The following is an 84,368-nucleotide window of genomic DNA, read 5'->3' as shown; positions in this document are numbered from 1 at the left end:
CTCTTAATATTTCTTCCTTCAATTCTTTTGTATAAGTTCTTCCTCTCATGGCTTACCTCCAATCACTTTCTACATTATAATAAATGTATAGGCAATTGTCCAAATCAATTTAGGGGCTTATGAGAATCCACCCGAACAGTTTAGAATTATATCATCAATATCTGATGCTCCAATTCCTAAAAGTCCTTGAATGATTTCAACAAACAAACTTACTATAAATATAACTAGCCAATTGGCTATTAACCTTTTATCGTTTTTGAATAATGGCAAATATGTACCAAGTGGAATAAAAATAACGATATTGCCAACCACATTACCAAAAGCAAATGCTTTAATATTCGGAGAGCTGCCATGTATATATTCTATTATACTATAGAAAGGAATAATATTAATTGACCTATGCTCCAAATGCGAAACTCTTGATAAGAACAATATTTTAATTAGCAAAAGTATATAGCAAATAAAAACACCATACAAAAAAATTGTTTTAATTCTATCTCGTTTATTCATAATACCTCCATTTTTTATTTCATACCTGCTTATTCCACTTACATCCTAACTTCAAAGTCTATTCATAATATAGCTTGACCATATTGAATCTATTTTTTATGATCTCTACTTCATTTATAGTATCATACTTCTATTTTATAATGTATATCTTACAAAACTTATAAAAATTTCTTAAATAAATCTTAAATTTTAAGATTTTTAAATCTTCCAATGAAAGTGAAAATTTCCTCAAACCAACCTGAGGGAATATAAAACACGCTTTAATTTTTTTATTTCTTCTTAACAGGAATCCAGACTTCACTATAAGCGTAATCTTTTTTATCCTTATCCATTTTAGTAAAAGAAAAAGAAGGAACATTGATCACCTCATAATCCGAAGAAGGAAGCCATTCCGAATAGATTTTCGCCATTGTTTCTTGCAGTGTAGAAGGAAATGGTCCTTCATTTGGGAATATGGCCCAAGTACAAGCTTCAACTGGCACCTTTTCTAATATATCACTTACTTGATTTTCAGTAGTTAAAACTCCTATCATATGAGTTAAATATCCTTCTTCTTTTAAAAAATTAGTGTCAGACTCATAAGAAGCATTAACAACTTCATAAGGTTCTATATTTTGAAGAGCATGCATTTCTTTTCTTTGCTCCTCCGTTATACTTAGTGCAAGCTTCACAATCTCCTTATTAACGCCTTCAAATTGCATAGGTACACGTTTACTTACACCCACTAAATTAAACGCTGGTTTGTCTTCAATTCTAAATTCCATAGAAACTCCTCCCTTTATGGTTATTATGAATGAAAGTTTGGGAAATGATTTACTTATGCCTTTTTTTATTACATCTGAGGGTAAAAATCCACTCCATTTTTTAAATGCTCGAGTAAATCCGTCCATTGACTGATAACCATATTTAAAAGCAACATCTGTTACTTTTTCTCCATGTAATAAATCCTTACATGCTTCCGACAATCTTCTGTTTTTTATATATTCACTAAGAGTCAATCCTGAAAGATAAAAAAATATCTTTCTAAAATGATAATCAGAAACACCAGCATATTCAGAAATTAATTCAAGAGATAAATCATCAGTTAAATGTTTTTCAATGTAATCAATCACCTGGTTTAATTCCTTTAACATTGTCTCCCTCCTTTCATATCTACATAATACCAAAGCTGCTTTAAGCATGCTCGACTTTTTTGACATAAAAAATATCGAACCTTTACTTGAATATTGATTAAAATTCAAGCGTTACCATTCCGCCTCCTGTAACAGGTGAATTTGCTACTGTAAGCCTCCCACCATGCTGCTTTACAATAGAATCTGCAATATATAGTCCCATACCATAATGTAATTTTGAACTACGACTAAAATCTTCTTGATAGAATTGTTTTGTTGCATTTTTCAATGCTTCCATAGAGAATCCTTTTCCATTATCATAAACTATAAATCTCACTTTCCTATTTTCCACGGAAATTGAAACTAAGATTGACCCGCCCTCTTTAGAATAGTCCACAGCATTAGAAACTACATTCATAATGGCTCTTTGCATCAATGAGGTGTCCAAGTTAATAACATCTGGCAAATTCTTTTCTTCAAACTCCACTTTTAATTGCTTTAGTGAAGCAATAGCATTTATTTGGCTATACAATTCATCTAGGAATGTTCTCATATCAACATCTTGCCGCTGAAGCGAATAACCTATCTCCGCTTTAGACAGGTCAATCAGTATTTGAACATATTCTTCGATTTGATGTGCATTTTTTAAAATATAATTAGTAAATTCTTTTTGTTCTTCCGTTTGCTCTGTATCATTCAACATTTCCCCGTTCCCAAAAATAACGGTAAGGGGTGTTTTAATATCATGCGCCAACGCAGAAATCTGCATTTTTCTTGCCTGCTCAATCTTCCACTGTGTTTCCAGTGACTTTTTCAGCTCATCTTTCATTCTATCTATAGAACTTAGTGTCTCATCAATTTCTAGTATGCCGCTATACTGAACTTCAAATTCAAGATCTTTATTCTGAATTTTCTTCGTTGCATCTTGCAGTGGAATTAATTTTCGGCTGATTTTCCTACCATAAAAACGAGAAAGAAAAATAATCTCTATAAATACTGAAGCCAAAATGCCATAGAAAAAAACAATTCCCGGCGCAAGAAAATGATTGCGAAAAAAGTCAGAAGAGAATTGGGACATGGCTGAATATTTCAAAATACATATCTCCTTTTGCCGTTTAATAGGAAAATAACATTCTGCACTCAAACCTATTCCTGACGTTCTTCTTCCATCTTCAATGATATTACGTGCTTCAGCAGCTTCAAATTTAGTAAGATTTCCTGATAAAAAATCTCCACTTGTGCTTATAACAGCATATTTACAAGTTTTAGGAATCAGTTCCTCAGTAACAGTTTTTGCAGTCATAATCGCTGATTTTTGCCTTTCAATTGATTCCTCCACATCTCCTACAGAAATAATAAATCCTGTTTTCAATAAAATAAAAGATAGTCCTATTCCAATTAATATAATCAATAAGAAACCTGCAAAAATAGACAATAGATATTGAATAAAAAATACTCTTAATTTAGTGTTTTTATTTTTTACTCCCATTTATAACCGATCCCCCATACTGTTGAAATCGGCGCCACATGATATGCATCCAGCTTTGCTCTAATATTTTTAATATGCACTGCGATTGTAAAGCTGTCACCTTCTGCATCGTATCCGCAAACAGCATCGTAAATCTGTTCTTTAGAAAATACTTGTCCTCGATTTTTTGCCAAAAACTCACAGATACCATACTCTATTTTTGTAAGAGATACCTTTTGTTCATCTACTAACACTTCTTTTGCCCCGAGATTAAATGCTAAACCAGATACAAGCATTATATTCCTTTTTTCACGAGTTTCTCTGCGCAGATGGGCATTTATTCTTGCTCGCAGTTCTCCTGTGCTGAATGGCTTTTTTATATAATCATCAGCCCCAACTCCAAAACCATACATCACATCATCTTCCATGGTCTTAGCAGTAAGAAATAATATAGGACAATCAACAATATTTCGTATTTTTTGGCAGTAGGTAAATCCATCAACCTTTGGAATCATAACATCCAACAATATTAAGTCAAATTGATTAAGGCTACTTGTGTCTATCTTTTCAGAAGATTCCTCAGTAGTTACTAGATGGTTATCTTTTTGTAGTGCATTTTTTACGAGAGCCAGAATATCTGGCTCATCATCAATTACAAGAATTCTTGCCAAGAAAAATCACTTCCTTTCTAACTCATATACAGTATAACTACTCAGATACCATAAAGCAACTTTTCCCATACTATACACTCATTTCAAGTTATTCGTAAAATTTTTTTCCCTCCCAGTTTGTAAACCACAAAAGGCTTATTACAAAAACTATAATATTTGCAGGAACTGCTATGATTAAACACTTTTGTATTTCTTGGTAACCTACGACCATTGTAGGATTAAGCCAAGTGTATACAAGGTTATCGCAGAGACGTGCGCACCATGTACAAGGAATGTAATACCACTTTCCATCTCCAAGCCCCGTCAAAGCTAAAGCAGAAATCAAACTTTCAGCAATTCCAAGACCTATGGAGGCTCCCATGCCGTACTGGAGACTGACAAAAAGATGCAAAATATATAAGAAAACACTACCAGCTATTAACAAGACTGCAGCTTTGAAATACATCATACCTGGAGCGGACTTAAATCCCAATGCAAAAATTCCTATAACAATAGCCACTGATAAAATGTTCAGCATAAGCATAACGGCTAATTTGCTTATATATACTGCTATACGCGATTTTGCACCGCAGAGCATGGCCTGAAAATTACCGGCCTGAGATTCCTGCTCTGCTGTCTTTCCACTGATAAACCCAATCATTAATGGAAATGTGATGCCAATTACCTCAAGATATCCGCTGATTTTCGCATCTATTTTCCATGGAGAAATAGAATAATAGGCAATAAACAGCACAGCTGTAAACAGTGGAATCATAATGTGTATCCACAGCATAGAGGTATGCTTAAGCTTTTGAAAATCAGCCCGAATACAACATATTAAAGTTAACATCTTACATTACCTCCTGCTTTTGAAACCATCTTGCAGTCATAACAAGCAGTAGAAGAAACATAACAATAGCTAAAATAATACCTACAGGAACCACGTTCCAATTTAGTAGTGCGTCCCCTTTTAATGCCAAAGTACCATTTGGTAGAACCCCCAGCACCGGACACATTAACCGTGTCCCCCAGCTATAAGGACACGCCCACCAAAAGGATTCTGTTGCAGCAAAAATGTCCAGCGCAATTCCTATTGCAGCATTGACTAATACCGCTACCATAAGACCGAATTTTTTTGATAAAAACAAGCAAAAGGGAATCTGCCAGAGCGAAACAATAATCAGAATTATGGTTGCAACCACCATCTGACTTACTGCTATCGAAGATGTAGGATTAATTAAAAACTTTCCTAAAATTATTCCTAAAAGATGAATTAAAGAAGCTGCTAAAACATAAAAAGAAATCAACAATACTTTGGAAATCCATATTTTTTGCAAGGAAACTGGAAGTACAAATACTGTTCGGTAATGCAACTTTTTTTCTTCTATCTGATTAACTAGTGCTGTCATAAGCGTAATAAAACCAGGTAATATTGTAGTGTACCACCAGTTGTATCCATCTTGTACAAAATATATGCCGGAAATTCCAGCAAGCAGTACCATAAACATAGGTGCAATAAAAACCAGCTTTTTTGCAAAGGTTCTTTTATATTTAATATTTTCTGCTTTTAAATAATTTATCATATTAAGCACCTTCCTTTTTATCCTTAGCCACAACCTGCATAAACAGTGATTCTAAATCTTCATTAGGAGTTATTTTAGCTTGGTAACCTAACATTCCATTATTAATGATGCCAATATAATCAGCAATTAGTTCCACTTCAGAAAGGATATGGCTTGATAAAATTACAGTTATGCCTTGTTCAGGAAAAGACCTTATAAGCTTTCTTAAATCCTGAATACCAATTGGATCAAGTCCATTTGTTGGCTCGTCTAAAATTAAAAGCTTCGGATGATTTAACAAAGCTATTGCTATGCCAAGGCGCTGCTTCATGCCCATAGAAAATTGGCCGGCACGCTTTCTACCAGTATGTGACAAATCTACAATCTGCAATACCTCATCAATTCGTTTCTCTGGAAGACCTAGAAGAAGCGTGCGTACTTTAAGATTTTCCCTTGCAGTCAAGTTTTCATAAAGCGGAGGTGATTCAATCAGGGCCCCAATATCTGCTAAATCCTTTCTACTCCATGGATGACCTTTAAATATGATTTCTCCAGATGTAGGATGTAACATTCCAGTAATCATTTTTAAAGTAGTGGATTTGCCTGCTCCATTTGGTCCTAGCAGCCCATAAACGGAGTTTTCAATTACTGATAATGAAATATTACTAACCGCACGTTGTTTTTTAAAATCTTTGCATAAATTTCTTGTTTGCAAAATTATACTCATAAACATATTCCCTCCTTCTTTCTATAATTAACTATAAAAAAGAAGTTTAAAGATTTTATAAAGAAATTCTAAATATGCAAACAAATTGCTAAATATCTAATATTGAATATTTGTTATATCAATTTAAACTGATATAATTATAGTTGAAATATGGTTAATAAGTAAAATTTATCCTAAACCTATTTATGAAAGGAAGATTAACTTGAGTATCCATTATGAAGTTGTTTCTGAAGATAATATTATTTGTATTAAAGACTTATGCAACGATTTAATGGCTTATCAAAAATCCAAAGCACATATCCACCCTGAGTTCTTTGATAATATGTGTTTTGAAACAAGAATGCTCCCTTCTGTTAAGAGTGCTAAAGCAAACTACATAGTGACAGCTAAAGAAGATAATGAAATTGTCGGGTATGCCTACAGTACCATTGCATCAAAGAAGATATACTCTGGCGGATTTGCCACTTTACAATGTGATGCCTTCTTTGACTTCGATTCTGTAAAAACTGATGATGTAGGCAGTCTCTCCCAGTTTTTTATAAAAGATGGCTACCGTAATACTGGTATTGGTACAACAATGTTCAATATGTCTATGAATTGGTTAAATTCATTTGAAAGGATAAATGACCTGTTTATCTTTGTATCAAATGGAAATGATAATGCATTAAAATTTTACAAAAATAGAGGTTTTAGAGTAAGTCACCAAATACTCGATGGCTTTATTATAGTGCTTAGGAACGCTTAATCCTTGTATATTTATTATAGGAAAGTTGTGGAAGATAATTCGTAAGTTTAAATACAAAAGCACCTATTATCAATAGATGCTTTTTTCTATAACAAAGACTATTTTTACTTTAATTAATTTTAATCCCGTGATAGCTGTAATACTACCTTCTCAATAAATTCTTCTGCATTCCTAATGTCTTTATAATTTGGATGCCCTTTTGATAATCTGCCCATAATATCAAAAATCTTATTCTTGCTGAACTCATGAGCCACAAAGCTTCCTTTACATGCAAAACTGCCCTTATTTATTGCTCCTTTTGAGACTAAAAGTTTAACTGCTTTATTGTTATAAAACTTCATCCCAATTCCACTTGTTGAAAATACAAAAACATTTTTATCCTTTAAATTTAATTCTTCAATGCACTTAAATAATTGTGGAGATAAGCTTTCTTTATAAACTCCAGATCCAAATCCAATTAAATCATAATTATCAGTTTCAATTTCTTCAATGTTCTCCAAGTTCTTTAAGCTTATTAAATCAGCATTAATTTTATTAGCAAACACCTTAGCTATTTTTTCAGTGTTATTCTTATAAGTAGAAAAATATATAATTAGAGATTTCATAAATTACATTTCTCCTATTCATTTTATTTTCTATATTATTTTTAAAACATATCCACACTAAGTAAAGTCCCCCAAACAATCAGTCTGAGGGAATACAAGCCATGTTTCAATTTTTATTAAAAAACTCCAAGGCCATATTTTAGCCTGCTTAAAGTATTACATAATGTCTTAACCTTATCTATAATATTATACACTGAATCTCTCTACCATATTACTTAATTTCTCGCTGTTTAACAATGTAGCTATCATTAGTGTTTGCTTAGATAGGCGTGCTGACTCTTTCATTTCTTCCACCCTTTTTTGATTCCATCTACTTTCGCCTAACTTATTCAAATCCTCCACTGATGTCTTAATAACACCTTTATTATGAATAGCTTCTGTTTTATATATAATCCTTTGCATTTCTGTAGTTACTTTTTCTTAATTCACCTGAATCTTACCTATAATGTCATATTGGAAAAATTACTTATACTTATTACCATATATCATTTTTGCTTGCTTAGTATAAAACTCCACAAATTTTGTTTTTGCATTAGTATAAGCATCTCTATTATGTTCATATTGTTTCCATAATGATAATTTCAGTTTTTCATACTCTTTTGCCAGCTGATAATTGTCATTCATAAAATCTCTAAAATAAAGCTCATCATTATCGCCCGAAAGTCTAATGTGTATGTGAAATACTCTCTCAGCAAATCCATACTTTGTATATCCCTTATTAAACACCATTCTTGTATTGCTTTTGGACATACATAGATATCCACTCTCTAATAATAATGACTTTACAGAATCAAAATCACTTTTATTTTTAATTTCAATAAGAATATCAACCGTTGGTTTTGCCCAAATTTCATTAATTGCTGTACTCCCAATATGACTAATTCTTGTTATTTTTATATCATCAAGTATTTTTCTTAGATTTTTATATTCGTCATCATACCATTCTTTCCATTCATTGTTATGTTCTGTTAATTCAATCGGGAACAATTGCCATAGTTCTTCTAAGCTCATTTTTGATAGCTCTTTTTGCATTAATTAACATCTCCAATCCATCTTACAAATATTGATGATAGTATACATCCTTATTAATAACAGCAATTAATAGTGAAAATCAAGCAATCTATTTTAATATTTTTACTGCCAATGATAATCGCCTTATTTGCCCTTATCAGATATCAGTCTTCCATAAGGTGTTTTGCAATATAAAGGATTTCTTCTTGTCTATCAGCGGAAAGTTGCTTAATATAATTTTTTAGGTATAATTGTATCACCTCTTCCTCTTCTGATAAATCTACAGCTTGAATATCTGAATTAAACGGGTGTCTTTTAATCATTGCTGCAATCTCAACATCTCCAAGAATATTAAACAGCGAAATAAATTCATCTTCTTCTAATTGTGCATCAAGTAATATATCATCAAGATCATCCAATGATTTTACTTTTTCCTTTATAAGCTCTAACTTGTCAGATGAAAATCTACACCTAAGCAGTTCTTCTATTAGCCTTCTATATTCTTCATCATCCATTTTAGCACTAGATTGAAAGTGGATTTTAGGTTCTAAATCTGGATTAATCGGGATTGTGAATACTTTACTGATGGTATTTAATTTTATTGCATTTTCTATATTAGCTGCAATCTTTGGTAAACTTTCTTCAATATATTTTTGGAGAGAAAGATTTGTAATGCTTAACTCTTCAAATATATTATTAATCGCCTTATGAATATTTGACATAAGCGTATCATTATCATATTTTAGTAATTTTTCATATAGACCTTGAATATCTTCTTCAGTAATATTAAGTTCCTTAACGTTACGATTAGCAAGAGAACAAGCTAAAGCTGCTTTTAATACTTGCTCAAAAATATTTATCAATAAATCTGCATACCTTCTATCATATCCATAAAGCAAATGATGAATTTTATCTGCTGCAAAATTTAAGCAAAATTCATTCTCAAGGTATAAATTTTTAAGATATTTTTCAATAAATTCTATTCCAACCAAATCATTAATAGGATTGCAAAGCTGATAATCAATGGAAGCAGGAATATCATGAGCCTCATACTCTAAGTTGTATGACTTAAAGAAAATCCCGATTCCACTTTTACTAAGTGTAGAATTATAAGAATGATTTAGTGTATTTATTCTATTTTTCCGAACAATATTATAGACATTCTTTGCCATTTGAAATCTAGTATTAATTAACTTTCTACCTCTCTCATATAGCTCAGAGATCTTTACTGTTTTTAGCTTCACTGCAGCTTGATCTGGATCCGATAAAGATTTTAAGTACAATCCTATTGAATAAAGATTAGATTTCATAATACTTTCAGCAGTTTCAACTCTTATAGAACTGCTTTCCCCCATATTATATCTATCGCTTTTATATGCTAAGAGATTAATACACTGCAGCTGAATATTCTCTAAATCAGAATCATTCAAAAGTCCACAAATATATGCCTCCTGTAAAATAGAATTAAAATAGAATTCACTGCTTAATTTATTACTATTAATGATACACTGCTTTTCAATATTCCCCATCTTCATCCTCCTCTTCATCTTCATTATTCTCTGAATAATCAAGATCATATCCATATCGTAAATTACGAGCCATTTTATCAAGTTCTCGCCCTGATAGCAGTTCCAAAGATCCTTGACATTTTCCATCAAAGGAATTTTTCATAAACTTTATGAGTTCATCATCGCTTATTAAATCCAAGGTTTCATTTTTATAAAAATAAAAAATTTCAATCAACTCATGAAGTGTTTCCACATAGTTATGCTTAGAAATATAAGGAGAGTCGCAAAATTCTTTGATTATTTTACTAACTACGCCGCCCCCAAATTCAATACGTCCATAACGTTTTAGTGAAAAAGTTCTCGTTTCAACCAGTTCAATAGCATCTTGGGTAGATAAAGTCAATCCAAATCTAAAAGTAAAATCATTGCATTTTTCAATTTCAGCAACAGCTTGTTTTTGCATCAAGGATGAAAATGCATTCATAATCTCAAATGGCATATATCCACCTCCAAAGAAAAGATAAATATAAGTATTTTTCAAAATACCTATTGACACTTTATTAAAAATATGTTATCGTTAAATTAGATAATTATATTTGCGCATTAATGTAAATTTGATTATATCACCTAATTATGATAAAAACAATGCTATAAATAAAAGCAATAAGATAATTAAACCTTATTGCTTTTATTTTTTACTATTTATTTTAAAATTTAAATCTGCTAGTTGCATTTAACAGTTTTAATGCAATTGCTGTTAAACTTTGAGATACTGAAGCAACTTCTTCTGAAGATGCTGAAAGTTCCTGTGATGATGCTGCAGTTTCTTCTGTAGCTGCAGTGTTTTCTTCAACTACTGAGCTTATTGTTTCTACTCTTTGTAAAACTATGTCTTTTGATTTTACTATTTCATCCATACCTTTGTAACTTCTTTCCATAAGTGGCGCTATATTTTCTATGGATTCTAATATATCACCAAAAGAAGCTACAGTATTTTCTACAGCACTTGTCTGTGCTTCAATAAATCCTCCTACATCATTTGATGTTTTTATTACATCTTCTGTGTCATCTTTAATGGATGTTACCAATTGAATAATTTCTGAAGTTGATTTTTTAGATTCTTCTGCAAGTTTTCTAACTTCTTCTGCAACCACAGCAAAACCCTTTCCTGCTTCACCGGCTCTAGCAGCTTCTATGGCCGCGTTAAGTGCAAGCAAATTAGTCTGCTCTGAAATTGACGTTATTACATTATTTACATTACCTATTTGTTTAACTGATTCTGTAAGATTTTTCACCTTAGAAATTACTACTTCAAAGGCATTTTTAATTTCACTAACCGACTTAATCAGCTTGTTCATTTCTTGTTTTCCAACATTAGATTTATTTGTAGTGTTATCGGTTTCAGTTTTTACATTTTCTAATTCTTTATATACATTTTCAATACTAGCTGTTAAGTTAGCCACTAAATTAACTATATCTTGTAAATCATTAGCTTGGGAAGTTGCCCCTTGTACAACCTGTTCCATAGTTTTTGAAAGTTCCTGAGAAGAAGAGGCTATTTCCTCTGAAACAGATGATAAGTTTTCTGAGCTTGAAGTTACAGTTTCTGCATTTTCTTTTATATCTTTTAATGCTTCCTTTAAATTTGCAATTGCAGTTTTTAAAGATCTATTCATTTGAGCAAACTCATTTTTGCCTTCTGTTTCTAATTCCACTGAAAAATCATAATTAGATAGTTTTTCAGTAACATCATTAATTTGCTTCATTGAATTTCTTAATATTCTTGTTAAAACTAAACAGAATACTATTGCTATCACTGATACAAGGCCAAAAATACCAATAAATATTTTCTGTGAAGTTGAATAAACAGAATTTGCTTTATTTGTCGCTTCCTCTGATATTTGTGCATTTAAATTTACTAAAGTATCTATATCTTTTTGAATATTAGTTCCTAATTCGCCTAGCTTCTCTGTTTCTTGTAAATTAATTGCTGTCTTCGCTTTAAGTTTTGTTATCAACTGTTGGCTATTTTGCATATATATATCATAACTTTGTTCTATACTTTCAAATAACTGCTTTTGTTCATCGTTCATACTTGAATTTTTATATTTCTCAAAAACTTGTACTAAATCTTCTTTTTTACTAAGTATATTTTGTTCAATAGTTGAATCGTATTTTTGGGAATAAACCATTTGATCCATTGAAAGTCTTATACTGTAAATTTCTGTCTCTACTTTTTTAAGTTCAAGAGAAGGAAGCATTCTATCATTATAAAGATCATTCATGTCATCACTTAAAGTTTTCATATTGCTTAAAGATAAAAATAAAATAATAATTAGTGAACCAATTAAAAAAGTATTCAAAGCAATAAACATAGAAATTACTTTTATATTTTTAAAAAAATTGGGGCTGCTTTTTTTAGAATTTTCTTTTTCTATTTTTAAATCTTCCCTTCATCATCATATTTTAATTTAAATCTTCTCATGAAAAATTAATATTAATAATACAACAATAAATTCAACTCCTCTTAATCTAAAAACCTTCCTATTTTTACTTAATTATTCTTTAATTTCACCACTAACTATATACTACCTCCCTATAATATTGAATTATTTAATTTTAATCATTTATATTCAAAGAATAATAAATTGATTGAAATTATTTATTTGAATTATTATAATTGAATCTTCCCTATAATATATATCATACAAATATGACATATATCAACATTATATTTATAGAATTTTTCTCTTTATATACTATTTTACCTATATAAATATATTTTGATAATATTTTTATTTTGAATTATATTATAATTTTTAAAAAAACACATATTTTTATAATTGTATTATTTATACTTATACAAATTAAAATTTCCTACATTTAAGACGAATGTAATCAAATGAACAATTTTGTATTTACTTATTAAAAATACCTTGCATTTCAGCAAGGTATTAGATAAAAACAAGATTTTCTTTTCAATTTTTAATATTTATACTAAATCCTGATTTAAATTTTCCATCAAACCTATCATGGTAAATCGCAACTTTTTCAATAAGCCATATTACTATTAATTTTTATAATTCCACATTCTTTGTCAGCTAATAATTTTAATACATCATTTAAATATTTCATCTGTTCATTATTATGTATCCAATTAAATAAAAGAGGTCCTAGGCGAAACGCAAAAATACTTTTATAACTTTTATCAGCTATCTTCTTACAAATAATATTAGTAGAGTAACCAGCATCACCAACAATATATTTATGTATTAAATATAAAAAATCCTTTTTATAATAAATGTAAAAAGGCTGTTGACAAAATATGTTTATCAACAGCCTGAGAGAGAGGACTAAGCCTCTCTCTGCACATAAACATTCCTTTCTTCTCCTAATGTATGTCTCACAAAACCATAATCAAAGTACCTGCTGTTATTAAAATGGAACCAATTAAGGACTTTAATGTAAATTCCTCATGTAAGAAAATAAAAGCCAGAATAAGTGTTATTACAACACTCATCTTATCAATTGGCACAACCTTTGATGCTTCGCCTGTCTGCAAAGCTCTGTAATAACACAGCCATGATGCACCTGTGGCAAGTCCAGATAGAATCAAAAATATCCAGCTTTTCTTACTAATTTCAGACAAACCACTCTGTGCATGAGTAAGGAAAACCATCACCCACGCCATAACAACTACTACAACTGTTCTTATTGCTGTTGCAAGATTTGAGTTTACACCATCTATGCCGACTTTCGCCAGTATAGAGGTAAGTGCTGCAAAAACTGCAGACAGTACTGCGAATAGCATCCACATACAATATTACCTCCATTTTAAAGTATTTAATCGCTCTAACTATCAGCCAGTGAAAGATTTCTGTCCTACACTTCTGACGGTATAAGTTTAATGGCTAACGTTATCAATGTCGGCAATTGAATCATACCCATTAATACACCTAAAACTCAAGTAATTCTGTATGAAAATCTTTCTTATCAACAGAAAAATTGTTAATTTCAAGATAGTCATATCTTTGATTTATTTCCCTTCTTCATCTCTTTGCAAGAAATATAGAAGCACCTCTGTACGCTCTCTCTGCTTCTTTTCTAGAACATCTGGCGCCCAATTATAGAAACCCTCTCCGCTCTTGCTTCCTAGTTTTCCTTCTTCCACTTTATATTGCATTAATTTTGATGGTTTTGTATAATTACATAAATCTTCAAATAGGTAAGTTGATATATTATGGAATATATCTAAGCCACCTAAATCTGCACTACATAACGGGCCTGTAACCGCCAATCTTCTTCCATGTCCGTATTCAATAGCTTTGTCAACTTCTTCAGGTTTTGCCCATCCTTGTTCAACTATATATAAAGCTTCTCTGAGAAGAGCTAATTGAAGACGGTTTCCTATAAAGCCCAAACATTCCTTTTCCATACGAACAGCTTTTTTACCTATAAACTCAACCCACTCTATAGTCTTAGTCATTGTCTCTTCTGATGTATTTTCTCCTGGAACCACTTCAACTAAAGGAATTAATTGAGGTGGATTCCAAAAATGAGCTACTACTATTCTTTCAGGGTTTTTTAATTTATTTTCCTCGTAAATTTCCCATGAGGTGAATGGGTTACGTTCATTATATTTTTTAATTATTATTCATTTTCTGATTCAATAGTACCTGTTGTTTGAGTAATATCCTCCAAATTATATTGTCGTCTTCCCCAAACTCCCCAATAAATTGGGAAAGCAATTAGTGAAATAAGCGCCGCTACGTAATATAAAACATGATAGTTTGATGCTGTAGCTATGGCTCCAAGTATGGCAGGGGCGATCCCAACACCAAGATCCGAAAATGCCCAATAAGTTGACACTGCAAAAGGACGTCTTTCATCAGATACTTGTCTATTTACTATTACATTCAATGTGGAATTAAGTGTACCATACCCTAGTGCGCCGCATAATGCACATATAATAATTGTAATCATACAAGGTTTCCACGCAATTAGTAAGATTCCTACTGTCTGTGCTATAATGCAAGGATAGCAAATCGCATTATCCCCAACCTTATCCTGTATCTTTCCAGCTGCTGGTCTTGATACAATAAGCATAGCCGCATAAATCAAAAAGAAATACTTGAACTCATTTATGTTACCTACTCTATCCAAACAAATCATCTAGGTCTTTTCGACTTTTTACTATTCTGCTTTCATCAACTCCTGACACCTGCGCCAACTTAACAGAATGTTCCGCTCTATCACTACTATTTCTTGTATCATCAAAAGTTGCTTCTATTTCAATATAAAGTTCTTGATACTCCTTCTCAACTGCTGCAACAAATTCAGCCAAAAGTTCTGTTAAATACTTATCATATACTTCTAGTCTACCATAGAACGCACAAATACGTTCCTTTTCCGCTGGTGTTCTTAGATCTGATAAAATCTTATCAACAAATTGATTCAAAGCCTGGTCAATAATAGGACCAAATCTTATACGTAACTCTTTTAATACGAGCATAACAAGTCTTACCCAGCCTACCAAATTCAGATGGCAAATAAAACTTACAATATTACCTTCAGTAATTCCATGAACTGCTGCATCAGCGCCATCCACCAAGCACAGAGTTCCATTTCCAACAATTAACATTATTCTTAAATCCGCATGCTTACTTGTTGGTATGCTCTCTTTCCAGGTCTTCTTTCTAATAAATTTCTGACGTACTGTCCAGAGCACTTTAATCATCAGCTCATTTATAACTACAGGAATAGCCATTGTTACACCAAAACGTGCATCATAGCCTTCTTCAAAAACTGATATCATTGTCTCTGCAAATGTCTTTCCATCAAAATTACCAAAATCACAAAGCAAAAATAATTCATAAAAAGGCATAGGAATACCTGCCCCTCTACCAATCTTTCCTGGTTTTCTCGTGGAAGATGATCCCACTAAATCTGAAATTATATGCCCTATCCAGTTGACAAAACCACAAAAGACCATTGATGGTAAATTTGTACCCTGCAAATATGGAATTGCACCTGATGTCTTTTGAGGAATTGCGTGAATTATTTTACCTTTATCTATAAACGTAGCATACCCCATAAACTGATCAATAATTGAAAAAATTAATCCTATAGGATCTGGACTATGAGCAAGTGCCAGCAAATGATGATTTATAGGACGCATTCCATCAAGAACACCTTTCTCAACAGCTAAGTCCTTTGCATATCTTGCATCATAATTAACTGGAAATGCCTGCTCTAAATATGAAATGCACTGTTCTAGTGTCTTGGGCATATCTTTACTTTTTCCTTTAGTTCGCTTATCATTTTTCCAAAAAAAGTGAGCAGCCTTTTTTACAAATCCATCAGCAACATTATCTACTTTTTTACCTAATACACTAGTTAATGGGTCTCCAACGAAAAACACGTCAATAAGGCCAGCAGCACCTCCACAAAATACAGCCATCATATAATCATATTTATCGCATTTTGCTTTAGACCAATCATCTGAAAGGACATTCACTGGTTCACATTGTTTCTCATCTATCATGCAATTTTCACTCCAATTCTCTTAGACAACGCTTCTGCAGAATTCATAAGTTCCATTAACATATATTTTTCCGTATCAGTAAATTTCCTGTAATCAGTTTTTCCAGTATCTTTCAAAGATTTCACTGTTTTATTAACTCCTGTATTTAAAGGTACAATTGCCTTTATCTCTACAAGAATCTTAGTCTTTATTTTCTGAATTTTATTAGTCTCATCCTTTATTTCCTTAGTATATCTTTCTGCCTTTTCAGCAATCTTCTTATTTTTACTATTAGCCAGAAGTCCTCCGCCGACTAATGCAGCACCACCTATAGCCCAACCTACAGGACCAGCCATAGCAAGAAAGGCTTCTCCAGCACCAATTCCACCGCCACCAGCAACTAAAGCTCCTCCACCTAGCCATGCTAAAGCAGCATTCGTTTGTGCTGCCCCTGCAAGTGTAGCTATCGCCGTACCTGTTGACGCGGTACCAAATGTTGTAGCTATACCCATAGCCACTGTCGGCCCAAATGCAGCAACACCTGCTCCAGTAAGTACTCCTGCTCCTGCAACATTTTTCCCAACTTTATCTGCTTTTTTAGCTTCAATCTTAAGTTTTTCTACCTCCTTCTCAAATGCCTGTCTTCTAATGGATACCTCAGATGCCATTTTTTCTATTTCATGTGGCTTATTTGAAAGAGAATGAATGTAATCATCTACATCTTTTAATATTTTAACTGCTGTTTCTTTATTTTCATGAAGCTCTGTACTCTTCTTAATTGTAGCCTCATATTCTTTCTTATATATATTGCTTGCCTCTTCACACTTTTTTAAGGCTTCTTTTTTATATCCGGCATTTAACATATAAGTTCTCCTTTCAAAATCACTCTGTACTCTCTGCTAAAAATCATATAACATTAGCTGTACAGAAAGACTATATATATATTCCATTTTTCTTCTGCTTTTTTAATAATAATGTATTCCATGTAATAAATACACCAAAAAATAAAAAAGCACTATAGTATAAATACGGTAGTTTCCTAAACATATAAATAGCTACCCTTTTACAGGTTCTATAGCTTTGCACCGCAGTTTTTCACCTATTTTACGATTTATTAAGTTGATTATATTTTAGTATCTTAGACAAACAATGTCAATGTATACATATAAATCAAAAAAGCTGGTAAGTAAATCAGCAGTCAGATTTCATATTATTTGATGGCGTAATCGTTGCATTACATATGATGATTTACACGTCCTTGACATCCATGTAACGCTCTCAACGTGGAATAAGTTGATGAAATTAATGTCTGTAGGCCATTTTAGAAACTATCTGTTCGTAGAAACATGTCAATAAGCAAAGCACTCTACGAATTATTACGCAAAGTGCCCAAAATTACTCTAATAAATATAAGGGTTATTATCTGTGACACGTTTTACTCCCGGCACTTCATATGTGCCGTTTAATATTTTATCAGAGGGTTGATAAAGTCTTAATAATAAATTGAAATCATCTTTCGGCGCAGGCAGCCAATTAGATTTATGGTTTGTCGGTTGACTATTTTGAATATAAATATCCAATGAGCCATCATCATTATACTCAATCCCTGGGGTGTAATCCGCAATGGCATATCGTTTAATATCATTTTCAACTAAATGAAAATCCTTGTCATACATTGTTACCGACCAAAAAGCTTCTACTGGTGGCAGCTGGTCTTTATCGAAATGCAAAACGTAGTTATACTTTCCATTTAACTGATTTCCCTGGTCATCGGTAAAAGTTCTTGGACAAATGGCTTCTTCATCCACATTTGCCCCAAGCCCCATATAAGCGACAAAAGCTCTTTTTAGAAATTGGTCTCCATATGCGCCAATACCTGTATATATCATCCATCCATTATTAAATCGTGGGTTTACTTCTTCCTGACTATTTGAAATTATAACAAATGCATCTTTTGCTGCTCGAATTAGACCCGCAATAGTATCAGGATGAAGTTTGCTGGCATCAAAGCCATAGACCCGATTGATACCGATATGCTCGAATTCTTTTTCAAAGGATTCATTATCAGTAGTAGGATTTAAAACCATTAAGTCTGTCATAGTTTTGAAGAAATCTATAGCGCTTAGGTCTTCTACCTTGTTTTTTAAAAGTAATTCATTTGCAGTTTTTATTACATGTGGGCTACTATTTTCATCCAGCGAAGTCAGTGCGAATTGCTTTAATATTTTAATAGCTTCCTCTTCATCATCCTTGCCTTTTGAAAGAACGCGGACTATAACCCATGCAGTGTTTGTAGGGGATTTAACTGCTTTTAACCCTGATAGCAAAACACCTTTCCAATCCGGCCCCAGGATGGCAAACTTTCCGGCTTTCGTTCCTGTAGTACGGCGCCCTATACTAGAAAAAGTATTTGAATATGCATCCATAATTTGAACTACATAGTACCTGTCATTGGTATCAGGAACAATAAGAACTACAGGATTTTGAGAAAGATCTAGCCAAGCAGTGCAATAAACAGTATCAACATTTGGTGATACTACATCCTTGTACTCCGATGTAATTGGTTCATGAAACAACACATTGGAAGCAGTAAGAGCTGGTTGCTGGATTGACGTAATGAATCCTATCTTTTTCTATCCCATACTTATATGACATTTTTCCTTCTATAAAAATAACACTGATATCATTTTTATTTTATGATATCAGTGTTATTTTTTGTAAATAATTTTTTATTCCTTAAAAATAGTCTTTTATATCTCTCACAGATGAAGCCTTATCATTATTAAAATTTAATTACTTTTGGCTCTTCTGCAAATGAATAAAAGATAGCTGTTGCATCCTCAAAGTAAAGAACCTCTGTATTGTCATCCTCCGCTGAATACATAGATTGAAGCTCTGGATAATTATCAAGCATATGCTTTTTTGCCTCTACCCTGTCATCTCTGATGAGCTTACCTGATACTCTAAGCCACTTTCCATCTGCAAAAGCGCAAATCTCTGCTTTAGGATTTGCTTGAAGCTGCTTAGATACTTCTTTTTTCTTTCCTGTTTGGATATAGAGCTTTCCTTCAAAAATATCTACTGTACCAAACGGTCTAACTCTTGGCTGATCTCCTTCTACTGTAGCCAAATAATATGTTCCACAATTCTTTAAAAACTTATAAACTTCCTGCATTTAATGTTACCTCCTATTATATTGTCTTATAAAATATATTACAATCTTCAAGAAGTAATATTTATTTCATCCTCTATTTCACCGGCCTAAATATGCTTACAATATATTCTAATTAACCTTTAATAATCTTCACATAGAATTCTCTATTTCTAGGTCCATCAAATTCGCAAAAGTAAATTCCCTGCCAGGTTCCAAGCATGAGTTTTCCATCCATGATTATCACGGTACATGAGGAGCCCATGAGAGAAGCCTTTATATGAGCATGAGAATTCCCTTCAAAGTGTAGGTATTCTCCATATACAGGATAGGTTTTATCCAATGTAGAAATCATGTCTCGTACAACATCTGGATCAGCATTTTCGTTTATTGTGACTCCGGCTGTTGTATGGGGTACATAGATAACTGCAATACCATCCCTAACATTGCTGTTTTTTACTGCTTCAGCAACCATATTTGTTATATTGATGAACTGCTCTGGTTTTGTGGTTTGAATTTTATACTTCATAATACAATCCTCCTTTTGCATGAAATTAGCAAATAATCTGATTATGGATAGACATGTCTGATAGCCGCACTAACAAACTCAGCCAGTCCCGGTATCTTTTTATCTAACTCACTTTTATGTTCTAAATATTTCTTTCCAATACTGCGAAATGTTTCATCATCACATGGGAAAATTAATTGTATAAATTCTCTATAAGCTGTAACCGCCTCTTTTGCCTCTAAACTGTCAGGACCATTTTCCATGGCTTTGCAGAACTTTTGTATAATATCCTCAGCAAAGGCAATAAGTTTATCGAAATCCATATGTGCCATTTTATAAGCGTTTTCTAAAACAGATTTGTTGTTCACTTTGCTCAACATTATATTGCTTTTCGCTACCGGAAGAAAAAAACTGCTTTCCTTTAACAGTCGTATTTCATTTGCATACGTTCTTTTTAATGCTTCAATTCTATTTTTATCAAAATCCCTAAGCATTGAAATATCAAACTCATCATTCAAGATACGATCAACCGAATGTATCATTTTTTCTATTTGAGATTGTTTTTCTAAAAGAACCTGCTTATGCTGCCTCAATAACTCCTTTTCTATTTCCGCTGGATTATCAAGTATCAATCGAATGTCCTCAAGGGAAAGACCAAGCTCCTTATAAAACAATATGCTCCATAGGCGGCGCAAGCTGTTATCGTCATATAAACGGTAGCCAGATTCCTTCACTGCACTAGGTGGTAATAACCCAATTTCATCATAATATTGTAAGGTACGTCGGCTTACACCTGATAACTTACATACTTCATTTACACTTTTCAACTTTATCCTTCTTTCTATCTATTTAAATAGATTCTTAATCTTTTCCATCATTTTTTAAAAAAACCTTGACTCGAACGTTACGTTACAGTTTATACTATCATTGTAAACATCATGTATTGCTTTGTCAACTGAAAAATCAATGACAAAACATACTTACATTGCAAAGGAGGATTTATTTATGATAGGTACAAATAAAAAAGCCTCAGAGCTTGAGTCCATTCCAAAGAACATCATGAACATTGCTTGGATTTTAGTACTTGGGGCAATTATGCCTCTGCTTGATTCAACAATGGTAAATATCGCAATCAAGCACTTAAGCAGTGATTTCAGTACTGGACTTGATTCAATTCAATGGGTAATTACAGGTTATGTATTGGCTATGGCAATTTCAGTACCGCTTGCAGGCTGGATGGTTCAACGTTTTAATGGTAAATGGTTAATGGTTAGTGCTAATATAGTATTCTTAGCAACTTCCATTGCTTCAGGACTTAGTTCTAATATCTATTTATTGATTATTTCCCGAATTATTCAAGGTGTCAGTGCTGGTTTTATTATGACATTAGTGACTACTTTGGCTATTGAAGTTGCCGGAAGAGAACGAATGGGACGAGTGATGTCAACTGTTGGTATTCCAATGATCTTAGGTCCAATCCTTGGCCCGGTTATTGGAGCTATGATTGTCCAGTTCTTGTCATGGCGTTATATTTTCTTTGTCAACATTCCAATTGGTGTTATCGCAATCACTTTAATGATTTTGAAGCTTCCTGACTTCACACCGGCAAATATAAAAGCCAAATTCGACTTCATTGGTATCACTTTATTAGGTGCTAGTTCGGCATCTTTGATTTATGGAATTTCGAAAGCGTCAAAAAATGCTACTTTTAACAACAGCATCACTATTTCTTATGTTGTTGCTGGTATCATAATTTTAGCCATCTACATTATTTACGCTGCTATAAAAAAAGACCAAGCAATTCTACCATTACACTTGTTTAAATCAAAAAATTTCAGTGCTGTCGTAGTTGGCTTGTTCCTTGCTGGAATTGCTACCAACGGTCCAATGTTGTTATTACCATTATTTTTCCAGAATATTAAGGGCTTTTCAGTTTTAAACACTGGATTGATCTTGATTCCACAGGGTATCGGTATGTTAGTTGTTCGTCCATTGATCGGCAATATGACTGATAAATTAGGTGCACGTAATGTTGTTCTAGTAAGTTTAGCATTAGCTATAGTGGGAACCATCCCATTTGTCTTCTTCAACGAGACTTCTTCACTTATTGTTATTGCTATTGTCTTATTTATTCGCGGTATAGGTATAGGAGGTGTCACCATGCCAATGATGACTGATGCGTACACTGGCATGGTCAAACAAGAAATCGCACAAGCCAGTGTCGGAACTAGGCTGGTACAAAATATCGGTGGTGCCTTTGGTTCAGCAGTGCTTGCAACGGTTGTTAGCCTTAGGGTTCAAGATAAAACACCAACAATTCCGCTCATGACTGCCGCTTACCACGACGGTTTCATGTTGGCATTAATCCTTAGCTTGGTAATGATTATTCCATCTTTATTCTTAACCAATAAGAAATCCAAGAAATAATATTTTCTAGCAAATAGGCTAAATATCATTTTTTTCACTCAACATAAATGATATTTAGCCTGCTTTTTTGACAGCTGTTCCACCGAACGTTAATATGAAGTCGAAACATATCTAACTGAGCAAACATCAAGTTGGTTTTGTAAACATAATTAATCTTTTCTCTTAGCAGAAACATAATCTTTTAAAAGATATCTTTTTTTGCCCTGCGTTATATTACCATATTCTATTGCTTTTTTAGGGCACTTGGAGATACACGCCATACAATGGGTACAGTTTTCACCCCATTTAGGCTTTTTATCAACAACTTTAATATTATTTAAAGGACAAACCTTTTCGCATATTCGGCAACCTACACATGCATCTGTAGTATAAAAATCCTTTGCAACTAGCTTATATTTTGTCCACAACGGCGCAAAAGGAGTAATAATCAAGATTTCAAAAAGCCATACATGTCGACTTTTAACCCTTCTTCCATTCTTAATGTCTTCAACAACTTCCTTCACTTTTTTAGTAGCATTTGAAATCTTTAAACGAATTACTTCCTCATCATCCATAGAATATTTATTATTAGCAACATAGTTTCTTGGCATTACAAATTCCACACAGCCCAAACACTTTAATTTTTTTCTAATTGAAAATAGTTTTGCTTGAACTTTTGCACTGCCACAATAGCCACCACTTGTAAAAACAAAATACACCTTATTATTTCCGTTAAATGTTATTGACCTTAAGTACTTCATCAAAAACAAAGGCATTTCACAAACATATATAGGAGAACAAATTACATAAGGCTTTTCTGAATACAAAGGCGATTTGTCATTATTCCTAATTCTATCAAACAAATCTATACATTCATCACCTAATCCATCACAAATCAATTTTGCTACATATTTTGTATTTCCTGTACCTGAAAAATATAATACCATATTCTTAATTTCCAGCCCTTCACATATACTCTTTTTATTCATAGTTTTATTCAATGAAAATCATATTCATAATCGCTCTTAAATATGCTATTAAACAATTTAACAAGAACGATATTATGTATAAGAAAAATGGGCATAGCCGGTAATCTATACCAAACTATGCCGATATTTTTTCTTAAATCAATATTTAGAAGAATATATGCAAACTACGCATTCAAATGGTCTTAATTTTATTTTATTATCCTCTAGGATAATGTTATCATAATTACCTAATAGCTTTTTATATTCTGAAATATCCTTAGATAAGTTTAGAACAACTTCTTTTTCTTTTAGATTATTTATTACAAGTATTTCTTCATCTTCATCAAAGCGTCTATATACTAATACATCTTCAAAATCGTCATATAAGAATTCTATCTTTCCATCTGCAATAAGCGGTTCTTCTTTACGAAGTTTCACTAATTCCTTATAATATTGTAAAATAGAGTCCTCTTCTAATTCTTCTACTTCAACATTAATATTCTTATAGTTTTCTGGCAAGTCAATCCATGGCTTAGAACTTGAAAATCCAGCATACTTACTCTTAGACCACTGCATTGGCGTTCTTCCATTATCTCTAGAACGAGCTTGTAGAATTTTTATAGCTTCTTCATGAGTCTTTCCAGATTGTCTCATAATTTCATAATAATTTCTACTTTCAACATCTTTAAATTGATCAATATCTGTAAAATAAGAATTAGTAATACCTATCTCTTCACCTTGGAAAATATAAGGTGTTCCGCGCATGCAGTGAATACAAGTGGCCAACATCTTGGCTGATTGTTTCCAATAAGTCTTATCATTTCCGAACCTGGAAACACTCCTTGGCTGATCATGATTACACCAGAATAGTGCATTCCAACCATTGCCTTCTTGCATACCTTCTTGCCAATCTTTAAATAATTTCTTTAAAGCACGATAATCCGGTTCTTGTATTTCCCACTTGTTTCCGTCTTTGTAATCTACCTTTAAATGATGAAAGTTAAATGTCATAGATAATTCTTTTTCTAGTGGATTAGTATAACGAATACAATTGTCTAGTGAGGTAGAGGACATTTCCCCTACCGTTATCATATCTTCTATTCCTGTATCTGCCACAAGTTCTTTTAAATATTCATGAACATGAGGTCCATCTGTATAGAACTTTCTACCATCACCAGTTTCATCATTTTGGAATTGTTCTGGTTTTGAAATAAGATTTATAACATCAAATCTAAAACCTTTTACTCCTTTATTCTTCCAAAATCTAATGACTTCCTTTAGTTCATCTCTTACTTCTTTATTGTCCCAGTTTAAATCTGCTTGTGTCTTATCAAATAAATGTAAATACCATTTTTTTAAGTGTGGTACATATTCCCAAGCACTACCACCAAACTTGGATTCCCAATTGGTAGGTGGTTCATTTGGATTACCATCTTTAAAGATATAGTAATCCATATATTTTTTCTCCCCTGCTAGCGCTTTTTTAAACCACTCATGTTCTGTAGAGGTATGATTAAAAACCATGTCAAACATCAGACCTATATCTCTTTTGGCAGCTTCTGAAATTAATTCTTCCACATCTTCCATGGTTCCAAATAGAGGATCTATGGAAAGATAATCTGCCACATCATATCCATTATCATTTAAGGGGGATTTAAAGAAAGGAGTCATCCATATATAATCTACACCAAGGCTCTTAATATAATCTAACTTTTCCGTAACACCTCTAATATCACCAATACCATCACCATTTGAATCCTTAAATGATTTCGTATATATCTGATATACGACGCTGTTTTTAAAATTACCCAATCTATTTACCTCCTATTGTAGCAACAACATCTTTACCTGCACTTACTTGCTTTCCAGTAAAGAACTGTGTTGTTTTTTCTTTTGTAGTCTCTGTAATTACCAAAATTGTAGTTGCTTTATAACCAGCTTCTTTAATCTTTTTCTGACTAAAAGCAATTAATTTGTCACCTTTTCTCACTCTATCTCCTGCTTTTACGAATGGTGTAAAACCATCTCCATGCATATTTACAGTATCAAGACCGATATGCAGCAAAATTTCTGTTCCATCATTAAGTTTCATTGCGCATGCATGATTGCTACCTTCCATAACAAGAGTAACTTTACCATCAGCTGGAGCAACTAAAATTTCATCTGTAGGTTCAATGGCTATTCCATCACCTACTATCTTCTTAGAAAATACATCATCAGAAACTTCTGTAATGTCTATAGCTTCTCCTGAAAGAAATGCAGATAATTTTATATTTGAAGATACTTTTACATTATCATTTGTTGCAATTTCTTCTGCTGCATTAGTGTTTATTTTTGCATTTGAATCGTTTACGTTTAATTTCTTTTTACCAACCACAACTGTTAATACAAATGGTACTGCAATAGCAATCACCATACAAATTGCAAAGTTAATCATGTAAGCTGGTTGAATAGATAAAATTCCTGGTAGACCACCTATACCAATTGCATTGGCAGTAGTTTTAGTTACAACGCACACTATTGCTGCAAGGCAAGAACCAATCATAGCACAAATGAATGGAAAGTTATATTTTAAGTTAACACCAAACATAGCTGGTTCTGTTACACCTAAGTAACAAGAAATAAGAGAAGGTATATTTACTTCTTGTGCATCACTATCTTTTCTTTGTAAATAAGACATACCAAGTACTGCAGAACCTTGAGCAATATTGGAAAGTGCGATCATTGGCCAAAGCATTGTACCGCCAAAGTCTGCGATTAACTGCATATCAATAGCATTTGACATATGGTGAAGTCCTGTTATTACAAGTGGTGCGTATACAAATCCAAATACTGCTGCAAATAATGCTTTAAATGGACCAGTAATTCCTGCATAAACTACAGATGAGATTGCAGAACCGATTTTCCAACCAATAGGCCCTAATATAAAGTGAGCAGCGATAACTGATAATAATAAACTACAAAATGGTACAACAATCATAGAAATAACTTGTGGCGTAATTTTTCTAAAGAATTTTTCTAAATATACTAAAGTGAAAGCTGCTAAAATTGCTGGTATTACTTGTGCTTGATAACCGATCATATTAACTTTAAAGAATCCAAAGTCCCAAGCTGGTATTTCTGTAGCACCTGCAACTGCATAAGCATTTAATAATTGACCTGATACTAAAGTTAAACCTAATACAATACCAAGCATCTGTGTCGTCCCCATCTTCCTGGTAACAGACCAACAAATACCAACAGGTAACATATGAAATACCGCTTCACCAATTAACCATAAGAAACTATCAACACCGGCCCAAAATTGGCTAATTTCAACAAGTGTTTTTGTTCCATTTTCAAATAAATATAAACTATCAATACAGTTTCTAAATCCTAATATAAGACCACCAGTTATAATGGCAGGAATAAGTGGTGCAAAAATTTCCGCTAAAGCGGTCATAATACGTTGTAAAACGTTTTGATTCTTTTTTGCTGCCTTCTTAACTTGCTCTTTAGATACTCCTTCTACACCTGCCACCGCTATGAAGTCATTATAAAAATCAGCAACTGTGTTACCTATAATAACTTGAAACTGTCCTGCTTGCGTAAATGTTCCTTTTACTGATTTTAATTTTTCTATTTCTTTAATGTTTGCTTTTGAAGGATCATTAAGAACAAAACGCATTCTTGTCATGCAGTGAGTAACTGCTGCAATATTTTCTTTCCCACCAATCAGTTTAAGAAGCTGAATGGAATCGTTTTGATATGTTCCCATAATTATTCCCCCTATCATAACTTGTTTAAACAAGTATTATATATATTTTATATCACACTTGTTTAAACAAGTCAAGAAAAGTTTCTTGCAAATTCATTGCTTAATATATATAATTGTCCTATCATAAAAAAATATCCCTTTAAGGAGATGAACAACATATGCCCAAGACTAAATTCGAATACATTTATTATGATCTAAAAGAGAAAATAGAAAATCAAGAATACATTTTTCAAGAATTGCTGCCTTCAGAGAATAATCTAGCCTCAATTTATGGTTGCTCAAGAAATACCATTCGTAGAGCTATTTCTTCATTAGTAGAACAAGGGTATGTACAATCAGTACACGGAAAAGGTGTTTATGTTATATATCAGCCTGTGGATCAAACCAACTTTACCATTGGTGGGATTGAATCTTTTAAAGAATCTGCTATGAGGAATCATAAGAAATATCATACAAAAGTCATACAGTTTACAGAAATCATAGCCGACGAAACTATAGCAACAAAAACTGGATTTTCAGAAGGGACAGAGATTTACTATATTCAAAGAGTTCGTTATTTAGATAACAAGGCTCTTATCCTAGATATCAATATGTTTTTAAAAGAAGTCGTCCCTGGACTTACTAAAGAAATTGCAGAACGTTCCATATATGAATATATTGAAAATGAATTAGGTATGCCTATTATTACAAGTAAACGCCGCATGACTGTAGAACGAGTAACTGAGACTGATAAGAAATATCTAGAATTAAATGATTATAATTGTTTAGCTGTAATTAGCAGTCAGACTTATAATGATAAAGGGATTATGTTCGAATATACTCAATCCAGACATCGCCCCGATTATTTCTGTTTTCATGATACAGCCACAAGGAAACGCTAAAAAAGCTAGAGAACTTAGATATCTCTAGCTTAGATTTTTTGTATTCAGCATTTGATATAGTTTCTGATAAAGCTCAATGTACACCAACCCTGTTAAGAGTGTTTTCATATATTGTCTATCTTGCAGAAAACGCTATTAGTAGCTGTTTATGATAAGCTTTACCGTACAAACTCCACCTCCGGATAGAGTTTTGACGGTGAAAGAAGCAATGGTTGTTCAATCCCTTTCAAATGGAGATCAAAGAAAGCACTAATATAATTTCGCTGTGCATCAAGCATCTGATTAGGATCAGTTGTACCTAATAAGTTTTGTATTACCTGTGGAGGAATACTAAGCTTTTCATCAAGCATAGGAAGTAGAAACTGGTAATCTGTAAAGGTATAGTGCATTCCCTTAGGTACACTCAAATCCAATTTCCAACCATTAGAATTCTGCCAAAAGGATTTTCGGTCTGGAGCAGTTAAATGTGAATCCGGCTCATTTCCATTCTTATAGTAGCCTGAATTCATCAGCATGAAAGGACGGTCCAGACCATGATGCGCTACCGGCAGCAGATGATCAGGCACATAACCTAACGATCCATCCATATCGATTCCTGCATCAATTCTATTGTCGTCATACATTGTCTGCGCAGCAGTAGCACCACCAGCGGAGTGTCCGAATATACCAATCTTAGAAAGATTCAATGCTTTAGCAAGCCCCATAGGTAATTCTGGCTGCTCATAATCAGGATTGCTGCCTGCTTTTATTGACTCAAGCATATCTAGTATATAGCGCATATCCTTTACCCTTGTATCCAACATCTTAAGAACAACTTCCGCATTATTTTCTGGTAATTTTTCAGTTAAGACACGTCCGTCAGGAAATTCTACTGCGGATGCATCATAAGTATGATCAACTGTAACCACAACATATCCCCTGCTGGCCAGTTCTTCAACTAATACCGTACCGAAGTTTCTTGGAACCGAAGCACCTGGTGAATATAGAATTATAGGCCATCCATCCTGGCTAAAAGCCACAGGTGCATCCAACCAAGCATTTGTGCCAATAGCTACCAAGTTAATTCTTCCAGGATCTAAACCGATCTTTGAAATTGTATTTTCATCATAATGTTTAGCTGCTCCCGGTTGCATATAATGTGCTTTTTTATTGCTTTCCTGCTCAGCAGGATACCAGATACTAATCATTAGCTCTCTCTTCATATCACTTACCCATGGATCAACTCGATTTTCATCACGCAAATGTAATTCAGTTGTACCAACTAAGTATTGACCGGTTGGTTTTGGCAAATCCAAATAAATTTTCTCTCCAACATAATTTTCTTCCTTTGGAGGCAAAGATGCGAACCAAATCAGCATCCCAAACAAAACAAGTACACATACCCCGATAACAACGGTTGCAAATTTTATCATTGGAGCCGATTCTCCAATCACAGCCTTATTGATGGAGTTTACTGTAATAATATAATAAACTGCATAAATCAGTGTAAAAGCACTGACACATACAAGGATAGGCAGAGTCAAATTAACGCCGGCCATTCCACTAAACATCTTTTTTAAAAGATTTAAAATCACGATATAGTGTGCTAATCCAACCATAAATGGCAAAACAAAGATAAAGGCATTTTGCATAAGTATAGACAAATAAATCTCCTTTTTGTTAACGCCTATTTTGGCCAAAATTTTATATCGAGCTTTATCGGCATGAGCTTCGGTTAATTGTTTGAAATATAATATGCTACCAGTCGCCATCATAAAAACTATGGCAAGAAATCCTAGAATGAATACATTAAAAGACGCTTCTTCTATACCCAGTCTGTATACAGAATAGTATGTTGATACCTTGGATTGTGACGTTTTAATTGTGGCAAGTTTGTCAGCTGTCTTCTTTGTGGTTTTCTGATTTTGCACAGAATATCCAACATAGGTTATAGGAGAAACCTGTGTTTGAACTTTTTTATAATCATTGTCATTGATGACAATCATAATATCAGGAAAACTCCAATTGATAATTCTTTCTATTGTCATACCTGCAAAAGCAAATGTTATATCTTCTTTAGGCAATTTAAGTGTAATGCTCTCGCCCTCATAATCAGCAGATTTTTTGTTAGTATACATTGGACGTATAGCTATAGCTTTCCCATCATCAAGATCATCGATCATCGGAAACTTCAAAGCTTGAGCAACCAAGTTATATTGACTTATAGAAACCACTTTAATAGGGTTCTCATCTGCTTTAATATCTCTACCAGACAAAATATCTGAGCTAGAAGCCTCCCCTTTACATTTTATTACGTGAATTTCCATTTGCAAAGAAACCGGATGTTCCTTATCTGCACGAATTATGCTGTCCACAGTTTTATTAAAAGTTTTATCCTGTGCAATATACATATAACTAAAAGGTGCTGTCAAGCGTGCTGTCTTGTCGAAACCATAATACAATCCAAAGCCAACACTTACTGAACACAAAGCAAGAGCGTTTAACAAAGAAATTACACAGAGAGTTCTTGAATTTCCTTTAATTCGATAAACCAAATTAGAAATACCAACCAGGTTCATTCCTTTATAATAGCTACCCTTATTTCGCTTAGCCATTTTAAGTAGAAAAATCACCAAAGATGAAAATAGCAATGCAGTTCCTATTATAATACCACCAAGCATAACACCTAAATTAGTAATAATTTCTTTGTTGTTGGAAAAGTTCTGAAATGCAAACCAATACCCTATTACCAAACAAAGAACAGCTAGTATTGCTGAGATAACAGATGCTTTTGGTTCATGTTCACCTTCACATTCTGCTCGAAATAATTCAATTAATTTAAATTTATAAATCAAACGATATCCCTGAATAGATGTAAATAAAATAATTATCGCAAACATAATAACTGTATTGGCAACAGCGCTTAATGAAAATGTCATACCAACATCTACTGTGGTTCCAAGCAACTTAAGTAAAATCATAGTGAAAAGCTTAGATAAAAACGTCCCCACAGCAATTCCTACAACTAACACAATTGCTCCCATAATCAGGTTTTCGTAAAACATCATTTTACCAACATCTTTTTTTCGCAAACCAAGCAGTGAATATAGTCCTACCTCTTTCTTGCGTTTTCTGGCAAAAAAGTTGTTTGAATATAATATAAAAACAGCCTCGAATAGAATTAAAATAATAGATGCCACCATAAAAATGGATTGCATGCTTTGTGAAGCTTCTATACTCTTTGCTATTTCTGTACTGTACTGCAGTGAAACAAATGTATAGTAAATTACTACACTTATAAGCATTGACATAAAGTAAACCAGATAGCTTTTAAAATTCCCTCTTATATTCTTTTTAACTATATCAAACAACGTCACTTAGGCTTCCTCCTAACACATTTAAAACATCCAATATTTTCTTAAAAAACTCTTTCCGGGTAATATGGCCTTTTACAATCTCTGTGAATATTTTTCCATCCTTAATAAACATAACTCGACTGCAATAACTTGCCGCAAGAGCATCATGCGTGACCATCAAAATTGTGGCTTTATCCTGCAAATTCATCTCTTTTAAAGTTTCAAGTAAGTCTGTTGCAGATCTGGAATCCAATGCACCTGTTGGTTCATCAGCTAGTATTATACGTGGATTGGACACAATAGAACGTGCAGCTGCGGTGCGTTGCTTCTGTCCTCCAGAAATTTGATAAGGATATTTACCCAATATAGAGCGAATACCAAACTTATCTGCAATTTTATCTACCCTGCGTTCCAGCTCTTCCACTTTAATTTTGGCAAGTGCTAATGGAAGTAGTATATTTTCCTTTACTGTTAAAGTATCCAATAAATTGTAATCCTGAAAAATGAAGCCGAGTTTGTTACGGCGAAAAGTTGATAATTGTTCTTCATTCATATTGAGAATGCTTTCACCGTCAATGATAATATCACCCGAAGTGGGTTGATCAATAGTAGCCAAAATATTAAGCAACGTGGTTTTTCCAGAGCCCGATGGACCCATAATTCCTACAAACTCACCTTCCTGAACTGTCAAATCAATGCCATGTAATACCTGAGAAACATTCCCTCTTGATCCATAAGTCTTTTTAATTTGCTTTGCTTCGACTACTGTTTTCACAATATTAACCTCCTAGTTTAGTTGGATTTATCTCCTTATGTTTTTATTATTTCACATCCGAACGGTTAGATAAATTGATTAACCTTACATTTTATAATTTCAACCTTTCAATTTTGTAACATTTATCAATTTTACTCGAAATAGTATGTAGAATAATGCCCTATTATAAAACTAAAATTAGTATGTTTGCGAGTTTTAGATAAAACAATGTATAATATAAGCAATGAAATGTAAAAATGCATAAAAATTATTTTATTATCAATATTAACACTTAACAAGTGGAGGAATAAGAATGAAAATAATGATTGTAGAAGACGAACCAACAATTAGAGATATGCTAGGGGAAATGTTAGGAAAATGGGGATATGAATGTATTAAGTTTGATGATTTCAGCCAGGTGCTACAAGTATTTCTTAAGGAAAACCCTCATCTTGTATTAATGGATATTAACCTACCGGTTTTTGATGGATTTTACTGGTGCAATAAAATCAGAGAGATTTCTAAAGTGCCTATTATGTTTCTTTCCTCCCGCAATACACCAATGGATATGGTTATGTCTGTGAACATGGGAGGAGATGACTATATTCAAAAACCTTTCTATGAAGAAGTGCTGATTGCAAAAATTAAAGCATTGCTACGAAGAACATACTCTTATACCGAAACAACACCTAGTATAAGAGAGCATGATGGCATTGTATTGAACCTTAATAACGGAGAGGTATTCTATGGAGAACAGAAATCAGAGCTTACAAAAAACGAATTTAAAATACTAAATATTTTAATGCAGAATATAGGAACCATTGTAAGCCGGGAAAAGATTATGCGCAGCCTTTGGGAAGATGAAAGCTTTGTGGACGATAATACTTTAACTGTAAACATCACCCGCCTACGCAAGAAACTTGCCGAGATTGGAAAAGAAAACTATATTACCACAATAAAGGGAGAAGGGTATATAATAAAATGAGATTTTTACAGTATTTAGAGGATAAACGTCATTTTTTAATATTTTACATTGTTTTAATGGTTTTTATAACATTAATGATGTTCGTTAGTTCAGATGGATACAATCCTGTCAACAATATACTGTACACGAATTTTGGCTGCGGTCTTTTGGCAACCATATATATCGTAGCAGGGTATTTTTATAGGAATAATTTTTATAAGCAATTGGACGAATTAACAAATAATAATAATCAAAATTTATATAACTTGATATTTCCTAAACCGCAAAACCATGAGCAAAAATTTTATATGATGGTCTATGAGAAATTGCATAAAGGTTATATGGAGGAACTTGATCGCTTGCACAATGAACGAAAGGATTATCAAGATTTCATTATATCCTGGATTCATGAAGTAAAGCTTCCAATAACTGCAAGCCGTATGCTTATGAAAAATTCCACAGTCAAAACATTAGATTATATTGTAGATAAATTGGAAGACGAACTAAACAAAGTTGATAATTATGTGGAACAAGCCCTCTATTACTCCCGAATAGGCTCCTTTTCAAATGATTACTTTATTACAGAAGTCTCGCTGAATCAAATCGTTAAGGAGAGTGTAAAGAAATATTCCAAATTGTTCATTCAGAAACGCATTAGACTTACCATGTTGGATGAAGAACAATTTGTATATAGCGATAGCAAATGGCTTGGATTTGTCATAGATCAGATTGTAGCAAATTCTTTAAAATATACCGATGATGGTGGAGCGATCTCTTTTACTTTTGAATCAAATAGCAGAGAGAAACAATTATTGATTAAAGATACTGGAATCGGAATTAAACCTGAAGATATCAATAGAGTATTTGAAAAAGGATTTACGGGTTCTCTTCAAAGAAATCATTCAAAATCTACCGGAATAGGGCTTTATCTTGCCAAACAAATAGCCTTAAAGTTGGGACATAATTTATCCATACAATCAGAAGAAGATAAATATACTCAAGTTACTATACACTTTCCTAAAATATCTAGCTATTATTACCTATAATCTTAATCCCTACTTCTTATTTGAAACCTAGATTTTTATTGAAACTAAGTTGAAGTATGTAAATTATTAGGGTACTTGGAAATTGCTCTTTTTTCCCACAGCAAATATGATGCATTATATTTTTATATATACTATATATTTCCCGCAACCTATCGATTGACATATAAGGTGCGGGAAAAAGCAGTATCTAACCAAGATGTTTATTAGTATAACAATCAAGTTAAAACTATTGCTGTTCAGCGAACCTCCACCATGCGATTGTTCCAATAAACCCAACTATTCCTGTAACAGCAAGTATGACTATGCTGACGATGCCAAGAGAAGCATTTGAAAAGAATAATGAAGGAATTGCCCACGGAAAGTAAGCTGCAAGACCAGCCTGCGCAATTACATTGGAGATAACCACTATTAGGAGGGTAAAACCGATAGGAGCCAAATACCCTTTACTTATATTAGCTAATAAGGCACTTACTGTACTGACAACCATAATTAGTAGAGACGCTATCATAAAAGTAAGTAAGTTACTCATTATCAGTGTTACTGTCCCACCTCTAAGACCAATCAGAAGCCCCATAATGATCACCACTGCAAACATGAAGAGGGCAAGCACAACATCCCAAAGAAAAATAACGATGAACTTTGACAGTATTACATAGAGTTTGGAAACCGGCTTTACAAGTAACTCACTTATCGTCTTATCAGTAAATTCACGTCCGAAAACCCAACAAGCGGTGAATGAAAATCCAATCACTAAAAGAGCCGTTATAGAACCAAGCAAATCTGCCAAATATGGTCCCCAATTAACATCGGCAGCATTCATATATGTAACTAAGCCAAGCATAACTGGCATAGTAGCAAATGCAATTAAAAGTATCCAAAAAACACTTGAACGCAATACTTTAAGAATTTCACAATATATAAATGACAATATCTTCATTAGTGTACCTCCTTTGCGCCTTGAATTGTCCTTAAAAAATAACCTTCCAAATCTTCGGTAACGATGTTAAGTTGTGTTGGAGGCTGACCATAACTAACCAGCAATTCAGCCAACTTTTCGGGTTCTTCAGTTGCAGGACCTTCCGAAACCAGCAAACATCCATCTTTGCTTTCTTCAAAATTATATCCATGTTTGGCAAGAATACATTTCATTGCATCTTTATCGCGGCCATTGAGAACCACATGCTTTTGCAAAGACTGTTCCAAATGCGCCATTGTTATTTCCTGAATCAATCGTCCTCCATGAATGATGCCAATTCGGTCAACCACTTTTGCAAGTTCTTCTAATTGATGACTTGATATAAAGACCGTAACACCATAATTTCTTGATAAATCGAAAATCATCTCCCTTATTTCTACGACACCAGCAGGATCAAGACCGTTGATGGGTTCATCCAAAATCAGGATTTGCGGATTGTGTATCATGGCTTTCGCCAGCCCCAACCGCTGCTTGTTCCCCAAAGAAAGATTTTTAGCTTTTTTATTCTTATGAGGCTCCAACCCTAACTTTTGCATCACGTGAGTTATAGATTGACGATCAGAAATCATCTGCATACGGCGAGCAATTTCTAAATTTTCTATTACAGTAAGTCCTGGATAATAGGTTACATCCTCCAGATACCCCACCTCTTCCCATAGCTTGTGATTTCCAGGGTCAACCTTGCTTCCAAGCATATAGACGCTTCCAGAAGTAGGATTAAGCAATGATAACATCATTTTTATTGTTGTAGATTTCCCCGCCCCATTCAGGCCGAGAAAACCGAAAATTTCACCACGATTCACGTCAAGTGAAAGCTCGTCAACGGCACGATAATCACCAAATTTTTTTGTAAGCCTATCCATCTGTATAGCAGCGGAACTACCTCTAGTTGTTTTTTCCATTGATTACACTCCTTTGTACGAATTTCATATTGTATCTCTGTTTTTATTGATACTATAATAAAACTAAATTCCCAACATCAACTGAACCTCAATTTTCACTCATAAATTTGTTGATATTCAGTTTACTTTCAGAAGGTCTAATATTTAGATGGAGGTGGTTAAAGTGTTTGATATTCTAGTTGTCGAGGATGATATTAATACCCAAAAACTCATATGTGCTGTTCTAAAGCGCGGTGGATATAACACATATACTGCAAAAGATGGAATTGAAGCACTTAACTTAATGGAGACTCAGCATTTCGATTTAATTGTTTTAGATTTAATGATGCCCCATATGGATGGCTATGAGTTATGTGAGCAATTACGTGATATTGGCGAAAACATTCCTATATTAATGATGACAGCCAGCCAGAAAATAGAAGACAAACATAAGGGTTTTCTTGTTGGAACTGATGATTATATGACGAAACCTTTTGATGAACAAGAAATGCTATTTCGAGTAAAGGCGCTTTTGCGCCGGGCGCAAATTACCAGCGAGCATAGAGTTGTCATAGGCAAAACCACAGCGGATTACAATACGCTTACCGTCTCATGGAAAGATGAACAGGTTATTTTACCAAAAAAAGAATTTGAACTTCTTTTTAAGCTTATGAGCTATCCCAATATGATCTTTACACGCAATCAACTTATGGATGAAATATGGGGATTGGATTCTAAAACCGACGAACATACCTTGAATGTTCATATTAATAGATTGAGAAATAAATTTAGAGACAACCCTGATTTTGAAATTGTGACAATACGTGGCTTGGGGTATAAAATTAGGAGGCTTGCATGAAGAAAATAATGAAGACATTACCTACAAAAATCAGTTTGACTGTTTCCTTAGTAGCCTTGGTATTTCTAGTCATGCTCTTGTCCATTTTATCTGCTGGCTTGATTGCTTTTCTATTATCTAAATTTGGTATCTTAGATTTAGACAGCAACTCAAATTCAATCAGAGCGATTTATATTATGATGTATATCTGCATTTTTCTTGGCGTGGTTATTGCTACATTATTAAGTCAACGTTCTGTTAAACCTATTCGAGAAATGATGAAAGCCACCAATAAGGTGGCTGAAGGTGATTTTTCAGTTAAGGTAAAAGGCAGTTTTGTATTTGAATTAGATGCACTAGCTCTTAGCTTTAACAAGATGGTACAGGAATTAAAAAGCATTGAAATCATCCATAGTGACTTTGTAAGAAACTTCTCTCATGAATTCAAAACGCCCATAGTTTCAATCAAGGGCTTTGCAAAATTGTTACTATCGGGCGATGTCAGCGATGAGGAAAAGCAGGAATACCTAAACATAATCGTGCAGGAATCTGAACGACTTGTTCAACTTTCCACTAATATTCTTAACCTCTCAAAAATAGAAAACACAGAGATTATAGGGCAAAAATCAACCTATAGCTTAGATGAGCAAATCAGACTTGCAATTGTAATGTTAGAGCCGAAGTGGAGCGAGAAAAATCTTAATGTAGAGATTGATCTTGAAGATGGAATTGAAATATTGGGTGATAAAAATCTAATCCAGCAAATTTGGGTAAATCTTCTTGATAATGCTATCAAATACACAGAAAGTGGTGGAATAATAAAAGTTGGCCTATGGCGGAGTGGACAAAAGGTAACCTTTCGGCTTGAGGATAATGGATGTGGCATGAGTGATGAAACCATGCGTCATATGTTTGATAAATTTTATCAAGGAGACGTGTCCCATTCATTGACTGGAAATGGATTAGGTTTGACCATAGCCAAGAGAATTATCGAACTATGTAGTGGCACAATTGAAGTTCAAAGTGAGCTTGGAAAAGGTAGTGTTTTTATTGTAAAATTGCCATTAAATTCAGAAGCAACTTTGCCGCGCCTATGAGAAAAGTAATGCGCTATTGCTCTCGACAGCGCATGCTTTTTTCATAATAAATAATTGCATAATTCGAATAGAATTTGCACTTATCCCACGGCATGATCGCTATTTCCCATAAAAACATCAATTCCTTTTAACCAGGCGATAGGATTACCATTTCACGAAAAAACGACCACAAAATCTCACTACACACTGAAGCAGATTATAATGAGATTTGTAAATTTAAGTCAGCCATTCCTAATCAGCAATGTAATTTTTCTTATTTTGCTTAAACTTAAAGCAAGAATCTTATTGTGAATACCAGAATACTTATTGTGGTCAATTTTTCTTGTATCTAAAGCAATTTCAATAAAAAATATTGTAGGATTGAACTCGGTAAACTATTTCCCAAATATCACAAATTGAGCATTATGTTTGCTAAAGAAAAAGGAAATATATAAAATGGCAAGTGAAGTTTTGAAAACGGATTCTGAAAAAGTACTTAAAGACATGATAGATAAGGCAATAAAAGACGGAGATTTTAGAAATGACCTTCCATCGGAGTTTGTTCATAATATTGTCAGTTATTTGTTAATGCACTATACAGATACATTTCAGCAAGATGAAGATATGACACTTAACAAAATGCTCGAGAATATTGATTACTTCGTTGATTTTTAAAAAATGGTATAGGAAAAAATAAAGATAGGAGATGATAGTATGAAATTTACAACCATAAAGAAATACGATAAACAACTAGGAGGTTTATTTTTTATTCTGACAGTTTTGTTTATCATTTTAGCAATGACAAATAAAAGTTTTTTTGATTGGGCATATGAGAGACATCAAAATCAGCTTAGCTGGTATATAAGACCCATGTTTATTATTCCATTTTGCTATTTCGCATATAAGAGAAGCTGGGCTGGAATTATGGGAACTATGTTTATGGTGTTTACCAGTATGTTTTGGTTCCCTAAGCCTGTTGAGGTTAGCAGTCAAGTGATTGAATTTTTAGAAATGGAAAAACAATATCTTACAGGTGACTGGAGATTACCTAAGGTGATAATAACACTCTTGATACCTGTATCTCTCTCCGCTCTTGCCATAGCATTCTGGAAACGAAGTTTATTTTTTGGAATAGCCGTAATGATTTTTATAGCGTTGGCAAAAATAAGCTGGAGTATTGTTTTTGGGAGTAAATCAGGAACGTCAGTTCTTGTTCCAGCAATGGTTGGACTAGTAATATGTATCATTTTTATCTCTATTGGATTTAAAAAGATGGAGAATAGTAGAAAAAATAACGGATAGTTCGATATATTACACGAGGAATTATATATAGCATTTTTCTAAAGGTTGATCCGATGGGAAAACCCAGTAGCTGTAGCAATGAATTGGATGCCTTTTCGCCTGTGTAATCAGGCATAATGTTAAACTGCCCATCAGTGATACTGATTATTAATTTTGTTCTTTGAGGTGTTTTAAGTAATCTATTCCGTCTCCTCACCCCTACCAAATTCATCCCCAAAAAAACACCCTAGATATGTTCCTACATACACATATCGAGGGCTTAAGTCGAGTAGACAGATTTACTTTCATTTTATAAAGCTCAGTATTCTCAAGGCTTTCCGGGCTTCACTTTCTAGACATTAAACATACTGTCTCCACATGGACAGTCTGCGGAAACATATCTACAGGTTGAACTTCAAGAGTTCTATAGCCTAACTCATCTAGAATTCCTAAATCTCTTGCAAGAGTTCCTGGATCGCAGGATACATATACTATTCTTTCAGGTTTCATTTCTCCTATAGCTTCTAGAAGAGATTTTTCGCAGCCTTTTCTTGGTGGATCTACCACAACTACATCTGCTTTTATTCCTTTGTTAATTAATTGTGGGATAACATCTTCAGATTTTCCTACTATAAACTCTGCATTATTTACATTATTTATCTTAGCATTTTCTTTAGCGTTTTTAATAGCTGCTTCTACTATTTCAACACCATAAACTTTTTTAGCCTTTTGGGATAAAAATAAGGATATAGTTCCAGTGCCACAGTAAGCGTCAAAAACTACCTCTTCTCCTGTTAAACCTGCGTATTCTAAAGCTTTGCTGTATAAAATCTCTGTCTGCACAGGATTAACCTGGAAAAATGATAGAGGAGATATATTGAACTTAAATTTCCCTATATAATCGCTTATATGATCACTACCAAATAAAGTTATGTTTTCTTCACCTAAAATAACATTTGTCTTTTTATTGTTTATGTTTTGAATAATGCTAGTTATCCCTTCTATATTTTCTTTTATCATCTCTACAAACTCTTCTTTATATGGAAGTTCTCTAGTTCTTGTTATCACTACAACCATAACTTCCTTTGTGATAAATCCTCGTCTTATCATTATGTGCCTTACTGTCCCGTGGTCTTTTTGTTCGTCATAAGCTTTAATATTATATTTCTTCATCCATTTCTTTGTTAAGACTACCACCTTTTCTCCTACTTCATCCTGTATATAGCAAGTATCCATATCTATGATATTATGACTTCTTGGTGCATAAAAACCTATCTTAATCTCACCATTTTCCTCTCCAACAGGAAGTTGTACCTTATTTCTATATCTATAAGGCTCTTTCATCCCAATAGTATCATGAAGAATTGCTCCATCATAATCACTTGCTTTTTTTAAATTATGATTATCAATATTTTCTACTGCACTTTCCAATTTGGTTTTGCTGCTGATTTTTATTTTCCCTATTCTCTCTAAAGCATCTTTAACTCTGTTTTTCTTAAATTCTAATTGTCCTTCATAACTTAAGTGCTGAAGGCCGCAGCCTCCGCATTGTTTATATATACTGCATACTGGTTCAATTCTATGTTCTGATTCTTCTAATACCTCAAGAAGCTTACCATAAGCAAAGTTCTTTTTTACCTTAACAACCTTAATTTTAACTTTTTCTCCTAAGATAGCTCCTGGAACAAATATAGTAAAGTTGTCTATTTTAGCTATTCCTTCTCCCTCAGAAGCTAAACCTAAAATTTCTACTTCATAATCCTTGTTTTTTTCAACTGGTACTATTTTCTCCAACTTCTTCTCCCTTTCTTTATCTATTTCTACAAACAAAAAAGCAATGAAATTACATTTATATGTATTATTCTCTACCTTATCAAAGATAATACAACTTGGTATATAATAGGTAAAAATATGGCAGGAAGCAAATTTGCAACTTTAATTTTTGCAGTTCCTAACATATTAAGAGATAATGCAATTATTAAAAGCCCTCCTATTGCCGTCATATTTGTTATAACCCCTTCAATTAATATGTCTTTTAAAAATGAAGCTCCAAGAGTAATTAATCCTTGATACAAAAATACTGATACAGCAGATATCATAACTCCAATTCCAAGAGATGATGAAAAAACTATTGAGGAAATACCATCAAGAACAGATTTAGCAAAGAGAGTTTTATGATTCCCCGAAAGTCCACTTTCAAGAGAACCTATAATTGCCATAGCTCCTATGCAAAATAAAAGACTTGAAGTTACAAATCCTTGTGCTACTTGTCCTCCTTTTCCTTTTAGTTTTACTTCAATATTTTTCCCCAAATTTTCAACTGCCTTATCAATATCTATCTTCTCTCCAAGGCCACCACCTACTACAATAGATATTATAACTACTAAAAATCCATTTGAATCTAACTTTCCCGATACCCCTACAATATTTGAAACACCAATAAACAATACACAAAGGGCCAGACCATCCATTACAGTTTTACTTACCTTTTCACTTAACCCACCTTTTACTAACATTCCGATTATACTTCCTCCGACAACTGCCAGAGAATTAACTATAGTTCCTAACATACCCCACACCCCACATAGCTTTAAATTTTTCTTTAATCATAATATGCTATTATATCGTTTTTTCTTAAGTAAAATCAATTATTATTTATAATATACACAGCATATAATGTTAATAAAAAAAGAGCACCCTGATAAAAGGATGCCAATAATGGAATCAGTTGCCTTTAATATATTGAAATATTTTAACCATTAGTATTCAAATTATACTACAGCAATTTCAATATTTAAAGCACCTAATTTATATTATACGTATATTTTCTATAAAATATACACTTTACTAAAAATTTTGATATCTATTTCATTAAACTATATTTGCTCTTCCGTTGTATACTACTCCTCTTGCAACATCCATTGTGATGAATGTTCCTGTCTTTATTGATTCTGTAGCTCCACCAGCATTAACAATTAGAGGAACTCCTCTTGATAGGCATTCAATAGCCATATGAGAAGTAAGTCCTCCTTCTTCTGCTATGATACCTGCAACTCTATCTAAAACTTCCATATACTCTTTACTTAAAGTTTTAACTATTAGAATATCATCTTTTTCAACTTGCTTTACAGCATCTTTTGGATTCTTTATTACCTTAGCATTACCAAACCCTGGTGCAGATCCTGCTCCTTTTCCTTGTACTAATACATCACCTACCACATGAACTTTTAACATATTAGTAGTTCCTGAATAATGTACAGGTATTCCTGCAGCTACTACAACTAAGTCTCCGTTTTTAACGTATCCTTCTTCTTTTGCTTTGTTTACAGATTCAGTTATCATTTCATCAGTTGATTGGAACTCAGTAGCACTAATTGGGAATACACCCCAGTTAAGAGCTAATCTTCTAGCAACTTTTTCATTTGGAGTAACTGCTATTATAGGAACTTCTGGTCTATATTTTGAAACCATTCTTGCTGTGCTTCCACTTTGAGTAGCTGTAATTATAGCTGAAGCATTTAATTCCATAGCTGTTGTGCAAGTTGCAAGGCTTATAGCATTTGCAATATTTGATAAAGCATTTTCTTTTCTTTTATTTAATGCAGCTTCATAATCAATTTGTGCTTCTGCAGCTCTAGCTATTTTTGCCATCGTATTAGCAGCCTCTATTGGATATTTACCATTTGCAGATTCTCCACTTAACATTACTGCGTCTGTGCCATCAAATATAGCATTAGCTACATCTGATGCTTCTGCTCTTGTTGGTCTTGGATTTCTCATCATAGAATCAAGCATTTGTGTTGCAGTTATAACAGGTTTTCCAGCCTTATTACACTTCTCTATAATCATCTTTTGAACTACTGGCACCATCTCTATAGGAATTTCAACTCCCATATCTCCTCTTGCAACCATTATTCCATCAGAGAATTGAATTATTTCATCTATGTTATCAACACCCTCTTGGTTTTCTATCTTAGAGAATATTTGAATATCATTTCCTCCGTTTTGCTCTAAAACCTTTCTTATAGCTAAAACGTCTGCTGCTTTTCTTATAAATGAAGCAGCAACCAAATCAACACCTTGCTCACATCCGAATATTAAATCTGCTTTATCCTTTTCAGTAAGAGCTGGTAAATTTATTTTAACTCCTGGAACATTGACACCTTTTTTGCTAGAAACTACTCCACTGTTTACAACCTTACATTCTATTCTATTTCCATCTACTTTTTCTACTAAAAGTCCTACTAATCCATCATCTATTAGGATTGAATCTCCTGGCTTAACATCTTTATATAATGTATCATATGTTACAGCACATCTTGTTTCGTCTCCAATTATATCTTCACCGCAGTGTATTGTAAACTTGCTACCTTCTTTTAATTCAACTTTTCCATCAAAATCCTTAGTTCTTATTTCAGGTCCTTTAGTATCTAACATTATTGCTATTGGTTTATTAAGCTTTGTCCTTAATTTTTTTATTAATTCTATTCTTTTACCATGCTCTTCATGATCTCCATGTGAGAAATTAAGTCTTGCAGCATTCATTCCAGCTTTTATTAGCTCTGTTAAAATTTCTTCCTTTTCGCTTGTAGGCCCAATTGTAAATACCATTTTAGTTTTTTGCATAATGTGTTTACTCCCCTTTAATTTTTATAAGTTTATTTTTAGTAAGATAATATTTTAGATATATTATACAATTCATCATCAAACTTTCTTTCCATAGCCAAAGCTTCTTCTATGTCATCATCTACTATTTTATTTCCGCGTATTCCAACAACTCTTGATGATTTTCCTTCTAATAATAATTCTACAGCCTTAGCCCCTAGTCTTGATGCTAAGATTCTATCAAAGGCTGAAGGACTTCCACCTCTTTGAATATGTCCTAAAATAGTTGCTCTTGTTTCAATACCAGTAACTTCTTCAACCTTTTTAGCTAACTTTTCAGCCCCGCCTACTCCTTCAGCTAAAATAACTAGGTTATGCATTTTACCTCTTAACTTTCCTTCTAATATTATTTTGCATAACTCATCTTCATCAAATCCCTTTTCTGGTACTATAACACTTTCAGCTCCTCCTGCAACTCCTGAATAAAGAGCTAAGTCTCCACAATTTCTTCCCATTACTTCAACTATACTAACTCTCTCATGAGAAGAAGATGTATCTCTTAATTTATTTATTGCATCTAAAACTGTATTCATTGCTGTATCAAAACCTATTGTATAATCTGTGTAAGCTAAGTCATTATCTATAGTTCCTGGTATTCCTATAGTTGATATTCCTAATTTTGATAATAATCTAGCACCTTGAAAAGAACCATCCCCACCTATGACTACAAGTCCATCTATTCCAAAGGCTTTTAGTATATTAGCAGCTTTAGCTCTTCCCTGTTCTGTTTTAAACTCTTCACTACGAGCAGTTCTTAAAATTGTCCCGCCTCTATGTATTATATCTGACACACTGTGTCGTCCCATTTCAAAAATTTCCCCATTAATTAAACCACTGTATCCCCTTTGAATCCCCATGACTTTAAGGCCTTTATCTAGGCCAGTTCTTACAACTGATCTTATAGCAGCATTCATTCCTGGTGCGTCTCCACCACTTGTTAAAACAGCAATTGTTCTCATATTCAATACCTCCCAAAATCACCGGGACTTATTTCATCCCATACTACATGTGAACTAACCATTTTAATATCATTTTCAACTAAACATAGTATATCATTTTATTCGCAATTTTGCATTTAAAATTTAAAAAAAAGTTATAAATCTCATTTAATTTATTCCTCTATAATATTTTTGTTTACCTCCGAAATAAATATACTATTTATAAAAAAATATAAAAAAGAAAAAGCTATGTTTTGGGCATAGCTTAAATGAGTTTCACATTCTCTCTACCATATTTCGACTTTAAAAATTCCATTACTTCTTCATTTTCTTTTATCCAATATTCTCTTGATACTAAGTATTTTTTCTTTTCCTCTCTCGTGCATATATATATAGGAATATTTCCAGGATTTGATTTGGATATGGATTTAAAATCATTCATAGCATCTTTAACTTCTCCATTGTTGTTAATCTGTATATATAATTTTTCAGTTGAAACCTTAACGAGCTTTTCAACCGCATCACAAAGTACCTTTGGTTCCTCATCTTCTCTTTTGCTTACTCTGCCTTTTATAAGCACTATTTCATCTTCTTGTATTAAAGCATTAAAGCTAGATAATATCTTAGGAAAAACAATAACTTCTATGGAACTATATAGATCTTCTAGTTGGATAAAAGCCATCATAGTATTATTTTTCGTTATCTTTCTGGACACCTCTGTTATAAGGCCACCTATAATTACTCTCTCTCCATCTTTAACTACGGAATTTTCATTTTCTATCTGCTTTGAGGCTTCATCTAAAATATCTTCTTCTAAGGCTTCTCCACCTAAAATATCTATAGTTCTTGTACTGGTTCGATTTTTTATGAGTTCTTCATAATCTTCTAGTGGATGCCCTGTTAGATAAATCCCTGTCATTTCTTTTTCCATAGAAAGCTTATATTTTTTATCAAACTCATTTATATTAGGATATTTTATTTCTATCTCTTTAAATTCCTCACTAAGACTGCTAAATAAACTCATTTGACCTTCTATATTTTTTCTTCTTTGATTTAATACAGAATCTATAACTTTTTCGTAAACCGCTAAAAGCTGGGAACGATAGACCCCAAAGCAATCAAATGCCCCAGACTTAATTAAACTTTCTACCATCCTCTTGTTTACTTTTCCAAAGTCAACTTTATTGCAAAAGTCTACAAAAGAAGTAAATTCTCCTTTTTCTTCTCTTGCTTTTATTATGCTCTCTATTGGGTTTTCTCCGACATTTTTTATAGCTGCAAGACCAAAGCGTATTTTCCCATCTTGGACAGTAAATTTTCCGAAACTTTTATTTATATCTGGTGGCATTACTTCCATCTGCATATCTTTTGCAGCTCTAACATACACTGCAACCTTATCACTATTACCTCTTACGCTGTTTAACATAGCTGCCATATATTCTATCGGATAGTAATGAACCAAATAAGCTGTATAATAGGCTACTACCGCATAAGCTGCAGCATGTGATTTATTAAATGCATAACTTGCAAAATCCATCATTTGATCAAATATCTTGTTTGCAGTTTCTTCGCTTATTCCGTTTCTTAAACATCCTGGTACCTCTATATTTCCATTTTCATCTACAATTCCATAAATAAAGTTTTTTCTTTCCTCTTCCATAACCTTGTGTTTTTTCTTAGACATAGCACGACGTACAAGATCACTTCTACCCATAGAATATCCTGCTAGCTTTCTAACTATCTCCATAACCTGTTCCTGATAAACCATTACTCCATAAGTAACATTTAATATCTCTTCCAGCTCAGGAGTTTCGTATTGAACTTCATCTGGATTATTCTTATTTCTAATATATCTTGGAATTTCAGCCATAGGGCCAGGTCTATAAAGACTTATTCCAGCTATAATATCCTCTAAGCTCTCTGGTTTAAGTTCCTTCATAAAACTAGTCATTCCAGCAGATTCTAGCTGAAATATACCTACAGTTTTGCCTTTTCCAATCATGTCATATACGTTTTTATCATTAAAGTCTAGTTTATCTAAATCAATTACAGTACCTGTATTTTCTCGTATAAGCTCTATGGCATCCCTAATTACTGTAAGAGTTCTTAATCCGAGGAAATCCATTTTTAACAATCCTAGTTCCTCTAAAGTTCCCATGGTAAATTGAGTTACTATAGCATCTTCGTTTTTAGCTAACGGTACATAATTTACCAAAGGCTGAGATGCTATAACCACACCTGCTGCATGGGTTGAAGTATGCCTTGGCAATCCTTCTAAATCCCGAGCCACATCTATTAAATCCTTGACCCTTTCATCAGTCTCATAAATTTCTTTTAGCTCAGGATTCATTTCTAGTGCTTTATCTATGGTTATTCCAAGAACTGTTGGAATCATTTTTGCAATTCTATCAACTTCAGCATATGAATAGTTCATAGCTCTTCCTACATCTCTAATACAAGCTCTTGGAGCCATTGTTCCGAAGGTAATTATTTGAGATACATTATCTTTACCGTATTTTTCAACTACATAATCAATAACTTCCTGTCTTCTTTCGTAGCAAAAGTCAGAATCTATATCCGGCATAGACACCCTCTCCGGATTTAAAAATCTCTCAAATATCAAGCTATACTTAATTGGGTCAATTTTTGTAATCCCCAAGGTATAAGCTACAAGCGACCCTGCTGCAGATCCTCTACCTGGCCCTGTCATTATTCCTTTTTCTAAACAAAATCTAAAGAAATCCCAAACAATTAGAAAGTAATCCACATATCCCATTTGTTTTATGATCTTAAGTTCGTACTCAAGTCTTTCTTTCAATTCATCTGTTATTTCTGTGTATCTCTCTTCAAGGCCTTTGTAACACAATTTCTTCATGTATTCAAAATGATCTATACCTTCTTCTAATGGGAAGTTAGGTAATTTTGATTCGTGAAACACATAATCAAAGTTACATTCTTCTGCAATCTTAACTGTATTCTCTAAAGCCTCTGGCACATAAGAAAATATTTCATACATTTCTTCTTGAGACCTTAGATAAAACTGCTCTGGTTCATATTTCATTCTATTTTCATCATCTAAAGTCTTACCTGTTTGAATACATAATAAAATATCGTGGGTTCTGGTATCTTCCTTTTTTATATAGTGGACATCATTTGTAGCAACTAAAGGAATATCTAACTCTTTTGATAAGCTTATTAGCATATCATTAACTCTTAGCTGTTCGTCCATACCATGATACTGAAGCTCCAAATAAAATCCATCCTTAAATGTGTCCTTATAAAATAAAGCTGCTTCTCTTGCCTTTTGCATATTACCATTAAGTAAATTACTAGAAACTTCTCCAGCAAGACAAGCACTAAGAGCTATAAGTCCTTCGCTATGCTCTTTTAAATATTCATGATCAACCCTAGGTTTGTAATAAAATCCGTCTATGGCAGCCTTAGAAACTATTTTCATAAGATTTTTATATCCGGTTTCATTCTTCACCAAAAGAACTAAATGGTGAGTTCTATTTTCACTATCATTTCTCTTAATATACATTGATTTTGCAGCTACATAAATTTCACAACCAATTATAGGTTTTATTCCTTCTTCCTTTGCTCTTTTATAAAATTCAACACATCCAAACATAGCCCCATGATCCGTTATGGCTAGGCTTTTCATTCCAAGTTCCTTTGCTCTAGCAATCATCTTTCCTATTTTCCCGGAACCATCAAGAAGACTATATTCAGTATGGGTATGAAGGTGGACAAATTCTTTAATTTCCAATCATTTTTCTCCCTTCCTCAATTATCGCTACTACCTATAATAACCAAACTAGGATAGGTTTAGTACCCGCTATTGATTTTATTCATTTATTTCTTCTAGAACTTCCTTTTCTTCAATAATCTTTTCTTCACTTATTCCTTTGGTTTGAGTGAATTGAAGATTATCAAAGTTTATAAGGTCTATGCTAGAATTTGAATTCTTATTGTAAGTAATCTCAACTGAATCCCCTTCTTTAGTTAAGGGAAGCTCGTTGGACATACTTAAAGAAGTTAGAAATATCTTATCTTGCTTTTCTTTTAAAATTATATAATAGTAAGTTGTATCTTCAATAAAAGATGAAGCAATTCTTAAAACTGTCCCTTTCTCAATTATCTTTTCACCACTTTTTTCTAACCCCTGCCAATCGCCACGATCTTTAAGGTACTTTAAGTAGTTAGACTTAGTTTTACTTAAAGACTCTCCAGTTCCAACTATACTATAATCCTTAACATTAACCATAGCATATAGCTTGATTAACCCTTTCTTATCCTTTAAGGGCATAAAATAAGTGGCTTCATTTTCAACATTAATTAATATAGGGAAGTTAGAAGTATATCCTAAGTTCTGAATCTTTCCTTCTGCCGAAGCCATTGCTGCTGTCTCTTGGCTTCCTGAAATTTTATATAAAGTTGTCTCCTTAGTCCTTGAATCAATCAAAATAAAACCTACTGTGGATTCATCTTCACCCGAAGAAGTTAGCCCTGTGTAATAATAACAGTTACCGTTGTTATAGATCATATTATATCCTTCTGTAGCTTGAAGTTTATCCTTATCTGACGGATTCCACCAGCCGTGAACAAACTTTCCCCAATCGTTTAGCTCTTTGATTGCAAAGTCTGCTGGAATAACTATATCCACCCATTTTGGAATGCTATTCGTGTCATATTCTTTTGTCTCACCAGTCTGCGCATCAACAATAATAACTCCATTAACTTTAGAACCGCTTATTCCAATAGAATTATTATACTCTGTAACTACCCAATAAGGCTTCCCTTCGTCATCTAGTTCAAAGGAAAAATCCGTTAATCCAAACTTTGTGAAGCCTGAAGTATATATCTTCCTGTGAAGGTCATCTCCTAAGAAGGCTTGAGGTTGATATTTAATTTTTATTTTCTTACCATTAACTTCTTGAACTAGTTTTATATCCTGTGGATTTGTCGCACTTATTTGAATATACCCCGGAGTACCCTCTCTGTTGGATAGCCACTTAAATACTCCAGAATGAACTAGAGGTGCTACCCAGTATAGTTGTCCGTTAACATCTATTTCAGTAAATTCTGATAGGCTAACCTGGCTACCCAACGCCACCTGCTCTCCAAGCTTTTTTTCACCAAGGTTCTGAGCAAGCTCTTTATCTACAACAGGAAGCTTAGTTAAATCTATAGGAGACATTTCATAGGAAAAATTCTTCTCCTTTACCTCACCTATCATGTCCCTATATTTGTTAGCATTAAATACACTCAAGCTTGAAAAAACTTGAAATAATAAAATTAATAAAGCAATTATTGGTATCCATATTACTCTCTTAATCTTAAAATCAAAAATAACTAAAATAATCATAATTAAAAATGCAGCCACTTCAATTAATATTAAAGTACTAATAAAGCTTAAAGACAGTACTGGCATGATAATAAATAGTAAAAGCGCTAGAAATATAACTGTTACTATTGTTATAGTAATGCCTATACTCCTTTTATTTAGAGCCCCAGGTTCCGTTTGTGCTGTTGATTTATTCATAATTCCCCCCATAATTTAAAGACTTTATTATAATTAATATAGCATAATATATCACATAAAACTACAGGCACATTATAACTAAAAAAGCCCTGTATTCCAAAGAATACAGGGCTTTTTATTATATTTGTGCTAATGCATTATCAACATCATTAATTAAATCTTCAATTCCTTCAATTCCAACCGAAATTCTTATAAGCTCTGGTGTAACTCCTGCTTGCCTTTGACTTTCTTCATCTAATTGCTGGTGTGTTGTAGATGCTGGGTGAATAACAAGAGACTTAGCATCTCCTACATTAGCAAGATGAGAGAATAGTTCTAAGGAGCTTATGAACCTTTTACCAGCTTCATAGCCACCCTTTACACCAAAGGTAAATATTGATCCTACACCCTTAGGAAGATACTTTTTAGCAAGTTCATTATACTTATTACCTTCAAGTCCTGGATAGTTTACCCACTCTACTTTAGGATGATTGTTTAAGTATTCTGCAAGCTTCTTCGCATTCTCTACATGTCTTTCTACTCTAAGTGATAGTGTTTCAAGCCCTATTATTAATTGCCATGCATTGAATGGAGAAATACAAGCACCTATATCTCTCAATAATGCTGTTCTTAATCTTGTAATATACGCGGCTTCCTTAAAAGTTTCATAATAAGAAAGTCCATTGTAGCTTGCATCTGGTTCCACAAGTTTTGGAAACTTACCATTATTCCAATCAAACTTTCCTGAATCTACAACTATTCCTCCTATTGAAGTACCATGTCCTCCAATATATTTTGTAGCAGAATGAACTACAATATCAGCTCCAAATTCAAAAGGTCTGCAAAGGTATGGAGTAGCAAAAGTATTATCTACAATTAGAGGAATTCCATTTTTATGTGCTAATTCTGCAATAGCTTCAATATCACATATGTTGATTCCTGGATTTCCTATAGTTTCAATATATAGCGCCTTTGTTTTTTCATTTATGGCTTCTTCAAAGTTTGCTATATCATCTGGATTTACAAAATTAACTTTGATTCCAAAAGTAGGTAAAGTATTTTCAAATAAAGAGTGAGTTCCCCCATAAATAGTAGCTGCTGTTACAATTTCATCTCCAGCTCCAGCTATGTTTAAGATAGCATAAGTCACTGCAGCCATACCTGATGCAGTTGCAACCGCTCCAACTCCACCTTCTAATAAAGCAACTCTATTCTCAAAAACAGCTGTTGTTGGATTTGTAATACGAGTATAAATATTCCCACCTTTTTTTAGTCCAAATAAGTCTGCAGCTTCCTGTGCATCCTCAAATACATAAGAAGTAGTTTGATATAGTGGAACTGCTCTTGATTTTGTTACAGCATCTACTTCTTGTCCCCCATGTAATTGAATTGTTTCAAATGATAATTTTTTTGACATTTTATAGCCCCCTTAAAATTAGTATTTTTAGTGGAACTTCCTTCTCTTTTGCAATAAAGAGATAAACTAAAAGGTCTTCCTGTAGATAAGCTACAGAAAGACCTTTGTCTCTCTAGTTTCTTATCTTCCAGATAAAAATATCTGCTGGAATTAGCACCTTTAAACATTACTGTTCAGGTTGCCGGACGTCATAGGGCCAGTCCCTCAGTCACTCTTGATAAGAAGTTCCGTATTTGATTATTTATATAATAATATATTATTATTACTTTGTCAATAGACTTTATAGGATATTTACTCCTAATTTTTCGCATTCCTCAATAAATTCATCTGACCATGCAGAAGCTTGAACCTCTCCTATGTGAGCCTTTCTTAAGAAGAACATGCATATTCTTGATTGACCTATTCCACCACCTATTGTAAATGGAAGTTTTCCTTCCACTAGCATTTTATGAAATTCATAATCCAACCTATGCATACAATTTTCTTTTTCTAATTGATATATTAAAGCATCTTTGTCTACTCTTATTCCCATAGAAGATAATTCCAAAGCACAGTTTAATACTGGATACCAGAATAATATATCTCCATTTAAACTCCAATCATCATAGTCTGGAGCTCTTCCATCATGCTTTTCTCCTGAAGCTAGAGTATCTCCTATCTTCATTAAGAAAACTGCTCCTTTATCCTTTGTTATAGCATTTTCTCTTTCCTTTGGAGTCAAGTTTGGATACATATCTTCTAACTCCTGTGTTGTTATAAAAGTTATCTTGTCTGGTAAAATCTTATCTATCTCTGGATATTTAGAATTAACAAACTCTTCCGTAGCCTTGAATACTTCATATATATCCTCTACTACTGACTTTAGCTTATCTATGTTTCTCTCTTCCTTAGTAATAACCTTCTCCCAGTCCCATTGGTCTACATATAAAGAGTGCAAATTGTCTAAAGTCTCATCTCTTCTTATAGCATTCATATCTGTATATAATCCTTCTCCTGGCATGAATCCGTACCTAGCAAGGGCCATTCTTTTCCACTTAGCAAGAGAATGTACTACCTGAATCTGGTCATCTTTTATATCTAAAGCATCAAAGGAAACAGGTCTTTCAACCCCATTTAAATCATCATTCAATCCTGTTTTAACTTTTACAAATAGTGGTGCCGATACTCTAGTTAGATTAAGTTTATATGCAAGCTCTCTTTCAAAATAATCTTTAAGTTTCTTTATAGCTATTTCTGTTCTTCTTAAATCTAAACTTGAATGGTATCCTTCTGGTATTATAAGATGTTTTGATAATTCCATATTTAAAACCCCCTTATTCAACGCTAGTATTTATTTTACAAAAATTATAGCATTTTAATAATAAAATTTCAATAAATTTTATTATATATTATTAATTTATCATAATATTAGCTATTTTATTAATATATTGTTAAAATAACACTCGTATTTTAGCTTTAAATAATCAATTTTACAAAATTTCTAGTTTAACAAATTTATAATTACTTCTAAATAAAAAAGAATTAGCCCATGCTTAACCAAATTAATAAGTTACGCATGGGTTTCTATACTTTAGTAATTTTCCTGTATTCATTTTTTATCTTAATATTTTTGCCGAAATCATAGATTTAGCAATAAGGTTCTTTTTCTTATACATCTCTATATCTACCTTACAAAAACTTCTTCCCATATCAATTACTCTAGTTGCAATTTCAATTATACTATCCATTTGTACCGGCTTCATAAAATATGTAAATACACTATCTACAGATATGTTTATTCCATTTCTACGCCTTAAAGTCAATATTCCTGCAGCAGACAATAACATGTTCAAAGAACTCCATGAAGCGGTACCTAACTGGTCTAACATTTCTGGTATTATCTTTCCTGAAAAATGTACAGTATCGTCTTCTATCTTATATTGGAAATTTCTAAGTATCAAATCTTCTATAGTTTCTCCTACCTGAGGCTGCCTTGAAACATATTGAAGAGCCTTTATAACATCTTGTCTTCCTACAACTCCTATTAATTTTTTACCATTTACTACAGGACATAATTCTATTCCTTCCCATCCCATTACATGAGCTGTATATGCTACAGTAGTTTTTCCAGTTACTGTTATTGGATTTTTTATCATTATTTTACTTATGGAAATATTATCATTTTCTCCCCTTGGTAAGTCCTTTATAGTAACGATTCCAACTACATTCATATTATCATCTACAACAGGATATCTTTCATGGGTAGTTTCTTCTATTAATCTCTTTAACTCATCAACACTATCAGTAGCCTTGAGATATTCTGGTTTTGTTTCCATTATGTCTTCAACAAGTATGATATCCTTCTTTATCAAACTTTCCGATAAGGCTCTATCAATCATAGCAGCCACTGTAAAGGTATCATAGCTTGTAGATATTATAGGAAGACATTTTTCATCCCCAAGTTTTTTAATTCTGTCGCTACATTCAAATCCACCTGTTATTAAAACAGAGCACTCATTTTCCAAAGCAACCTTCTGTATATCTTCCCTATTGCCAACTATAACTAAACATCCTGGGGCCATATACTTTTTTGCGTCGTTAACCTTCATAGCCCCTATAACGAACTTATTTAATTTTTTATGTATACCATCCCTACCACCTAAAACAGTTCCTTCAATTATATTTACTACTTCTGCATAACTTAGGGATTCTATACTCTTTTTCTCAACCTTTTCAATTCTAATAGTTCCAACTCTAGGTATAGTAGAAACAATTCCAATATTTTCTGCATCTTTTATAGCTCTATAAGCAGTTCCATCACTAACTCCTAATTCTGTAGCTATGCTCCTAACAGAAATTTTTGTACCAACCTGAAGTGATGCTATATGATTTATTATGTCTTCATGTTTAGACATTTACTAAACCTACCTTCCTTCTTTTTTTAACTCATCTGCTATTTTTTCAATTCTTCTAAGCCTGTGATTTATACCAGACTTCCCTACAGGAGGATCTAGCATTTGTCCAAGTTCCTTTAAGGATTCATTAGGATAATTCAATCTAAGTTCTGCAACCTCCCTTAAATTTTTAGGAAGTCTTTTTAATCCTATTTCTTTTTCTATGAGCCTTATACTTTCAATTTGTCTTACAGCTGCATTAACAGTTTTACTTAAATTTGCAGTTTCACAATTAACCAATCTATTTACATTGTTTCTCATTTCCTTCATTATTCTTACATTTTCAAGTTCTAAAAGGGACTCATGAGCTCCTATTACATTCAGCAAATCTACAATCTGCTCTCCTTCTTTTAAGTAGATTACAAAACTGCTTTTTCTTTGAATAACCTTTGAGCTTAATCCATATGTATTTATGAGCTTGCTAAGCTCATTTGCATAGTCCTCATGATGTGTTACAAACTCTAAATGATAAGTTTTTTCTGGATTACTAATGCTTCCTCCTCCTAAAAATGCTCCTCTTATAAATACCCTTTTGCATATATCTGATTTAACGATTCTGTCAGGAATACTGTAATCTAAAGAGAGTAAATCTTTTTCTTCCTTTAAAACTCCTACTTCTTTTAAAAGTTCTTTTACTCCCATATCATGTTCTATAATAACTAAATATATATTATTCTTCTTTAAGGAATTGCTTTTTTTTACAAATATTTTTGTATGAATATTAAAATGCTCCTTTAAAAGCTTAAATGCTAATCTTGCAATTGCAGGGTTTTCTGTTGTTATTCTAAAGTTCATCTTCATATCTCCACTAAACCCTAAGGTTCCACTCACCTTCATAAGTCCAGATAACTCTGCAACTGCTTCTTCTCTAGTCAAATCTGTATATCTGCATATCTCATTTTTAACTTTTGAGGAAAATGACATACCTCTTCTACTCCTTACATTTTTTATTTTCCTTTAATCTTTGTGACAAATAAAAATACTCTATTATTTTCTTTCTATCAAATAATAGTTTTTTATCCATTATTATTTCCATTAAAAACTTAGCTAATTTATCAGGATCATGTCTTGCAAATCCATTTTTAATTGTAACAAAATCCCCTTGCACAACCTTTACGTTTAAGTCCATAATCTCTTTTTCATTTATTTTTACAGGTTCTGCATTCTTTTCTAAATATCTTTCTCTTATTGAATCATTAATCTCCCGAGTATTAGTTGCAACATAGTCTATAATTCCATTACCACCATGCTTAAAAATAGCCTTTATATGATCCGCTACAGAATATCCGTCTGTTTCTCCTTCTTGAGTCATTATATTTGATACATATATTTTTAAAGCTTTTGTATCTTTCAATGCCTTACGTATATCTTTAACTAAAAGGTTAGGAATTACACTAGTATAAAGGCTTCCTGGTCCTAGAATAATAGCATCTGCATCCATTATAGCCTCTAGCGCTTCATTCAAGGCTTTTGCCGTTTTAGGCTCTATAAACATCCTTTCTATTTTACTCTTTTGCCTTATAGCCTCTTTTGGAATATTTGATTCCCCTTCTACTATATTGCCATTTTCTAATCTCGCCTTTAATACCATATCATCTAAAGTAACAGGAAGTACCCTTCCTGTTACAGCTAGAACAGAACTCATCTTTTTAACAGCTTCTTCGAAGTTATTGGATATACCATCCATAGCTGCTAAAAATAAGTTTCCAAAACTCTGGTTTTTCAAATTTCCTTCTTTAAATCTGTACTGAAGCAATTCTTCCATTAAAGGTTCTGTATCAGCTAAAGCTAATATACAGTTTCTTATGTCTCCTGGAGGAAGTATTCCAAGCTCCTCTCTTAAAGCTCCTGAACCACCTCCATCGTCTCCTACAGTAACTATAGCTGTTATATTTGATGTATAGTATTTTATTCCCCTAAGCATAGTAGAAAGGCCAGTGCCCCCTCCTATGGCTACAATTTTAGGTCCTCGTACTAAAAGTCTCTTTTCATATATAAGATTCTCTAATTTAGTAGAATCTATAGATACACTTAAATATCCTTTATTTATTAAGGCTATGATTGATCTTATACCTTGGTTTATAGAAATGTAAAGTATAAAAATTCCAGATACAATTAAAAAGCCATAGAAAAGTTTATATTCTCTGGAGACATTGCTTCTGTTAAAAAATTCCACCGCTGCAAATACTATAAACAAAATTCCCATGGCACCAAGCCCAATCCACCTTTTTACTTTTACCCCAGGTTTTAACCATTGTACCACCTTCATGACTTATGCCCAGCCTTTTTTATATCTTCATTTATATCTCTATGCTCTTTGCTTACATTATGCCCATTTGCTTTTAGTGTCTCATATATTGTATTTGTAATAGCTACAGAGCGATGTCTTCCTCCTGTACATCCTATAGCTATTATAAGCTGCCTCTTACCTTCTTTTATATAGTTAGGTATTAAAAATTCAAGCATATCTTCTAACTTAGAAATGAACTCCTTGGTCTCTTTGAAACTCAAAACATAATCCTTTATCTCTTTATCATCTCCTGAAAATCCTTTCAACTCTGGTATATAAAAAGGATTAGGCAAGAACCTTACATCAAATACTAAATCTGCATCTACTGGTATACCATACTTAAATCCAAAGGATAGTACATTTATTATAAGATTATTTCCTTTTTGGTCATCATCACCATAGATTCTCGATATTTTTTCTCTGAGCTGCATAGGAGTCATATTAGAAGTATCAATTATATTATTAGCTCTATACTTAACTTCATTTAATCTTTCTCTTTCTAACTCTATTCCCTGAAGTATTCTTCCTTGTGGAGCTAACGGATGTTTTCTTCTGGATTCTTTATATCTTTTAACTAATACTCTATCATTCGCATCTAAAAATAAAATCTCATATTTATAGTTTTGTTCTGTCAAATAATTCAAGCTCTCAAATAGATCGTCGAAGAACTCTCCCCCCCTTATATCTATAACTAATGCTATTTTATCTATCTTACCATCTGTTTGATAACAGGCTTCTGCAAATTTCGACATTAAGGTCGGAGGTAAATTGTCTACACAAAAATATCCTAAATCTTCTAGGCTTCTAATTGCTTGGCTTTTACCAGCCCCTGATAATCCTGTTACAATAACAAACCTCATCTTAATCCCCTCCTAATAGTAACACAGTGTTATTTTTTTATTATAACACACTTTTAAGTTCATTAGCTTATTTAATTATTGCAATAATTTATATTTATAAAAATTCAAACTTTAAGTTGGTAAGGATATAAAAAGAACATCTAACAAATCTTTTTAAGTTTGTTAGACGTTCTTTCCTCATTTAAACTCAAGGTAGAGGCTAAAGTTCTAAACTTTTTATACTTCTCTATTATACTATAAAGCATTTTCACTTTAGTTTTTAAACTAATTTTTTTCGTCTTCTCCGATTATTCTGACTTCAGTATTTAATTCCACATTAAATTTTTGTTTTACCCTATCTTGAACTAGTTTTATTAAGTCCAAAATATCCTTTGCAGTTGCATTTTCTTTGTTTATTATGAATCCTGAGTGCTTCATAGAAACCTCAGCACCGCCAATTCGCGTACCTTTTAGCCCGCTATCTTCTATTAGCTTTCCTGCAAAGTACCCTTCTGGTCTTTTAAATGTACTTCCTGCCGATGGATACTCTAAAGGTTGTTTTTCCCTTCTTCTTCCCATCAAATCATCCATTCTAGCTTTTATAACATTATAGTCTCCTTTTTGAAGTTTAAATGTAGCCTCTAAAACTACATAATTATACTTTAAAATTGCACTCATTCTGTAGCTTAATTCTAATTCTTCTTTCGACAATCTCCTTATTTCACATTTATCATCTATAACTAATGCGCTTTCTATTACCTGAGAAATCTCACCATTATATGCACCAGCATTCATAGTAACTGCTCCACCTACACTTCCAGGAATTCCATTTGCAAACTCTAAACCAGTTAAAGATGCCTCAAGAGCAGCATGAGTAACCTTTGATAAAAGCGCACCACTTTGAGTAATAACTCTTTCTCCCTCTACCTTGATTTTATTAAGCTTGCTTAGGCTTATAACTACACCTCTAATGCCTCCGTCTTTGACCAAAAGATTTGAGCCTCTTCCTAAAATAAAATATGGAACTTCACTATCTTTACATACCCTTATAATTTGTCTTATTTTTTCATAACTATCCGGTGTAACAAATATATCTGCAGGCCCTCCGACCTTAAATGAAGTACAGTTCTTCATTAAAACATTTAGTTTTATCTCTTCTTCCCTTAGTATACTCTTTAATTTTTCTATACACTGAACCATTTGTCTCTCCTTGATCATTATTGTTATGTAACTAGTATAGAATATATAGTATTATTTAATCAAGATTAATATCTTCTAATTTTCCTTTAGACTTTAAATAACTTATTAACTTTTTGTAATCTGTGTTCATTATTAAATCCTCAGGCATACCTATCTCATTAATTAACTTTCCCGCTATATCAAAATTTCCAATTGTAAAACATACATGAGAGTCAGTACCTAATATTACTTTAGTACCATGTTTCTTACAAAGTTCTGCTATTTTTCTGCAAATTGGCTCACTGCCTTTTCTAGACGTCTTAAAAGAACTATTGTTAATTTCAATAAGTATATTCTTCTCTTTAGCCTTTTTTACAACTTCTTCTTCATATATAGGAAACTGAGGATTTCCTGAATGCCCTATAATATCAACTTTAGGATTATCCATAGCTTTTAAAAGAGCTCTTGTGTTTTCTTCTCTTGTTCCTGGAATTATACACGGATCATGTAAACTAGCTATTACTATATCCAAAAACTTCATATCTTTCTCAGTTAAATCTAAATTTCCATCATAGTCCATAATATTAGCTTCACATCCATAAAGCATCATAACACCATACATTTCTCTTGGCAATACCTTAAGATTGTGAAAATACCATATATGAGGTGCACCAGGCATTTCAGGGCCGTGTTCTGTAGTTCCTAAAACCTTCAATCCTATTTCTGATGCAAACTTTGCATTTTCCAGCAAAGTGCTATAAGCATGCCCACTTGCTACTGTATGAGTATGCACGTCTAAAACATATTTCATCAGTACCATTCCTCCTTATTTACATTTGTTAAAATAATCTATTATGCTCTGAGCTGCTTTTTCATTTATAGATTCTGTTTCCAGCAGTTCTTCATAAGTCGCCTTTTTAATATTATCTATACTTCCAAACTTTTGCAACAATGCTTTTCTTCTCTTATCTCCAATATTAGGTATATCTTCTAGTATAGAGTGAAGAACTCTTTTATTTCTTAAACTTCTATGATAAGTTATAGCAAATCTGTGAACTTCATCCTGTATTCTTGTTATTAGATTCATAATTTTAGGAGTAACGCTTATCTCTTTACCATTATATATCAAACCCCGAGTTCTGTGTCTATCATCCTTAACCATTCCACAGACAGGTATACTAATATTAAGATTATCTAATACTTCTAATGCAACATTCACTTGTCCCTTTCCCCCATCCATTAAAAGCAAATCTGGGAATATGCTAAACTTAGCACCACTTAAAAGAAGCTCTCTTTCCTGTATATCTTTTATCTCTCTAATACCGTGCTGAAATCTTCTTGTTAAAATTTCTCTCATACTTTCATAATCATCTGCGCCCTTAACAGTTTTTATTTTAAACCTTCTATAATCACTATTTTTAGGTTTACCATCTTCAAAAACCACCATAGTTCCTACAGAATCTACTCCTTGTATATTAGAAATATCATAAGCCTCAATTCTATGAGGCAATTCTTCCATCTCCAGCACTTCTGCTAATTCTTCTAAAATATTGTTGTTTAATTCTTTATCCATCTTTATCTTTAGTTTAAACTGCTCTAATGTATTCTTTGCATTGCTTTCCACAAGTTCCAGCAACTTTTTCTTTTCCCCTTTTTGTGGAATTTTAATAGATACCCTAGATCCTCTTTTTAAGGAAAGCCATTCTTCTAAGAGCTCTCTATCTGAAACCTCTGGGACATATATAGTCTTAGGAATAAATGCTGTTCCTCCATAAAAATCTTTAATAAACGTAGAAATCATTTCGGATTTTTCATTAAATATATCATTTTCTAAAATAAAATGTTCCCTTCCTATTATTTTACCCTCTCTTACAAAAAATACCTGAGAACACCAATCTTCTTCATCATTATATATATTTATGAAATCCTCATTTTCAAAATTACTTGTAATTATCTTCTGTCTTTCCCTAATCTTTTCAACTGCCAAAACTTTATCTCTTAGAGAAGCTGCTTTTTCAAATTCTAAAGCTTCCGAAGCCTCATTCATTTTACATTTTAAATCTTCTATAAATTCATTTTCTTTTCCGTTCAGCAAATCAATTATCTTTTTTATAGTTTTTCCGTACTCCTCTTTGCTTACATATCCTGCACAAGGTGCTGTACATAAATTTATATGATAATTTAGACAAGGTTTTATCTTCTCTCCATTTTCCTTTATTGCAAATCTGCAAGTTCTTATTGGAAATATCTTTTTTATAAGCTCAATAGTTTCATATACAGCCGATGCGTCTGGATAAGGTCCAAAATACTTAGCACCATCCTTTGCCCTGTTTCTTGTTACAAACACCCTTGGAAAGTCTTCATTTATAGTTATCTTTATAAAAGGATAATGCTTATCATCTTTAAGGAGAATATTGTACCTTGGTCTATGCTTTTTAATTAAATTACATTCTAGAATAAGAGCTTCCATTTCAGAATCCGTAATGATATACTCAAATTCTGCAATGTTTTTAACCATAGCTTTAACCTTATTTCCGTGATTTTTAGAATTCTGAAAGTACTGCCTTACTCTATTTTTAAGCACCTTTGCTTTCCCTACGTATATAATTTCACCTAAAGAATTTTTCATCAAATAAACTCCTGGTTTGTCAGGAAGCATCTTTAGTTGATATTCAAAATCAAACATTCCTCTATACACCTCTTTTCAATTAAAAAATTGTCGGAAGTCTGTATATTGTATATGCAATTCCTGCTATCATCAAGAAATCTTCAAAACCACTTCCACCTTTTGAACTTGGATTATAAGTTAGTGGAAAACTATATTTCTTTTTTATAAATGGATAGAACAGAGGAATTCCCATCCTTGTCATCATATCACAAGCTAAATGCATACCGTATCCAATCATAAAATAATATGTCATATTAGGTATATTATAAGTTTCTCCTAAATAACCAAATATCATAGTGAATACTACTAAGCCTAGTAAACTATGCGTAAGTCCATTTCTATGGGAAGATAAAGCTACAAAGACTAAAGAAATTCCTAAAGCTTTTAAAGCAGGAGCATCAACATATAAATAATCAAAATATAATACAATTATAGCTAAACATATATAAACCACAACTTTTGTTTTCTTGTTTTTAAATGGAAGTATATATCTATTTATTATACTCTTAGGATGATCTATATCTGGTATTAAAGATGCCAATATAACAACTAAAAGTCCAAAATAATTAAATCCTCCAGGCACCTTATGACATATTGATATAAAAGTAAAAGCACCTATTCCCGCATGAGTCTTTCCTTTCATAATTTCTCCTTTATATTTTATAATGACATAAAAAAAGTCAAGATTCTACAAAACTCTTGACTTTATTATATATCATTATAATAGGAAAAGAAACATACGTTCTTCACTATGTTTCAAGAAATTATGAATTTCGTATAATTTCTTAAAACATACCTATAAGATGATAAAGGAAAGTATTTATTGAAGCGCTGTTTTTATAACTTGCCCTGCAATTTCTGCAGCTATTCCTCCACCTGTTCCTCCGTTTTCAACAATTACCGCAATAGCTATCTTAGGATTATCATAAGGTGCAAAGCCTATAAACCAAGAATGAGGTTTTTCACCTTCTCTTCCTGTATCAGCAGTTCCTGTTTTACCACAAACTTCTACAGATTCTAAGGCCGCAGCACCTCCTGTTCCTTCAGTTACAGTGGCTCTCATATATTCTTTTATGATTTTAGCATTCTCAATCGATGTAACTCGCTGAAGTTCTTCAGCTTTTATCTTTTTTATGCTCTGACCAGTAGGTTTTAATATCTCTTTAACAATAAGAGGCTTCATTATGACACCATCATTAGCTATAGATGCAGCTACTAATGCCATTTCTATAGGAGTTGCAAGAACTTCTCCCTGTCCTATAGCACTTTGGGCCATATTCCCCTTTTCATAGCTTTCCAAACTTGGAAATCTACTATTTTTGGCAACAAAATCATTGCTAGGTATGGTGTTATTGAAATAAAACTTTTCTGCTGTAGTTTTTAAAGCTTCATTTCCAAGCTCCATACCTAAGGTTCCAAATACTACGTTACTTGATTTATAAAAAGCCTGTTTTAAGTTTATATTTCCATAACTGTGTCCAGCATAGTTTTTAAGAGATTCTTTTGCATTAAAAACAAGTACTCCATCATCATCGAATCTTCTTTCTGTGATCCCTGGTAAATTCTCTAAAGCGCTAACAGCAGTGACTACTTTAAAAGTTGAACCTGGTGGATACATTCCTAAAATAGCCCTGTTGTATAAAGGTATATCTTTATTAGTGTTTAAATTCTGCCAGTTTTTCTCTAGGTTGTTTGGGTCAAAAGATGGCGTTGATACCATAGCCAAAATCTCTCCAGTTTGAGGCTCTATTGCTACTACAGCTCCTTTATTATTTCCCAATAAACTATATGCCTTTTTTTGTATCTTAGAGTCCAGAGTAGTTCTTATGCTATAACCAACCTCATCTTTTTTTTCTGTAACAAATTGAACAACTTTTGATAAATCCATAGCATCTTCCCCTAAAAGAGTGGAATCATATTGCTTTTCTAGTCCTGTGATTCCATATCTAGGATTTACATATCCTAGTACATGAGCAAAGGCACTTCCCTCAGTATAAGTTCTTTCTTGATTTAAAGTGCTTATTTTTTTACTCTTTGTCAAGGCTGTCATGTTTCTATCATAGATTGTTCCTCTCAATATGGAGTTTCTCTTTGCTTGAATTCTTTTATTGTAAGGGCTTTGCACAATCTTTTCTGCTTTAAAAACTTGAAAATAAGTTATATACATAATTACTCCCATAAAGCATACTAAAAACACTACAAGAACCTTTTTTATATTTGTAGAAATATCATTCATCACTTCTGCCCTCCTCTGAAATCTTTTGAAGTATTCCAAGCGCAAAGAAGGTAGTAATCATTGAGCTTCCTCCATAACTTACAAGAGGCATTGTTATACCTGTTAATGGAATTAAATTTATAACTCCACCTATAATAACCAAAACCTGGGTTGCTATCATTGCACTATAGCCAACAGCTAACAAGGCTGAAAATTTATCTTCTGTATATACTGCCGCCCTCATACATCTATAAAAAAGCAGGAAGTACAATATAATAACAGCAAAGGCCATAAGTCCTCCCATTTCTTCACTTAAAACGGCAAATATAAAATCTGTGGAATTTATTGGTATAAATTCCGGATAACCTTGACCTAATCCCGTTCCAAACAAGCCTCCTGAGGCTATAGCAATCATAGATTGAACTATCTGATACCCTTCATTGTTAGCATAAGACCATACATCTTTCCATATAGCCACTCTAACCCTTATATGTCCAAAAAGCTTATAGCTAATAACCGCTCCTGCTGCAAACAATATAAAACAAGTAGCTACATACTTAAATTTTGATGTAGCTATATAGAGCATAGTTACAGATATTCCAAAGAATAACAGAGCAGAACCTAAATCTCTTTGAAGCACCATAAATCCCAAGGATATCATAACCACAATCGCTGGTTCTATTAAATCTTTATACTCTTTGTACTTTCTTAAGGAAGAAGCCAAATAAGCAACCAGAAAAAGCTTACCAAATTCTGAAGGTTGGAAAGCATAACCTCCAAGAGTAATCCAGTTTTTAGCTCCATGTTTAGCTTGCCCTAAGAATGATCCTAATGACATTAGAAGTATAGTACATACTAAATAAAAATACTTATACTTAGCAAACTTTTTTAAATTAGGGAGCAAAACTACTATGACTATGAATCCAGTTATTCCTACAGTAAACCATATAATTTGCTTTATGGCACTAGATGGATTTATCCTGTATATAAGAATTATTCCTATAACAGTCAGTATACATGCAAAAGTCTGTATATACTTATCTCCATCAGGAAAAAACTTCCTAATAATAAAGTGAGCATATGCTATAAGGGCACAAACTACTACTCCCATAATAATTGCTGTTTTATCAAAATTTTCTTTTGGCCAATATAAAACACCTAAATTTAAAAAGCAAATTATGCAAAACAAATAGGTATATCTTAGAAGCCTTCTTTCATCATACTTACTTTTCATAAGCTAATTCTCCATTCCTTATTAACCAATAACCTTAAATATATATTCTCCGATTATTATTTCATCATCCAATTTTAAGGTTAAAACCTTATCTAATCTTTTTCCATTAAGCAGAGTTCCATTAGTACTATCTAAGTCTTTTATAAAGTATTCATTGTTCTTGATGAAAATTACAGCATGATGTCCTGAAACATATTGATCATGCAGAACTAAAAGATTATCTTCTCTTCTTCCTATAGTCATCTTAGAATGAATAGGTATTACAGAACCTACTTTCAGATTAGATTTATTATCTCCAACTTTAATAACTTCTAATCCTAATTGTCTTGAAACCCTTCTCCTATTGCCACCCTTTATATCTTTGTACATAATTCTTAAAGCCCAAAATATTATTATATATATTATTACAATAATGAGAAGTCTTAAAACCAATCTTACTAAAGGCATAAATCCACCTACTTACTATAAATTTATATTATATTTATATTATATTTATATTATATAACTAAAGTTTAATTTTACCATACTTAAAGACTAGCGTAAACTCCGCTAGCCTTTAATATATTGTTAATTTTATTATAACTTTGTCTTCAGATAATATCCTGTATAAGAATTATTATTTTGTGATATTTTCTCAGGAGTACCACAATCTATAATTGTACCTCCTCTGTCTCCACCTTCTGGTCCTAAATCTATTATATAATCTGAACATTTGATCACATCAAGATTGTGCTCTATTACGACCACTGTGTTTCCAGCATCCACAAGACGCTGAAGTATTTGTATGAGCCTATTTACATCATCTATATGAAGACCAGTAGTAGGCTCATCTAGTATATAGAAAGTCTTTCCTGTACTTCTTTTAGATAATTCATAGGCAAGTTTAATTCTCTGAGCTTCTCCACCTGACAGCTGGGTAGATGGTTGACCAAGTCTTAAATAACCCAAACCTACATCCATAAGAGTTTGAAGTTTAGCTTTAGCCCTTGGAATATTTGAGAAAAATTCTAATGCTTCTTCTACAGTCATATTTAAGACTTCATCTATATTTTTACCTTTATATCTAACCTCAAGTGTTTCTCTATTATACCTTTTTCCTTTGCAAACCTCGCATGGAACATAAACATCAGATAAAAATTGCATTTCAATCTTTATTATTCCATCACCGCGGCAAGCTTCACATCTTCCGCCTTTTACGTTGAAACTGAATCTTCCTGATTTATATCCCCTCATTCTAGCTTCTGCAGTATTAGCGAATAGCTCTCTTATTACATCAAATAGCCCTGTGTAGGTAGCAGGATTAGATCTAGGAGTTCTTCCTATAGGACTTTGATCAATATTTATGACCTTGTCTATATTTTCTACTCCTAATATATCTTTATGAAGTCCAGGATTCATTTTAGACCTATTTATTTTTTTATTAAGTCCTTTATATAAAATTTCATTGACTAAGGTACTTTTCCCTGATCCCGATACTCCTGTTACAGAGGTTAAAACACCTAGAGGAAATTTTACATTTATATTCTTTAAATTATTCTCTCTTGCTCCAATAATCTCTATAAATTGATTATTACCTTTACGTCTTTCTCTTGGAACCTCTATCTTCTTCTCACCAGTTAGATACTGACCAGTTATAGATTCTTTGCATTTTTTTATTTCATTTATGTTACCAGCAGCAACAATTTTTCCACCATGTTCCCCAGCACCTGGTCCTACATCCACAATAAAATCTGCTGCCTTCATGGTATCCTCATCATGTTCAACAACAACTAATGTATTTCCTAGATCTCTTAGATGCTGCAGTGTGCTTATTAGTTTATCATTATCTCTTTGATGAAGCCCTATGCTTGGTTCATCAAGAATATATAAAACTCCAACTAATCCTGAACCAATCTGGCTTGCTAGCCTTATTCTTTGAGATTCTCCACCTGATAAAGTACCAGATTTTCTGTTTAAGTCTAAATAATCAAGGCCCACATCTATTAAAAACTGAAGCCTACTTTTAATTTCTTTCAATATCTGGTTTGCAATAATAGTATTTTTTTCTGACAGCTTTAAATTATTTATAAATTCAAGTTCTTCTTTAATAGACATATTTGCAAATTCAAATATATTTTTTCCTCCTACTGTTACTGCTAAAGCTTCAGGTTTTAATCTTGTACCTTTACATTTAGGACAAGGTGTATCACTCATGTACTGTTCTATTTGCTTTTTGATGTAATCTGAATTAGTTTCCATATACCTTCTTCTAAGATTGTTTATTATACCTTCATATCTGTGATCATATAACCCTCGCTTATCTTCTTTTACATATTCTACAGTTATTTTATCTCCATCTAAACCATATAAAATGCAATCTAAAGTTTTTCTTGGCAATTCTTCAATAGGGGTGTTTAAATCAAATTTAAGCTCTCTTGCTAAAGCTTTTAACACACTAAATGTCCAAGAATCCTCTTTTAACGAAGCATCTCCTAAAGATATAATAGCTCCTTCTAATATGCTTTTGCTTTTATCTGGTATGATTAAATCCTCGTCTATCTCCATTAAACTTCCTATACCATCACATTTCTCACATCTTCCAAAAGGAGTATTAAAAGAAAAAAGCCTAGGCTCTATTTCGCTTATACTTATACCACAATCTGGGCAAGCAAATTTTTCACTGAACTTAAGGTCTTCTCCACCTATGACATTTACAATAACTACACCTTCTGAAAGCTTTAAAGCTGTTTCTAAGGAATCTGTAAGTCTACTCTCTATTCCTTCTTTTATTATAAGTCTATCTATGACTGCTTCTATAGTATGTTTTTTATTCTTATCTAAATTTACTTCTTCCTCTTGAAGATCATATATCTCCCCATCTATTCTAGCCCTTACAAATCCATTTTTCTTTATATCTTCCAGTACTTTTACATGCTGTCCTTTTCTCCCGTTTATTATTGGTGATAAAATTTGCACCTTGCTTCTCTCTGGAAGCTCTAATATTTTATCTATCATTGTATCTACGCTTTGTTGGGTTATTTCCCTTCCACACTTTGGACAATGAGGAATTCCAACTCTAGCATATAAAAGTCTTAAATAATCATATATTTCTGTAACTGTTCCCACCGTAGAACGCGGATTTCTGCTCGTAGTCTTCTGATCTATAGATATAGCTGGTGAAAGCCCCTCAATATACTCCACATCCGGCTTATCCATCTGACCTAGGAACTGCCTTGCATAAGCAGATAAAGATTCTATATATCTTCTCTGCCCCTCTGCATATAATGTATCAAAAGCCAAAGAAGACTTACCGGAACCAGAAAGTCCTGTAAATACAACTAATTTATCTCTGGGAATCTCTAAGTCTACATTTTGTAAATTGTTAACCTTAGCACCTTTTATAACAATCTTATCTCTCATTTATTCCTTCCTTTCTTAATTCTACTCTAATGTTTCTTTTAGTTTTACAATTTCGTCACGAAGTTCTGCCGCCCTTTCAAATTGTAATTCTTTCGCTGCCTGTTTCATTTCCTCTTCGTATTTAGATATAAGCTTTTCTATTTCTTTTTTGGTAAGCTTTTCTGTATTTGCATCAATTTTGTATTCTTCTTTCTCTTCTAATACCTTTGTTTGAATTACATCTCTTATCTCCTTAAATACAGTGGTTGGAACTATTCCATGTTTTTTATTGTATTCCATCTGTATCATTCTTCTTCTATTTGTCTCATTAATAGCAAAATTCATGGCATTAGTTAGTTTATCTGCATACATTATTACCTTGCTTTCAGAATTTCTAGCTGCCCTTCCTATAGTTTGTATTAATGAAGTTTCAGAACGAAGGAAACCTTCTTTATCTGCATCTAATATTGCTACTAAAGCAACTTCTGGTATATCTAACCCTTCTCTTAAAAGGTTAATTCCAACTAGTACATCAAATTCACCTTTTCTGAGATCTCTTATAATCTCCATCCTCTTTATGGTATCTATGCTAGAATGGAGATACTCTGTTTTTATTCCCATTTCTTTAAAGTAATCTGTCAAATCCTCCGCCATCTTTTTCGTAAGAGTAGTAACCAAAACTCTAAATCCCCTATCAATTGTTTCACGTATATTAGCATATAAATCATCTATCTGTCCTTTTGTAGGCTTTACTATGATTTCTGGGTCTAAAAGTCCCGTTGGTCTTATTATCTGTTCTGCTATATTTGTGGAATGTTCCTTTTCATAAGGGCCTGGTGTAGCACTTACAAATACTGTCTGATTTAATTTTTCTTCGAATTCTTCAAACTTTAAAGGCCTATTATCATAAGCACAAGGAAGCCTAAATCCATATTTAACTAAATTATCCTTTCTTGATCTATCTCCTCCATACATAGCTCTTATTTGAGGTAATGTTACATGGCTTTCATCAATAAATAATAAAAAGTCCTTTGGAAAATAGTCAATTAGAGTTTGTGGTGGGGTTCCTGGAGCCCTTCCATCTAAAATTCTTGAATAGTTTTCTATTCCACTGCAATACCCAACTTCTCTTATCATTTCTATATCAAAGTTAGTTCTTTGTCTTAATCTTTGAGCTTCTAGCAATTTATCTTCAGCCATAAGCTCTCTTACTCTTTCTTCTAGTTCTTCTTCTATCTTTTTTATAGCGACTTCAAGTCTTTCCTTGGAAGTTGCAAAGTGAGAAGCCGGAAATATAGATACGTGTTTTCTTCCACTTATTATTTCTCCTGTTAAAACATCAAATTCTCTTATTTTATCTATTTCATCTCCAAAAAACTCTACTCTTATACCTATATTTGTGGATGAGGCTGGAAATATATCAAGGACGTCTCCCCTCACTCTAAAGGTTCCTCTTACAAAATTTATTTCATTTCTCTCATACTGTATATCTACAAGCTGTCTCATTATCTCGTCTCTATCTTTCTCCACACCTTCTCTTAAAGACACAGTTAACTTTTTATATTCTTCTGGATTACCAAGTCCATAAATGCAAGAAACAGAAGCCACCACTATAACATCTTTTCTTTCAAGTAAGGCAGATGTAGCTGAATGTCTTAACTTATCTATTTCATCATTTATAGATGCGTCTTTTTCAATAAATGTATCTGTTTGGGGTACATAAGCTTCTGGCTGATAGTAATCGTAGTAAGACACAAAATACTCTACACAATTTTCAGGAAAGAATTCCTTAAACTCTGATGTCAATTGAGCTGCTAATGTTTTATTATGAGCTAAAACTAAGGTTGGTTTTTGAACTTTTTCTATTATATTTGCCATGGTAAAGGTCTTTCCCGAACCTGTTACTCCAAGTAATGTTTGAAACTTCTCTCCTCTATTTACACCTTCAACTATGCTTTTAATAGCTTCCGGTTGATCACCTGTTGGTTTAAATTTAGAATGTATTTTAAACTTCTCCATATTCTCATCTCCCATGAACACTAGTTCGAACATATCAATTGTATACTTTAGAGGTTTTAATGTCAATTAAAAAAACTAACTCCTATCGGCATACAGCTATATGAGTTAGTTTTTTATTTACTTATTATCATTCTTTAATTTTTCTAAAACTTCTTGAAATTTACTTCCATCCAACTTTATAACTACAGTTTCATTAGGAACACTTATCGGCACAAGTACAATGCCAAGCTTTCTCGAGTTATCTATATTCTTATATCTTATCTCTTCTAAATTACCAGCTGCCCTTTTTATTTTAAACAAAGCTATATTAGAAGCTTCTCTGATTATCTTAACTATATCGTCTTCTTTTGATATCTTTTTATGATTGACTTCTATAAGCAAATCTCCACTTTTAATACCCATTTCAAAAGCTGGTGAGTTCGGAGCTACTTCAAGAACCATCATTCCTCTTTCATCACTTACATACTTAGGTTCAGCATTTATTTCTCTGTATCTTTGAATATACAGCATAGTTTCATGAGCTGTAGGAGCAAATATAACTACAAATAACTTGAAAAATATATTTAAAATAGCAAGCCTTGCAAATATGAACAAAAGTACACTATAAATCATTACCATAATTCCTGAAGAAATGGCTTTTTCATTTTTTGTTTTAGTAAAAGTAATACTTCCATATCCTATAACTCCATAAAAAGGCATGAGAAATACTGCTGCATTTTTTATAATACTAAAAGGAGTTGAAGGATTTAATAAGGTATTCCATTCACTTATTGGTATTATTTTATCTAAAGAATACATACTAGAATTTACTATCAAAGCAACAGCTACCGGAAGAGCCCAATATCTCTTTAATGCAAAACCGCCTACTATCCTATTGTCCTTTCTTGTAAATATAGGTATAGCTCCTTTACTTCCATCTAAAATAACCAAAATACCCTCAACGAAGTGAAGTACAGCAATTAAAGTCATAAGAGCTACCACATCTATATTTAAAAAACTTAGAGATTTTACATCCACATTATACATTTCCCTGAGAATTTGGAGTAATATACTTATAAAACCTAATATAGAAGCAGAATAAGAAAAACATATAAGCCTTGGATTTATGAGCACAAGAAATATAGACGTTAAGAATACTAATTCTATGGATGTATTTTCATCAAAGGAGACTCCTAAATAATTTAACATAATACTTCCTATGACACCTGCTAATATTCCAAATACAATTTGAGATATAGTAAGTTCAAAGGAAGAATTTAGCTTATCTCCAATAATCATTTTTTGCATCATAACTATCTTTCTATTCTGCCTATAAAATATTATAGCAAATATTATCAATATAATTACATAAGGGGATGTAACTATAGCGTAAGCTACAGCCCTTAATGAATTTAATAAAATACTCATTTAAGATTATTTCCCCTCTCACTATTTATCTACTTAACCTTTTCTTTTATAACCTCTAGGGCTTTAATAAATTGAGGATCTGTTTTTTTATCATAAGGTTTTTCTGATAGTTCCTTAGGATATTTCACCTCAATGTTTGGTTTAATACCTTTATGATGTATATTTTCTCCTTTAGGAGTGTAGTATTTAGAAGTAGTTACCTTTAATGCTGTTCCATCTCCAAATCCGTATTTCTTTTCATAAAGTACGCTTTGTACTATTCCTTTTCCAAAGGTATTTTCTCCAACTAAAGTTCCCAAATTGTAATCCCTTATTGCTCCTGAGAATATTTCAGAAGCACTAGCTGTTCCTCCATCTGTAAGAACTACAAGAGGCATTCCTATAAGATCTCCACCCTTTGATTTATATTCTTCTTTATTACCATTCTTATCTTCTGTAGACACTATAACCTTATCTTTCGGAACAAATTTTGAAGTTATATTTATAGCCTGTGTTAGCCATCCACCTGGATTCTGTCTTAAGTCTAATATCATAGCCTTCATACCCTTTTTCTTTAAATCCGCTGTAACTTTATTAAACTGTTCATCTGTATGCTCATCAAATACGGTTATCTGCACATACCCTATATTATCATCTACCATTTCACCAGTTACAGTGATTAGAGTAATTTCTTCTCTTTTTACCTTTACATCAAAGGTCCCTTTACCCTCTCTAGTTATCGTTAAAGTAACATAAGTGTCTTTTTCTCCCCTCATCATGGCTACAGCTTTTTCATATTCTTTTCCATTTACTTCCTTACCATCTACCTTTTCAATTACATCTCCACTTAATATTCCTGCCTTCTTTGCTGGAGAATCCTCAAAAGGTGCTATTACTACTACCTTATCATCCTTTACACCAACCTGAAGTCCTAGTCCAACATAGTTTCCTTCTGTTTGAGTATTAAACTCTTTAAATTCTTCTGTATTCATATAAACAGTATAAGGATCTTTTAAACTTTCTGTCATTCCTTTTATTGCTCCATCTACAAGAGCTTCTTCATCAATCTTTCCATCATAAAATTTATAAAGATTTTCTTTAACTATAAACAACTTGTTAAACTTCACAAGATCTTCATATGTTGCTTCGCTTATTCTTCTTGTTCCTTTTATAGGCATTGTTGTACCTATTATGTACGTAGCAAAGTTTGTTAATATTAATATTAACACACCTATTAATCCCCATATGATTTTACTGTCCCTTGATTTAATTTTTCCATTGCTGTCATTCATATCTTTATAACCAACCTTTCCTATTTTATCTCTTACACCCGTTTTAATTATATTTTTACGTTAATCAATATGCATTTATACCTTTAAAAACAAATTAAATAAATATTAAGGCTGACGAAAAATCGCCAACCTTTTATCCCAAGCAATATTTAGTCTATACCTTTAAGAATTTTCTAATAGATAAAATACTTCCAAGTCCTCCTATTAAAATCCCTGAAAAAACAAATACCCATATTACATTCATTAAGAAATATTTTGGAGTTATTAAATTCAGCATAATTATTATTGATGAAAGTTTTTGATATACTACCCTATAAGAATAATAAAGGAATCCACTGGAAACAATAGAACCTATAATACCTATAATTACCCCCTCAATTATAAAAGGCCATCTTATGAACCAGTCTGTAGCTCCTACAAATTTCATTATGTTTATCTCTTTTTTTCTTGCATAAACAGCCAATTTAATTGTATTTCCTATTAAAAGTAGTGAAATAGGTATCATTACCATTAAAGCTGCAAATCCTACCCATTTTACTCCCTTAGTTAATTTGGATATCTGATTAACTAAATCTTCATTAGCTACTACTTTCTCTATTCCATTTAATTTTTCTGTGCTTTCAATGACACTCTTAATAGTATCTGCATTTTCTACTCTTACAATATAGGATTCAGGAAGAGGATTTTTATCTTCAAGTCCTCTAACTAGGTCTTTATTTTCTTCTCCTAATTGTTCTTTCCATCTTTGTAAAGCTTGATCTTTATTTATATAAGTTATATCGGATAATCCATTAACCTTTTTAAGAGCTTTCTCTATATTTATTTTATCTTCATTCTTAATATCATCTTTTAAAAATACAGATACTTCAAGCTTAGATTCAACATGTTTTAAAATTTGGTTTGCGTTAAGCATTGTAAGTAAAAATACGCCAAACATAAAAAGGGTTAATGAAACAGTAATTATAGAAGCTATTGTTAAAGTTGTATTTCTTTTTAAACTATTTAAAGCATCGATAAAAAAGTACTTTATAGTGCTAATTTTCATAACCATATCTACCTTTCTGTTCGTCTCTTACTATTACCCCTTTTTCAATAGCTATAACCCTTTTTTTCAGCCTATCTACAATCCCTTTATCATGAGTAGCCATTATAATAGTTGTTCCGGCTTTATTTATATCATTTAATATATTCATAATCTCCATTGAAGTATCTGGATCTAAATTACCTGTAGGCTCGTCCGCAATAAGCATAGTAGGATTGTTTACAATAGCTCTTGCAAGAGCCACCCTTTGCTGCTCTCCTCCTGATAACTCGTTTGGAAAGCACTTAAATTTATGAGATAATCCAACCATAGATAACACTAGAGGAACTCTTTTTTTAATCTCTTTATAAGGCGCCTCTATTACTCTCATTGCAAACGCAACATTTTCATACACATTCAAAGTTGGTATTAATCTAAAATCTTGAAAAACCATTCCTATTTTCCTTCTGTAAAATGGAATGTCCTTTCTTTTCAGTTTAGTCACATCTTCTCCATTAAGTAATATTCTTCCTGTAGTAGGGTCTATTTCTTTATAAAGCAGTTTGATAAATGTAGATTTACCTGCACCACTTGGCCCTACAAGAAATACAAAATCTCCTCTATCTATTTCTAAGTTTATATTGGAAAGAGCAAAAACATTATTATCATATATTTTGGTTGTATTTTTAAATTCAATCATATTATAACTCCCATCCTAGTTTCTTTAGTTCACATCGCAAATTTTAATTTAAATGAAACATTTACTCCATATTATGATTTCCACATGTATTATTATAACATAATATAAATAAATTTAAATTAATATATTATTAATAATCGTTAATCTTCTAATATATCTTTAAACCCTTCTCCCAAAACTTCATGAGCCTCACTTACACTTATGAAAGCCTTTTTATCTATTTCCTTTATATAATTTTTAAGCTTTATAAACTCTTTTCTACCTAATATGGTATATAATACATCTATTTTCTTTCCACTATAAGCTCCTTTTCCTTCAAATATAGTACAACTTCTATCTAATTCTTCAATAATATATTTATTTATTAAATCATTTTTGGAACTCATAATTACAACAGCCTTAGCTATATTCATTCCCTCTATAACATTATCAATTGTAATTCCATTTAAAACTACAGAAAGAAGTCCATACATACCTATTTCTGGACTAAATGTAAATCCTGCTGCTAAAGCTATTACAAAGTCTACGATAAGAAGAGACTTACCTATATCTAGATGCACAAACTTATTTATTATTTTAGCTAATATGTCTGTTCCACCTGTGGATGCGTTTTCATTAAATACAATAGCCATACCTATACCTGATAAAAATGTGCCAAATAGAGTAGCTAAAAGCAAATCATGAGTTAATGCTGCTTCTGGCGATATATACTTATCTAAAAGAGATATTAATCCTGATAATCCTAAAGAGGCATATATGGTTTTTGCTCCAAAACGCCCTCCTATAGCTGCAAATCCAACTATAAATAGTACTATGTTCATAATGAGCATTAATGTTCCAACACTAATGCTAGGGATAAGATGATTTATTATAATTGCAATTCCCATTACCCCTCCGCCAGCTATTTTATTCGGTTCTAAGAAAAACTTTACAGCTAAAGCTACTATTACATATCCTATAGTAATCATTACATATTCTTTTATATGCTTTTTTATACCTACCATTACATATTTGCTCATATCCTTCTTCGAACCTCTTTCCATAAACATACCCCCAATAATAATTCATATTAGAAATTAAGCATAGAAGTTATAGACTTGGTTAAAACTTATTTTTCCACAAATTCTGTATTATATCCCATTCAAAATATAAAGTCCAATTTTAATAAAATTTCAAATTGTTTTGTATATTCACATAATTAATTTATTATACCATAATTTTTAGTACATATAATTCTTTCTTAAATATAATATACTCTATACGCTCTTTACAGGTACCTTACATGATAAAGCTCTTATAAATAGATGTAAACAAAATAAAAAAAAGAGAAGAAGCACGTTCGCTTCTTCTCTTTTTTATTTTATTTAAGTGATATTCCTTTTTTAACGGCCTTAACTATATCTTCTGCAGTCAAACCGTAAGCTTTTAATAATTCAGCAGGCTTTCCACTTTCACCGAAAACATCCTTAACTCCTACTCTTAGTACTGGAACCGGAAAGTTTTCACTTAAAACTTCACACACAGCAGAGCCTAAGCCTCCAATAATATTGTGTTCTTCTGCAGTTACTACAATCCCTGTTTCTCTTGCTGCATTTATTATAATCTGGCTGTCTATAGGTTTTATAGTATGTATATTTATTACCTTAACCTTTATTCCTTCTTCTGCAAGAATGTTATATGCTTCAAGAGCTTGCTCTACCATAATACCTGTAGCTATTATAGCAGCATCTTTTCCTTCTCTTAGGGTTATACCCTTTCCAATCTCAAACTTATATTCAGGATTATCATTTATTATTGATACTCCTGGTCTTCCAAGTCTAACATAACAAGGTCCATCATACTCTGCTACTGCATTTATTGCGGCTTCTGTTTCAATGGCATCACTTGGACATATCACTGTCATATTTGGAATACTTCTCATAAGAGATATATCTTCTATAGCTTGATGTGATGCTCCATCCTCTCCAACTGTTAATCCTGCGTGAGTTGCACATATCTTTACATTAAGTTTTGGATAACAGATTGTATTTCTTATTTGTTCAAAAGCTCTTCCTGCTGCAAATATAGCAAAAGTACTTGCAAATGGTATTTTGCCGCAAGTTGCAAGTCCAGCTGCAACAGCCATCATATTTCCTTCAGCAATTCCCATATTTATATGTCTTTCTGGGAATAATTTTTTAAAATCTGCTGTTTTAGTTGACTTTGATAAGTCTGCATCAAGTACCACAACATTTGGGTTAGTTTCTCCTAACTTTGCTAAAGCCTTTCCATAAGCTTCTCTAGTAGCTATCTTATTTGCCATTATTCTTCACCTCCAAGTTCTTTTAATGCAAGCTCACATTGTTCTTTGTTTGGAGCTGTTCCATGCCAAGATGCCTCATCCTCCATGAAAGATACTCCTTTACCTTTTATAGTCTTAGCAACTATCATTGTTGGCTTTCCTTTTGTATTTTTAGCTTCTTCTATAGCAGCTATAATTTCTTCATAATTATGCCCATCGATTTTTATAACATGCCATCCAAAAGCTTCAAACTTTTTATCTATTGGATCTGGAGACATAACATCTTGAATTCTTCCATCTATTTGAAGATTGTTATAGTCTACAAAGGCAATTAAATTATCTAATTTATAATGAGCTGCTGCCATAGAAGCTTCCCATACTTGTCCTTCCTCTAATTCTCCATCTCCTAAAAGAGCGAATACTCTATAATCTTTTTTATCTAACTTTCCAGCTAGTGCCATTCCTACTGCAGTAGAAATTCCTTGACCTAGAGAACCTGTTGACATATCTACTCCAGGCACATAGTTCATATTAGGATGTCCTTGTAACATTGAGCCTAATTTTCTTAGTCCCATTAATTCTTCTTTATTAAAGAAGCCTCTTTCTGCAAGAGTACTGTATAATACTGGCGCTGCATGTCCCTTTGATAAAACAAATCTATCTCTATCTGGATCATGTGGTTTTTCAGGATTTATATTCATTTCTTTAAAATATAAAACTGTTAAAATGTCAGCTGCTGAAAGCGAACCACCTGGATGCCCAGAGCCAGATTCAGTGAGCATAGTTACAATATCTTTTCTTATGCTGTTAGCTACCTTTTTTAGCTCTCCAATATCTTTTGTCATTTTAAACCCTCCTATGTTTCATTTTTATCTTTTATTATTATAACAATATATTAGAAAAATTACACTACATAAACTTAAAAAGGTATGTATACGTTACACATGTCCATATGTAAGTTTTTATTTTAATTAAAAAAAGGGACATTTCTGCCCCTTTTTCATTTATAATCCAATACTTATCAAAAGTGCTTCATCTACTTTTCTCATATCTTTTTCAGACATATGACCAATTTTTTCTTTCAATCTTTTTTTATCTAGTGTTCTTATTTGTTCTAGCAGAACTACTGAATCTTTATTAAGTCCATACTCCTCTGAGGAAATTTCAACATGTGTTGGAAGTTTTGCTTTATTTATTTGAGATGTAATTGCCGAAACAATTACAGTAGGGCTGTACTTATTTCCTACATTGTTTTGAATAATAAGTACAGGTCTTATTCCTCCTTGTTCAGAACCCACAACTGGACTTAAATCAGCATAAAATATATCTCCTCTTTTCACTACCATTGTCATCAGGCAAATCACTCTCCGCAAGCTTGGCTTCATATTCTTTTAATACCTTCATATCATCCGCAAAGCCCATTTCACATATATCAAGATTAATTTGTGCCATTTCTATATATCCTTTTTTTAATTCTTCTATCTTGCTTAGATTTTTTTTGTCCTTAATATATAATATTAAAGAGTCCCTAATAAATTCACTCTTTTTTCTATATTTTTTTATTCTTTCTTTATTCATAATATCTTGTTGCTTTTGTATCTCTTCTAAATTGTTTGCTAATTTCTTTGAGCTTGACATAGAGTTATTAATACCTCCTAAACTGACATAGAGAAAATATGTATAATACAATTATACTTGAACGTCTGTCAACATGTCAAAGAAAACCACAGTTTTTCTTCCTAATATCGTCATGTATTTTAAGGCCTTATTGAAAAATCCTACACATAATTCCTTACCTTTACAACTTCTCCATTCTTTATGTATACTCTAGGAACTCTCTTAGTTATCATGCATATCACTTCATAACTTATAGTGCCCAACATTTCCGCGATATGTTCTGCATTTAGTTCTACTCCATCTTTTTCTCCTATGAGTATAACTTCGTCACCTACTTTTACTCCTCCCTCTATGTCAGTAATATCTACCATACATTGATCCATACATATTCTTCCTACTACAGGCGCAAATTGGCCATTTATTATCACCTTAGCTTTATTAAAAAGCAGTCTAGTATACCCATCTGCATATCCTACAGGTAATGTAGCTATAACACTTTCTCTGCTGCTTTGAAATTTCCTTCCATAGCTTATATATTGCCCTGAAGATATATTTTTTATGTGAGCTATATTAGTTTTAAGTTCCATTACAGGTTTTAATTCTATCCTGCTTCTATCAACTTCCTCTGAAGGATAATATCCATATAATATTATTCCTGGTCTTACTGCTTCAAAATGAGTTTCTGGTAAATCAATTATAGCTGCACTATTGGCTATATGCCGTGTTTTTATATTTACGCCTCTTCTTTTTAAAGCCTCATAGAACTTATTAAAGTTATTTAACTGATAATATGTGTATTCTTTATCCTTCTCATCAGCAGTAGAAAAGTGTGAAAATAAGCCCTTTATTTCTATATTAGGTAACTTACTTATCTTTTCTACCTCACCTACACTTTCTTCATTCGGCAAGAATCCTATTCTTCCCATGCCAGTATCTAAAGCTATATGAATCTTTGCCTTTTTATGTTCCCTTTGAGCTATTCTTGAAAGTTCCTTAGCATAATCAAAAGAAAATACAGTTTGCTCTATATCATACTTAAGTAAATTATCTATTAAGCTTGGAGGAGTAAAACCTAAAATCATTATAGGAGCTTCTATACCTCCTCTTCTTAGTTCTACTCCTTCGCTAACTACTGCAACAGCTAAACTAGTAGCTCCATTTTCTAAAAGCACAGGGGCTACGTCTAAAGCTCCATGTCCATATGCATCAGCCTTTACCACACCTATAATATCCTTGCTTTTTGATATTTTTCTAATCTGCCTCATGTTGAAAGCAAGATTATCAAGGTTTATCTCAGCCCAAACAGGCCTCAAGTGTTTAAACATTCTATTACCTCCAAAATGAGATATTTTCATATCTCCTTCTTTTGTTATTGATTTAATATTTTATTCTTGAAAAGTTTCCTCTGAAACTTCAGCATTTGGTACAAAATTTTTATATATGAAGTTCAACACCTCATTTCCTTTTATATCGTATATGACTATTTTATCTGGACAATTATCTTCAAGATTTACGTACATGACCGCTTTATATATATTTCTATTATTCCCTGGAATATCAAGCTGAATAAGTTGATATTCTCTACCTTCTATTTCTTTAAATGAACTTTCTATATATTCATCAGTATACAATAATCCAATATACTCTTCTATAAAACTAAGTTTATATACATTATCAAATTCCTTATCTAAAGTATATTTCTTATTGTTATTCAAATCACTTACTATTATATCATTCTTTTTATATAATAGTGTTCTATCTTTATTTATATCTAGTCTATGCCCATAATCCTTGTGATAGAACTGTTTGCATTGAGTTTCTATTTCTTGCTTACTGTTTTTTATATGTACACTTACATCGCAGGTATAACTATGTAAGCTTTTTAAGTAATCAATAGCATCATTTGGATTTTTTTCTTTCTTGCCACAGCTGCTTAAACTTAATGTTATAAACAAAGATGTAATGAATAGCATTAATACTTTCTTTATCATAAAACTTCCTCCAAAAATTATACAAGCTATATTAAATACTATTCATTAATTTTTTATATTATGCTACTCTTTCTTTTCAACTTGAAGTTCTTTTATACCAAATGGAAGCTTATCTATAAGACTAAGTGCGTTTACACAAAATCTATCCTTAGATAGCATATCTCCACAATATCCATGCACATAAGCTCCTATGTAAGCAGCTTTAAAGGGATCAAAGCCCTGAGATATAAATGATGCTATTATTCCTGTCAATGCATCTCCCATTCCTCCTGATGCCATAGAACTATTACCTGTAGTATTAATTATAACAGTTTTGCCATCAGTAATTACAGTATTATACCCCTTCAGAAGTAGAATAATATCATATTCTCTTGCAAAAAGCTTAGCAATCTCTATCCTATTTTTTTCAATATTTTCTATAGACATGCCTGTTATTCTAGACATTTCTCCGGGATGAGGAGTTAGTACAATTTTATTATTCTTTTTCTTTAAAATATTTAGATTGTTTTTTAAAGCATTTATTCCATCAGCGTCAATAACTATAGGACAACTTGTATATCTTATTATATCTGTTACTATTTTTAAAGTACTTTCATTATCCCCCATACCTGGGCCTACTGCTATAGCATCGCTTTTTCCTAAGATTTCATTAAGTCTATCCTTATTTTTAAATGAAACAGTCATAGCTTCTGTAAGTTTAATACTCAATATATCTTGTATATTCTCTGAACAGCATAGAGTGACAAGTCCAGCCCCTGACTTAACAGCAGCTTGCGTAGATATAAAAGCTGCTCCAGTAAATCCAGTAGAACCTGCCACAACAGCTACTCTTCCGAAATCTCCCTTATGGAGATGTTTTTCTCTTATTGGTATGTGTTTTCTCACAGCAGATTTATCTAATATGTAATCATTAATGCAAAGCTTATTTTCTACAAAACTAGGTATCCCTATATTTTCAATTATAATTTCTCCAGTATATTTATCTGATCCATATTTAAGAAATCCTCTTTTGTAAAACTGAAAAGAAATAGTTTTATTTGCTTTAATGCAACATCCCAACACTTCTCCAGTATCTGAATTTAATCCTGATGGAACATCTATAGCTACAGTATAAGAACTTAACTCATTAATACAGCTTATAATTTCTCTATGAATCCCCTTTATTTCCCTTGAAAGCCCTGTTCCAAATAAAGCATCTATAACAATTTCGCTTTCTTTTACAGCTTCTTTTAGTTTATCTAACTCCTCAATGTTATTAATAAACTTAACACGCACCCCTGAGTTTACTAATATTTCATAATTAACTTTACAATCTCTGCTTAAACCTTCCTTTTCACCAACTATAAATATTTCTACACTCTTTTCTAATACAGACAAATGTCTTGAAAGTGCTAGTCCATCGCCACCATTATTGCCACTACCGCATACAATAGTAAAACTGTTATAAACATGTATATGTTTAAGAACTCTTAAAGCTGCATTTTCCATAAGAACAAGACTTGGTATTCCTATTTCTTCTATGCAAAATTTATCTACTTCCCTCATTTTTTGAGCTGTAACAATCTTCATTTTGTAACACCTCCAAAACTGCGTATGCAATAGCATTCTCCTTACTATGAGATATACTTAAATGTATGTTATAATTCCCTAACTTCTCTCCTACTCTTTTCGCTTCTCCATTTAAAAATACTATAGGTTTTCCTAATAAATCCTTACCTATTTCTATGTCTCTAAATTGGAATCCTCTAATTCCTGTTCCTAATGCTTTTGATACCGCCTCTTTCGCAGCAAATCTTCCTGCCACAAACTCAGGTCTCATTTTTCTGCTATTTAAATATTCTATCTCATTTTTAGTGAACAGCTTTTGTATAAAATTAGAATTTTTCAGCATTGCCTTTTCTATTCTTTTTACCTCTATTATATCTGCTCCGATACCCATAATCATAATATCATCCCCTAGATAAATTTATTACCGGACAGCCTTTCTCCACTTCTCCACTAAAAAAGCTGTGCATTTTTCTTATTATATTTTATATTTTGATTTTACACCTAAAATTCCAAATAAAAAAGGAGGTTTCCCCTCCTTTTTTAACATATGTATATATCTTTTAATATCTCATCAAAATCTGTTACATAATTATCAATATATTCTCCCAAAATATCTATTAAATGAATTGGTGATACAACGTTATCATACAGCATTTTGAGTAATTCATGAACCTTGTGTCTGTGAGGGCTAATGCACTTAACACTGTCCCTCTCTATTCTAACTAATTTTCCATTTACAATATCTTGTCTTTCAACCTCAATCCCATATGATTGAATGTCCTTCATGCAGCCGTCCAGAAAAGTAACCTTGTCCTTTATTACTCTATATGAGTAATGGTACTGTACATCACCGTGATATTCTGTTCTACCTAAACTCTCCACAACTAACATAACACTTTCCCCCTGTACTTTTCTTTGATAATATATTATCACTAATTTTGTAAAAAAGATGTCATTTTATAATTCTTTAATAAATCTTTTTATCCCTTCCTTATGACAATAATATACGCATTATCTTCTATTAACTTACACATGTTGTTTTTAAAGAATAAAATTTAAGAGGATACTTAAGTTTTGTGTCGAATATTATCATATTTTTCTCCAAGAAATCATCATATTTATACTATCTCTCAGTATGTTTTCTTCAATTGATAAATACTCACAAATATCTTCCATTATAAGCAATGTAGGTATAATTATTGATAAATCTCTTCTTTTATAGTTTTGTAATCCATATTGTATGCTATATTTAATTGCACTCTCTTTCTTATATTTTATGTCCTTATATAAATTCTCCAAAGTTTTATACAATATTGAGCATGAAATAGCTACAAAATCTCTTTTACTTTTTTCACTTCCATTTATTGCTTCTGTAATAATCTTTTTTAAAGGAGCATCTTTATAATATTTTTGTATAGAAATTATATAGTTATTGCTTATAAAATTTCCTATAATGTCGGCATCTATAAGTGCTATTTCTCCTTCTGTATTAAAAATTATACTAAATTCTACATCATCCTTTCCCTTTTCTCTTACCTCATCAATCATCTTCTTCATCCTATAATTAAATGCACTTGTAAATTTAGAATCTAAGATAAAATATTCTAATTCTCTGGCACATGCTATAGATAAAAATTGATTAAAACTCTTATATGTTTTGTCTAAATGTTTTCTATCTCTCATATGAACACTCCTAGTTGTATTATCTATTTACACATTGTATTTTTTCATCCTTATAAGAAATTATTCATGTTATAAAAAAGGCCTAAGTATAAGCCTTATCTTATACTTAGACCTTTTTATTAAGATTACATTTGCGCAGATTGCCTAGCTGATACTCTTTTAGCCGCTGTCAAGAATCCAGTTATAGCTGCAACTGCTGCAACTATTCCTACAGGAAGACCTATGCTCATTGATAATTTAAATCCTTCTGGTGCTATTAATATATAAGTTGTACATACAGCTGTCATAAAGGTAGCTGGTATAGTCG

The 84,368-nt window shown here is 32.5% G+C and carries 72 protein-coding genes, 3 pseudogenes and 1 riboswitch; of the genes and pseudogenes, 9 read left to right on the top strand and 66 right to left on the bottom strand.

Annotated elements, in window-relative coordinates:
* Positions 1-126: 126 nt before the first annotated feature.
* The 7 genes and pseudogenes from CPAL_RS13280 to CPAL_RS13250 form a co-directional block, all read right to left on the bottom strand.
* Positions 127-510, bottom strand: a pseudogene (locus CPAL_RS13280) (VanZ family protein); the annotation flags it as partial.
* Between the two features lie 269 nt (positions 511-779).
* The gene (locus CPAL_RS13275; RefSeq protein ID WP_061858182.1) at positions 780-1,643 is read right to left on the bottom strand and encodes an AraC family transcriptional regulator; all 864 of its coding nucleotides are present in this window, start codon (positions 1,641-1,643) and stop codon (positions 780-782) included.
* A 97-nt stretch (positions 1,644-1,740) separates the two neighbouring features.
* Positions 1,741-3,111: a HAMP domain-containing sensor histidine kinase gene (locus CPAL_RS13270; protein ID WP_106024828.1), complete on the bottom strand. Its 1,371-nt coding sequence runs from the start codon at positions 3,109-3,111 to the stop codon at positions 1,741-1,743.
* On the bottom strand, positions 3,102-3,761 hold the full coding sequence (locus CPAL_RS13265; protein WP_106024827.1) for a response regulator transcription factor: 660 nt from the start codon (positions 3,759-3,761) through the stop codon (positions 3,102-3,104). Before CPAL_RS13265 ends, CPAL_RS13270 begins: the two co-directional genes overlap by 10 nt.
* A gap of 88 nt (positions 3,762-3,849) precedes the next feature.
* Positions 3,850-4,590, bottom strand: a complete 741-nt coding sequence (locus tag CPAL_RS13260) for a lantibiotic immunity ABC transporter MutG family permease subunit (RefSeq protein WP_106024826.1) — start codon at positions 4,588-4,590, stop codon at positions 3,850-3,852.
* Between the two features lies 1 nt (position 4,591).
* Positions 4,592-5,323 carry a lantibiotic immunity ABC transporter MutE/EpiE family permease subunit gene (locus CPAL_RS13255; protein WP_106024825.1) on the bottom strand — a complete coding sequence of 244 codons (732 nt, stop codon included), beginning with the start codon at positions 5,321-5,323 and terminating at the stop codon, positions 4,592-4,594.
* A gap of 1 nt (position 5,324) precedes the next feature.
* On the bottom strand, positions 5,325-6,035 hold the full coding sequence (locus tag CPAL_RS13250; protein WP_207654944.1) for a lantibiotic protection ABC transporter ATP-binding protein: 711 nt from the start codon (positions 6,033-6,035) through the stop codon (positions 5,325-5,327).
* A gap of 196 nt (positions 6,036-6,231) precedes the next feature.
* Between CPAL_RS13250 and CPAL_RS13245 the strand changes: the two genes are divergently transcribed.
* Positions 6,232-6,774, top strand: a complete 543-nt coding sequence (locus CPAL_RS13245; RefSeq protein ID WP_106024823.1) for a GNAT family N-acetyltransferase — start codon at positions 6,232-6,234, stop codon at positions 6,772-6,774.
* 119 nt (positions 6,775-6,893) lie between these two features.
* Here CPAL_RS13245 and CPAL_RS13240 read toward each other — a convergent pair whose 3' ends face one another.
* From CPAL_RS13240 to CPAL_RS13165, 15 genes and pseudogenes are all read right to left on the bottom strand, one after another.
* Complete coding sequence (locus tag CPAL_RS13240) at positions 6,894-7,379, bottom strand: flavodoxin family protein (RefSeq protein ID WP_106024822.1); 486 nt, start codon at positions 7,377-7,379, stop codon at positions 6,894-6,896.
* Between the two features lie 186 nt (positions 7,380-7,565).
* Positions 7,566-7,781 (bottom strand): hypothetical protein, encoded by a 216-nt coding sequence (locus tag CPAL_RS13235; RefSeq protein ID WP_061858184.1) that lies wholly within the window; start codon positions 7,779-7,781, stop codon positions 7,566-7,568.
* 60 nt (positions 7,782-7,841) lie between these two features.
* Positions 7,842-8,411, bottom strand: coding sequence for a GrpB family protein (locus tag CPAL_RS13230; RefSeq protein ID WP_061858185.1), 570 nt, complete (start codon positions 8,409-8,411; stop codon positions 7,842-7,844).
* Positions 8,412-8,554: 143 nt separating this feature from the next.
* Positions 8,555-9,919: a DUF6179 domain-containing protein gene (locus tag CPAL_RS13225; RefSeq protein WP_106024821.1), complete on the bottom strand. Its 1,365-nt coding sequence runs from the start codon at positions 9,917-9,919 to the stop codon at positions 8,555-8,557.
* Complete coding sequence (locus tag CPAL_RS13220; RefSeq protein ID WP_106024820.1) at positions 9,906-10,397, bottom strand: DUF6323 family protein; 492 nt, start codon at positions 10,395-10,397, stop codon at positions 9,906-9,908. The genes CPAL_RS13225 and CPAL_RS13220 overlap by 14 nt, the downstream gene beginning before the upstream one ends.
* A gap of 208 nt (positions 10,398-10,605) precedes the next feature.
* Positions 10,606-12,288 carry a methyl-accepting chemotaxis protein gene (locus tag CPAL_RS13215; RefSeq protein WP_278320572.1) on the bottom strand — a complete coding sequence of 561 codons (1,683 nt, stop codon included), beginning with the start codon at positions 12,286-12,288 and terminating at the stop codon, positions 10,606-10,608.
* Positions 12,289-13,301: 1,013 nt separating this feature from the next.
* The gene (locus CPAL_RS13205; protein ID WP_106024817.1) at positions 13,302-13,715 is read right to left on the bottom strand and encodes an EamA family transporter; all 414 of its coding nucleotides are present in this window, start codon (positions 13,713-13,715) and stop codon (positions 13,302-13,304) included.
* Between the two features lie 219 nt (positions 13,716-13,934).
* A pseudogene (locus CPAL_RS13200) lies at positions 13,935-14,483 on the bottom strand (3-hydroxyacyl-CoA dehydrogenase family protein); the annotation flags it as partial.
* A gap of 65 nt (positions 14,484-14,548) precedes the next feature.
* Positions 14,549-15,061, bottom strand: a complete 513-nt coding sequence (locus CPAL_RS13195; RefSeq protein ID WP_170063606.1) for an MFS transporter — start codon at positions 15,059-15,061, stop codon at positions 14,549-14,551.
* Positions 15,054-16,442, bottom strand: a complete 1,389-nt coding sequence (locus CPAL_RS13190) for a hypothetical protein (protein ID WP_106024815.1) — start codon at positions 16,440-16,442, stop codon at positions 15,054-15,056. Before CPAL_RS13190 ends, CPAL_RS13195 begins: the two co-directional genes overlap by 8 nt.
* On the bottom strand, positions 16,439-17,284 hold the full coding sequence (locus CPAL_RS13185) for a hypothetical protein (RefSeq protein ID WP_106024814.1): 846 nt from the start codon (positions 17,282-17,284) through the stop codon (positions 16,439-16,441). Before CPAL_RS13185 ends, CPAL_RS13190 begins: the two co-directional genes overlap by 4 nt.
* A gap of 537 nt (positions 17,285-17,821) precedes the next feature.
* On the bottom strand, positions 17,822-19,000 hold the full coding sequence (locus CPAL_RS13180; RefSeq protein WP_106024813.1) for a DUF1254 domain-containing protein: 1,179 nt from the start codon (positions 18,998-19,000) through the stop codon (positions 17,822-17,824).
* A 203-nt stretch (positions 19,001-19,203) separates the two neighbouring features.
* Positions 19,204-19,596, bottom strand: a complete 393-nt coding sequence (locus CPAL_RS13175) for a pyridoxamine 5'-phosphate oxidase family protein (RefSeq protein WP_106024812.1) — start codon at positions 19,594-19,596, stop codon at positions 19,204-19,206.
* A 112-nt stretch (positions 19,597-19,708) separates the two neighbouring features.
* Positions 19,709-20,101: a secondary thiamine-phosphate synthase enzyme YjbQ gene (locus CPAL_RS13170; RefSeq protein ID WP_061858198.1), complete on the bottom strand. Its 393-nt coding sequence runs from the start codon at positions 20,099-20,101 to the stop codon at positions 19,709-19,711.
* A 41-nt stretch (positions 20,102-20,142) separates the two neighbouring features.
* Entirely contained in the window at positions 20,143-20,907 is a 765-nt protein-coding gene (locus CPAL_RS13165; protein WP_061858199.1) for a MerR family transcriptional regulator, read from the bottom strand.
* A gap of 178 nt (positions 20,908-21,085) precedes the next feature.
* On the opposite strand from CPAL_RS13165, the gene CPAL_RS13160 reads away from it, so the two are divergent.
* On the top strand, positions 21,086-22,507 hold the full coding sequence (locus CPAL_RS13160; RefSeq protein ID WP_106024811.1) for an MDR family MFS transporter: 1,422 nt from the start codon (positions 21,086-21,088) through the stop codon (positions 22,505-22,507).
* A gap of 149 nt (positions 22,508-22,656) precedes the next feature.
* On the opposite strand, the gene CPAL_RS13155 is transcribed toward CPAL_RS13160, so the two are convergent.
* The 3 genes from CPAL_RS13155 to treP all read right to left on the bottom strand — a co-directional run bounded on the left by CPAL_RS13155 (position 22,657) and on the right by treP (position 27,211).
* Complete coding sequence (locus CPAL_RS13155; protein WP_170063605.1) at positions 22,657-23,433, bottom strand: EFR1 family ferrodoxin; 777 nt, start codon at positions 23,431-23,433, stop codon at positions 22,657-22,659.
* A 180-nt stretch (positions 23,434-23,613) separates the two neighbouring features.
* On the bottom strand, positions 23,614-25,266 hold the full coding sequence (gene treC, locus CPAL_RS13150) for an alpha,alpha-phosphotrehalase (RefSeq protein ID WP_106024809.1): 1,653 nt from the start codon (positions 25,264-25,266) through the stop codon (positions 23,614-23,616).
* A 1-nt stretch (position 25,267) separates the two neighbouring features.
* A complete protein-coding gene (gene treP, locus CPAL_RS13145; protein ID WP_106024808.1) occupies positions 25,268-27,211 on the bottom strand; it encodes a PTS system trehalose-specific EIIBC component in 1,944 nt (647 codons plus the stop codon).
* A gap of 158 nt (positions 27,212-27,369) precedes the next feature.
* Here treP and treR point away from each other — a divergent pair, with 158 nt between their 5' ends.
* On the top strand, positions 27,370-28,092 hold the full coding sequence (treR, locus tag CPAL_RS13140; protein ID WP_106024807.1) for a trehalose operon repressor: 723 nt from the start codon (positions 27,370-27,372) through the stop codon (positions 28,090-28,092).
* Between the two features lie 158 nt (positions 28,093-28,250).
* Here treR and CPAL_RS13135 read toward each other — a convergent pair whose 3' ends face one another.
* Together CPAL_RS13135 and CPAL_RS13130 are read right to left on the bottom strand one after the other, a co-directional pair.
* The gene (locus CPAL_RS13135) at positions 28,251-31,448 is read right to left on the bottom strand and encodes an alpha/beta hydrolase (protein ID WP_106024806.1); all 3,198 of its coding nucleotides are present in this window, start codon (positions 31,446-31,448) and stop codon (positions 28,251-28,253) included.
* Positions 31,435-32,202 (bottom strand): ABC transporter ATP-binding protein, encoded by a 768-nt coding sequence (locus tag CPAL_RS13130; protein ID WP_106024805.1) that lies wholly within the window; start codon positions 32,200-32,202, stop codon positions 31,435-31,437. The genes CPAL_RS13135 and CPAL_RS13130 overlap by 14 nt, the downstream gene beginning before the upstream one ends.
* A 292-nt stretch (positions 32,203-32,494) precedes the next feature.
* Between CPAL_RS13130 and CPAL_RS13125 the strand changes: the two genes are divergently transcribed.
* Together CPAL_RS13125 and CPAL_RS13120 are read left to right on the top strand one after the other, a co-directional pair.
* The gene (locus CPAL_RS13125; RefSeq protein ID WP_106024804.1) at positions 32,495-33,166 is read left to right on the top strand and encodes a response regulator transcription factor; all 672 of its coding nucleotides are present in this window, start codon (positions 32,495-32,497) and stop codon (positions 33,164-33,166) included.
* A 338-nt stretch (positions 33,167-33,504) separates the two neighbouring features.
* Positions 33,505-34,191: a sensor histidine kinase gene (locus tag CPAL_RS13120; RefSeq protein WP_207654943.1), complete on the top strand. Its 687-nt coding sequence runs from the start codon at positions 33,505-33,507 to the stop codon at positions 34,189-34,191.
* A 226-nt stretch (positions 34,192-34,417) separates the two neighbouring features.
* On the opposite strand, the gene CPAL_RS13115 is transcribed toward CPAL_RS13120, so the two are convergent.
* Both CPAL_RS13115 and CPAL_RS13110 read right to left on the bottom strand, forming a co-directional pair.
* Entirely contained in the window at positions 34,418-35,128 is a 711-nt protein-coding gene (locus CPAL_RS13115) for an ABC transporter permease (protein ID WP_106024802.1), read from the bottom strand.
* A complete protein-coding gene (locus CPAL_RS13110) occupies positions 35,128-36,069 on the bottom strand; it encodes an ABC transporter ATP-binding protein (protein ID WP_106024801.1) in 942 nt (313 codons plus the stop codon). The genes CPAL_RS13115 and CPAL_RS13110 overlap by 1 nt, the downstream gene beginning before the upstream one ends.
* Before the next feature lie 163 nt (positions 36,070-36,232).
* Between CPAL_RS13110 and CPAL_RS13105 the strand changes: the two genes are divergently transcribed.
* The 4 genes from CPAL_RS13105 (at position 36,233) to CPAL_RS13090 (ending at position 39,264) form a co-directional block, all read left to right on the top strand.
* Entirely contained in the window at positions 36,233-36,907 is a 675-nt protein-coding gene (locus tag CPAL_RS13105; RefSeq protein ID WP_106024800.1) for a response regulator transcription factor, read from the top strand.
* Positions 36,904-37,983, top strand: a complete 1,080-nt coding sequence (locus CPAL_RS13100; RefSeq protein ID WP_106024799.1) for a HAMP domain-containing sensor histidine kinase — start codon at positions 36,904-36,906, stop codon at positions 37,981-37,983. Before CPAL_RS13105 ends, CPAL_RS13100 begins: the two co-directional genes overlap by 4 nt.
* A gap of 435 nt (positions 37,984-38,418) precedes the next feature.
* A complete protein-coding gene (locus tag CPAL_RS13095) occupies positions 38,419-38,637 on the top strand; it encodes a hypothetical protein (protein ID WP_106024798.1) in 219 nt (72 codons plus the stop codon).
* Between the two features lie 39 nt (positions 38,638-38,676).
* Positions 38,677-39,264, top strand: coding sequence for a hypothetical protein (locus CPAL_RS13090; RefSeq protein ID WP_106024797.1), 588 nt, complete (start codon positions 38,677-38,679; stop codon positions 39,262-39,264).
* Positions 39,265-39,588: 324 nt separating this feature from the next.
* Here the strand turns inward: CPAL_RS13090 and rlmD are convergent, their stop codons facing one another.
* The 37 genes and pseudogenes from rlmD to CPAL_RS12905 form a co-directional block, all read right to left on the bottom strand.
* Positions 39,589-41,037 carry a 23S rRNA (uracil(1939)-C(5))-methyltransferase RlmD gene (gene rlmD / locus CPAL_RS13085; RefSeq protein WP_106024796.1) on the bottom strand — a complete coding sequence of 483 codons (1,449 nt, stop codon included), beginning with the start codon at positions 41,035-41,037 and terminating at the stop codon, positions 39,589-39,591.
* A gap of 71 nt (positions 41,038-41,108) precedes the next feature.
* Complete coding sequence (locus CPAL_RS13080; RefSeq protein WP_061858808.1) at positions 41,109-41,813, bottom strand: DUF554 domain-containing protein; 705 nt, start codon at positions 41,811-41,813, stop codon at positions 41,109-41,111.
* Between the two features lie 301 nt (positions 41,814-42,114).
* Entirely contained in the window at positions 42,115-43,869 is a 1,755-nt protein-coding gene (gene pyk / locus CPAL_RS13075) for a pyruvate kinase (protein ID WP_106024795.1), read from the bottom strand.
* Between the two features lie 38 nt (positions 43,870-43,907).
* Entirely contained in the window at positions 43,908-44,867 is a 960-nt protein-coding gene (pfkA, locus tag CPAL_RS13070) for a 6-phosphofructokinase (RefSeq protein WP_106024794.1), read from the bottom strand.
* A gap of 244 nt (positions 44,868-45,111) precedes the next feature.
* Entirely contained in the window at positions 45,112-48,615 is a 3,504-nt protein-coding gene (locus tag CPAL_RS13065) for a DNA polymerase III subunit alpha (protein WP_106024793.1), read from the bottom strand.
* A gap of 78 nt (positions 48,616-48,693) precedes the next feature.
* Entirely contained in the window at positions 48,694-50,391 is a 1,698-nt protein-coding gene (locus tag CPAL_RS13060) for a cell shape-determining protein (protein WP_106024792.1), read from the bottom strand.
* A 118-nt stretch (positions 50,392-50,509) separates the two neighbouring features.
* Complete coding sequence (locus CPAL_RS13055; protein WP_106024791.1) at positions 50,510-51,787, bottom strand: O-acetylhomoserine aminocarboxypropyltransferase/cysteine synthase family protein; 1,278 nt, start codon at positions 51,785-51,787, stop codon at positions 50,510-50,512.
* A gap of 117 nt (positions 51,788-51,904) precedes the next feature.
* A riboswitch (SAM riboswitch) is annotated at positions 51,905-52,011 on the bottom strand.
* A gap of 56 nt (positions 52,012-52,067) precedes the next feature.
* The gene (gene asnA / locus CPAL_RS13050; protein WP_106024790.1) at positions 52,068-53,087 is read right to left on the bottom strand and encodes an aspartate--ammonia ligase; all 1,020 of its coding nucleotides are present in this window, start codon (positions 53,085-53,087) and stop codon (positions 52,068-52,070) included.
* 295 nt (positions 53,088-53,382) lie between these two features.
* On the bottom strand, positions 53,383-54,681 hold the full coding sequence (locus CPAL_RS13045) for a DRTGG domain-containing protein (RefSeq protein WP_061858804.1): 1,299 nt from the start codon (positions 54,679-54,681) through the stop codon (positions 53,383-53,385).
* Positions 54,682-54,690: 9 nt separating this feature from the next.
* Positions 54,691-55,644, bottom strand: coding sequence for a DNA-binding protein WhiA (gene whiA / locus CPAL_RS13040; protein WP_061858803.1), 954 nt, complete (start codon positions 55,642-55,644; stop codon positions 54,691-54,693).
* 7 nt (positions 55,645-55,651) lie between these two features.
* Complete coding sequence (locus CPAL_RS13035; RefSeq protein WP_061858802.1) at positions 55,652-56,989, bottom strand: gluconeogenesis factor YvcK family protein; 1,338 nt, start codon at positions 56,987-56,989, stop codon at positions 55,652-55,654.
* The gene (gene rapZ, locus CPAL_RS13030) at positions 56,986-57,870 is read right to left on the bottom strand and encodes an RNase adapter RapZ (RefSeq protein ID WP_061858801.1); all 885 of its coding nucleotides are present in this window, start codon (positions 57,868-57,870) and stop codon (positions 56,986-56,988) included. Before rapZ ends, CPAL_RS13035 begins: the two co-directional genes overlap by 4 nt.
* Positions 57,871-58,134: 264 nt before the next feature.
* The gene (gene murB / locus CPAL_RS13025) at positions 58,135-59,049 is read right to left on the bottom strand and encodes a UDP-N-acetylmuramate dehydrogenase (protein WP_061858800.1); all 915 of its coding nucleotides are present in this window, start codon (positions 59,047-59,049) and stop codon (positions 58,135-58,137) included.
* 55 nt (positions 59,050-59,104) lie between these two features.
* Positions 59,105-59,839 carry a phosphatase gene (locus CPAL_RS13020; protein WP_061858799.1) on the bottom strand — a complete coding sequence of 245 codons (735 nt, stop codon included), beginning with the start codon at positions 59,837-59,839 and terminating at the stop codon, positions 59,105-59,107.
* A gap of 15 nt (positions 59,840-59,854) precedes the next feature.
* Entirely contained in the window at positions 59,855-61,714 is a 1,860-nt protein-coding gene (uvrC, locus tag CPAL_RS13015; RefSeq protein ID WP_061858798.1) for an excinuclease ABC subunit UvrC, read from the bottom strand.
* A 22-nt stretch (positions 61,715-61,736) separates the two neighbouring features.
* On the bottom strand, positions 61,737-62,339 hold the full coding sequence (locus CPAL_RS13010; RefSeq protein WP_061858797.1) for a metal-dependent hydrolase: 603 nt from the start codon (positions 62,337-62,339) through the stop codon (positions 61,737-61,739).
* A gap of 177 nt (positions 62,340-62,516) precedes the next feature.
* Complete coding sequence (locus tag CPAL_RS13005) at positions 62,517-63,932, bottom strand: peptidoglycan D,D-transpeptidase FtsI family protein (protein WP_061858796.1); 1,416 nt, start codon at positions 63,930-63,932, stop codon at positions 62,517-62,519.
* Positions 63,925-65,145: an FtsW/RodA/SpoVE family cell cycle protein gene (locus CPAL_RS13000; RefSeq protein ID WP_061858795.1), complete on the bottom strand. Its 1,221-nt coding sequence runs from the start codon at positions 65,143-65,145 to the stop codon at positions 63,925-63,927. The genes CPAL_RS13005 and CPAL_RS13000 overlap by 8 nt, the downstream gene beginning before the upstream one ends.
* A 21-nt stretch (positions 65,146-65,166) precedes the next feature.
* Positions 65,167-65,592 (bottom strand): FHA domain-containing protein, encoded by a 426-nt coding sequence (locus tag CPAL_RS12995; RefSeq protein ID WP_165815347.1) that lies wholly within the window; start codon positions 65,590-65,592, stop codon positions 65,167-65,169.
* Positions 65,593-65,721: 129 nt separating this feature from the next.
* Positions 65,722-68,544, bottom strand: a complete 2,823-nt coding sequence (gene uvrA / locus CPAL_RS12990; RefSeq protein ID WP_061858793.1) for an excinuclease ABC subunit UvrA — start codon at positions 68,542-68,544, stop codon at positions 65,722-65,724.
* Between the two features lie 21 nt (positions 68,545-68,565).
* Complete coding sequence (gene uvrB / locus CPAL_RS12985; RefSeq protein ID WP_061858792.1) at positions 68,566-70,542, bottom strand: excinuclease ABC subunit UvrB; 1,977 nt, start codon at positions 70,540-70,542, stop codon at positions 68,566-68,568.
* Positions 70,543-70,659: 117 nt separating this feature from the next.
* Complete coding sequence (locus tag CPAL_RS12980) at positions 70,660-71,949, bottom strand: PDZ domain-containing protein (protein WP_061858791.1); 1,290 nt, start codon at positions 71,947-71,949, stop codon at positions 70,660-70,662.
* A gap of 29 nt (positions 71,950-71,978) precedes the next feature.
* Entirely contained in the window at positions 71,979-73,220 is a 1,242-nt protein-coding gene (locus CPAL_RS12975) for a S41 family peptidase (RefSeq protein WP_061858790.1), read from the bottom strand.
* Between the two features lie 154 nt (positions 73,221-73,374).
* Positions 73,375-74,265, bottom strand: a complete 891-nt coding sequence (gene ftsX / locus CPAL_RS12970; protein WP_061858789.1) for a permease-like cell division protein FtsX — start codon at positions 74,263-74,265, stop codon at positions 73,375-73,377.
* A complete protein-coding gene (gene ftsE, locus CPAL_RS12965) occupies positions 74,255-74,941 on the bottom strand; it encodes a cell division ATP-binding protein FtsE (protein WP_061858788.1) in 687 nt (228 codons plus the stop codon). Before ftsE ends, ftsX begins: the two co-directional genes overlap by 11 nt.
* 140 nt (positions 74,942-75,081) lie before the next feature.
* The gene (locus CPAL_RS12960; RefSeq protein WP_061858814.1) at positions 75,082-75,945 is read right to left on the bottom strand and encodes a DUF6198 family protein; all 864 of its coding nucleotides are present in this window, start codon (positions 75,943-75,945) and stop codon (positions 75,082-75,084) included.
* Between the two features lie 356 nt (positions 75,946-76,301).
* Positions 76,302-77,243 (bottom strand): transketolase family protein, encoded by a 942-nt coding sequence (locus CPAL_RS12955; protein ID WP_061858787.1) that lies wholly within the window; start codon positions 77,241-77,243, stop codon positions 76,302-76,304.
* On the bottom strand, positions 77,243-78,067 hold the full coding sequence (locus CPAL_RS12950) for a transketolase (protein WP_061858786.1): 825 nt from the start codon (positions 78,065-78,067) through the stop codon (positions 77,243-77,245). Before CPAL_RS12950 ends, CPAL_RS12955 begins: the two co-directional genes overlap by 1 nt.
* A 159-nt stretch (positions 78,068-78,226) precedes the next feature.
* On the bottom strand, positions 78,227-78,574 hold the full coding sequence (locus tag CPAL_RS12945) for a type II toxin-antitoxin system PemK/MazF family toxin (protein WP_061858785.1): 348 nt from the start codon (positions 78,572-78,574) through the stop codon (positions 78,227-78,229).
* On the bottom strand, positions 78,534-78,860 hold the full coding sequence (locus CPAL_RS12940) for a hypothetical protein (RefSeq protein WP_061858784.1): 327 nt from the start codon (positions 78,858-78,860) through the stop codon (positions 78,534-78,536). Before CPAL_RS12940 ends, CPAL_RS12945 begins: the two co-directional genes overlap by 41 nt.
* 140 nt (positions 78,861-79,000) lie before the next feature.
* On the bottom strand, positions 79,001-80,164 hold the full coding sequence (alr, locus tag CPAL_RS12935; protein ID WP_061858783.1) for an alanine racemase: 1,164 nt from the start codon (positions 80,162-80,164) through the stop codon (positions 79,001-79,003).
* Between the two features lie 60 nt (positions 80,165-80,224).
* Positions 80,225-80,830, bottom strand: a complete 606-nt coding sequence (locus tag CPAL_RS12930) for a germination lipoprotein GerS-related protein (RefSeq protein ID WP_061858782.1) — start codon at positions 80,828-80,830, stop codon at positions 80,225-80,227.
* Positions 80,831-80,893: 63 nt separating this feature from the next.
* Positions 80,894-82,399: a bifunctional ADP-dependent NAD(P)H-hydrate dehydratase/NAD(P)H-hydrate epimerase gene (locus CPAL_RS12925; RefSeq protein WP_061858781.1), complete on the bottom strand. Its 1,506-nt coding sequence runs from the start codon at positions 82,397-82,399 to the stop codon at positions 80,894-80,896.
* The gene (gene acpS, locus CPAL_RS12920; protein WP_061858780.1) at positions 82,359-82,775 is read right to left on the bottom strand and encodes a holo-ACP synthase; all 417 of its coding nucleotides are present in this window, start codon (positions 82,773-82,775) and stop codon (positions 82,359-82,361) included. Before acpS ends, CPAL_RS12925 begins: the two co-directional genes overlap by 41 nt.
* A gap of 143 nt (positions 82,776-82,918) precedes the next feature.
* Entirely contained in the window at positions 82,919-83,269 is a 351-nt protein-coding gene (locus tag CPAL_RS12915; RefSeq protein WP_061858779.1) for a DUF6514 family protein, read from the bottom strand.
* Positions 83,270-83,467: 198 nt separating this feature from the next.
* On the bottom strand, positions 83,468-84,061 hold the full coding sequence (locus CPAL_RS12910; protein WP_061858778.1) for a hypothetical protein: 594 nt from the start codon (positions 84,059-84,061) through the stop codon (positions 83,468-83,470).
* A gap of 125 nt (positions 84,062-84,186) precedes the next feature.
* Positions 84,187-84,368 (bottom strand): annotated as a pseudogene (locus CPAL_RS12905) (carbon starvation CstA family protein); the annotation flags it as partial.

It is taken from the genome of Clostridium thermopalmarium DSM 5974 (assembly GCF_002995795.1).
GTDB lineage: Bacteria > Bacillota > Clostridia > Clostridiales > Clostridiaceae > Clostridium_H > Clostridium_H thermopalmarium.
This window is presented reverse-complemented; position numbering and strand designations above follow the sequence as displayed.

Bases quoted from the DNA above. Each gene is read 5' to 3' on its own strand.
- CPAL_RS13275 (WP_061858182.1), bottom strand. From the start codon at position 1,643: ATGTTAAAGGAATTAAACCAGGTGATTGATTACATTGAAAAACATTTA.
- CPAL_RS13270 (WP_106024828.1), bottom strand. From the start codon at position 3,111: ATGGGAGTAAAAAATAAAAACACTAAATTAAGAGTATTTTTTATTCAA.
- CPAL_RS13260 (WP_106024826.1), bottom strand. From the start codon at position 4,590: ATGTTAACTTTAATATGTTGTATTCGGGCTGATTTTCAAAAGCTTAAG.
- CPAL_RS13255 (WP_106024825.1), bottom strand. From the start codon at position 5,323: ATGATAAATTATTTAAAAGCAGAAAATATTAAATATAAAAGAACCTTT.
- CPAL_RS13250 (WP_207654944.1), bottom strand. From the start codon at position 6,035: ATGTTTATGAGTATAATTTTGCAAACAAGAAATTTATGCAAAGATTTT.
- CPAL_RS13240 (WP_106024822.1), bottom strand. From the start codon at position 7,379: ATGAAATCTCTAATTATATATTTTTCTACTTATAAGAATAACACTGAA.
- CPAL_RS13235 (WP_061858184.1), bottom strand. From the start codon at position 7,781: ATGCAAAGGATTATATATAAAACAGAAGCTATTCATAATAAAGGTGTT.
- CPAL_RS13230 (WP_061858185.1), bottom strand. From the start codon at position 8,411: ATGCAAAAAGAGCTATCAAAAATGAGCTTAGAAGAACTATGGCAATTG.
- CPAL_RS13225 (WP_106024821.1), bottom strand. From the start codon at position 9,919: ATGGGGAATATTGAAAAGCAGTGTATCATTAATAGTAATAAATTAAGC.
- CPAL_RS13220 (WP_106024820.1), bottom strand. From the start codon at position 10,397: ATGCCATTTGAGATTATGAATGCATTTTCATCCTTGATGCAAAAACAA.
- CPAL_RS13205 (WP_106024817.1), bottom strand. From the start codon at position 13,715: ATGTGGATGCTATTCGCAGTACTGTCTGCAGTTTTTGCAGCACTTACC.
- CPAL_RS13190 (WP_106024815.1), bottom strand. From the start codon at position 16,442: ATGATAGATGAGAAACAATGTGAACCAGTGAATGTCCTTTCAGATGAT.
- CPAL_RS13185 (WP_106024814.1), bottom strand. From the start codon at position 17,284: ATGTTAAATGCCGGATATAAAAAAGAAGCCTTAAAAAAGTGTGAAGAG.
- CPAL_RS13175 (WP_106024812.1), bottom strand. From the start codon at position 19,596: ATGCAGGAAGTTTATAAGTTTTTAAAGAATTGTGGAACATATTATTTG.
- CPAL_RS13170 (WP_061858198.1), bottom strand. From the start codon at position 20,101: ATGAAGTATAAAATTCAAACCACAAAACCAGAGCAGTTCATCAATATA.
- CPAL_RS13160 (WP_106024811.1), top strand. From the start codon at position 21,086: ATGATAGGTACAAATAAAAAAGCCTCAGAGCTTGAGTCCATTCCAAAG.
- CPAL_RS13155 (WP_170063605.1), bottom strand. From the start codon at position 23,433: ATGGTATTATATTTTTCAGGTACAGGAAATACAAAATATGTAGCAAAA.
- treP (WP_106024808.1), bottom strand. From the start codon at position 27,211: ATGGGAACATATCAAAACGATTCCATTCAGCTTCTTAAACTGATTGGT.
- treR (WP_106024807.1), top strand. From the start codon at position 27,370: ATGCCCAAGACTAAATTCGAATACATTTATTATGATCTAAAAGAGAAA.
- CPAL_RS13125 (WP_106024804.1), top strand. From the start codon at position 32,495: ATGAAAATAATGATTGTAGAAGACGAACCAACAATTAGAGATATGCTA.
- CPAL_RS13115 (WP_106024802.1), bottom strand. From the start codon at position 35,128: ATGAAGATATTGTCATTTATATATTGTGAAATTCTTAAAGTATTGCGT.
- CPAL_RS13110 (WP_106024801.1), bottom strand. From the start codon at position 36,069: ATGGAAAAAACAACTAGAGGTAGTTCCGCTGCTATACAGATGGATAGG.
- CPAL_RS13100 (WP_106024799.1), top strand. From the start codon at position 36,904: ATGAAGAAAATAATGAAGACATTACCTACAAAAATCAGTTTGACTGTT.
- CPAL_RS13095 (WP_106024798.1), top strand. From the start codon at position 38,419: ATGGCAAGTGAAGTTTTGAAAACGGATTCTGAAAAAGTACTTAAAGAC.
- CPAL_RS13090 (WP_106024797.1), top strand. From the start codon at position 38,677: ATGAAATTTACAACCATAAAGAAATACGATAAACAACTAGGAGGTTTA.
- CPAL_RS13080 (WP_061858808.1), bottom strand. From the start codon at position 41,813: ATGTTAGGAACTATAGTTAATTCTCTGGCAGTTGTCGGAGGAAGTATA.
- pyk (WP_106024795.1), bottom strand. From the start codon at position 43,869: ATGCAAAAAACTAAAATGGTATTTACAATTGGGCCTACAAGCGAAAAG.
- pfkA (WP_106024794.1), bottom strand. From the start codon at position 44,867: ATGAGAACAATTGCTGTTTTAACAAGTGGTGGAGACGCACCAGGAATG.
- CPAL_RS13060 (WP_106024792.1), bottom strand. From the start codon at position 50,391: ATGAATAAATCAACAGCACAAACGGAACCTGGGGCTCTAAATAAAAGG.
- CPAL_RS13055 (WP_106024791.1), bottom strand. From the start codon at position 51,787: ATGTCAAAAAAATTATCATTTGAAACAATTCAATTACATGGGGGACAA.
- asnA (WP_106024790.1), bottom strand. From the start codon at position 53,087: ATGGAATTATCAAAACATCTTATAATACCAGAAGGATACCATTCAAGT.
- CPAL_RS13045 (WP_061858804.1), bottom strand. From the start codon at position 54,681: ATGTCTAAACATGAAGACATAATAAATCATATAGCATCACTTCAGGTT.
- whiA (WP_061858803.1), bottom strand. From the start codon at position 55,644: ATGTCATTTTCCTCAAAAGTTAAAAATGAGATATGCAGATATACAGAT.
- CPAL_RS13035 (WP_061858802.1), bottom strand. From the start codon at position 56,989: ATGAAGGTGGTACAATGGTTAAAACCTGGGGTAAAAGTAAAAAGGTGG.
- rapZ (WP_061858801.1), bottom strand. From the start codon at position 57,870: ATGAGGTTTGTTATTGTAACAGGATTATCAGGGGCTGGTAAAAGCCAA.
- murB (WP_061858800.1), bottom strand. From the start codon at position 59,049: ATGGTTCAGTGTATAGAAAAATTAAAGAGTATACTAAGGGAAGAAGAG.
- CPAL_RS13020 (WP_061858799.1), bottom strand. From the start codon at position 59,839: ATGAAATATGTTTTAGACGTGCATACTCATACAGTAGCAAGTGGGCAT.
- uvrC (WP_061858798.1), bottom strand. From the start codon at position 61,714: ATGTTTGATTTTGAATATCAACTAAAGATGCTTCCTGACAAACCAGGA.
- CPAL_RS13010 (WP_061858797.1), bottom strand. From the start codon at position 62,339: ATGAAAGGAAAGACTCATGCGGGAATAGGTGCTTTTACTTTTATATCA.
- CPAL_RS13005 (WP_061858796.1), bottom strand. From the start codon at position 63,932: ATGAATGATATTTCTACAAATATAAAAAAGGTTCTTGTAGTGTTTTTA.
- CPAL_RS13000 (WP_061858795.1), bottom strand. From the start codon at position 65,145: ATGAAAAGTAAGTATGATGAAAGAAGGCTTCTAAGATATACCTATTTG.
- CPAL_RS12995 (WP_165815347.1), bottom strand. From the start codon at position 65,592: ATGCCTTTAGTAAGATTGGTTTTAAGACTTCTCATTATTGTAATAATA.
- uvrA (WP_061858793.1), bottom strand. From the start codon at position 68,544: ATGAGAGATAAGATTGTTATAAAAGGTGCTAAGGTTAACAATTTACAA.
- uvrB (WP_061858792.1), bottom strand. From the start codon at position 70,542: ATGGAGAAGTTTAAAATACATTCTAAATTTAAACCAACAGGTGATCAA.
- CPAL_RS12980 (WP_061858791.1), bottom strand. From the start codon at position 71,949: ATGAGTATTTTATTAAATTCATTAAGGGCTGTAGCTTACGCTATAGTT.
- CPAL_RS12975 (WP_061858790.1), bottom strand. From the start codon at position 73,220: ATGAATGACAGCAATGGAAAAATTAAATCAAGGGACAGTAAAATCATA.
- ftsX (WP_061858789.1), bottom strand. From the start codon at position 74,265: ATGAAAATTAGCACTATAAAGTACTTTTTTATCGATGCTTTAAATAGT.
- ftsE (WP_061858788.1), bottom strand. From the start codon at position 74,941: ATGATTGAATTTAAAAATACAACCAAAATATATGATAATAATGTTTTT.
- CPAL_RS12960 (WP_061858814.1), bottom strand. From the start codon at position 75,945: ATGGTAGGTATAAAAAAGCATATAAAAGAATATGTAATGATTACTATA.
- CPAL_RS12955 (WP_061858787.1), bottom strand. From the start codon at position 77,243: ATGGCAAATAAGATAGCTACTAGAGAAGCTTATGGAAAGGCTTTAGCA.
- CPAL_RS12950 (WP_061858786.1), bottom strand. From the start codon at position 78,067: ATGACAAAAGATATTGGAGAGCTAAAAAAGGTAGCTAACAGCATAAGA.
- CPAL_RS12945 (WP_061858785.1), bottom strand. From the start codon at position 78,574: ATGACAATGGTAGTGAAAAGAGGAGATATATTTTATGCTGATTTAAGT.
- CPAL_RS12940 (WP_061858784.1), bottom strand. From the start codon at position 78,860: ATGTCAAGCTCAAAGAAATTAGCAAACAATTTAGAAGAGATACAAAAG.
- alr (WP_061858783.1), bottom strand. From the start codon at position 80,164: ATGTTTAAACACTTGAGGCCTGTTTGGGCTGAGATAAACCTTGATAAT.
- CPAL_RS12930 (WP_061858782.1), bottom strand. From the start codon at position 80,830: ATGATAAAGAAAGTATTAATGCTATTCATTACATCTTTGTTTATAACA.
- CPAL_RS12925 (WP_061858781.1), bottom strand. From the start codon at position 82,399: ATGAAGATTGTTACAGCTCAAAAAATGAGGGAAGTAGATAAATTTTGC.
- acpS (WP_061858780.1), bottom strand. From the start codon at position 82,775: ATGATTATGGGTATCGGAGCAGATATAATAGAGGTAAAAAGAATAGAA.
- CPAL_RS12915 (WP_061858779.1), bottom strand. From the start codon at position 83,269: ATGTTAGTTGTGGAGAGTTTAGGTAGAACAGAATATCACGGTGATGTA.
- CPAL_RS12910 (WP_061858778.1), bottom strand. From the start codon at position 84,061: ATGAGAGATAGAAAACATTTAGACAAAACATATAAGAGTTTTAATCAA.